Annotated in this window: 86 protein-coding genes and 1 pseudogene (2 of these 87 cut by a window edge); 41 read left to right on the forward strand and 46 right to left on the reverse strand. The window is 70.2% G+C overall.

Going from position 1 to position 115,343, the window contains the following annotated elements; translation table 11 throughout:
- The 3 genes from L3i22_RS40985 to L3i22_RS40995 all read right to left on the reverse strand — a co-directional run.
- Nucleotides 1-1,580, reverse strand: partial view of a DEAD/DEAH box helicase gene (locus tag L3i22_RS40985; RefSeq protein ID WP_221322817.1) — the 5' portion only. 1,324 nt of this gene lie to the left of the window's left edge; the window shows 1,580 of its 2,904 coding nt (coding positions 1-1,580); it begins with the start codon at nucleotides 1,578-1,580; the stop codon falls past the left edge of the window.
- A 31-nt stretch (nucleotides 1,581-1,611) separates the two neighbouring features.
- Complete coding sequence (locus L3i22_RS40990) at nucleotides 1,612-7,860, reverse strand: protein kinase (protein ID WP_221322818.1); 6,249 nt, start codon at nucleotides 7,858-7,860, stop codon at nucleotides 1,612-1,614.
- Between the two features lie 340 nt (nucleotides 7,861-8,200).
- Nucleotides 8,201-9,808 carry an N-6 DNA methylase gene (locus L3i22_RS40995; RefSeq protein ID WP_221322819.1) on the reverse strand — a complete coding sequence of 536 codons (1,608 nt, stop codon included), beginning with the start codon at nucleotides 9,806-9,808 and terminating at the stop codon, nucleotides 8,201-8,203.
- A gap of 149 nt (nucleotides 9,809-9,957) precedes the next feature.
- Between L3i22_RS40995 and L3i22_RS41000 the strand changes: the two genes are divergently transcribed.
- The 3 genes from L3i22_RS41000 to L3i22_RS41010 are packed head-to-tail and all read left to right on the forward strand — an operon-like array spanning nucleotide 9,958 to nucleotide 16,959.
- Nucleotides 9,958-11,094, forward strand: a complete 1,137-nt coding sequence (locus L3i22_RS41000; protein WP_221322820.1) for a hypothetical protein — start codon at nucleotides 9,958-9,960, stop codon at nucleotides 11,092-11,094.
- Nucleotides 11,091-14,426: a transposase gene (locus L3i22_RS41005; RefSeq protein ID WP_221322821.1), complete on the forward strand. Its 3,336-nt coding sequence runs from the start codon at nucleotides 11,091-11,093 to the stop codon at nucleotides 14,424-14,426. The genes L3i22_RS41000 and L3i22_RS41005 overlap by 4 nt, the downstream gene beginning before the upstream one ends.
- A gap of 1 nt (nucleotide 14,427) precedes the next feature.
- Nucleotides 14,428-16,959 carry a pPIWI_RE module domain-containing protein gene (locus L3i22_RS41010; protein ID WP_221322822.1) on the forward strand — a complete coding sequence of 844 codons (2,532 nt, stop codon included), beginning with the start codon at nucleotides 14,428-14,430 and terminating at the stop codon, nucleotides 16,957-16,959.
- A gap of 4 nt (nucleotides 16,960-16,963) precedes the next feature.
- Here L3i22_RS41010 and L3i22_RS41015 read toward each other — a convergent pair whose 3' ends face one another.
- A complete protein-coding gene (locus tag L3i22_RS41015) occupies nucleotides 16,964-17,884 on the reverse strand; it encodes an HNH endonuclease (protein WP_255657552.1) in 921 nt (306 codons plus the stop codon).
- Nucleotides 17,885-18,098: 214 nt separating this feature from the next.
- Here L3i22_RS41015 and L3i22_RS41020 point away from each other — a divergent pair, with 214 nt between their 5' ends.
- From L3i22_RS41020 to L3i22_RS54045, 6 genes are all read left to right on the forward strand, one after another.
- The gene (locus tag L3i22_RS41020; protein WP_221322824.1) at nucleotides 18,099-18,713 is read left to right on the forward strand and encodes a DUF4352 domain-containing protein; all 615 of its coding nucleotides are present in this window, start codon (nucleotides 18,099-18,101) and stop codon (nucleotides 18,711-18,713) included.
- Complete coding sequence (locus tag L3i22_RS41025; protein WP_221322825.1) at nucleotides 18,710-19,234, forward strand: hypothetical protein; 525 nt, start codon at nucleotides 18,710-18,712, stop codon at nucleotides 19,232-19,234. The genes L3i22_RS41020 and L3i22_RS41025 overlap by 4 nt, the downstream gene beginning before the upstream one ends.
- Nucleotides 19,231-19,677 (forward strand): hypothetical protein, encoded by a 447-nt coding sequence (locus tag L3i22_RS41030; RefSeq protein ID WP_221322826.1) that lies wholly within the window; start codon nucleotides 19,231-19,233, stop codon nucleotides 19,675-19,677. Before L3i22_RS41025 ends, L3i22_RS41030 begins: the two co-directional genes overlap by 4 nt.
- Nucleotides 19,677-20,711, forward strand: a complete 1,035-nt coding sequence (locus tag L3i22_RS41035) for an EcsC family protein (RefSeq protein WP_221322827.1) — start codon at nucleotides 19,677-19,679, stop codon at nucleotides 20,709-20,711. The genes L3i22_RS41030 and L3i22_RS41035 overlap by 1 nt, the downstream gene beginning before the upstream one ends.
- A gap of 215 nt (nucleotides 20,712-20,926) precedes the next feature.
- Entirely contained in the window at nucleotides 20,927-25,888 is a 4,962-nt protein-coding gene (locus tag L3i22_RS41040) for an AAA domain-containing protein (protein WP_221322828.1), read from the forward strand.
- 108 nt (nucleotides 25,889-25,996) lie between these two features.
- Nucleotides 25,997-26,122 (forward strand): hypothetical protein, encoded by a 126-nt coding sequence (locus L3i22_RS54045; RefSeq protein WP_255657553.1) that lies wholly within the window; start codon nucleotides 25,997-25,999, stop codon nucleotides 26,120-26,122.
- 69 nt (nucleotides 26,123-26,191) lie between these two features.
- Here L3i22_RS54045 and L3i22_RS41045 read toward each other — a convergent pair whose 3' ends face one another.
- The 5 genes from L3i22_RS41045 to L3i22_RS41065 all read right to left on the reverse strand — a co-directional run bounded on the left by L3i22_RS41045 (nucleotide 26,192) and on the right by L3i22_RS41065 (nucleotide 30,191).
- Nucleotides 26,192-27,256 (reverse strand): hypothetical protein, encoded by a 1,065-nt coding sequence (locus L3i22_RS41045; protein ID WP_221322829.1) that lies wholly within the window; start codon nucleotides 27,254-27,256, stop codon nucleotides 26,192-26,194.
- Between the two features lie 25 nt (nucleotides 27,257-27,281).
- Nucleotides 27,282-27,686, reverse strand: a complete 405-nt coding sequence (locus tag L3i22_RS41050) for a hypothetical protein (RefSeq protein WP_221322830.1) — start codon at nucleotides 27,684-27,686, stop codon at nucleotides 27,282-27,284.
- A gap of 16 nt (nucleotides 27,687-27,702) precedes the next feature.
- Nucleotides 27,703-28,488 (reverse strand): hypothetical protein, encoded by a 786-nt coding sequence (locus L3i22_RS41055; protein ID WP_221322831.1) that lies wholly within the window; start codon nucleotides 28,486-28,488, stop codon nucleotides 27,703-27,705.
- A gap of 44 nt (nucleotides 28,489-28,532) precedes the next feature.
- A complete protein-coding gene (locus L3i22_RS41060) occupies nucleotides 28,533-29,084 on the reverse strand; it encodes a hypothetical protein (protein ID WP_221322832.1) in 552 nt (183 codons plus the stop codon).
- Between the two features lie 381 nt (nucleotides 29,085-29,465).
- Nucleotides 29,466-30,191 (reverse strand): Crp/Fnr family transcriptional regulator, encoded by a 726-nt coding sequence (locus tag L3i22_RS41065; RefSeq protein ID WP_255657554.1) that lies wholly within the window; start codon nucleotides 30,189-30,191, stop codon nucleotides 29,466-29,468.
- Between the two features lie 147 nt (nucleotides 30,192-30,338).
- Here L3i22_RS41065 and L3i22_RS41070 point away from each other — a divergent pair, with 147 nt between their 5' ends.
- From L3i22_RS41070 to L3i22_RS41080, 3 genes are read left to right on the forward strand one after another with little or no spacing between them, the layout of a single operon-like run.
- Nucleotides 30,339-31,091: a hypothetical protein gene (locus L3i22_RS41070; RefSeq protein WP_255657555.1), complete on the forward strand. Its 753-nt coding sequence runs from the start codon at nucleotides 30,339-30,341 to the stop codon at nucleotides 31,089-31,091.
- Complete coding sequence (locus L3i22_RS41075; RefSeq protein WP_221322833.1) at nucleotides 31,088-33,160, forward strand: hypothetical protein; 2,073 nt, start codon at nucleotides 31,088-31,090, stop codon at nucleotides 33,158-33,160. The genes L3i22_RS41070 and L3i22_RS41075 overlap by 4 nt, the downstream gene beginning before the upstream one ends.
- The gene (locus L3i22_RS41080) at nucleotides 33,157-33,975 is read left to right on the forward strand and encodes a hypothetical protein (RefSeq protein ID WP_221322834.1); all 819 of its coding nucleotides are present in this window, start codon (nucleotides 33,157-33,159) and stop codon (nucleotides 33,973-33,975) included. The genes L3i22_RS41075 and L3i22_RS41080 overlap by 4 nt, the downstream gene beginning before the upstream one ends.
- Here L3i22_RS41080 and L3i22_RS54725 read toward each other — a convergent pair.
- The 4 genes from L3i22_RS54725 to L3i22_RS41100 are packed head-to-tail and all read right to left on the reverse strand — an operon-like array spanning nucleotide 33,927 to nucleotide 37,015.
- Entirely contained in the window at nucleotides 33,927-34,172 is a 246-nt protein-coding gene (locus L3i22_RS54725; protein ID WP_370644287.1) for a helix-turn-helix transcriptional regulator, read from the reverse strand. The genes L3i22_RS41080 and L3i22_RS54725 overlap by 49 nt on opposite strands.
- Before the next feature lie 46 nt (nucleotides 34,173-34,218).
- Nucleotides 34,219-34,803, reverse strand: a complete 585-nt coding sequence (locus L3i22_RS41090) for a GNAT family N-acetyltransferase (RefSeq protein WP_255657556.1) — start codon at nucleotides 34,801-34,803, stop codon at nucleotides 34,219-34,221.
- Complete coding sequence (locus L3i22_RS41095; protein WP_221322836.1) at nucleotides 34,803-36,305, reverse strand: APC family permease; 1,503 nt, start codon at nucleotides 36,303-36,305, stop codon at nucleotides 34,803-34,805. Before L3i22_RS41095 ends, L3i22_RS41090 begins: the two co-directional genes overlap by 1 nt.
- 11 nt (nucleotides 36,306-36,316) lie before the next feature.
- On the reverse strand, nucleotides 36,317-37,015 hold the full coding sequence (locus L3i22_RS41100) for a GPP34 family phosphoprotein (protein WP_221322837.1): 699 nt from the start codon (nucleotides 37,013-37,015) through the stop codon (nucleotides 36,317-36,319).
- A gap of 91 nt (nucleotides 37,016-37,106) precedes the next feature.
- On the opposite strand from L3i22_RS41100, the gene L3i22_RS41105 reads away from it, so the two are divergent.
- The gene (locus tag L3i22_RS41105) at nucleotides 37,107-39,236 is read left to right on the forward strand and encodes a helicase-associated domain-containing protein (RefSeq protein WP_221322838.1); all 2,130 of its coding nucleotides are present in this window, start codon (nucleotides 37,107-37,109) and stop codon (nucleotides 39,234-39,236) included.
- Here the strand turns inward: L3i22_RS41105 and L3i22_RS41110 are convergent.
- A complete protein-coding gene (locus tag L3i22_RS41110; RefSeq protein ID WP_221322839.1) occupies nucleotides 39,223-40,116 on the reverse strand; it encodes a DUF5995 family protein in 894 nt (297 codons plus the stop codon). The genes L3i22_RS41105 and L3i22_RS41110 overlap by 14 nt on opposite strands.
- 300 nt (nucleotides 40,117-40,416) lie before the next feature.
- On the opposite strand from L3i22_RS41110, the gene L3i22_RS41115 reads away from it, so the two are divergent.
- The 3 genes from L3i22_RS41115 to L3i22_RS41125 all read left to right on the forward strand — a co-directional run bounded on the left by L3i22_RS41115 (nucleotide 40,417) and on the right by L3i22_RS41125 (nucleotide 42,850).
- Complete coding sequence (locus tag L3i22_RS41115; protein WP_221330402.1) at nucleotides 40,417-40,758, forward strand: hypothetical protein; 342 nt, start codon at nucleotides 40,417-40,419, stop codon at nucleotides 40,756-40,758.
- The gene (locus L3i22_RS41120) at nucleotides 40,755-41,150 is read left to right on the forward strand and encodes a roadblock/LC7 domain-containing protein (protein WP_221322840.1); all 396 of its coding nucleotides are present in this window, start codon (nucleotides 40,755-40,757) and stop codon (nucleotides 41,148-41,150) included. The genes L3i22_RS41115 and L3i22_RS41120 overlap by 4 nt, the downstream gene beginning before the upstream one ends.
- 296 nt (nucleotides 41,151-41,446) lie before the next feature.
- Nucleotides 41,447-42,850 carry a ricin-type beta-trefoil lectin domain protein gene (locus tag L3i22_RS41125; RefSeq protein WP_221322841.1) on the forward strand — a complete coding sequence of 468 codons (1,404 nt, stop codon included), beginning with the start codon at nucleotides 41,447-41,449 and terminating at the stop codon, nucleotides 42,848-42,850.
- Nucleotides 42,851-42,961: 111 nt separating this feature from the next.
- Here L3i22_RS41125 and L3i22_RS41130 read toward each other — a convergent pair whose 3' ends face one another.
- Both L3i22_RS41130 and L3i22_RS41135 read right to left on the reverse strand, forming a co-directional pair.
- Nucleotides 42,962-45,103, reverse strand: a complete 2,142-nt coding sequence (locus tag L3i22_RS41130; protein ID WP_221322842.1) for a hypothetical protein — start codon at nucleotides 45,101-45,103, stop codon at nucleotides 42,962-42,964.
- 247 nt (nucleotides 45,104-45,350) lie between these two features.
- Nucleotides 45,351-45,842, reverse strand: a complete 492-nt coding sequence (locus tag L3i22_RS41135) for a sigma-70 family RNA polymerase sigma factor (protein WP_255657557.1) — start codon at nucleotides 45,840-45,842, stop codon at nucleotides 45,351-45,353.
- A gap of 175 nt (nucleotides 45,843-46,017) precedes the next feature.
- On the opposite strand from L3i22_RS41135, the gene L3i22_RS54475 reads away from it, so the two are divergent.
- The 5 genes from L3i22_RS54475 (at nucleotide 46,018) to L3i22_RS41160 (ending at nucleotide 51,190) form a co-directional block, all read left to right on the forward strand.
- Nucleotides 46,018-48,723 carry an AAA family ATPase gene (locus L3i22_RS54475; protein ID WP_221322844.1) on the forward strand — a complete coding sequence of 902 codons (2,706 nt, stop codon included), beginning with the start codon at nucleotides 46,018-46,020 and terminating at the stop codon, nucleotides 48,721-48,723.
- Between the two features lie 112 nt (nucleotides 48,724-48,835).
- Nucleotides 48,836-49,147 carry a helix-turn-helix transcriptional regulator gene (locus L3i22_RS41145; RefSeq protein ID WP_221322845.1) on the forward strand — a complete coding sequence of 104 codons (312 nt, stop codon included), beginning with the start codon at nucleotides 48,836-48,838 and terminating at the stop codon, nucleotides 49,145-49,147.
- Nucleotide 49,148: 1 nt separating this feature from the next.
- Nucleotides 49,149-49,958 (forward strand): ImmA/IrrE family metallo-endopeptidase, encoded by an 810-nt coding sequence (locus L3i22_RS41150; RefSeq protein WP_221322846.1) that lies wholly within the window; start codon nucleotides 49,149-49,151, stop codon nucleotides 49,956-49,958.
- On the forward strand, nucleotides 49,955-50,560 hold the full coding sequence (locus L3i22_RS41155) for a hypothetical protein (RefSeq protein ID WP_221322847.1): 606 nt from the start codon (nucleotides 49,955-49,957) through the stop codon (nucleotides 50,558-50,560). Before L3i22_RS41150 ends, L3i22_RS41155 begins: the two co-directional genes overlap by 4 nt.
- A gap of 156 nt (nucleotides 50,561-50,716) precedes the next feature.
- Complete coding sequence (locus tag L3i22_RS41160) at nucleotides 50,717-51,190, forward strand: hypothetical protein (protein WP_221322848.1); 474 nt, start codon at nucleotides 50,717-50,719, stop codon at nucleotides 51,188-51,190.
- 129 nt (nucleotides 51,191-51,319) lie between these two features.
- Here the strand turns inward: L3i22_RS41160 and L3i22_RS41165 are convergent, their stop codons facing one another.
- The 4 genes from L3i22_RS41165 to L3i22_RS41180 all read right to left on the reverse strand — a co-directional run bounded on the left by L3i22_RS41165 (nucleotide 51,320) and on the right by L3i22_RS41180 (nucleotide 54,415).
- Nucleotides 51,320-51,976: a hypothetical protein gene (locus L3i22_RS41165; RefSeq protein ID WP_221322849.1), complete on the reverse strand. Its 657-nt coding sequence runs from the start codon at nucleotides 51,974-51,976 to the stop codon at nucleotides 51,320-51,322.
- Between the two features lie 8 nt (nucleotides 51,977-51,984).
- Complete coding sequence (locus tag L3i22_RS41170; RefSeq protein ID WP_221322850.1) at nucleotides 51,985-52,290, reverse strand: hypothetical protein; 306 nt, start codon at nucleotides 52,288-52,290, stop codon at nucleotides 51,985-51,987.
- 171 nt (nucleotides 52,291-52,461) lie between these two features.
- On the reverse strand, nucleotides 52,462-53,709 hold the full coding sequence (locus L3i22_RS41175; protein ID WP_255657558.1) for a glycosyltransferase family 39 protein: 1,248 nt from the start codon (nucleotides 53,707-53,709) through the stop codon (nucleotides 52,462-52,464).
- Between the two features lie 40 nt (nucleotides 53,710-53,749).
- Complete coding sequence (locus tag L3i22_RS41180; protein WP_221322852.1) at nucleotides 53,750-54,415, reverse strand: TetR/AcrR family transcriptional regulator; 666 nt, start codon at nucleotides 54,413-54,415, stop codon at nucleotides 53,750-53,752.
- 80 nt (nucleotides 54,416-54,495) lie between these two features.
- On the opposite strand from L3i22_RS41180, the gene L3i22_RS41185 reads away from it, so the two are divergent.
- Nucleotides 54,496-55,572: an NAD(P)/FAD-dependent oxidoreductase gene (locus L3i22_RS41185; RefSeq protein ID WP_221322853.1), complete on the forward strand. Its 1,077-nt coding sequence runs from the start codon at nucleotides 54,496-54,498 to the stop codon at nucleotides 55,570-55,572.
- Here L3i22_RS41185 and L3i22_RS41190 read toward each other — a convergent pair whose 3' ends face one another.
- Nucleotides 55,573-56,301 (reverse strand): hypothetical protein, encoded by a 729-nt coding sequence (locus L3i22_RS41190; RefSeq protein ID WP_221322854.1) that lies wholly within the window; start codon nucleotides 56,299-56,301, stop codon nucleotides 55,573-55,575.
- Between the two features lie 196 nt (nucleotides 56,302-56,497).
- Here L3i22_RS41190 and L3i22_RS41195 point away from each other — a divergent pair, with 196 nt between their 5' ends.
- From L3i22_RS41195 to L3i22_RS41210, 4 genes are all read left to right on the forward strand, one after another.
- Nucleotides 56,498-59,878 carry an NACHT domain-containing NTPase gene (locus L3i22_RS41195; RefSeq protein WP_221322855.1) on the forward strand — a complete coding sequence of 1,127 codons (3,381 nt, stop codon included), beginning with the start codon at nucleotides 56,498-56,500 and terminating at the stop codon, nucleotides 59,876-59,878.
- Nucleotides 59,879-59,970: 92 nt separating this feature from the next.
- Nucleotides 59,971-61,143, forward strand: a complete 1,173-nt coding sequence (locus L3i22_RS41200) for a sensor histidine kinase (protein WP_221322856.1) — start codon at nucleotides 59,971-59,973, stop codon at nucleotides 61,141-61,143.
- Nucleotides 61,131-61,766 (forward strand): response regulator transcription factor, encoded by a 636-nt coding sequence (locus L3i22_RS41205; protein ID WP_221322857.1) that lies wholly within the window; start codon nucleotides 61,131-61,133, stop codon nucleotides 61,764-61,766. Before L3i22_RS41200 ends, L3i22_RS41205 begins: the two co-directional genes overlap by 13 nt.
- A gap of 220 nt (nucleotides 61,767-61,986) precedes the next feature.
- Nucleotides 61,987-62,358 carry a VOC family protein gene (locus tag L3i22_RS41210; RefSeq protein ID WP_221322858.1) on the forward strand — a complete coding sequence of 124 codons (372 nt, stop codon included), beginning with the start codon at nucleotides 61,987-61,989 and terminating at the stop codon, nucleotides 62,356-62,358.
- Between the two features lie 6 nt (nucleotides 62,359-62,364).
- Here L3i22_RS41210 and L3i22_RS41215 read toward each other — a convergent pair whose 3' ends face one another.
- Entirely contained in the window at nucleotides 62,365-63,336 is a 972-nt protein-coding gene (locus tag L3i22_RS41215; protein ID WP_221322859.1) for an SDR family NAD(P)-dependent oxidoreductase, read from the reverse strand.
- Between the two features lie 101 nt (nucleotides 63,337-63,437).
- Between L3i22_RS41215 and L3i22_RS41220 the strand changes: the two genes are divergently transcribed.
- Nucleotides 63,438-64,109, forward strand: a complete 672-nt coding sequence (locus L3i22_RS41220) for a TetR/AcrR family transcriptional regulator (RefSeq protein WP_255657559.1) — start codon at nucleotides 63,438-63,440, stop codon at nucleotides 64,107-64,109.
- Here the strand turns inward: L3i22_RS41220 and L3i22_RS41225 are convergent.
- Nucleotides 64,095-64,862: a phytanoyl-CoA dioxygenase gene (locus tag L3i22_RS41225; RefSeq protein ID WP_221322860.1), complete on the reverse strand. Its 768-nt coding sequence runs from the start codon at nucleotides 64,860-64,862 to the stop codon at nucleotides 64,095-64,097. The two genes, L3i22_RS41220 and L3i22_RS41225, sit on opposite strands and share 15 nt — an antisense overlap.
- A gap of 51 nt (nucleotides 64,863-64,913) precedes the next feature.
- On the opposite strand from L3i22_RS41225, the gene L3i22_RS41230 reads away from it, so the two are divergent.
- Both L3i22_RS41230 and L3i22_RS41235 read left to right on the forward strand, forming a co-directional pair.
- A complete protein-coding gene (locus L3i22_RS41230; protein ID WP_221322861.1) occupies nucleotides 64,914-66,371 on the forward strand; it encodes a peptide MFS transporter in 1,458 nt (485 codons plus the stop codon).
- 29 nt (nucleotides 66,372-66,400) lie between these two features.
- Nucleotides 66,401-66,844, forward strand: coding sequence for a hypothetical protein (locus L3i22_RS41235; RefSeq protein WP_255657560.1), 444 nt, complete (start codon nucleotides 66,401-66,403; stop codon nucleotides 66,842-66,844).
- Nucleotides 66,845-66,858: 14 nt separating this feature from the next.
- Here the strand turns inward: L3i22_RS41235 and L3i22_RS41240 are convergent, their stop codons facing one another.
- Nucleotides 66,859-68,964 (reverse strand): MMPL family transporter, encoded by a 2,106-nt coding sequence (locus L3i22_RS41240; protein WP_221322862.1) that lies wholly within the window; start codon nucleotides 68,962-68,964, stop codon nucleotides 66,859-66,861.
- Between the two features lie 175 nt (nucleotides 68,965-69,139).
- Complete coding sequence (locus L3i22_RS41245; protein WP_221322863.1) at nucleotides 69,140-69,811, reverse strand: hypothetical protein; 672 nt, start codon at nucleotides 69,809-69,811, stop codon at nucleotides 69,140-69,142.
- 189 nt (nucleotides 69,812-70,000) lie between these two features.
- Here L3i22_RS41245 and L3i22_RS41250 point away from each other — a divergent pair, with 189 nt between their 5' ends.
- Complete coding sequence (locus tag L3i22_RS41250; protein WP_221322864.1) at nucleotides 70,001-70,201, forward strand: hypothetical protein; 201 nt, start codon at nucleotides 70,001-70,003, stop codon at nucleotides 70,199-70,201.
- Nucleotides 70,202-70,261: 60 nt separating this feature from the next.
- Here L3i22_RS41250 and L3i22_RS41255 read toward each other — a convergent pair whose 3' ends face one another.
- Nucleotides 70,262-71,155 carry an IS5 family transposase gene (locus L3i22_RS41255; protein WP_221322865.1) on the reverse strand — a complete coding sequence of 298 codons (894 nt, stop codon included), beginning with the start codon at nucleotides 71,153-71,155 and terminating at the stop codon, nucleotides 70,262-70,264.
- A 241-nt stretch (nucleotides 71,156-71,396) separates the two neighbouring features.
- Between L3i22_RS41255 and L3i22_RS41260 the strand changes: the two are divergent.
- Nucleotides 71,397-72,516, forward strand: a pseudogene (locus L3i22_RS41260) (IS630 family transposase).
- Nucleotides 72,517-72,590: 74 nt separating this feature from the next.
- Nucleotides 72,591-72,836 (forward strand): Arc family DNA-binding protein, encoded by a 246-nt coding sequence (locus L3i22_RS41265; RefSeq protein WP_221322866.1) that lies wholly within the window; start codon nucleotides 72,591-72,593, stop codon nucleotides 72,834-72,836.
- A gap of 173 nt (nucleotides 72,837-73,009) precedes the next feature.
- On the opposite strand, the gene L3i22_RS41270 is transcribed toward L3i22_RS41265, so the two are convergent.
- From L3i22_RS41270 to L3i22_RS41300, 7 genes are all read right to left on the reverse strand, one after another.
- The gene (locus L3i22_RS41270) at nucleotides 73,010-74,149 is read right to left on the reverse strand and encodes a hypothetical protein (RefSeq protein WP_221322867.1); all 1,140 of its coding nucleotides are present in this window, start codon (nucleotides 74,147-74,149) and stop codon (nucleotides 73,010-73,012) included.
- Nucleotides 74,150-74,433: 284 nt separating this feature from the next.
- Nucleotides 74,434-75,516: a hypothetical protein gene (locus tag L3i22_RS41275; RefSeq protein WP_221322868.1), complete on the reverse strand. Its 1,083-nt coding sequence runs from the start codon at nucleotides 75,514-75,516 to the stop codon at nucleotides 74,434-74,436.
- Nucleotides 75,517-75,529: 13 nt separating this feature from the next.
- A complete protein-coding gene (locus tag L3i22_RS41280) occupies nucleotides 75,530-75,934 on the reverse strand; it encodes a hypothetical protein (RefSeq protein ID WP_221322869.1) in 405 nt (134 codons plus the stop codon).
- 28 nt (nucleotides 75,935-75,962) lie between these two features.
- Nucleotides 75,963-76,775 (reverse strand): hypothetical protein, encoded by an 813-nt coding sequence (locus L3i22_RS41285; RefSeq protein ID WP_221322870.1) that lies wholly within the window; start codon nucleotides 76,773-76,775, stop codon nucleotides 75,963-75,965.
- Nucleotides 76,727-77,146 (reverse strand): hypothetical protein, encoded by a 420-nt coding sequence (locus L3i22_RS41290; RefSeq protein WP_221322871.1) that lies wholly within the window; start codon nucleotides 77,144-77,146, stop codon nucleotides 76,727-76,729. The genes L3i22_RS41285 and L3i22_RS41290 overlap by 49 nt, the downstream gene beginning before the upstream one ends.
- 226 nt (nucleotides 77,147-77,372) lie before the next feature.
- On the reverse strand, nucleotides 77,373-77,942 hold the full coding sequence (locus L3i22_RS41295) for a dihydrofolate reductase family protein (protein ID WP_221322872.1): 570 nt from the start codon (nucleotides 77,940-77,942) through the stop codon (nucleotides 77,373-77,375).
- A gap of 105 nt (nucleotides 77,943-78,047) precedes the next feature.
- Nucleotides 78,048-79,877: a GGDEF domain-containing protein gene (locus tag L3i22_RS41300; protein ID WP_221322873.1), complete on the reverse strand. Its 1,830-nt coding sequence runs from the start codon at nucleotides 79,875-79,877 to the stop codon at nucleotides 78,048-78,050.
- A gap of 14 nt (nucleotides 79,878-79,891) precedes the next feature.
- On the opposite strand from L3i22_RS41300, the gene L3i22_RS41305 reads away from it, so the two are divergent.
- Nucleotides 79,892-80,644 carry a hypothetical protein gene (locus L3i22_RS41305; RefSeq protein ID WP_221322874.1) on the forward strand — a complete coding sequence of 251 codons (753 nt, stop codon included), beginning with the start codon at nucleotides 79,892-79,894 and terminating at the stop codon, nucleotides 80,642-80,644.
- A gap of 42 nt (nucleotides 80,645-80,686) precedes the next feature.
- Here the strand turns inward: L3i22_RS41305 and L3i22_RS41310 are convergent, their stop codons facing one another.
- Genes L3i22_RS41310 through L3i22_RS41320 form a run of 3 tightly spaced genes read right to left on the reverse strand, consistent with a single transcriptional unit; the run spans nucleotide 80,687 to nucleotide 85,088 of the window.
- Nucleotides 80,687-82,246, reverse strand: coding sequence for a GGDEF domain-containing protein (locus L3i22_RS41310; protein ID WP_221322875.1), 1,560 nt, complete (start codon nucleotides 82,244-82,246; stop codon nucleotides 80,687-80,689).
- Between the two features lie 24 nt (nucleotides 82,247-82,270).
- Nucleotides 82,271-84,460, reverse strand: a complete 2,190-nt coding sequence (locus tag L3i22_RS41315) for an AAA family ATPase (RefSeq protein ID WP_221322876.1) — start codon at nucleotides 84,458-84,460, stop codon at nucleotides 82,271-82,273.
- Nucleotides 84,461-84,467: 7 nt separating this feature from the next.
- A complete protein-coding gene (locus L3i22_RS41320; protein WP_221322877.1) occupies nucleotides 84,468-85,088 on the reverse strand; it encodes a septum formation family protein in 621 nt (206 codons plus the stop codon).
- Between the two features lie 217 nt (nucleotides 85,089-85,305).
- Between L3i22_RS41320 and L3i22_RS41325 the strand changes: the two genes are divergently transcribed.
- Together L3i22_RS41325 and L3i22_RS41330 are read left to right on the forward strand one after the other, a co-directional pair.
- Nucleotides 85,306-85,929: a glyoxalase gene (locus L3i22_RS41325; protein WP_221322878.1), complete on the forward strand. Its 624-nt coding sequence runs from the start codon at nucleotides 85,306-85,308 to the stop codon at nucleotides 85,927-85,929.
- Nucleotides 85,930-86,065: 136 nt separating this feature from the next.
- On the forward strand, nucleotides 86,066-86,740 hold the full coding sequence (locus tag L3i22_RS41330) for a DUF2071 domain-containing protein (protein WP_221322879.1): 675 nt from the start codon (nucleotides 86,066-86,068) through the stop codon (nucleotides 86,738-86,740).
- 106 nt (nucleotides 86,741-86,846) lie between these two features.
- Here L3i22_RS41330 and L3i22_RS54480 read toward each other — a convergent pair whose 3' ends face one another.
- Entirely contained in the window at nucleotides 86,847-89,912 is a 3,066-nt protein-coding gene (locus L3i22_RS54480; RefSeq protein WP_221322880.1) for a S8 family serine peptidase, read from the reverse strand.
- A 185-nt stretch (nucleotides 89,913-90,097) separates the two neighbouring features.
- On the opposite strand from L3i22_RS54480, the gene L3i22_RS54080 reads away from it, so the two are divergent.
- The 3 genes from L3i22_RS54080 (at nucleotide 90,098) to L3i22_RS41345 (ending at nucleotide 96,874) form a co-directional block, all read left to right on the forward strand.
- Nucleotides 90,098-90,226, forward strand: coding sequence for a hypothetical protein (locus L3i22_RS54080; RefSeq protein ID WP_255657561.1), 129 nt, complete (start codon nucleotides 90,098-90,100; stop codon nucleotides 90,224-90,226).
- 123 nt (nucleotides 90,227-90,349) lie between these two features.
- On the forward strand, nucleotides 90,350-91,357 hold the full coding sequence (locus L3i22_RS41340; protein WP_255657562.1) for a trypsin-like serine protease: 1,008 nt from the start codon (nucleotides 90,350-90,352) through the stop codon (nucleotides 91,355-91,357).
- Between the two features lie 177 nt (nucleotides 91,358-91,534).
- The gene (locus L3i22_RS41345; protein ID WP_221322881.1) at nucleotides 91,535-96,874 is read left to right on the forward strand and encodes a carboxyl transferase domain-containing protein; all 5,340 of its coding nucleotides are present in this window, start codon (nucleotides 91,535-91,537) and stop codon (nucleotides 96,872-96,874) included.
- Here the strand turns inward: L3i22_RS41345 and L3i22_RS41350 are convergent.
- The 4 genes from L3i22_RS41350 to L3i22_RS41365 form a co-directional block, all read right to left on the reverse strand.
- Nucleotides 96,803-98,053: an MFS transporter gene (locus L3i22_RS41350; RefSeq protein ID WP_221322882.1), complete on the reverse strand. Its 1,251-nt coding sequence runs from the start codon at nucleotides 98,051-98,053 to the stop codon at nucleotides 96,803-96,805. The genes L3i22_RS41345 and L3i22_RS41350 overlap by 72 nt on opposite strands.
- Nucleotides 98,050-98,691, reverse strand: coding sequence for an AMP-binding protein (locus L3i22_RS41355; RefSeq protein WP_221322883.1), 642 nt, complete (start codon nucleotides 98,689-98,691; stop codon nucleotides 98,050-98,052). The genes L3i22_RS41350 and L3i22_RS41355 overlap by 4 nt, the downstream gene beginning before the upstream one ends.
- Before the next feature lie 164 nt (nucleotides 98,692-98,855).
- A complete protein-coding gene (locus L3i22_RS41360; protein WP_221322884.1) occupies nucleotides 98,856-100,556 on the reverse strand; it encodes a 2-isopropylmalate synthase in 1,701 nt (566 codons plus the stop codon).
- 30 nt (nucleotides 100,557-100,586) lie between these two features.
- A complete protein-coding gene (locus L3i22_RS41365; protein ID WP_221322885.1) occupies nucleotides 100,587-100,925 on the reverse strand; it encodes a hydroxyisourate hydrolase in 339 nt (112 codons plus the stop codon).
- A gap of 291 nt (nucleotides 100,926-101,216) precedes the next feature.
- Between L3i22_RS41365 and L3i22_RS41370 the strand changes: the two genes are divergently transcribed.
- Nucleotides 101,217-101,420, forward strand: coding sequence for a hypothetical protein (locus L3i22_RS41370; protein WP_221322886.1), 204 nt, complete (start codon nucleotides 101,217-101,219; stop codon nucleotides 101,418-101,420).
- 74 nt (nucleotides 101,421-101,494) lie between these two features.
- On the opposite strand, the gene L3i22_RS41375 is transcribed toward L3i22_RS41370, so the two are convergent.
- On the reverse strand, nucleotides 101,495-104,617 hold the full coding sequence (locus tag L3i22_RS41375; protein ID WP_221322887.1) for a BTAD domain-containing putative transcriptional regulator: 3,123 nt from the start codon (nucleotides 104,615-104,617) through the stop codon (nucleotides 101,495-101,497).
- Nucleotides 104,618-104,927: 310 nt separating this feature from the next.
- Nucleotides 104,928-105,647 (reverse strand): 4'-phosphopantetheinyl transferase, encoded by a 720-nt coding sequence (locus tag L3i22_RS41380; protein ID WP_221322888.1) that lies wholly within the window; start codon nucleotides 105,645-105,647, stop codon nucleotides 104,928-104,930.
- 357 nt (nucleotides 105,648-106,004) lie between these two features.
- On the opposite strand from L3i22_RS41380, the gene L3i22_RS41385 reads away from it, so the two are divergent.
- Nucleotides 106,005-106,769 carry a thioesterase II family protein gene (locus tag L3i22_RS41385; RefSeq protein WP_221322889.1) on the forward strand — a complete coding sequence of 255 codons (765 nt, stop codon included), beginning with the start codon at nucleotides 106,005-106,007 and terminating at the stop codon, nucleotides 106,767-106,769.
- An 87-nt stretch (nucleotides 106,770-106,856) separates the two neighbouring features.
- On the opposite strand, the gene L3i22_RS41390 is transcribed toward L3i22_RS41385, so the two are convergent.
- The 3 genes from L3i22_RS41390 to L3i22_RS41400 form a co-directional block, all read right to left on the reverse strand.
- Nucleotides 106,857-109,622 (reverse strand): LuxR family transcriptional regulator, encoded by a 2,766-nt coding sequence (locus L3i22_RS41390; RefSeq protein WP_221322890.1) that lies wholly within the window; start codon nucleotides 109,620-109,622, stop codon nucleotides 106,857-106,859.
- Nucleotides 109,623-109,779: 157 nt separating this feature from the next.
- Nucleotides 109,780-110,964, reverse strand: coding sequence for an FAD-dependent monooxygenase (locus L3i22_RS41395; RefSeq protein WP_221322891.1), 1,185 nt, complete (start codon nucleotides 110,962-110,964; stop codon nucleotides 109,780-109,782).
- Between the two features lie 126 nt (nucleotides 110,965-111,090).
- Complete coding sequence (locus L3i22_RS41400; protein WP_221322892.1) at nucleotides 111,091-112,656, reverse strand: MFS transporter; 1,566 nt, start codon at nucleotides 112,654-112,656, stop codon at nucleotides 111,091-111,093.
- 235 nt (nucleotides 112,657-112,891) lie between these two features.
- On the opposite strand from L3i22_RS41400, the gene L3i22_RS41405 reads away from it, so the two are divergent.
- On the forward strand, nucleotides 112,892-115,343 hold the beginning of the coding sequence (locus tag L3i22_RS41405) for a type I polyketide synthase (RefSeq protein ID WP_221322893.1). It continues 13,271 nt past the right edge of the window; 2,452 of the gene's 15,723 nt are visible here — the first part of the coding sequence; it begins with the start codon at nucleotides 112,892-112,894; its stop codon lies off the right edge, out of view.

Raw genomic sequence — 115,343 nt, forward strand, 5'->3', positions numbered from 1 at the left:
CGTTGTAGCCGCTGCTGCGGGGAGAGGGTGCCGGTGACGGCTTGGACCACCGTCTTTTTGCCGAGCTTGCCGTCCAGATGTTCGGCTACGTACTCGGCGGTCGGGATGTAGCGGCAGAAGACGATGGGGTGGTAGCCGGCGGCCAGGAGTGACTTGAGGTGCTTGGTCAGCGCTGCGAGCTTGGTGTCGCCGTCGGTGCCTTCGAGATCTTCGGCCCGGTCGGCCAGTTCGGCGAGCCGGGCGCCGGTGTCCGGAGTCTCGGCGCCGGGCGCGACGTCGAGACCTTCGAGGGTGTCGCCGTCAGCGGCATCGCTGGTCAGCGGCGCGCCGAGCAGGTCGGCCTCGGCGGCCGTGGCGGCGGTCGCGGCCGTCGATCGGGTCCGGAGCGTCTGCGCAGCGGCCCGCGGCGATGAGACCAAGGAACGCAGCAGGGCGATCGCTGACCACCAGGCGATCCTTGCCTCGCGCTTGCCGAGGGCACCCGTCACGCGTTCGCTGGCGTAGCCGATGGCGTCGTCGAGCAGGTCTCGGTAGGCGGGGGAGAGCTTGTAGGTTTCGTCCTTGAAGAAGCGATCGGAGGGGAACTCTGTGGTCTCGGCGAGGCTGTCGTCTTTCAGCCCGTCCTTGGCTCCAAGGTATTGGCGGACGTCGGCGCGCTTGCGCTGCACGAAATGTTGGGCCAGGAGCCGTCGGCCAGCCTCGGTGTCGAAGTTGACGGTCGCAAGTTCCGGCTTGATGATGCCGAGCAGGTTGCGGAAGGCGCTCTCCTTACCGCTGTGTGGCGTAGCCGTCACCAGCATGAGATGCCGTTCGGTGTCGGCGGCGACGCGTTGCAGCAGCTCGTAGCGCAGTTGATTCTGACTGGATGCTGTGTCGTCGGCGGCTACGCAGGTGTGTGCTTCGTCGACGATGACCAGGTCGGGGCAGTGCCGCACGAAGTCGTCGCGGTGCCGGGCCGACTTGATGAAGTCGGTGGAGACGATGACGTTTGGGTGCCGGTCGAAGAGCGACTGACCCAGGTCGAGGCCGCGCTCCAGGCGAGAGACGGTGGAGGAAAGCACCAGCTCGGCGTCGATGGCGAACTTGGTCCGTAGCTCGTCCTGCCACTGTTCGGCCAGCGCCGGGGAGCAGAGCACGGCCAGGCCATGCGCGCTGCCCTGAGCAAGCAACTCGGTCGCGACCAGCCCAGCCTCGATCGTCTTGCCGATGCCGACATCGTCGGAGATCAGTAGGCGTACGGTGCGTTGCCGCAGCGCCATCAGCAAGGGTACGAGCTGGTAGGCCCGTGGTTCGACAGCGATGCCGGCCAGCGAGCGGAACGGTCCCGCGCCGGCTCGGAAGCCGATCCGCAGAGCGGAACGCAACAGACCTGCGGCATGCGCGTCGCCCAGATCGGCGGGGTTGGGCGGCGCGAACTCAGCGCTGCGGACCTCCTCGAAACTGGGAAACACCGCCGCAACGTCGTCATCGGCGCCGCCAAGCGGCCGCAGCACGAGCATGTCGGGTGCGCTCTCGGGTAGGACGACCCAATCGCGGCCACGCGCCGACACGAGCGAGCCGGCGGTGAAGGTGGGTGACATGTGTGGAGAATTCCTTCCGTCGTCCCGCGGATCAGATGGTCGCGCCATGCCCGAAGTAGGTTGAATGTTCTTTGACGATCGCTGTCCAGTCGCCGTCGTGGGGGAAGCGGACGACTTCCCAGCCGAGGTCGTAGAGACGCTCCTGAGCATCTGCATCGCGCTCGGCAACGGCGGCGTGCTTGTGCATCGGCCCGTCTACGAACACGGCAACGCTCGCGCCGGGAAGCAGATAGACGAAATCCGGCCGGGCCAGCGCCGAGCCGACGAGGTGCTGAGTCTCGTCGGGTAGCCGGTGGCCCCGTGCCTTGAGCCAGGCGAGGAACTGTTCCTCCAAGCTGGAGTCTGCCTGGTCGGTCAGCCGTGCTAATTGCTCTGAGCGGGACTCGCCCCGGCCGGTGTCAAGCGCTTCGGCGCCGGCGATGCGCAACAACAGCTCGCGTACGGAATGCCGGTCGATGGCGGAGTGATCGAGCTGGTTGCCGTAGGTAAGAAGGCACTCGTAGCAGCCACGGGCACAGGGCCGATCCGGGTGTTCACCGCCGAGGTCGTTGCCCTCGTCGTCGAAGTGGCAGATGGCAAGGGCCTCCGCCGCGGCACGGCCAAGCGCGTCGGACTCGGACTGCAGCTGGCGCAGGACGCCGGCGCCCCCCTCAGCTGCCTCGGTAAAGAGCATCCGATCGCGAAGGCTATCGACGGGCGGCAGCAACTCGCTGGTCAACTCCGAGTCTTCAAGTTCGAAAGCGGCCTCGATGCCGCGCTCGAGCGCGTACATGAGAGAGAGCGCTACCTCACGCTGCAACGGTTCGGCCAGCTTGACCACAAGGATATTGCGCCGGTCCTCAACGTACGGCAGCACCCGCTTCTTGCGTCGCTTCTCATTGCCCTCGGCGTCAACCACCGGCATTTCGCTGGAGTCACCGGAAGCCTCGCCGGCGTCCCGCTCGTTCATCCAACGGCCGTCTGCCGGATCGAGCCAGAAACCGTCCGGTTCGTCGGGCTTGGCGCGAACCCGGCCGGTATTGGTGATCCGCACAGTGGCGGAGTCGCCGTACGACAGCGTTGCGAGCTTTCGGTCCGAATACGACACAATGGCGTCGCGGCGTCCGGGGCGCAGTCCGTGGTCGTTGAAACGATAGGACGTGACCAGCCTGAAGCCCGCTCGGCGACGTTCCTCCTCGTCGGATGAGATCCGCTCGCGGCGCTTGGTGTAAACCGTGTGCAACTGAAGCAGGCCCGAGGTAGGCGGGGGGAGCTGCTCATTGCACATCTCGCAGATGGTCGCGTGATCCTGCACGTCATGGTGGTAACCGCACTGGAGGCAACGACGCGCCTGCGTGGTCGTCACGTCGCCATCGGAGTCAGGCGGCAACTGGATCCGGGTGACCTGGTACCGCGCGCCCTCATGGTAGATCAGTGCGCCCGGGCCGAATTCACGGATTGCCAGGAAGCGAGGGCGCTGCAGGTAGTCACCCTCACCGATCCGACGCCCAGAGGTCGGCACGTAGGCGGCGAGGGGAAGACGTGGGAACGAATATCCAGGCAGGAAGCCTTCACTGGCTAGGTACCGGTAGGGATTGAAGTCGGACAGCACCGACTTGCTCTCCACCGTGTCATTTTTCAATAGGGCAATCTGCGTCTCGGCCTCACGACGCCGTCCGACTGCGATCCCCTGGTCGCGGTCCTGCAAGGTATGGTCCAAGACACGGCGATTCTGCTCGGCCTGGTCTATCAGGGCTGCCTTGAACAAGTCGCGCCAGCGGTCGAAGGCCGCATTGAACCGGACCGGAGCCTGGTGCACACGGTCGGCAATCCACGCCTCGTCCCACCAGGAACTTTCATCCCTGAATTCAGGCAGCAGCCCGCTGAGCACCTGCTGGGCGGCGGAGACGGCACGTCGTTCGGCGTCCTGGTCAGCCAGCGCGGCCTTTATGTGGTCGTGCAGTGCGAGGGCCGGATTCGGATTGCGGGCGCCCTCGGCGTAGCTGACATCGATGATCTCGGGGATCGCCCGGCCCAGCTTCAGCCCGGCTTCGGCGAGCCAGAGCGCGTGCACGTGGGACTGCACCAGGTCCTCGTTGGCCAGGTCCAGGCGCGGCGGGGCTACGACCCCCGCCACCATTCGCTCGGACCGGCGGAAGTAATACTGGTCGTGGCTGTTTCCGGTAGCGCAGTAGGTGGTGACCAGTGCCGGTTGTCCCGATCGTCCAGCCCGGCCGCTGCGCTGCGCGTAGTTTGCCGGGGTCGGCGGCACATTGCGCATCATCACTGCGTTTAGTTCGGAGATGTCCACGCCCAACTCCATGGTCGGGGAGCAGTAGAGCAGCTTCAGCTCGCCCTTGCGGAACGCTTCCTCGCGTTCTTCGCGCTCCGCTGGTGAGACCTGAGCAGTGTGTTCGCGAGCAATCAACCCGCTCAGGTCTCCGGCGGCGTCGTGGTAAAGATTCCGGAAGAATGTATTGACGCGTGGGCCGTCGCCGCTGGAGTACGTGCGGGTCAGTGGATCATGCGTGCCGGTCTCGCCTTTGCCGGCGTGCCAGACGAGGGCCGCGGCGGCTACCCGGTAGCCAGTTACCGGAGTTGTGACGGGCCGCCGGAATCGTCCGGACCTCTCCGGCGCGTCCTGAACCCTGGTCAGTAAACCTGCCTCGGCCAGGACCTCCAACAGATCGATGATGACGGCCTGAGTCTCATCCACGGTGAGATCTGAGTAGTGGACTCGGCGCAAGTACTTACCGAACTTGCCGCGCCCGGAGAGGAACAGCCCCGAGCGATCCATGCCTGGCCGCGAGGGCTGCGGGTAGGCTGTCCCCACCTTCGGCCGGTCGGTCGGTGCCAGCACCCAGGGGTCGATCAGCCGTTCCTCGGTCGCTCGTTGCAGATTGTCGAAGTCGTCGCGGAAGTACTGCACATCGATGGCCAAAGCGCGGCGCATCTCGTTCAGCAGGGCCTTCATGATCTCGGCGCGGATATTCGCCTCGGCGCGGGCGAGCACCAGCTCGCGCTTGGCCCACAACGGCTGTTCGCTCGCGACCCAGTCGAGGTCGGCATAGTCGATCTCTACTAGGCCGGTCTGTTCCAGGTTCGGCATTGTCACCCGCCAGCCGCGCTCCAAATCGAGGTAGACGCGAAAAGCGACGACATCGCGGAACGTTCTGTCGGCATTTTTGAGCAGGGCGGGTGCCGCATTGGCATTCCGGCAGAAGTCCGCGCGAGTCAGGCCCATGGCCGCGGTGACCCGATCGGCGAGGTCCTCATGCTTGAGTCCCTCTTCCCCGGCATCGACCGCGGCTCGATAGAGGGCACTGCGAAGCTGCGTGATCTGAACAAAGTCGTTGAAATGGCCAGCCTGTAGTGCAGCATCTTGCCGGTTGTCGACAAAGGTGAGTAGTTTGCGCGCTCTGGGATCCAAATTCTCAGCCGGCACCGAGCGCAGTGAGCGCACCACTGATGCGGAGACGACCGATGTGGCGGACGAGCGGCCCTCCTGGTCGAGGGTGGCCAACTTGGCGAAGTCCTTCCCTCGAACCTGCTCGTAGCTGACACCGCAGTGCAGACAAAACAGGAAGGGAGAGGGAATGAACGCTACTCGGACATCGCCCAACCCTTCGGCGCCGTACGGGTCGACCGTGATCGGCGTCGGAAGCCGAGGGACATACGACTTACGGACAACTTCATGGCCGGAGTCATCAGTCTCCAGCCAGGATTCCGGAATTCGACGCTCGGCGATAGCGTCTTCGACGGTGGATGGCCAGTTGCGCTCGGTGTCGATGTATAGATAGCCGTCGCCGGTGCGGCCGCCACTGGCGGCCGTGTCCCGGCGCGGTTCGTAGACGTAACCGGCGTCCTTCTCCGTACGCCAGACCGTCAGGTATTCCTGGCCGCACTCGCGGCAGAAGGCGAGCGGCAGCAGGATTTTCCCCTGAGACCCCGGTTGGATCAGCTGATAGTCCCGGGTCAGATGCCGGGTCATCGGATCCTCAAGGGTGACGTAAACCGTGTCGCCCTTGGAGAGGAACTGATGCAACCGAAACGCGAACAGCGGGCGCTCCGTCTTCGGATGCCGAGCCTGCGAGCCGGCCTGCAACGTGCGGCGAATCGCCCCAGTACAGTCTTCTCTGGTTACGCCGCTCTGCTCGGCAAGTTCGTCGGCCGCAGCCTCGACCTTCGCCGGCTTTTGTCTGACCAGCCGTCCGTTGAGGTCTGTATCCAAGCCGAAGCGGGTCTCGATCCACCGAGCCAACGGATCGACCACTAGATCCGCATAGGCCCGCGGTGCCCCCGGTACGCGCAGACGGTCGGCCGGGACGGCATCCGGTGTATCGGCGGTGGCTCGAAGCAGGGTCTCGCCGACCACATGGTCTGCTGGGATGTCGGTGCCGAAGAGAGTGCTCGCCACGCCAGCGACGACGCGGCGTTGTGCTTCGAAGGTGCCCTCGCTCGACATAGTTGCCGAAGTTCCGACGCACTGCAGTTGCTGCGCCTGGCATGCCTCCCGGACGCGACGGATAAGGAGAGCAACATCGGCGCCCTGCCTCCCCCGATACGTATGCAGCTCGTCGAAGACGAGGAACTCCAGACCTTTTGCCATCTTGATCAGCGAACGCCGATCATCGGGACGGGTGAGCATCAACTCCAGCATCACGTAATTGGTCAGCAGGATGTCCGGTGGACTATCCCGAATCTCCTTGCGCCGCTCGTCGGACTCCTGCCCGGTGTACCGGGCGAACGTGACCGGCTCATTGCCCTCGCCGTACCCATCCCGAAGGTACTTCTCAAGCTCCTTGAGCTGGCTGTTGGCCAAGGCGTTCATCGGGTAGACCACGATCGCCCGAACCCGGTTGCGATGCTGCCCAGCTTCCTCCGCGCGAACCCGCAGGACACGGTCGACGATCGGCACGATATAAGCCAGTGATTTGCCAGAACCGGTGCCGGTGGTCAGGACGTAGGAGGCTCCGGTCCGGGCCAGGTCGATGGCCTGGCGCTGGTGGCGATAGAGCGACAGCGGCCGACCGTCGCAGACTCGGCCGCCTTCGGTCTTCTTAGCCTGGAAGATCCGGGCGCATTCCTCGTGTAGCACTCCATCACGGACCAATTCCGGCATAGTGCCGCCGGGCTCGAACGACGGGTTCAGTGAGAGCCACGGCTCCGGCCATTGGGACCGGCGATCTAGGTCATCTTCAACGAACGCCTTGATCCGGTCGTTCCGGATGATAGTCCCGCCCTCGGTGAACGAACGATAGTCCTCGATGAGCTGCTGGTGCACCGCGAAGACGTCCATGCCGGCGCCAGTCGATCGGCCGGCGGCCAGCTCCACGAGCTCGCCGCCCGTACTTGTGGAGGAATCCTCGAACCGCGCGGCGCTCAGATACGTCACTGGGTTCAGCTGCTCCCAGCCCGGGACAGATGCCTTCGCGTCAAGCGAAGCCAGTAGGCCCGAAAGGGCGTCCCGGACATCCGCGGCGTTCTCCGGCCGCAGCGTCGGATCCTTGTCGAGGAGTTGCCTGATCAACCGGCCCAGGACCTCTGGCACGCCGGACCGTGAGAACCCGATCTCGGGAACCGGCTGGTGAAGGTGCTTCTCGCCGACTTCGTGCGCCGACTCACTGGTGAACGGCGCGGAGCCGGTAGTGAGCTCGTAGAGGACGCAGCCCAGTGCGTACAGGTCCGCAGCAGCCGTCACCACCGAGCCGCGGAACTGCTCGGGCGCCATGTAGCGGGCGGTGCCGACCGTGACGCCCGTGCTCGTCAGCTTCGCGGTCTCGACGTCGTCGACGATCCGCCCCATCCCGAAGTCCAGCACCTTGACGAGACCACCCTGGACCACCATGACGTTGGCCGGCTTCAGGTCCCGATGGATGACGCCGGCCTGATGGGCGGCGAAGAGGCCGTCCGCGATCTGCGCGCCGAGCGCGGCTACCCAACTCAGCGGCAGCTGCGGGTGCTCACTCGCCAGGTCACGCAGCGTTCCGCCGTTGAGGTACTCCATGGCGAGATACGGCAGTCCTGCATCGTCGATGCCGCCGTCGATGATGCGGGTCAAATTGGGATGGTGCAGCTTGCGCATGATCCGGATCTCGCGTTGGAAACGCTGGACCGCCGGGTCGTCGTGCGCATGTATGGAAGCCCCGGACCGGGTCCGCAGGATCAGCTTGACCGCGACCGTCCGGTCGAGCGAATCCTCAGCCGCGTGGGTGTCCTCGGCACGGTGAACCTCGCCCATGTTGCCTTTGCCGACCGCGTTAATGATCTGGAAGCGGTTCGCCACACTCTCGAAAACCACAAGGACCACCGTCTTTCGTACGGAGGGCAGACTCCTGCCTAGTATCAGACGGCACCTCGCGCACGGGAGCGCCACCGGCCGACTCATCCACTGTACACAAAATGGCATACGTTTCGCTAGAAAATATGTTTACGGCGCCAACGTACTCATGTGATGTGAATGGCTTCTCACCCTAAGGCCGAAACCTCGGCGGTGAGGAGCTGCGAAACGAGGACTTTCGGGCCCAGTTGTGGGCTTTTCGAACACATCGCCCTCCCCCGACCGGCCAGCTGGTCGTTGCCCAGCTACGTCGAAGGGCGCTGACCAGCGATACCGAAACTCAGGGACGCAGCCTCCAGCCTCACTCTTGACGGATCGGGCGCAACGCGCCGCTAGTTAGACCGTCACGAGCGCGGCCGATGGCGTCCAGGCCGGCCCGACTCAGCTCGTGAAGCGCGGTCTCAGCCTCGTCGAGCGCGCGGAAGGCAGCGCCGTAGGCTCGTTGATCCTCGATTCCCATCTGCGGAATCCGCGCACCCCGAACGTCGACCCGATACGTTCCACTGCCACTGGTATTTCGCGAAGCATTCGAACCGCCTCGCAGGAAACCTTGCAAATAGTCGGTATCGAGCTGATCACTGACCGAGGCGGCCGTTTTATCGCTGACCTCCACAAGGCCGGCACGTGCCAGATCAGAAATCCGCAGCGTTCCGCCTTCGATGACACCGGATCCAGCGGAGAGTTCCGGGATAGTCTCCGCTACATGCCGCAGCCGACTCAACAGCAGATCTCGGGCCGTCGCGTATTCATCGAGGTGCTCGGCTGGCATATGAGTGACAGGCGTCAGGTCGACCTCCTCGTCCAGAAGGTCGATCACCGACACGTCCACTACCCTGGCCGCCTCAAGTACCAGCAGCTCGTCTGGGTCAGCGGCAGTTAGGTCAACCATGCGAATCACGGAAGACGGGCGCTGATCGGCCGGCAGCCGCTTCAAGATCCAGAGATGCATCGGCTGCGCATGAGAGGCAACCAGGCCGGCCGGCAATGCCACCACCTGCTCCAAGGCGCCTGCCCGAAGAATTTCCGACCTGATTCGTTTACCCGCGCGCCGATAAGCAACCGACGGCGACATCACTATTATCAGCCGACCGCCGGGCACCACGTGCGCGTAACAATGCTGGAGCCAGGCGAGTTCGCCTTCCGCCTTTGTCGGGGCTCCGAATTCCCATCTCGAATCGACCAGCAGGCTGTCACGGCCCCAGTCCGTCAGACCCACCGGCGGATCACAGAGCACCAGATCCGCGCGAAGATCGGGCCACAGATCGGCCTGCAAGGAATCGCCGACCCGAACCTCGACCTCAGCGCCGCGCAACGCCGCACGCGCTCGTGCCAGCCTCGCCGCTGATCCGCCGAGTTCCTGACCCACCAGCCTGGCGTCGGCAGCGAACGGCAACAGCAACGAGCCCGCGCCGCAGGCTGGGTCAAACACGACTCTGGCAGCATCGCCAGCGAAGTGCGCCACAGCAGCAGCCAGACGGCGAGTGGTGAGTGCGCCTCCGGCGGCGATGATGCGGTCGGTGAATGCCTCGACGACCTCGATCGGGGACGACTGACCGGCCATCCCCTGTACCCGTAGTCGCGTCGACTCGTCGTACCGACCACCGTTGCCGCCAGTGAAGATCTCCGCCAGGTCGGCGACGCCGGCAATCATGTCGTCGCCGTAGTGGGCTCGCAGTTCCTGCCAGACCAGAACCTCGTCGGAGACGTCGGAGCTCTTCCGCTGTCGGTCGAGCCAGTCCGTCACGTCGGAGAGCGCGAACAGCGCGTTGCGTCCGCCGCCAACAGGTTCGGGGAAGTCTGCATGGCGCCGGCGCCAGTTGGAGACCGCGGCTCGGGTCACGCCGGCCAGGCGCGCCACTTCCGCCGCGGAGATCAACCTGCTGCTCGAACCAGAAGTCTGGGCATCCACAACCTGACAGTACAGGCAAATGCCGTCGGACCCGCTAACAGTGTCAACACATCTTCGCAGCTAAAGCCATCTACTGAGCTTTCCGGTCGCCGCGTGAGCCTATGCAAACCTAATTCTTTGTGTTGACGACGCCAACACAAAATGCTCTCATGGATGTCAGTTGCTTTTGCTTGGCAAGCCGAGAGGACCTGCAACCCGTGACCACACCATCGGAACGGATCGTCGTGGCTCAGCTGGCCAGCGGCATCCTCGAATACGGCAACGCTGTCACGGCCGGGGCCGCTGCACGACTCCCCTATCCGGGGAATCTCCAGTTGGCACTCGACCGTCTGACCCTGATCGCCTGGCGCCAAGGGGTCGGCCCGCCCGGAAGCGTCGTCGAGCTGCTCCAGCTGGCGTCGAGGCCGTTCGGTGACTGGGAGATCCGGCTGCCGGATGCCGATGTGGACCCCGAGGAGTCCCTGCTCGCGTATGGCAAGCCCACCGCCACCTGCGAGGAGCTCGGCACCCTCCGCGGCGACGTGGAGGGTGAGATGCGAGAGAACGCGCTGCTGCGAGCCGTAATGGACAAGACACGGGCGGCAGGCGCTCCGGACTCGTACGTCGCCTTTCGCAGGTTGCTCATCGAGCGGCCCGCGATCACCGCGCTGGAACTGGACACCAAGCTCGCCGATCCCGCGCTGGCGATCGTCGCCGCGGAGCTGCGCCAGGCGTACCCGGAAGTTCCGCCGGAGGCGAAAGCCGACGGCATCGTCCGGACGTGCGCCGGCTGCAACGGGCTGCGACTCCCGCTGGACGACGACCGCACCTTTGTGTGCGAGGACGAGTCATGCCCCGCGCCGGGAACCCCCGGCCGCAGTCATCCCGCCGCAGAAGGTGTGCACTGGCTCCGGCGTGAGCTGCGCACGTTCATCACCGGCCCCGGCCGGGCGGAATTGCGGATCGCGGAGGCGGTCGCCGCGATGGGCGTACCGGCGCAGTTGTGGCCTGATTTTGATTCTTGCGACGTAACCGTCTTCGCCGATCGTCCCTGGGTGGCGGACGTCAAGGCCTGGCGCAATCCCACTCGACTGGGCCGCAGCCTGCGGGAGAAGTTGTTCACCGTTCCGCCGGACGCGGAGCGGGCGTTCATCGTGATCGGCCGAGAACAGGTCAAGGCACATCCCCGCTACATAGCGCTGCTTTGCCGCGCCTGTCCTGATGTGAAGCCCGGCAAACGGGTCGTCGCGGTCTCCGAGAAGCAGTTCCTGGACTACGTACGCGAGCGAGCGGAGAAACAGCCGTGAGGCAGATCCGAAATGTGCACGCGCGATTCCGCCGTGCGCTGGACCGCGCCTATGAACCCGCGGACAACCAGCCGCCGGCCAGCCGGCTGATGGACATCGAGCTCTCGCTCTACCTGCTGGAGACCGTGGCCACCGGCCAGTCGGCCGCCGGGGTGCCGGCGCTGCTCGACGGCTACCGCGCGGTGTGGGACTCGGTCATCGAGGTGCCTGCGGATGCCTTCACCCGGCTGGCGAACGCGCGCACCGTCCTCTGGCCCAATCAGCGTTCCTACGGCTGGGACAGCGCCCTTCGCGACTACCTGTCGACGCCGCCGGACGTCCGCGGCTACCGTCTCGACGAGCTCGGGCGCCCGGTGCGTCTGGAGTGCCGGCTCGCACCGGACCGCTGGGCTTGGTACGAGCAGATCCTGACCACGCCGCTGCCGTTCGCCCCGACCATGGCCAGGACGGCGGAGCCCGGGCCGCACCGGATGCGTTCAACCGCCCGCGGCGTCGGGGTGAACATCCCCGCCGATCTGCCTCCGGCACCGGAGCCGGAACTCCACGACCTGAGCGTTCGGCAACGCGAGCCGCTCGAGGTGACATGGGCGGATCTGGAGGCGACCGCTGCCCGGATGGATGCCACCGATCGGCACCTCGGCTTCGGTGACAGCCGGTGGGCCGAGCGGCTGCGGGACGTGACCCTCCAGGTACGGCAGGCCGACGACACCTTCCAGGACGGCACCATCCTGCGCATCGATCGGATGCTGCACCTGGTCGGCATGGTCAGCGTCGGCAAGAGCACGCTGGTCCTGGTCCTGGCGGTCTGGGCAGCACAGCACGGCCGCCGGGTGACGATCGTGGTCGGCGACAATTCTTCCGCGCTGCGCGCATCGAACGACCTTTCCCGGTACGACGATGTGCTCGCTGCTCCGGTGATGGGCCAGAATCGCAAGCGGCACGCCGAGCGCCTGCACCGGCTTCAGCCGCCTGCCCCGGGTCGGCTGCTGCCGCGCGCCCCGTACGGATTCGACCTGGTCAGCACCGCATGCGCGCTCGACGGTATCCGGGAGACCGCAACGCCACTGGGTGTCCGTGAGGCGCCCTGCCAGGACTTGATCGCAACGGACGGCGAGGAGCCCGCGGACGGGTGGCGCAGTGGTACCCGGCGGGTGTGCCCGCTGTGGCACCGTTGTCAGCGCCATGAAGCCGCGCGCCGGCTGGTCGACGCGAACGTCTGGATCGCCACACCGTGGAGTCTCGTCCACACCCGGGTGCCGGATCCGCTCTCGGCGGATCAGATGCGCTACCTCGAAGCCGCCTGGCGCCGCAGCGACCTGATCCTCGTCGACGAGGCCGACCAGGTGCAGACGAATCTGGACGCGATGTTCGCCAGTTCCCAGGTCTTGCTGGGGCCGAGCGACGAGGCGTGGATCGACGAGATCGACGCCCGGGTCCGGGAGAAGTTGCGCGTCGCTGGACGGGCGCAGGTCAGATCCAGGCAGATTCGTCGCTTCACACTCGCGCTGAACAACGCGCGCACCGCTGCGGACATCATCTATCAGCTGTTGCATCGCGACCGGGTGCGGGCGGGCCGGCCGGTGCTCAGTTGGGTCGACCCGAACTACTTCACGGCTTGGTCGCTGTTCGACAACCTGGCCCGGGACTGGGCCGGGTTGGGCTCACAGCGCGATCCGGGCTGGGACGACGACAAGCTCTACCAGTTGCTGCGTACGGAGTTCAACGAGTTCATCGATGCGCCGACCGACGCCTCGACCGGCGAGATCGCGCCGGGTATCGCGCGCCTCGCCGAGGTGCTGCTCTCCAACACCGAGGAGGAGACCCGCGAGGCCAACGTACGACGCTGGCTGACCGAGCTGACCGGTCGTGAGCTGACCGGAGGCATGAAGGTCGCGCCGTCCGACATCGACCGCAACGTGTGGCGGCTCGAACTCGCCGTGGCGGTGGCGGTCCTGGTCAACCGGCTCAACCTGATGCTCACCATGTGGCCTGAGGTCGCTGCGGAGCTCGAGCTCTTCGACACGTTGCCGGCCGAGGTACGCCGCGCTCCGGTCGACCTCGCGGTCGCGGTGCCGGAGTCACCGATGGGCAATGTGCTCGGATTCCAGTACGTGGAGGACGAACCGACCCGGCGCGACGGCGAGCTCGGCGAGTTCCGGTTCTTCCGCTACACCGGTGTCGGCCGGGCGCTGCTCGTTCGCATGCCGGAGCTCTTCCCCGCGGACGGGCACGGACCGAATGTCCTCTTGTTGTCCGGAACGAGCTGGGCCGGTACTTCGCCGCGCTACCACATCGACGTACCGGTCAATGGCATTCTGCGGCCCACCGCGGAGAAGCTCGCCGAGATCAACCGGACGACGTTTGCCCTCGACCTGCAGCACACCGGTGAGCACAGCACGCCGATCTGGGTCTCCGGCCGATTCGGTGAGGCGCGTGCTTCTGCGCTCCGGCAGATGGTGGAGGCCCTGACACGGCCCGGACCGGGGCTACAGCGGCTGAACCGGCTCGAGCGGGAACGCGCAGCTCTGCCCGATAACCGGAAGAAGATCATGCTGCTGGTCGGCAGTTATGCGGAGGCACGCACGGTCACCGAAGAGATCCGGAGGCTGAAGTCGTCCTGGAGCGATCAGGTTCGCTGTCTCGTCGGCGACGACGAGCAGGAGAGCGGCTGGGACGACGCCCACCTGCTGCGCCGCTTCGCCGTCTCCGATTTCGGCACTGATGACGCCTGGCTGCTGGTCGCGCCGATCCTCGCCGTGGAGCGCGGGCACAACATCCTCAACGAGGAGGGTGTCGCCGCCATCGGCGCCGCCTTCTTCCTGGTACGTCCGCATCCGCGTCCGAAGGACCTCGGCTACGTCACCCAGCGGATCAACCAATACGCGCTGGAGCAGATGCGTCCGCAGCGTATCGATCTCGAGTGCGCTGAGCACGACCGTCTCGCCGAGGCGGGCCGGCAACGCCGCCGGACGGCGCACCGGCAGTGGCGGCGGCTGCTGCACGCCATGGTCGCCTACAGCCGGCTGCACGACGACGAGCGCAACCGGGTCGCGTGGACTCAACTGGTGACGATCTGGCAGGTCGTCGGTCGCCTGCTGCGCGGTGGCCAGGCCGCGAAGATCTACTTCTGCGACGCGGCCTTCGCACCGAACACCGCGCGGCGTAGCGACAACATCGCGGACATCGACGACGCGAGCACCAGCCTGCTGCTCGGCATGCGTGCGGTGCTCGACCCGTATTTCGCACCGGCCGGCGACGACGCCGATCGCCACCTCGTACAGGCGCTGTACCAGCCGCTGCACCGAGCCCTCACCAAGATGGGAGATCACTGACATGGCCCCTCGCTACGACCACCTCGCTGTCACCGTCCTTCGCCTCGACCCGGAGCACCCGATCGAGCGGGACTACTACGTGATGCGCTTTCCCGGGCGGTGGAAGGAACCCCTGCGCGCCCTGGCCCAGGTTCGTCGGCCCGGTGGCCCGGTCAGCGTTCCGATCGTCGCGTTGAACGAGGCGATCACGGCGCTGGTCCCGGATTGCGTGGTCACGCTCACCCGCGCAGGTCAGGGCGATCAGGATGAGGACTGGCTGCTTGCCTACCGAGAGGTCAACCCGATTGCGCTTTTCAACTTGGTCGCGCACTGGGTGCGTGCGCAGCGGGCGGAACCGGAACAGATCAGCCGCACCCTCGCACAGCTCAGCGCCGATGATCTCGCCTGGTCACCGGTCCGGATCGACCTGACCGCGCGGGACCGGCAGTCGCAGCTGATCCGGCTGCTGCCGATGGAGATCGCCGCGTCGCTGTCTCGGCCCGACGTTCACTGTCCCCACGGCAACCTGCGATTCGTGCGCTGCCCGACGACCACGGGCGCCGAGTTGATGTCGTGGCCACCGCAGGGGATGGAGGAGGGCCGGCCGTTCTCGGTGAAGATCGGAATCACCGCTCAGACGGTTCCCACCAGCAACGATGAACTGCTGGTCTACCTCAATTTCGGAGTACGGCGGTGGCTTCCGGCAAGCGGTCACCTCGCCTTCGATCACGGGCACTCGGTCTACCTGGCGCCGACCGTGCCATACCTCAGTGGGCTGGAGAACTCCCGGCACTTCGGCACTGCGCGGATCAAGCGCCGACCCGTCAAGGACGAGGCGGGTAAGACGACCTGGCTTCCGCGCTGGGATGACGACTTGGCCGGCGTACTCGAACAGGCCGGCTGCCTGAGCCGCCTTCCTGATCCCGAGCAGCTCGTCAACTCCCCGGTCGAGTACCTGCAGCGCACGGGCGACGCTGCTGCGCTCGTCTACCGCAACGGCATGGTCAAAGGCCGGCGGGAGCGGGTGAGTGCAGGTCTTCCGCTGGTCGACCGGGTACCGGTGATGCGCTGGGCGGCGGCCGAGTTGGCGCCACACCTGCAGCAGGTGACCGACCTGCCGCGCGAGAAGTGCACGGTCTATCGCGGACTGGCCGGCATTGCCGAAGGCGCCCTGTCCCCCATCGACCTCAGTTCCACCGTGGGCTCCCGTCTCACGGTCGAGTTGCTCACCGACAACGACGCGACCGTCCAGTACGCACTCGATCGGCTCAGCTACCGGCTGGGCGCCGCGTTGCCGGCAGCACAGGAATTGAACGGGGCGGACTCGGTCACGGTGACCGGCGCGTTGACCGTCACCGTTCGCAGGGTCCCGAACGGCGCCATCCGGGCCGACCTGGATCGAGCCGGGCGTAGCCAACCGCAGGCCGTACAAGACCGGGCCGACCTCATCGCGGAGCAGCTTCGCCCGGCCAAGGAACCGACTGTCGCCCTGGTGGAGATCGGCGGCCAGGACGAGTACGACGGCTCCAACCGGCGGGCGGATCCGAAGTTCGCCATTCGGCACGGTCTGCTTCTGACCGGGCGGCTGAGTCAGTTCGTCACTCCGGTCACAGATCCCTGGAGTGCGGGCTCCGGAGCCGACCGCGAGCGTTGCAGCGCCGCGGTCGACGAGCTGTTCCGTCAGCTCGGCGTGCGTCCTACGCCCCTTCCGGAGCCGGCGACCGGCACTCTGGAACAGCGCCCCGCCCTACTTGCGCTCTGGATGATCCGCCAGAACAAGGGCCGGACCTGGGGTGTACAACGGCAGGTGCCGATCGCCGTGCTGGTCGACCCGACCGGCTGCCAGGTGCAGATCCGTGCGCCCAAGGTGCCCTGGCAGCCCCTGCACACCGGGCTCATCGAGATCGGCCGGACGTACGTCAACGTCGACCTCAAATATGGGGCGGACGAGACGGTGCGGTTCGTCAAGGACACGATCGACGAAGTCATCGCGAGCTTCCCGGACACACTCCTGCTGACCCAGGCACAGAACCTGCGCGGCCCGTGGAAGGCGCTCACGAACCGCCAACTGGAGCTCGACAGCTTGGTGTTCGGCACCACGAAGGTTCCCATGAAGGAGCTGTTGGGCCTGCGTCATGTCCGGGTACGGACCGTCGAGGGCGGTGAGACACCGGAGTGCTACGGCGTGGCCGGAAACGACACCGGACAACCCGGCGGTCTGTGGCGCTACCTCGTCGATCGGCTCTACGGCAGTACCACCGGGAAGCCGGTCACCCAAACCAGCGCGCTCAAGGGCGCGTCGAAGGTCATCGCCGGCGAACATCAGGGAAAGCCGACGGCGCCGCGGCCTCAGGGCAACGTCTGGAACGCCCAGTTCGTGGAGCTGTTCGTGGCCGGCCTCCAGGACGGTGACCGGCCGGAGCACTGGGCGGCGCTGGCCCATGACCTCCGCAACGGCGCGCCTTACGTCCGCGATGCCACGATTCTCCCGTGGCCACTGCACCTGGCCTACCAGATCGAGGAGTACCTGCTGCCCGCCAAGATCTCGGGTTGAGCCGTCACACCGCCCTGTAGACCGTCGCCAAATGCCACTCCAGGAACTCGCGGTTGGGCCGGTCGACTCGTTGCTCCGGAACGGCGATCGGCTCACCTACGCGGGCATAGAGCGCTTCGCCGTTGCCGAACTCGGCACGCAAACGCGGACTCACCAGAAGGCGGTGTTGCGGGTCGATGCCGAGGTAACCCTTGTCATACAGGGTGTGCATGTCTGACCGCAGAAGCAGGCCGTTGTCCAGCCGGTGCTCGCCACCGGCCGGCAACGGTCGGATGTGGGCCGCCTGGAGAACCGGCCGAATCCGGTCACCAGTAATGGCGCAGCGCCCGCGGTACGCGTTGAGGACGACCGCCTTGAAGGACTGCTGGCCCATCCGCTGTGGCACCAGGCGCGGATCGCCGTAAACGGGACCAGGCCGATGCCAGGACTGCGTCAAGTCCAAGGACTCGGCGACAGAACCAACGAGGCGTTCCAGCAGGTCACGGAAGTAGCCGCTCTCCACGTCGTCGGACAGGTCATAGCCCTTGCCCTGCACGATGTTGGAGGCGAAGTTCGGCGGCGCATCTGCCGTCTCGCTGGCGGGAAAGAACCGTGTGTCCCGGATGAAGACACAGCCGATCTCCGGATCCTCCGCCAGCCCGATCGGTGCGCGCCGGTACCGGCCGATACGGCCTCGCATGCGGTCGATGCTTTCGACACCGTTGGCCTCACCGAACAGCTCCCACGCCTCGGAGAGTCGCAGGGCGGCAAAACCGCTGAAGAATCCGCCCCCGACCACGCGGTTCTCCGGGAAATGGGTCTTGAAGAAGAACGGTTCACCGACTGCCAGCGCCCGGAAGGCGCGGCCTCCCGCCGGGCGCCAGAAGTTGACCTCGTCGAGTTCCGGGCGCGCCGCCAGGAATCGATACCAATCTCCGTCGGTCACGCCCGCATAAGCCCGCATCTGCGTACGTCTATCACACAAGATCACGGCCCGACATCCCGTGATCGCCGAATGGAAGGCGGGCAGGGGTCCCGCCAGGCGTTAACAGCAACGACGTTTAATGTGTTGACATCGCCAACTTATTCTCTGCTACAGTGGGGGAGTCACAGCGACAGTCTGTGCACGCCTACCCCTTAGAATTTGATGGAGCACTCCCATGGCCTTTCCCCAGCAGCCCTTCCCTCCTGCCCCGACTCCCAAGAAGAAGAGCAAGTGGCCATGGATCGTCGGCGGGTTTGTCGGGCTGACGCTGATCGCTTGCGGCAGCGCGATTGCCTCCGGCGGGGACGACACCGCCCCCACCGAAGCCGCTGACGTCGCGACTACGACTGGTGCGGCCACGAAGACCGAGAAGGCGGAGAAGAAGGACGAGACGCCGGGGCTCGGCCAGGCGGCCAAGGACGGGAAGTTTCAGTTCACCGTCACCGGGGTCAAGTGCGGCGCCACCAAGGTCGGCTCCGACTTTCTCAACCAGAAGGCTCAGGGGCAGTTCTGCCTGATCGACCTGACGATCAAGAACATCGGCAAGGAGGCGCAGACCTTCCTCGACTCCGAGCAGAAGGCGTACGACGCCAAGAAGGTCGAGTACTCGGTCGACTCCGCCGCGGCGATGTACGCGAACGGGGACAACCAGATCCTGTTCCAGGAGATCAACCCCGGGAACACGGTCAAGGGCAAGCTCGTCTTCGACGTTCCCAAGGGGACCAAGCTGACCGAGCTCGACCTGCACGACTCGATGTTCTCCGGCGGCGTGAAGGTGGCCCTGCGATGACCGCTCCCGAGATGCCGAAGAGCCGGAGCACCGCCTGGCTGATCACCACCGTCGGCGCCGGCGCGGTCATCCTGATCGCGCTCACCGTCCTGGGCACGCTGGCGATCACTCACCGCAGCAAGCCGGAAGCCGCCGCCCCGGCCACCGCAAGCGCCTGGGATCTCGAGCAGGCAGCGAACCAGGCGGACCCCGAGCCCGCCGAGACCACGGCGGCGCCCGGGCCGACGCTCGCCGTCTCGGATCTCACGTTGACGCCGAAAATCACCAAGAAGCAGTGCTTCGGCTCGGCCGGATGCAACGTCCGGATCAAGGTGGAGGTCGGCTACGACGGCCCGACGCTGTCCGAGGACGACACCTGGGAGGTCACCTACCAGGTCATCGGGGATGAGAGCGGCCCGATCGTCGGCACGTTCGAGCTGACCGGTACCAAGTACGACCAGGACGAGATCTCGCTGAGCACCAAGAGCAGCACGACCAAGATCAGCGTCAAGGTCACCGACGTCGCCGGGATCCCGGGGTGAACAAGTACACCTACCTCGAACGACGCTCCGCAGATCTGCACGTGGTCGGCGAATGGGACAGCTCCGAGTCGGAGATCTACCCGGCGGGCCCGCGGCGGCTCGTCATCGAGCTGACCGGCCCGGTGCCGGCGGGCATCACCTCCGAGACTCTGCGCCGGGCGAATCGGCACCTCGGCGACATGACCGACGAGTTCAACGAGGTGCTTCACGTCGGCGGGCACCGGATCATGGTGCGGCAGTACGCCGAGAACCGCCTCGCCGAGCTTCCGCCGGACGGCGACGCCTACCACCGCGGCCTGCTCGCCATCCGTGACGACCTGGCGGAACGCGGCGAGACGAGCCCCGATCACGTGCTGTCCAGCGCGATGCGCGTACCCCTGGAGACCCTGCAGGCCTGCCTGAAAGTCGCCCGCGAGCGACTGGGCAAACGGAAGGAAGATTGATGCGGGAGGACATGTCCGAATACGAGACCCGGGCCTGGGCCGATTTGCTGGACGGCGAGCGGAAGCGCCGGAACGCCTTGCCGACACGCGTGGCCGGCAAGGTTGCTCTTGTCACCAAGCGCGCCGGCGAGCAGCTCCGCAGAATTCCCGGCGCGGGCCGGGCGCTGGAGGTCGGCGACGAGACGATCGGCAAGGCGTTGGAGGGCAGTTTCAAGGCTGTCTTCCTGCCCGCGGTGCGTTCAGCATCGCTGGACAAGCGCGTGGAGAAATTGCGCCACAAGCACCCGGAACTGGATCCCGAGTCGCCCTTCGGGTCGCTTGACCTCAAGGAGCTCGACAAGGGCCGGCCGGCGTTGACCATCCCGCTCCTCGGGGTCCTCGAGTCCAGCGTCGCCTCGGTTCTGATCACCGGGGCGACAGTCAGCACGACGGTCAGTGGTGGCACGACGGCCGGAATCGCCCTGCTGGCGGTGGCGTCCGACGCGGCGGCCTCGCTGGCACTGCTCGGGCGGGCGGTGGCGGAGGTCGCCGTCCACTACGGCTACGACCCGCAGGAGCCCGGCGAGGAGCTGTTCCTGATGAGCGTCCTGAACTACAGCATGGCGTCGACGTCGGCGAGCAAGACGGCCGCTCTGGCCAGCCTGTCGCGCCTCACCCAGCAGATGATGCGCCGCGCGACCTGGGACCAGCTGGGCAAAGCACCGCTCGTCCAGGTGCTCACGCAGATCTTCAAGCTGCTCGGTTTCAAGCTGACCAAGGCAAAGCTCGCCCAGATCGTGCCGATCGCCGGCGGCATTCTCGCTGCCGGGCTGAGCTTCAACATGCTCCACTCGGCCATCGACGACGCGACGCGGCTCTACCGAGCCCGCTACCTGGCGGAAAAGCACGGCCTGTCCTGGGAGAAATGGATCGCCGCGCGGACGTCGGTGGCCGATGCCGAGGGCCCCGACCCAGTCATGGACGCGACGGCGGTCGAGATCGATGACCTCCTCGACGAGGTGACTGCCGGCGAGGAAGACGTCAACGCCGCGTAGACAGCCCCACAGCCAGCTTTCAACCGCTGTGAGCGCGGTTACGACGAGCTCGTCAACACCCTGAACGGGGCGATGATCCGGTCCTGACCGGATATCCGGACGACCGGGCAGCAAGGACCGTCCGAACGTCCCCGGCCGGTGCCCCGCCCTTCGACGATGACCGCGATAGCCTCGGCAAGCGGCACGACCGGTCCGGCAAAGGAGTACACAGGCACATGACCTCGCTGCTCTTCGACGAGGATGCGCCCGCGACCATCCGTACGCGGGCCGCGGCCTTGACCGAATATCTGCTGGCCGTCCGTGCCCAGATGGAACGCCCCGCCCGGACCGTGCCGACCGGCGCGACCATCTGGGAGCATCGACTGCCTGAGCTGGGCAATCACCTCCAGCTCGGGCCCGGCGGCGAGGAGACCAGCTGGTTGCGGGTCACTCGGCCACCGATGCCGAAGCTGGCGACGCCGGTCGCGCCGGCCCGGATCGCGCAGCTGCTGGACGGCCCGCTGACGCCCGACCGGGAACCCGAGTTCCAGGTGCCACCGGGCACCGACCCGGAACAGACTCGGCAGCTGGCCGCGGAAGTGACGGCCTGGATCTCCACTCACTGGCAACCGTGGGCGGAACAGATGCGCCAGGTGATCGCGACCCGGGACCTGTACGCCCGGCTCAACGAGATGCGCAGCCGGCTCGACATGAACGCCGCCACCGAGGAACTCGTGTGGGGCCACGGCATCGTGCACCTGGATGTCGCCGGCCATCAGGTGCGGTATCCGCTGGTCGCGACACCGGTGGCCGTGGAGTACCACCCCGACAAGGGCATGGTCAGCGTCTCCCCGCAGGGACCGGGCCGCCTGCAGATGGACGCGCTCTCCGGCCTCGACGATCAGCACCTGCGTCAACTGCTCGCCCTGGGCGACAACGGCCTGGTCACGGTCGACCTCTGGGACCGGCTGGAACGGCGAGAGCTGCTGGAGCGGGCGCTGCGGCGGCTCGGCCACGAACCGCTGTTGCGGGAGGCGACCGGCCCGTCGATCAGCGAGCCGCACATCCATGACACCGGTGTGCTGTTCGTCCGGCCCAAGCAGCGGATGCTGCGCCGGTTCTTGGAGAACTTCCGCGACCGGCTGATCGACGGCAACACCGCGGGGGTGGGTGCGCTCGCCTCCATCCTCGCCCACGAGCCGAGCCGGCTGCGGATGCCCGGCGAGGACCCGCAGCGATGGGGCTCGGTCGGTGGCCGGCTGCTGATGCCGCTGCCCACCAACGAGGCGCAGGAATCGATCGCCCGACGGCTGGCCGGCAACCGCAACGTCGCCGTCCAGGGGCCGCCCGGCACCGGCAAGACGCACACCATCCGCAACCTGATCTGCCACCTGATGGCCAACGGCAAGCGGGTGCTGGTCGTGGCGCAGAAGGAGGACCCGCTGCGAGTGCTGCGCGACGGCCTGCCCGACGAGGTCAAGTCGCTGTGCCTGGCGGTGCTGGGCCGCTCCGCCGACCAGCTCGTTCAGCTCCAGCTGGCCGCACGGGAGCTTTCCGACCGGGCCGCCACTCTCGACCAGCGGCGCGAGCAGAGCCTGATCACCACGCTGACCGCGCAGATCGAGGAGTCGGAACGCGAACTCGGCCGGGCCCTCGGCGCACTGCGATCGATTGCGGAGAGCGACGCCCGTACGTACCGCATAAATGACGCCTTGCTGAACGCGCCTGACGTGGGTGAGTGGCTCGCAGCTCGCGAGGAGGCCTTCGGTGACCTCCCGGACCCGGTCCGGGAGGACCAGGCCGCGCCGCTGGCCGCCGACGAGTTCGCGGTGCTGCTGCGGCTGGCCGGCACCCTGAGCCGGCATGATCGGGTGCAGAGCCTGCGCCATCTGCCGGTGCATGCGGACCTGCCGCAGAGCGACGCCGTTCGCGTCGCCCGGCAGCGCCTCGCCACACTCGCCGCGGGCCTCACCGAGGTCTCCGACGCCGGCGTGCACCTGGAGGCGGTCCGCCAGTTCGGGCCCGAGGGATTCGCGGAGCTCACCCGGCGGCTCAACGACGCGATCGGCCTGCTGCGCCGGCGTGAAGGCGCCTGGGTGGATCGCCTCGGCCGGCAACTGGCCGACCCGCAGTGGCAGCAGCTGTGGAACCAGCATGTCGTCGCCTGCCAGGCAGCGATCGCCCAACTCGCGGAGCTGACATTCGCGCTCGGCGGGCACGCGGTCACGGTTTCCGATGGGTACGCGGCCCAGCCGCGCCAGTTGCAGGCCGAGCTGGCCGAGGCGCGGCAGCGCTTCGCGGCCGGCAAGAGCATCAGCCGGCTGTTCCAGAGCGGCCTCGCGAAACTGGTCGCGGAGTGCCTCGTCGATGGCGAACCGCTGCGCACCGTCGAGGACGTCGACCTCGTCAGCGCCCATGTCACGCGAATGCAGGTGCGCAGTCAGCTCGCCGGCCGGTGGACCGACTGGGCACAGTGGCTGGCGATCCCGGCCGCCGAGGTGCAGGGCGCGCCGGAGATGTGGGTCAGCGGGCTCATCGAGCAGGCCCGGGTCGCGGTCCGCTGGGACCACGACGAGTGGCCCGATCTGTATGCGGCACTGCGCCAGGCGATTCCGCAGCTGGAGCCGCGGGCCGACTCGGCCACGCTGCAGCCTGCGGCGGAACTACTGGCCAGAGCCACAAACCTTTTTGAGTACGACCAGGTGACCGCCGCCCAGAACACCGTGACCGCGCGCCTGCAGCAGGGGATGTCGCATCCCGAGGCCAGTGATCTGTGGCGCATCCTCGACCTGCAGTGGCAGGAACCGCAGCTCACCGGCTGGGACGACACGTGTGCCGAGATCCGGCGGCTGGCAGCGCTACGTCCGGAGGCGACCACCTATGCCGGGCTGGCCGCTCGCCTCGCGGCGCTCGCACCGCAGTGGGCGAGCGAGATCGATGCCGGCAAGGCGGCCGCATTGCAGGGCACCGGCTCGGACTGCCTGCTGCGCTGGCGGTGGCGGCAGGCGCAGACCTGGTTCGACGAGGTCATCGGCGACCTCGACGCGGAGACGCTGAGCCGCCGGGTGGAACGCACCCGCGGCAGCATCCGCAACCTGACCCGTGAGCTCGTGGTCGCGTCGGCCTGGCTGGCGGTGTCCCAGGCGCTCGACGACCGCAAGCGGGCCGCGCTCGCCGACTGGGCCACCTCGCTGCGCAAGATCGGCAAGGGTACGGGCAAGAAGGCGTCCCACTGGCAGGCGGAGGCGCAGCGGCAGATGGCTGCCGCGGTCGAGGCGGTGCCGGTCTGGGTCATGTCGATCGACCGGGCGGTCGAACAGTTCGCCGGCGGCGCCCGTTTCGACGTCATCATCGTCGACGAGGCGTCGCAGGCCGACATGTTCTCGCTGCCGGTGCTCGCGCTCGCCGAACGTGCCGTGGTCGTCGGCGACGACCAGCAGATCGGCCCGCAGCTCACCTTCGTCGGCGACGTGCAGGGGCTCATCCAGGCGCACCTCGACGACGTGCCGTCGGCGAACCAGTTCGATCCGGAGGGCAGCCTCTACGACCACGCGGTGCGCCGCTCCGACCGGATTCTGCTGACCGAGCATTTCCGTTGCGTCCCGCAGATCATCGAGTTCTCCAGCGCCAACTACTACGACCACAAGATCGAGCCTTTGCGTACGGATCGTCCGGCCGGGATCGGTGCGCCGGTCCGCACGGTTCACGTCCCGGCCGGTGTCCGGCAGGCGGTGGACTCGTTCGGTGATGTCAACGTCGAGGAGGCGCGCCTGCTCGTGGAACGGGTGGCGGCGATCGTGGCCGACCCGGCGTATGAGGGCAAGTCGCTCGGCGTGATCAGCCTGCTGAGCACCAGTGACCAGGGTATGTATCTGCTGCAGCAGTTGCAGGAGCGGATCGGTCTCGATGAGATGGAACGCCGGCGGCTGCGGGTCGGCGACTCGTACACGTTCCAGGGCGACGAACGAGACGTGGTGCTGCTGTCGCTGGTCGCCTCGGCGCACGAGCGGATCGCGCCGTTCACCAAGCGCGACTTTCACCGCCGGGTCAACGTCGCGGCGTCCCGGGCGCGCGACCAACTGTGGGTGTTCCACTCGTTCCAGGCGAACGACGTTCCCGCTGACGACGCCCGCGGCAAGCTGCTGACCTATTGCCAGAACGTCGGTTCGGCCACGGAAGCGTACGAGGAGCTGGAGAAGCGCTGCGACAGCGACTTCGAGCGCGCGGTTCTCAAGCGGATGCTGTTGCGGGATCTGCGGCCGCTTCCCCAGTTCAAGATCGGCAGCTATCGGATCGACTTCGTGCTGCCCATGGCCGATGGTCGTCGGCTGGCCGTGGAGTGCGACGGCGATGCCTATCACGGGCCGGAGAAGTGGGAAGAGGACATCCGGCGGCAGGCATTGCTGGAGCGGGTCGGCAATTGCGTGTTCGTCCGGATTCGGGGAAGCGCGTTCAGCCGTAATCCGGAGGCCGCGATGGCGCCGCTGTGGCGGCGCATCGAAGAACTGGGTGGGGTCGCGGCGCCTGAAGTGGTGGTGTCCGAACCTGAGCCCTCAACGCCGCCGGTGCCCGAGGCCGACGCCACGCCTGCGCCTGCGCCTGCGCCTGCGCCTGCGCCTGCGCCTGCGCCTGCGCCTGCGCCTGCGCCTGCGCCTGCGGAGCCGATTGTTGCGGCTGTCGCCGAGCCGCTTCCGGCGCCCACGGCCACTGTCACGCAGCCGGAGCAACTGCCTCGGCAGACCGAACCGACCTTCTCCGCGGAGGAGGTCGAGGCCGCCACGGCCGGCGCCTCTCGCTACGTGCCCGTTCCCGACGGATTCCGCAGCGTCGCCTGGGTGAGGCCGGGTGAGGCCGAGGCGGCGCTACGCGCCTACCAGACGAAGATCGACGCCCCGATCCGCGAGAACGGCAAGGTCACCGGGTGGGTCCGGTACTACTCGGACGGCTCACCCGACGCGATCAAGTACCGCGCCAATGCGTTGCTGGAGCGGCCCTCGGCGGGCGGTGCGCGCTTCGTCTGCTGGCTACGTGAATCGGAGGCCGAGTCGCTGGTGCGTGCGTCGCAGATCCGCGCGGGTGTGCCGGTGGTCGAGTTCCGGCGCGGGGCGATCGGTCATGTCGAGTACCACTCCCCCGGCAGCTCGGAGGCCATCCGTTTCCGCAGCGTCACCCGCCTGCTCCGCAAGCGCGGCGCCTGACTGAGCGGATCGGACGCCATGCGAACCGGAGCCGAGCCTAATTTGAGAGAAGACTGTTCCATCCGGAATGTCGCCTTGGGCGTCGCCGCCTGCATTGCGGACTACGGCATGGCCTTCGTCGAGGACGACAAGGTCGATGCACTCGGCACGACGCTGCTGGCCTTCTTCCGCACGGCTGGCATCGCAGTACACGACCCGAAATCGGCCAGCCTGACACCGACCGTCTCCGGCTGATCGATCGCGGTTCACCCGGCCCTCGCCAGAACCGCGGCAAGGCCTCCGGAGCCTTGGCGGAAACGAACGCTAGTCATCGTAGAAAGCGAAGCGACTGCCCGGCTGGAGGGCGGCTACCGGAAGGCTCGCAGCGGTGGTGAGTTCGTAAGGTGCGCGAATCAGGGCGCGCTTTCGTTTCTGCTCCAAGCTCGCGGATACTGTGGCCATCGCTTGCGCCACTACGCGTTCTTGCTCTTCGGTAGCGGCGCGTACCCGGTTGAGAGCGGTGGCCATGCCGTCGAGGATCGGAGGCACCGTGGCGCCCTCGATGTTTTGTTCCGCCGGCTGGTTGATGGTGGCCATCGAACTCATGATCGTCGCCGCGCTCTGCACCGTCTCCACCAGGACGGCGGCCACACCGTCGGTGGCCGCGTAGGCAACCGCCGCGAGGGCGCCGACGATGGTCAGGCGGGCCACCTCTTTTGCCGAATGGCTACACCAGCCGTCGAGCTCGTCAAGGGCCTTGTAGGTCACGGTGCCGATCGTCCAGACGTCGGTCAGCATGCTCCTTCGAATGGCCGCCATCGCTTCCAGCCCGTTCGCCAGATCGATGGCGATCTGATGTTGCAGGACAGACGCCGACTCCAGTTGCTTGAAGTAGAGGTCGAAGGCGTTGGCAGCTAGGCCTTTCCAGCTTTTGAGGTGGATCTCCATGATGTCGGTACAATCTTTCACCGGCGCGACTGCGGGCGCCCCACTGACCAGCATGGGCGTGGTGATGTCGGCGCCGTTGGCTTTGACCGAGAGCGAGGGTTGCAAGGTGACCGCGGTCTGATACAGCGTGTCGACGGAAGGCTGCATCGCGGCGGGGTCCGGAACACCGAACTGCGTGAACAGTTGCGGAATCGCTGAGTAGGCGTCATGGACGTACGCGCTCAGGTTTCCGTCGTCGTCCGCCCTGCCGTCCGCCGACGGATGATAATTCTGCGATCGGGTCGGTTGGCCGGTCTCGTGGCGGGTCGCATCGTTGTTGGCCTCCCGCTGCGCTTGCTCGTACGACTCCTGCTGGTGAAGCGTCACCTTGATGGCTTTGTCGCGGATCTTCTCGCCAAGTCGCCGCAGGTCGTCCATGCTGTGGTACTGATAGTCCGTCATAGCGCCCCCGTGGTTGCCCGTTTACTCAGGTCCGGTATCGGACTTCCGGATGCTCGCCCGGGACGATGTACTCCCCGTTCAGCGTTGCCGGAGGACCGTTCTGCCAGGCCGACCGCAGCGCGGCCGCCGCCTCATCGTCGGCGGCGGCGTAGTGGTCCACGATGCGCAGCACGGCGCCTCCGGCGATGTCCATGTTCTCGGACGTCTTACCGAGCAACTCCTGGAACGAGTTCCGCAATTCAGCCCACGGCTCGTACGCCTGGCTCCAGCCCCCGGCCGACCACGAGAACGCGGCGGCGTCGGCACCGGCAGTGTCGTCGATCATGTTGTTGAGCGCCGAGTAGGTGTAGGACAGAGCCGGCAGATCAACCTGGCCGACCATCCTGAGCTCCGACAGATCGGCCGCGAGCCGCCATCCGGTCTCCGTCATGATTGTTCCCTTCGGCTCATCCCTGGCATGTCAGCTGCTGTGTGTTGACCGGGCCGAGCTTCGGGACGCCCATCCCCACGAAGATCTCCCCCTTGGACCAGTCGACCCCGGACGGTAGCCGTTCGTCGAATGACGGTCCGCTCTTCGTCGTCTCCACGCCGTAGATCAGCGCACCGGAACGGTCACGCAGTAGAAGGAAGTACCGCGGATTGCACAACTTCGCTGTATTCGGGTCCGTGACCAGAGTGCCGGTCACCTGGGTATAGCCGGACGAGTCCGGACCGTGGTGACGGATTCCGGTGACCTGCACCGTCGGCCATGACGAGAACACGGACACGGACACGTTCTGAGTGTCCAGGACACGAACGCGAATGCTCTTGACCTGCGCAGCAAAGTCCACCAACAATTCGCCACCCAGTCCGACACGCTGTCCGGGCAGCACCGCCGGCAGCGGGATGCTGGCAGACGCCTGATCACCGGTCAGCTCCGCGCCGTCTCTGCCGATCGCGACGACGTCCAGCGTGCTGCCGACCGCGGCTAGGGGGCAGTCACTGGTGACGACGATGCCGAAGCTGACCAGGCCTTCCTGGACGCTCTGGCCCGTCTCGGCCACTTTCGGGACACAAACCGGCGTCACCGCCCTGCTCATCGACGGTGCCGTGGTGACACCACCGGCGCGGCGATCTGGATCTTGATCACGACGGAACACCGTAACGGCGGCAGCGCCCACGACCAGCAGCGCGACGATGCTGATGAGCAACCAGTGCCCTGGCTGCATCCGCTTCTGCTCCGGATCGGTCACGTGCGCTCCTCGTCGTTTGTGGCTGATCCCGGGCTGCCCGATTGTCATCGCTGACCGAGCCGTGCATCCGTCAGCCACTTCGGGACGCCAATGCCGTAGATCTCGTGGGTAAGCAGGATCGTCTGACTCCGCCAGTCGCGCAGGACGTCGACGATCACACTTTCCGCCTCGGTCAGAAACTCCGCTTCGGACAGCGTTGACACCGTACCGGCGGCGACGCGCACCTCCCAGCGCACCAGCGCACGAGTGTCGACCTCCAACCGGCCTCGAGTCGACCGGCCGTGCACCGTCAGCGCTGCCTGACGTTCGCGGAACGTGATCTCCTGAGGCGTCGTGTACTGCACAGCATCGGAACCCGCCGGTAGGTCACGGTAGGCCGCCAGGATCTCGTCGTACTCACGCCGATAGCGGGCGAACAGCAACGCGGCGAGCTGGCCCAACTGATGCCCGAGTTCACCATCGGAGTACCCGCGGTAGGCGCCGTCGCGAAACCGGACGCTCGCCCGCGGCGGGCTCTCGACCGAGCCGGTGATCCTGCCATCAGGTGAATCTGCGCGCACGGACAGCACCGACAGCTGGTCGGCAAATTCCCCCATCGGCGCTCCCCCGTCGCGGCTCCACAGCGAGTATGGCTATGTTCGTCGATTGATGTCGCCCCTATGCCCGGGCGCATCGGTTGACACCTGCCTATCTGAACACCGCGGGACGTCTCCGGGTTCACGGTGCTCCGTGCCCAGTCGCGGTGCTCACACCACGCAGCCTGCATGGCCGCGACACCCGACTGCTCCTGAGCGCTCACGATCCGCCCGCTTACAGATCGCCAAGCCGGACAGGGCTAGCCTCGGTCGACGCGGATGCGGTAGCTCATCAGCTCGCACCTCAGATCGGGCGTGAGTGCTGCTGAACCAGCCGCACCCAGGCGTACAGGTTGTTCGCCTGAGCAAACCATCGCGGCGATCTGGAGGCCTCCGGTGGGGTCACTGCGGGGTGAGTTTTGCTGTTGTCCGTAAGGCTTCGGGGTCGCGGATGATGAAGCCTCGGTAGAGGGTGTCGATCAGTTTGGCCTCGCGTAGGTCGTGCAGGGCCTTGTGCACGGTGATGTCCGCGGTGCCGCACAGCGTCGCCAACTCGGACTGGGTGATCTCGAGGTCGACGGCGATGCCCTCGGGGGTGCGATGGCCGTGGCTGGCGCCGATCTCGGCGAGCGCCCGCGCTATCCGTACTTTGGCCGGGTAGGACGCGAAGTCGACCCGGCGGCGGTTGGCGGCGCGTAGCCGTTCGGCGACCATGCCTGCCACCTCGATCGCCGCGTCGGCGTGGTCGCGAAGGAACGTGCGGAAGCTGTCGCGGCCGATCATGCGGATCGTCGAGGGGCGGCAGGCGGTCACCGTCGCCGAGCGGGGCAGATTGTTCAGGGCGGACATCTCGCCGACCAAGTCGCCGGAGACCCGGATCGCGATCAGGGCGTGGCGGCCTTTCGGCAACAACGCGGTCACCTTGGCCAGCGCGTTCTCCAGCACGACCACATGTGTCTCCAGCAGACCCTCGTGCATCAGCACATCGCCGCTGCGGTACGTGCGCCGGACACCCGCCCGCAGCAGGGCGGCCCGGGCCGCGGGCGCGAGCCGGCCGACCAGTGTGCGAGCCGACCAGGGCCCGTCCTGCACTCCGGAACTCCCGCTGACCCACCGAGTTACGGACACGCACAGCATCATCTCCATTACTTTCGGCAACTTCAAGTGGCGCGTGTCGATGCCAGAAAATCGACAATCCATATTTTTATGAGATTTCCGGCGGGCTGGGCCGATGGGATATCGGGGTCCGATACCTCTACCGGAGGGTGCGTCCCAGTGCCTGAATTCAGTGACCCGCGGCGCCGGGTCCTCATCTCGGTCGACATGGAGAGCTACAGCCGCCGCAACAACCCGCTGCAGTTCCGTGTCCAGCAGGATTTCCGCCGCATCATGGACGAGGCCGCGGCCGAGCTCGGCATCGAGCGGCCCGCCTGGCTGCAGCAACAGACCGGCGACGGCGAGTTGGCGATCCTTCCGCCGGACGCCGGCGAGCGGGCGCTGGTCGGCAACCTGACGCCCACTCTCGACCGTCATCTGCGCCAGTACAACCTGGGCCGCAGCCCGGAGGGGCGAATCCGGCTGCGGGTCGCCGTGCACCAGGGGCTGGTGCACCTCGACGGGGCCAACGGCTTTCCCGGCGAGGCGGTGGTCACGGTCTGCCGGCTCATCGACTCGCCGGTGCTGAAGGATGCCCTGAAGCGGCGTTTTCCGCAGGCCAACGTGGCGCTGATCGTTTCCGATCCGATCTATACGGATGTGGTCTGCCACTACCAGGATCTGCGGCCTGACCTGTTCCAGAAGGTGCTGGCGGAACTGCCGGACAAGGACTTCGCGCAGATCGCCTGGCTCTATGTCCCGCACGAGAACGCGGCTCAGGAGAGTGCGGCCGGGCCCGGCCGGGAGCCGCCGCCCATTCACCCGGCCGGTCCCCCGGAACAACCGCCGACGCAGATGTTCAGTGATATCCACACCAGCGGCCCGGCAATGTTCGGCAACGGCAACACCCAGCACTACCGGGGTGCCCGATGAGCGACGACGAGCGGCTACCGGATCCTGAGGAGCCGCCGCCCGAGACCACGACGGAAGAGCCCGACGAGCCCGAAAGTGATCCTGAGGCCATCCCGGAGAGCGCCGAAGAGCCCGAGAGCAAATCCGAATTCGAGGAGCGGGAGGTTGCTCCGGACGAATTCCGGATGAGCCGTGAGTTCCTGGAACAGATGCTCGGGCTACGACTGGCCGGGCAGATCTTCACGGGCATCACCGCCAATGGCTCGTCGATGTACGGCAACGGCAACAACCAGTTCAATCTCGCGCTCACCAAGCGCCCGATCCTCACGCCGCCCGCCGCGGTCGGCATCGTCGCGCACTGCTACGCGCCGACCGGCGTCGAGGAGGCCCTGCACCGGCTGCTCGCCGACCGGACGACCGTCTGCCTGACCGGCGCTCCGGAGACCGGCCGGTTCACCACGGCCTGCCGGGTGCTGCTGCGACGGTTCCCGGCCGGGGCCATCACCGAGATCCACATTCCGCCGGATCAGAGCGTGGCCGACGCCGTCCACGAGGAGTCGGAGTTGCCCGCGCGGCAGGGCTACGTGATGCACATCCGGGACGAGGATCCCGCGGTGATCACCCGCCTGCTGGACGGGCGGGTGCGCAAGGCCGGGTCGAAGCTGGTGCTGATCCGGGATCGGGCCGGGCGGACCGGAGCCTGCGTCGACGGCGAGATCGAGCACGTCGCGCCCGCACCGCGCGACGTGTTCCGGGAACACGCCCGGCTGGCCGATCCCGGCCGCGCCGACCTGCCGGAATACCTGCACGTAATCGGCGCCGGAGACCACCTTCCGGACCGTCCCGCCGAGGTCGTCCCACTCGTCCCGCAGGTGTTGTCGCTGCCGGTGGGCGCGGTGGATGCCTTCCTTTCGGGCCACAACACCACGAAGGTACGGGCGGAGGCGCGCGGCTACCTCGAGGTGACCGGTGACGAGAGCCCGGCCGGCCGGCGGCGCCTGCGGCAGCATCGCCGGGCGTTCCGCATCGCGTACGCCGCGTCGGTCGGCCAGCCGATCGGACAGGTCTTCACCGCCACCGGCCTGCTGTTGTCCGAGCTCGACGCGGAGTCGGGCTGGGCCGAGCTCGGCCGCACCGCGCTGGAGCACTCGACCAGAGCGCTGCTCGGCCGGGAGCCCGGGCGGGCCGCCCGGCTCGACGACGCGCTGGTCGCGGCGATCTTCGACGTCGCCTGGCACGAGTTCGATCACACCCGTCCGGCCCTGGTCGCCTGGCTGAACCAGCTGGTCGACCGCAGGGAGTTCGTGTCCACCGCGGTCCTGGCGGTCACCAAACTGGCCCTGGCCGACTTCGACGAGGTGTTCGCCTCGGTCATCAATGAGTGGGCCGGTTCCCGTCGGGTCCATCGGCGGCGGGCCGCCGCCCAACTGGTCGTCATCCTCAGTTCGGTCCCGGCGCTGCGCGAACGGGTGCTGCGCGCGGTGCACCGCTGGGTATCGGTGGCGACGAAGGCCCGGCACGACACCGCGGCGTCGGCCTATGCCAGCGGGCTGCACCAGGGCGATCCTCGGTGGAACCTGGCCGATCTCCGGGTCATCGCGGGCGACCGCACGCAGTTGCGGAGCTGGACCATCGCCGAGGCGGTCCGGCAACTGCTGCGAGCCGGCCATGCCGGACTGGTGGTGGGCGCACTGGCGGAGTGGATCCGGGACGACGTCGAACCTCGCCTGGTCACCCGGCACGCCGCCCGGGCGCTGGTCCGGATGGCGACCGTCCCGGCCGGCGACCGGTGGAACCAGGCTCCGGCGCTGCTGGCCGGCCTCGCGGATCGGACCGTCCTCCCCCACGACCTGGGCCCGCTCTGGTACGCCGCCCTGCTCGGCGAGAGCACCAAGAGGCGGGCCTGGCCGGCGCTGTTCGGCTGGCTTCAGTACGCGGAGACCGACGTCGCCGCGCGCAAGCCGGTCGCCGACCTGCTCAACGAGATGGCCTTGAAGGCCCCGATCCTGCGCCGTCGGCTGCGGTTCAACCTGGACCGGCCGGACGCGCCCGACTGGATCACCACACTGATCGAGGAGTGGAAGCAGTGACCGACCAGAGCAGTAAACCCCCTGACCGGCCCGGCTGGTGGCACCGACTCGCCAGCGCGATCGCGGCACTGTGGCGGCGGTGGATCGCCGCCTTGCGCGGGCCGGATCCGGCGCCGTACGTTCCCCCGACGCCGCCCCCGCCGCCAGGACGTCTCGTCACCCGACGGACGATCACCCCGCTCACCGTGCCGGCCAGGGGCTTCGCGTTCCACTTCCAGATCCACGGGGTCTTCATCTGGAGGAGCGACGGACTCGACCGCGACGCCCTGGACTCGCTTGTCGAGCGTTTCCTGCCCTACGCCCATCATCACCTCAAGGATGAGGCGATCGGCCTGGCTCGTGAGGTGGAGCCGCACCGTGGCGGTGACTTCGAACGCCGGCTGCGGAACCGGCTCGACCAGCTCGGTGAGTGGAAGTACGAGAAGGGCGGCCAGCACGTCACCTGCCGGCCCCAGATCAGGATTCAGCTGGACGAGCGGGTTCGCCAGCACATCCGGCCCTACTGGGAGCAGCTGATCACCCTCGACTACGAGCGTGACCTCGCCGCCCGCCGGGCACGGCACGCCGACGGTGTCAGCTCCCAATGGGCGGCGATTCTGAAGCGGCTGCTCGACGGCCCGGTTCCGGACGGCGCGGCCCGCATGACCAATGATCAGCTGGCCGCGGTGGTCCGGGATCTGCTTGCCGAGCGGGGCGCCGAGGCGCCGGATCCGCTGACGGAGGCGTTCCGGAATCTGGATCCGGACGAGGAGTACGCCCGGGAGGGCTACTTCGAGCTGTTCGGCGCACGGTCGCCCCGGCCCTCACAGAACTGAGACTGCTGTCTGTCGGGTGGCGTCGAGCGGGCGCGGGCGGGGCGGTGGGTGCGGATCCAGGTTTCGATCTCGTCGGCCAGCCAGACTCGGCCCATGGCCAGGGTCTGGTAGGGCGACGGAAAGCCGTCGCGTCCGCTCAGCTGCTGGATGCGCTGGCGGGAGAGCCCGAGCCGCTGCTGGATCTCCTGGAGACCCATCAGCGGTGGCTGTGTGATCATCGTCGGCCTTCCGTCGCCGTACCCATTAGTGGGTTTGTGGGTCTCTGGTCCGCGTCATCGGGTGCAGGCAGGGGCCGTCGGGGGTGATGCGGTAGGGGTCGAGCGGCTGGAAGCCGTGACGGTTGTACAACGCCCGGTTCCTCGGTCCGGTGGCTTCCAGGTAGGCGTGCCGGGTGTCGCGGTGGTCGAGCAGGGCCGAGCCATGGCCGTGGGACTGCCGGGCCGGAGTGACCGCGATGAATGCCAGGTAGGTGTGCGGGTGGCCGGGGTGGTGGGCGGACATCGCCTGGTCGAGGGCGCGGAAGCGGGGCAGGGCGGGGCCGGTGATGGCGGCGAGCCGCTGGTCGTAGTCGTCGATCGGGGCGGCCGGGGCGGTGCCCAGGTCGTACCAGAGCGCGCAGGCCTCCTCGTCGAGCACATCGACCTGACCGTGGGCGAGCGCGTGGGTGGCGAGCATGGCGAAGTACGGCGGGTAGACCCGGCGGCGCACGTCGGGGTCGGGGATGAGCCAGTCGGCGAGGTCGCCGTCCTGGAACGCGGCGGCGAGGATGTCGGTGACCGTGGCGAGATCCTCGGTGGTGGCGCGGCGGATGGTGTCGGCCGGGCTCATCATCGGACCCCGGCGGCGGTGGCGTCGATCAGGGTGTGGTGGGCGCCCGCGCCGATCGCGGCGTAGACGGCGGGCCGGGCGGCGCGCAGGTAGAGCGCCCAGAGCATGCCCAGCACGGCGGTGGCGCCGAACGCGGCCGGGAAGATCCACCGCCAGGGTGAGGACGCGTCCACGCCGAGGAGCACGTGGAACTGCTGCAGGGTGATCACCAGGATCCAGCCGAGCGCGGCGCTGGCCAGGGCCGGGGCGAGCAGTCCGCGGGCGGCGCCGACGGTGGCACGGTTGGCGGGGCGCAGGAAGTAGCCGGCGACCGCGACCGAGGTGATCAGCATGAGCACGAGCACGCCGAGACCGCCGGTGACGGTGATCCAGAAGAACAGGTTGATCATCGGGTCCCAGCCGGCGTACGCGTAGACGGCGAGCACCGCGCAGGCCAGCACGCTCTGGGTGATCGACGCGATCTGCGGGGACCGGCTGCGCACGCTGGTGCGGGCCAGGGCGCGGGGCAGCACGCCCTCGCGGCCGAGGGCGAAGAAGTAGCGGGCGGCCGTGTTGTGGAACGACAGCAGCGCCGCGAACAGGCTGGTGATGAAGAGCAGATGCCCGGCGATGAGCAAAGACGAGGGTACGTACGGCGCGGCCAGGTCGAAGATCAGTTCGGTGCCGTGCTCGGTGGCGGCGGCCACGATGGCGCCGGGGCCGACCGCGACGGTCATGGCGAGCGCGCACAGGCTGTAGAGGACACCGATGACGGCGAGCGCGATGTAGGTGGCCCGGGCCACCGTCCGTTGCGGATCCTTGGACTCCTCGGAGAACACCGCGGTGCCCTCGAAGCCGACGAACCCGGTGATCGCGGTGACCAGCACCGCGCCGATCCCGGCGGTGAACAGCTGGGACGGGGCGATCGCGGTGAGGTCGAGGTGGCCGCCGGCCGGGTGCGTGACGTGCACGGCGGCGAGCACGAGCGCGACGGCGATCTCGCCGATCAGCAGGGTGGCCAGGACCCGGCCGTTGAGGTCGACGCGGCGTACGCCGAGCAGCGCGACCACCGCCCACCCGGCCAGCGCCCACAGCCACCAGGGCGCCGACCAGCCGAAGTGCGCGTCGACGAAGTCGGCGCTGACCTTGCCGAAGCCGCCGTAGAGGCCGATCTGCATGGCGTTGTAGGCGAGCACGGCCACCGCGGACGCGCCGACGCCGGGCACCCGGCCCAGCCCGTGGGTGACGTAGGTGTAGAACGCGCCGGAGTTGACCACCTGGCGTGACATCGCGACGTAGCCGACCGAGAAGACCGCGAGCACCAGCGCGACGAACAGGTAGCCGATCGGGATGCCGATGACGCCGGTGACCGCCCAGCCGGTGGTGGCGCCGCCGGCGATGACGGTCAGCGGTGCGGCGGCGGCCATCACGATGCAGACCACCGGCCACACGCCGAGGCGGCCGGCGGCGAGGGCCTGCTCGATGGTGTTGCGTGTGCGGGGCGGGGTGGGGTGGTGGGACATTAGAGCACTCCTTAGGAACTGATCGCGATGGTGTTGCCGACGAGCCGGTCGAGGTGGCGCAGCAGGGTGGGGATCGGTGGCCGGATGCGGCGGCTGTCGTGCCCGAGGCGCTGGATGACGTGCGCGGGACTGCTGAACACCCGGCGATAGACGCCGGTGGACAGGCAGAGCCCGGCCAGCACCTGATCGAACGCGTCGAACTCGTAGCCGCGTTCGGCCACCGTGTTCAGCCGGGCGCAGGTCCAGTAGGCCTTGTTGTTGTCGGTCGGCGCGTAGCCGCTGCGGGGCGGGCCGAACAGCCGCTTGCGGGGCACCTCGACGAGGTCACCGGAGCGGACCAGCCGGCAGGCGACCTGGTCGTAGGCGTAGAACTGGGCGGACGTGTACGCCGGGCGGGTGGACAGGTACCGCAACCAGTCGGGCACCGGCGCCGGGTCGGGCTGGCTGAGGATCTCGGTGAGAACCGTGTGGGCGAGCGCGTCCGGCGGCGGACGCCGGCCGGTGACCACCAGGATGTCACCGTCGACGGTCAGATGGTTGGTGACCGCGAGCTCGGCCAGCAGGGCGCAGGCGAGTCCGATCGAGATGAGGTCCTGGTCGACGCGGAGTTTGGGCCCGTCGTGCGCCAGCCGGAACAGATCGTCGGCGAACAGCGGCCACCGGCTGGTTCCGAGGGTGTGCGGGTGGTTGTCGTCTGTGGATCCAAACATGTCCCCGTCTTTCGTCGTCATCGATACGGAGGGGTGACGCGCGACTACCTTACGCACGACAATTTGCGCACGACAAGGTGAACGACCGCGAATGGCTGAATGCGACGCCGACCCGGCCCGCCCCCGGGTGACCTGCTCGGCGGTCGACGGCTGGTCGAGTACGGTCGCAGCCGTGCCGGTCTCCGAAACCTCCCGCAACGCGCTGATCACCCGGCTGCACGGGCTGACCGAGCCGGAACTGGCCGAGCTCGCGGCGATGCGGCGCGATCTCACCATGGAACCGCTGCCGCCCACGCTCACCCGGCTCGCCGTACGGATGCTGGAGCCGGAGTCGCTGCGGATCGCGTGCTCGCAGGTGTCGCGGGCCGACCTGCAGGTGGCGGAGGCCGCCGCGGCGCTGGGCGACGGGTGGACGCTGCCGCGGCTCAGCGCGCTGATCGGTGTCGCGGGCGAGGACGCCGCGCTGCGGGCCTCGCTCGCCCGACTGTCCGGGCTCGGCCTGATCTGGCCGCTCGACGGTGGCTTCGCCGCCGATCATCTCGAGGACATGTGGCCGCAGCCGCTCGATCTGGGCCCGCGCGCGGCGCAGCTGTTCAACGAGCTGACCGTGCCGCACCTGCGCAAACTGGCCGAACAGTTCGGGGTGCCGGCCGGCCGGCTCAAGCCGGACGCGGTGGCCGCGATCGCCGGCTGGCTGTCCGATCCGGACAACGTGCGGGCGCTGGCGGACCGGGCCGCCCCGGCGGATCGTCGCCGGCTGGCCGAGGAGGCGGTGCGGACCGGGGTGGCCGTGGTCGGCATGTTCGTGCTCGGCGACGTGGTCCGGGATCTGCCGTGGGCGGTGGACAACGGGCTGCTGGTCGCGGCCGGCTGGGGTGGCGGCGGGCGGATGCCGCGGGAGGTGGCGCTGGCGCTGCGCGGCGTGGACTACCGGGCGCCGTTCGACGTGGAGCCACCCGAGCTGCAGGCCACCGCGGTGGATGCCGGGGCCGCCGAACGGGACGCGGCGGCCGCGGCCGGGCAGGTGCTGGCGGCGGTCGGCCGGGCGCCGGTCAACCTGCTCAAGAGTGGTGGGCTGGGCATCCGGGAGCTGCGCCGGCTGAGCAAGGAGTCCGGGCAGGGCGAGGACCTGACCCGCCTCGTCGTCGAGGTGGCCACCGCGGGCGGACTGATCTCGATCGACGACGACGGCCTCACCGTGGCCGGGCACTATGCCGAGTTCACCGCGCTGGAGCCGGGCAAGCAACTGATCGACCTGATCGCGGAGTGGCTGGAGATGCCGGCCTGCCCGCTGGCGCCCGGCAGCGCCGACGAACGCGCCCTAGCCTGGGACGAGGAGCAGGAGATCATGCTGACCAGGCTGCGGGCCGGCCTGCTGCGCACGATCGACCGGCTGGCTCCGGCGGGGCGGGCGATCACCGCGGACGCGCTGGCCGCCCGCTTCGACTGGCTGCATCCGGTGGTCGCGGAGGACAGCGGCGCCGACTTCGGCCGGTTCGCGGCCGGCATCTGGCGCGAGGCGCACGCGCTGGGCCTGCTCGCGCAGGGGACGCCGACCGCGCTCTGCCGTCACCTGCTGGCGGAACGGGCGCCGGAGGCGATCGCCGCCGCGGCCGCGATGGCGCCCGCCGCCCGGTCGAGCGTCGTGCTGCAGAACGACCTGACCGCGGTGGTCACCGGCACCCCATCGGCAGCGCTGCTGGCGCTGCTCGACGGGGTGGCCGATCCGGAGTCGCGCAGCGGCGCCTGGACGTGGCGGTTCTCGGCGGGCAGTGTGCGGCGCGCGTTCGACGAGGGCGCCGAGGCGGGTGCGTTGCTCGAACGGCTGCGGGCGGTGGCCGAGGGCGGCCGGCTGCCGCAGGCGCTGGACTACCTGATCGAGGACGTCGGGCGGCGGCACGGGCGGATCCGGGTGCAGCCGGCCGGGTGCTGCCTGTGCGGCGACGACGAGGCGCTGCTGACCGAGATCCTGCACACCCGCTCGCTCGCGGCGTTGCAGCTGGTCCGGCTGGCGCCGACCGTGCTGGCCAGCGCCAAGCCGGAGAAGGAGACGCTCGCCGCGCTGCGGGCGGCCGGGTTCGCGCCGGCCGGCAACGCGACGATCGAGCGGCTCCCGCGGCACCGGGAGCCGGAACTGATCGACGAACCGGAGTGGGACGAGCCGGAGATCCGGCTGGCCGCGCCGGCCGATTTCGCGGCGCGGCTGGTCAGCGGCGCCTGAACAGCCGCTTGCCCCACGCCGTGGCGGTCAGCCAGACGGCTTTGAGCAGGGTGGTGCCGGTCAGCAGGGTCTCGCCGGCGCAGGCGGAGGCCCGGTCCAGCACCAGCAGGGCCTGGGCCAGGTCGGCCGGCTTGTCCCGCAGGTGCCACAGGACCTCGGCCTGTTCCCAGGCCAGCGCGCGGGTGGTGCGGACCAGGATGCGCTGGCTCCAGTCGTCCAGGTCGCCGACGCAGCGGTCGATCTCCAGCTGCCAGGCCGTGGCGAAGCGGCGCCGCAGCGGCGGGATCTCCCGGTAGAAGATCTTGTTGACCAGCAGGTAGTCCGGGTGCTGGGGGCCGTCGCCGGGATAGCCGCGGCGCTGCCAGGTGGCGACGACGGCCAGGGCCAGGTCGTGGTTGATGTGGGCGTTGACGCCCAGGACCGCGGCGTCCATCAACGTCACCGAGTCGTCCTGGGCCCGGCGGAACAGGACCTCCCAGGCGTCGGCCGGATTCGCGCCGGCCACGCCCCAGGCGCCGAGCGCCTCGAAATAGAGGCGGGCGAATTCGACGTCGAGGGTTTCCAGCCAATCCGGGTCGGTGACGTCCGGGCCGTCGAGGCTCGCGGCAACCTCTTCGGTGATGGTCAGATAGAGGGTGTTGAACGCGGCGACACGATTGGTGCCGGGCGACGGCGGCAGAGAATCAAGAATTTTCTGTACGGCCTTGAGCCGCTGGATGACCCCGGCGATGTCGCCGGGTGGGGTCGCCACCGTGGCCAGCATTTCCTGCTGGGCCGGTGACCAGTCGTGGGCCTGGACGGTGACCGCACGGGCCAGGCGGTCGCGACCCTCGGCCAACCGCACGGCGCTGGTCTGCGCCTGTACTCGATCGAAGTTCACGGTCTACATGGTGGCGCGTCCGCGCCGTACGGGAAACGTAGTTTTTCTGTCCGATGACAGACGTATCAGCCCGCGTTTCCGGAATTCCCGATAATTGACGCACTTACCGGATCCGGCGAATGTCCATCCACCGTTGCGACGTTTCAAGATACGTTCGGGCGATGCGGACAAAGATCTTCGTACCGACCTCGTTTTGTTCAGTGCCCTTGCATATCGGGGCGTGCCAGTGTTGGCACGGCTGAAGATGGTTTGTCGGAACGGAGCTTGGCAGTGAATATCGAGACAGCGCTCAAAGAGGCGATGACCATCGAAGGCGCGATCGGCGTCGCCCTGGTCGACTACACCAGCGGCCTGACCCTGGGCGTGCTCGGCGGTGGGCAGATCATGGACATGAACATCGCGGCGGCGGGCAACACCGACGTGATCCGGGCCAAGGTTCGCACGTTGAACATGCTCGGCCTGCAGGACGGCATCGAGGACATCCTGATCACCCTCGACTCGCAGTACCACCTGATCCGGCTGCTGCAGAACAAGCGCAACGGCGACGCGTTCTTCCTCTACCTGGCCCTGCAGAAGGACCGCGCCAACCTGGGTCTGGCCCGGCACCAGCTCCGCAAGATCGAGGCGGATCTGGACGTATGACCACGATCGAGGACCAGCACGTCCTGGCCGAGCTCGCCTCCCTGCGGGTGCAGGTGCCGGGCGTGCTCGGGTGCGTGGTGGCGGGTGTGGACGGGCTGCTCATGCTCTACGACACCAATACCGGGACGGAGCCGCACGACGTGGCGGCGCTGGCGGCGGGTGCGCACGGCATCAGCCGGACCGCCGGTGCCGTCCTCGGGCAGGGTGGGTTCTCCGATGTGACGATCCACAACCAGAACGGTTACCTCACGGTCTACGCGGTCGGTGAGCTCGCGCTCCTGGTCGTGATCGGGGACGGGCAGCTCAACATCGCCCGCCTGCACCTGGAGGCGCGGCCGGTCACCAACCGGCTGGCCGAGAAGCTGCAGATCAGGCCCGCGCACCACATGTAGGGGCTGTTCGGATTCTTCCCGGGGCACGCGACGTTCGTCGCGTGCCCCGTTTCCGTGTGCGACGGCAGGACGGGGCTCCGCCCGTACGGGAAACCGGTCTTGATCTTGATGGGTCTGCCGTGTTTCATACTTTTAAGGTTATTTAAGGTTGCGCTCAGCAGCGGCCGTGAGCTGCGCAAACAGGGGATCGCACCGGGCCCGTCGTGATTGACGCATTCATCGACGCGGGCGTAATTGTTAACCGCCTTACCAATCCCGGCCAGGCTCCCCCACCACGGCAAGGGAGATCCCCCCTCGTGAAACGCTCCCGCATCCTCGCCATCCTGACCTCCACAGTGGTCGTCGGCACGCTCGGCGTCCTCGGCATCACCAGCGCGTCCGCGGCCAGCGCCGGCACCGTCAAAAGCTCGCTCAACGGCAAGTGCCTGGACGTCACCGACGGCTCGACCGCCAACGGCAACCTCCCACAGCTGTGGGACTGCACCGCCGGCAGCAGCAACCAGCTCTGGACGTTCGCCGACAACGGCTCGGTCCAGGGCAAGGGCAAGTGCCTCGACGTCGCGAACAACGCGACCACCGACGGCGCCGCCGTGCACCTCTGGGACTGCTTCGACACCGTGGCCAGCCAGAAGTGGACGCTCAGCAGCGCCGGCGACCTGGTGAACACCGCGTCCGGCAAGTGCCTGGACGTCAAGGAGAAGAACACCGCCAACGGCGCCAAGCTGCAGATCTGGTCGTGCACCGGCACGTCCAACCAGAAGTGGACCTTCGGCGGAACCTCTGGGGGTGGGTCGACCACTCCGCCCCCGAGCACCGGCGGGCCCGGTATCAAAGCCGTCGCGCCCTACTACTACACCGGCTGGGGCAACCCGCCGAACCTGAGCACGGTCACCAGCACGACCGGCGTCAAGTGGTTCACCATGGCGTTCATGCTCAACAGCGGCAACTGCGACCCCAAGTGGGACGGCTCGCGGGCGCTGACCGGCGGCGCGGACCAGACCGCGATCAACACCATCCGGGCCAACGGCGGCGACGTGGTGATCTCCTTCGGCGGTGCTGCCGGGCCGTGGCTGGAGCACACCTGCACCAGCGCGAGCGCGCTGGCCGCGGCGTACCAGAAGGTGATCAACGCCTACTCGCTCAAGGCGATCGACATCGACATCGAGGGCACGCCGTACAACACCCCCGCCGACCAGCAGAAGACGGTCGACGCACTGAAGATCATCAAGACCAACAACCCCGGCATCACCACGTACGTCACGCTGGGCAGCGGCACCGGCGGACCGGACGCCTCGCTGATCAACCGGGCGGCCGGCGCGGGCCTGGTCGTCGACGGCTGGGGCATCATGACCTTCGACTGGGGCAACACCACCGGCAACCAGGGCCAGCTCACCATCCAGGCCGCTGACGGCCTGAAGAACAAACTGAAGACGGCGTACGGGTGGTCCGACGCCGACGCCTACAAGCACGTGGGCATCTCGTCCATGAACGGGATCACCGACGAGCACGCGACGGTGACGCTCGCCGACATGCAGGCGATCACGGCGTACGCGCAGCAGCACACGATCGCGCGGCTGACGTTCTGGTCGCTGAACCGGGATCGGCAGTGCCCGGGCGCGTACCCGAACGACGACACGTGCAGTGGGGTGTCGCAGTCCGCGTACCAGTTCACCAAGATCATCGGCGCCTACAAGGGCTGATTCGGCAGTGCCGCGACGCCGGGGGATTCGGGGCCCCCGGCGTCGCGTTTTCATCCGGCGTCGCGCTTCATTCCGGCGTCGCGTTTCGCCCGGCGTCGGGTTTCGCCCAGCTCAGGAGAGCGTCACGAAGCCGTCGACGTTGAGCCGGGTGCCCTGGTTTACCACCTTCACGGTGTGCGTGCCGGCGCCCGTCCAGGTCAGCGTGTAGACGATGCCTAGGCTGCGGGTCACGCCGTTGTTCAGGTTGATCGTGCTGAACTTCGCGCCGTCGACGTAGACGTCGGCCGGGCCGCTGGCCGGGCCGCGGGTGCCGATCAGGCCGATCGCGCGGCCGGTGAACGTGTAGGAAGCCGCGGCGCCCTTGGCGGTGGTGCTCTGTTCGCTGCCGCCGAGCAGGGACTTTCCGGCGACTGTGGACCATGAACCGGTGAATGTGCCGCCGCGGGTGTTCAGGGTCGTGGTGGTGGGCGCGCCTACGACCGTACCGGAATGTCCGATCTTGTCGGAAACCGCGAGTTGCCAGCGGACCTTGACCCCGGGTTTGGCCGTCGCGTCGATCCGACGGACCGCGGCGCCGAGGCCGGCGTATCCGCCGGAGTCCTGGGCGATGCGCTGGCTGGCGACGCCGTTCGGGTCGGTCAGGCCCCAGGCCACCGACACCGGAACGCTTGTCGCGGTGACGCTCGCGCCGGCGCGCAGGGTCGCGACCGGCGCCGGGGAGCCGATCGGCGCGTTGCCGTCGACGGTCACCGTGACCGTGCCGGTCCGGCTGGTGTTGCCGAAGGCGTCGGCCGCCACCGCCTGCAGCGTGTGCCGGCCGTCCGGGATCGGCGCGTCGACCGAGGTCGCGGTGCCCGGCGCGGTCGCCACCGCCACGCCGTCGACCAGGACGGTGACCGAGGCGACCGCGGTGTCGTCGGTGACCGGCGTCCAGGTCACCGTGGTCCGGGCGGTGGTCAGCGACGCGGACGCCTTCGGGCTGAGCAGATCAAAAGCGGACGGCGAGCGGGTGTCGCTGATCCCGCCGACGGTGACCGGCAGCCCCGCCGCGGTGGCCGCTCCGGTCCGGATGCTGATCGTGCCGGCCGGGTCGTTCCAGCCCTCGCCCGGTTGCAGCACCGGCATCGCCGGGTGGTACGAGATCAACTGGTGATCGTGGACGAAGTCGCTGGTCAGGCCGGTGTCGGTGAAGCGGACCGCGAGCCCGGTCCCGGCCGCGGTCAGCGACTGGTCGAGGCGTCCGCCGTCGCGGTACTCCAGGAAGTACGTGCGCGTGCCGGACCGATAGGTCAGCTGCCGCAGTCCCGACCCGCCGGACAACGGCGCCAGGATCGTCGCCTTGCCGGCGGTGGCCGCCTGCGTGCCGCCGCCGCCGAGCACGCCGAGCTGGTCCAGGTGCGCGGCGGTCAGCTCGCCGGTCGCCCGGCTGCCCATCAGGTCCCACGGGTCGGCATAGCCTTCGACCTGGCAATTCTCCGACAACGGCACCTGGGTCTGGCGCGCCGAGTCGGACCAGCAGTGGTAGCCGTCGCTGTGCCACAGGCCCAGGTTGTGGCCGAGCTCGTGCCCGAGCACCTGCGTGGTGCTGTAGCCGTTGAGCCAGATGAAGCCGGCGCCGACGTAGCCGAGGCCGGCGAAGCCGCACGAGCTCTCGCGCGGGTAGTAGACGACGATGTGGTGGAACTGGTCCTGCGGGACGCTGCCGGCGATACCGCGCGCGGTGGACTCCAGGGTCTTGGTGTCGCAGCCGGTCACGGCCACTTTCCGGGGTGCGGTGACCCGGTCGAGGGTGAACCGGATCGCGCCCGCGGAGACCGTGTCGAAGTACTTGTCGACGTTCGCGGTGGTGGTGGCGAAGGCGTCCGCGGTGGGCACGGTGGTCTGATCGGTTCCGGACTGCCAGAAGACCGGCACGATCACCAGGTGGTGGGTTCCGCTCACGGTCGCATTCGAGGCGATTGAGGTACGGGCGTTTACCGCGCTGACCGTGCCGTTCGCGCGCCGGGTCACGGCGACGCTCGCACCGGGCGCGATGTCCCGCGCGAGGCCGCCCGGGATCTCGACGGTTCCACCGGCGGTGGTGGTGACCGTGGTCCGGACGTCGTCGGGCGCGACGGTGAACGTGTCGGCTACGGCGCGCTGCAGGACGCCGGTCTCCGTGGTCTCGGCCGGGGCGGCGTGGGCGGCGGCCGGGGTGGCGAGCAGGAGGGCCGCGCCGAGCAGCGCACTACGGCGGAACGGATACCGGGTCATGGCCGCCACCATCGGCGTACCGTGAAGGATCTTGAGAAAACGCAGGCCCTGGACTTCCAACCGGGCGTGCTGCCCCACGTGCCGCTGATCGTGGGCCGCGCGGGCGCGCATGCTCGTCGGGACCAGCGTTACCCGGGATGCCCTGGTCCTCGAGGTAGGCATCCAGCTCGAGGAAATGCAGGAGCGAGCGCCGCATCTCCCCTGTCCCGGCTCCGCCGAGTCAGGATTGGCAGAACCGACCTGTCGTCTACCGGCTGTCGACGGCGGTGCGCAGCGAGCGCAGCGCGTAGTGGGCGCGGGACTTCACCGTGCCGACCGGAACACCGAGCTGGCGGGCGACCTCGCCCGGGCTGCGACCCCGCACGTACAACTCGGCCAGCACCCGCCGATGCGGCAGGCTCAGATCCCCGATCGCGCGCCGCAACGACTCGACCGCCAGCACCGTCGCCGACGTCTCGTCCGGCCCAGGCTCGTACCGATCGCTGAGGCCAACCTCGGACGGCCGGACCTGCTTACGACGGATGGAGTCGATGGCCACGTTGCGGGCCACCGTGAACAGCCAGCGGCGGGTGCGCTCCGCCCCGGCCGGCAACACGTCGATATGCCGCCACGCCCGGATCATCGTCTCCTGCAGAAGATCCTCGGCACTGGACCGGTTACCCGCGGTGAACCCGGACAGGAAGCCGAGCAGGTCCCGGGAATGCCGGCGGTATATCTCGGTCAGGCGCTCATCGTTCACGCTGCCCACCATGCGAGGACCCGCCCGCTGGTCGCGCCCGTGACGCGTACTGGCCCCCGGGTCCCGTGATTGTCACGGGTCAACCCCCACGTATACGGGACTTCCGGGTTCACCACGGGACCCGTGACGTCCCTTATTGACGGTCCGTGAGCACAGCGCCAAGGATCGAGATGTGTTGCGGGGGCGGAATAGAGAGCAGGCGGCACTGTCCGGCCTGGTACAGGCGGCCCGGGGCGGCCGCAGTGGTGCGCTGGTGGTCCTCGGCGAGGCGGGGATCGGCAAGTCGGCCCTGCTGGACGCGGCGGTGGCGAACACCCGGGACCTGCGGGTGGCAAGGGTGTCCGGCGTCGAGGCCGAGATGGAGCTGCCGTTCGCGGCGCTGCAACGGCTGTGCGGCCCGGTGCTGGATCACCTGGACCGGCTGCCGGGGCCGCAGCGCGACGCCTTGCAGGTCACCTTCGGCCTGCGCGCCGGCCCGGCACCGGAACCGTTCTTCGTCGGCTTGGCAGTGCTGACGCTGCTCGCCGAGGTCGCCACCGAGCGGCCGCTGGTGTGCGTGATCGACGACGCCCAGTGGCTGGACCAGGCATCCGCGCAGACCCTGGCGTTCGTCGCCCGGCGGCTGCTCGCCGAGTCGGTCGTGATGATCTTCGCGATCCGGGAGCAGACCGACAGCCTCGGGAAGCTGCCCGAGCTGCGGATCACCGGCCTGGCCGAGAAGGACGCCCGCGAACTGCTGGAGTCGGTGGTCCGCTGGCCGGTCGACGCCGACGTGCGCGGCGCGCTGCTGGCCGAGGCCCGGGGCAATCCGCTCGCCCTGCTGGAGCTGCCGCTGAGCTGGTCCCCGGCGCGGCTGGCCGGCGGGTTCGGCCTGGCCCGCGGGCACGGCCGGATCGAGGAGAGCTTCCTGCGCCGCATCGACGAGCTGTCCGCAGACGCGCGACTGCTGTTGTTGCTGGCCGCCGCCGACCCGGTCGGTGACCCGTTCCTGCTGCGCCGGGCCGCCGCGAACCTCGGGCTGGGTTCGGAGGCCGGCGACCCGCTGCACGCGGCCGGCCTGCTGCGGATCGGCTCCCGGGTGGTGTTCCGGCACACCCTGGTCCGGTCCGCGGTCTACGGCGCCGCCTCGTCGGCGAACCGGCGCCGGGTGCACGCCGCGCTGGCCGAGGCCACCGCGCGGGAGGCCGACCCGGACCGGCACGCCTGGCACCGGGCGTACGCGACGGCCGGCACCGACGAGACGGTCGCCGCCGAGCTGGCGGCCTCCGCCGACCGGGCCCAGGCTCGGGGTGGCCTGGCCGCCGCGGCGGCGTTCCTGGAACGCTCCGCCGAGCTGACCGCCGACCCGGGCGTGCGCGCCGACCGGGAGCTGGCCGCCGCACGGGCCAAGTACCGGGCCGGCGCGCCGGACGCGGCCGCGGCCCTGCTGGCCGGCGCCGACCTGGGCCCGGCCGACGAACTGCGCGGCGCGATGATCAGCCTGCTGCGCGGGCAGATGGCGTTCGCCTCGGCCACCCGCAGCGCCGAATCACCCGGCCTGCTCGTCGACACCGCCCGGCGGCTCGATCCGCTGGACCCGGACCTGGCCCGGCAGACGTACCTGGAGGCGTTCGCCGGTGCGGTCTTCGTCGGGCGGTTCGCCACCGCGACCGGGCTGGCCGAGGTGGCCACCGCCGCCCTGAAGACCAGCGCCGAGGGCCCGCCCGGGCCGCGTGACCTGCTGCTCGACGGGCTGGCCCGGCTCTACACCGACGGCTTCGAGGCGGGTACCGACCTGATCCGCCGGGCGCTGGCCGACTTCCGGCAGGGCGTCGCCGCGCAGGACGCGATCCACCTGGTCTACGTCGTGTCGCACGCCGCCCACACGGTCTGGGACGACGAGGCGTGGCAGGAACTGACCATGCGGCACCTGCGCAACGCCCGGGCCACCGGCGCGCTCGCCGGGCTGCCGTTCATCCTCTACCAGCGGCTCGCGCTGCACCTGCACCAGGGCGAGCTCGCGCAGGCCGCCGCCCTGGTCGACGAGGTCGACGCGGTCGGGGCGGCCACCGGTGACGGGCAGCCGCCGATCGCCGCGCTCGCGGTCGCCGCGTACCGCGGGCAGGAGCCGGCGGTGTCCGCGCTGCTCGACGAGGTCACCGACACGCTGACCGAACGTGGTCAGGGCGCGGTGCTGACCGCGATGCACCTGTTCGGCGCGGTGCTGCACAACGGGCTCGGCCACTACGCGCAGGCGCAGGCCGCCGCCGAGCAGGCCACCACGTACCAGCTGGAGGCCGGATTCGCCGGCTGGGCACTGGTCGAACTGGTCGACGCGGCGGTCCGCAACGGCGACCGGGCGGCCGCCACCAGGGCGTTCGCACGACTCGCGGCCCGCACCGGGCCCAGCGGCAGCGACTGGGGGCTGGGCGTCGAGGCCCGCTCGCGGGCCCTGCTCACCGAAGGGGCCCCGGCCGAGCCGCTCTATCGCGAGGCGGTCGAGCGGCTGGGCCGCTGCCGCGCCGCCTTCATGCTGGCAAGAACACATTTGGTGTACGGCGAATGGCTGCGCCGCGCGGGACGCAACGGCGACGCCCGCGAGCAGTTGCGGACGGCGTACGACATGTTCTCGTCCTTCGGTGCCGAGGCCTACACCGAGCGGGCCGGCCGGGAACTTGCCGCAACCGGCGCCCCGATCCAGGCTCGCGTCGTCGCCACCCCGACCGAACTGACCCCGCAGGAGCGGCAGATCGCCCGCCGCGCCCGCGACGGCCAGTCGAACACCGAGATCGGCGCCGAACTGTTCCTGAGCGGCCGAACCGTGGAATGGCACCTGCGCAAGGTCTTCACCAAACTCGCCATCAGCAACCGCCGCGAACTACGCACCGCCCTCCGCGACTGACAGCAGCAGTCGACGCCCGCGGCGTTTGCCGGGCTGCTCGCCACCTGCCATCATGAATAGCGGAGGGAGGCTTATTCAGATGTACGTTGACACGCGGAAACTTGGGCTGCGGGTGCGCGAGGCACGGGAAGCGGCAGGCATCTCGCAGGACGCCGCGCGCAGGGCGATCGACGTCTCCCAGCCGACCTACTCGCGGATCGAGAGCGGCGATCGCCCGCTGAAGGGTGACGAGCTGATTCGGCTCGCGGATTGCTTCGGTGTCCGCGCGGCCGTGATCACCGGGCTGCCCGAGGTGCGCGAGCGAGCCCGGTTCGCGGCTCGAACCGACGGTGACCTCGCACCGATGGCCATCATGCGCGAACGCCTCTACGCCTATCTGGAGCTGGACAACTACCTGACCAGCCAGGGCATCACGGGAGCATGACGTGAGCCCCAACGAGCAGCACGCCCAGCAGCTCGCCGACGCGTTCCGGGCTGAGCACGGGCTCGACGACGCCCCGATCAAGGACATGCACGAGCTGGTGCATGCCACCAAGGGCATCGACGTGATCAGCATGAGCGTGCCGGACGCCGAGCACGGCCTGTCGATGTGCGACCCGGTCACCGGCCGGGTCGTCATCGCCGTCGCGACGACACCACATCCCATGCGCCAGCGATCGTCGATCGCCCACGAACTCGGGCACGTCGTCTCCGGCGACCTGGAGCGCGACGCGCGCCTGGTGCCCGGCGAACGATCGCCGGAGGAGATTCGCGCCGACGCCTTCGCCCGTCACCTGTTGCTTCCTCTCGACGGCGTGCGGCACCGCATTCCCGCCGGCACCTCGGGCGGCCTCGCGCTCTCGGCCCTCTCCGACCTGGTCCAGGAGTTCGAGGTGTCCCCGCACCTCGCGGCGATCCAGTTGCGCACGCTCGGCCTGATCGATGCCGGCACCTGCACGGCGTGGAGCGGCAAATCCGCGGCGAACCTGGCGATGACGTTCGGCTGGGCCAGCCAGTACCGCGGCCTGACGGCAGACTCGTCGGCCCCTCGTGCCCCACAGTCGCTGATGGCCCGCGCGGTCGAGGGCTACCAGCGCGGGGTGCTCGGCATCACCGAGCTGGCCGCCTGGTACGGCCAGGACGTCACCGACCTCGAGAACGAACTCGGCACACCGCAGCTGCCTGATCAGCACGACGAGTGGGACGACGACGCCCCGCTCTTCCCCGAGGACCGGCGAGAGGAGCCGGCCTGGTGAGCATCCTGCTTGACGCGGGCCCTTCCCTGAACTTCCTCGCCGTCGGCCAGCAGAACATCCTGATCCAGATCGCGCAGTCGCAGAAGCTTCGCCTCGCGGCACCGGCCCGGGTCGACAGCGAGGTCACCGGGATGAGCCGCAGCGACCGCTTCAAGAACACCGGTGCCCGGACCACCTGGAACACGCTGAAGAGTTCGGGCCGCGTCGAGATCCTGCCCGATGAGCTCACCACCTGGCAGTTCACCGAGGCGGTGGCTCGGATCAGCGGCATGCCGGCCCGCGACCGCGTCCGTGACCGCAGGAGCCTCGGCGAAATCATGGTGCTGGCGCACGCGTCGGTCTTCGTCCAGCAGGGCCACGACGTATTCGTCATGATCGACGAGACCGATGGACGTCGGCGGGCAAGCCGGGAAGCTCAGTGGCTGCGCGACAACGGCCACACCAAACGGCTGGAGCTCTGGTCCACCCGGCGCGTACTGCAGGCGGCGGGCCGTCAGCAGGGCTGGATCGTCGGCGGCCTGACCTGGGAGCAGGTCTACGACCAGATGATCGCCTACGACGACGGGCTGATTCCACGCTCGCAGTGGCGGACGAAACCCTGACACAGCGTTCGGCGGCAATACCTGGAAGGCTGACACTTCTGGGCACACCGGTTCCCGGGACGACAACACCGAAAGCCTGAGAAGCCAGTCGCGGGTCCTCGCCGGCGCCTACGACCAGGTCACCCTCGACAACGGCGCGATTCCGGAGAACTGGCGATGATTCGTCGACGAACCACTGGCGCGGTGGCGGTCTGGATGACCGCCGTGGTATCGGCCTTGTCCGCCTGCTCGGGAATCGCCGTGGAGGCCAAGCCCGAGTCCGATGTGAACGCCGCAGTGCAAAAGCACGCCGATGCCATCGCGGCGCTCGCCGGCAAGGCGCTGGAGAATCCGAAGATGCTCGCCGGCCCATGCTCCGATCCGTTCGGGAGGGACAGCGACGAGGTGTACAGCGTTCAGGGTGTCTACAACCTTGCCCCGCCGGACACCGGGACCCAGTTGGACGTCCTCTCGCGGGTTCGCACCGACTGGAAAGACAAGGGCTACACCGTTACCGACGACAGAACTGTCGCCGCTGACCAAGGTGTCCTGTCCGGCGAGACCAGGGATGGCTACAACCTCGACATCGAGACGGCTTCGCCCGACGGGTTCGCCGTCATCATCAACTCGCCCTGCTTCGAGCGCCCCTGAATCCGTAGCAGCCGTCGATGACCTTGATGATGGTCGAGCAACGGAATGAGCGTTCGACCGAGACCGGCGCTGCCGAGTTTCTGGCCCAACTTGATCAGCACCGCGAGACCCCGCCTGCGGCCGGAGGTCTTACGTGAGCCCAGCTTTGATGGCTGCCATCGAAGCCTTGAGCGCCTCGATAGCCTGCGCTCGGCACTGCGGCTTCTTGTCACCTTTGACGTCCGTGGTGATGTAGTCGAACTGGGCGTTCACCGAGACGTTGTCCATCACGGCCTCGAAGCGGAAGTTGTACTGGTACCCGTGGATGCCGTCCTTGCACGGCTTGCTCGCGCACGGCACCTCGTCGCCCAGAGGATCTGCTTGATCGAGGGTGAGCAGTTCCTCCGCCGTCTCGGGCGTGTACGGCGGGTATCCGGCCTTCGGGATATCCGCGGCCGTGTACCTGCCGTAGTCGAACTCGGCGCGGCCGAAGACGGGTGCCTTGGTCGCCACCTCGTCGTACTCGCCTTCCGGCTCGATATCGCACATCGGCGCATTGGTGGCGAATTTGGTGTAGCTGAACCTCGCGGCGTAGTGGACGGTTCCGGCGGCGGGCAGCGTCACCGTTTTCGCCAGGGTGTCACAGACCGCGCTGAGCTCGGCCTCCGTGGCCTGCTGAGCGCTGGACGCCGCCGGGCGCGCCGACGGGGCCAGCGATTGGGGTGGCTGCGTCGACTCGAGTTCGCCGGGGCTGGCTGACGAGTCGCAGCCCGCCAGCAGCAGAACGACGGCAACACCGGTCACCATTCGCCTGATCATCGGGTCTTCTCCGTCTCGTAGTCGAGCCCGCCAGTGTCGTTGTCGCCCGGGGTCGTGTCGTTGACATACGAGGGTGCACCGGGAATGTGCACTTGCCAGCCGCTGCGATCGGTGTCCCCGGCCCAGTCGCGAGCCCGGCTCGGAGCCTGGCACTGGTGGAACGCGGTCTTGAACGAGCCGTTCTCCCAGCAGGCCGCCGCGACCTCTTTACGCCAACGCTTCGTCAGAGCCTTGCGGAACGCGTTCACTTCGGCTTCGAGCGCGGCGTAGAAGTTGGTGTCGTAGATGATGCCGCCGGCCACGTCGACCTCCCCCGTGAATTTCTGGCTCCCCCTCCTAGCTAGTCATGTGCCAAGCGCTAGCGGTCGGAGCATGAAATTTGTTGATCTAAGCGCCTGCCCTGACCGGCGAACCGCTGGTCAGGGCATCACTCTGAGCCGCCTGACGGAATTGAGCCCGTCGTCCTGCGCTGGTCAGATTGCCTGGCCGGAGATGAACGGGAGCCAGCCGGCGTACCAGCCCGAGAGCAGGGCCAGGGTGGTGAAAACGATGATGAGGCTGCGGTTCGAGACTCGGGCCAGGGCGAGGGCCGGGACCAGCAGGATCGGGAACGCGGGCAACAGATGCCGGGCGGCCATCGAGATGTGCGCGTGTGAGCCGACCGAGAGGATCAGGGTCGCGGCGGCGAAGACCGTCAGCTGCCACGGGCCGCGGCCGACCAGCAGGGCGAGCAGCACGACGAAACCGGCCAGGAACAGCACGGACAGGAGCCGGATCGGCTTGCTGGCGTGGTCGTCGTCGACGCCGATCATGATGTCGGTGACGGTCTTCCAGGCCGATTTCCCGTAGTCCCACTGCGCGCCGAACGTGTTCTCGTGGATCTCGAAGTACCGGTGGACGCTGCCGAGCCGGCCGGCGGCGAACGCGACATAGGCGATCAGGCCGGCCGGGGCCAGGAGCAGCGCGGCGTACGGCCGCCAGCCGCCACGCCGGGAGATCACGGCGACCAGCGCGGCCAGGCCGACGGTGCCGATCAGGGCCGCCGAGGTCGGTCGGCTGAGGCCGCCGGCCGCCGCCAGCAATCCGGCGATCAACCAACGTTCCTTCAGTACGGCGTAGAGCGCCCACGCCGCGAGCGCGGTGAACAGCGACTCGGTGTACGCGCCGTTCTCCGTCATGGCGGCGGGCGCGACCGCCCACAGCACGGCGAGCAGGATCCCGGCGCGGTGACCGTGCACGTGCCGGCCGATCGCGTAGAGGCCCCAGGCAGCGGCGACGGCCGAGAAGAACGAGATGATCAGGCACGCGGTGGCCGGCGAGACGAACGGCAGGAACGTCAGCGGGCGGGCCAGCCACGGGTAGAGCGGGAAGAACATCAGGCGCAGTTCGTACGGCACGCCGTCGGAGTCGACCGCGCCGACCGGGCCGCCCAGTCCGCTGCCGGCGATCTTCGCGTACCACCGGCCGTCCCAGGAGACCAGCGCGTCCAGGATCGAGGTGAAGCCGCGCCACTGGTTGTTGATCGTGCCGTCGGGGTAGACCTGCCGACCCGGGTCGCGCAGGTGCGCGTGGGCGGCCAGCACATACATGACCTCGAGGCTGAGCATGCGGACCATCAGGTAGAGGCCGATCGCGGTGGCGGCGGCCGGGAGCCGGCTCGTGCGCGCGGGGCGCTCCGCTGCGGGGTCGCCCTCGACCGTGTCCGCGCGGTCCTCCGTCACGTGGGGAATCGCGGCCTCCCTGCGTCCGGCGGCAACCATCTTATCGATGCGGATCGTTGCCTGAGGCTATCGCGCCGGCTTGCGCCCCGCGATCCCCGACCTCGGGGTTCGGAAGTTTAACCCGTACCCCAGGATGGTTTTTCCAGCCGTTGGCCAGGAGATCGAAGATGGTCTCGACCGCGGCCCGGCGATCCGGCCGGGCGCTGGTCAGGGCCGGGATCTCCAGGACGAACCGGGCCAGGGTGACGCAGGCCAGGTCGTCGGCGGGGGCGCCGAGCTCGGCGGCGATCGCCGCGCCCAGCGCGCCGGCATGCCGGGTCCACATCCGCTCGGAGTAGGCGCGCAGCGCCGGCGTGCCGTCGACCAGGTGGACGAAGTCGGCGCGCAGCGGGTGCTCGGCGATCGGCAACCAGGTGGCCAGGACGTGCTCGCGCAGAGCGTCCAGGACGTCGCGGCCCGGCGGCCGGTCGCGGACCACCGCGGCGAGGATCTCGTCGCGACCCTCCTCCTGGTCGAAGACCAGCGCTTCCTTGCCGCTGAAGTGCTTGAACAGCGTGGTGGTGGAGACATCGGCGGCCTCCGCGATGTCCCGGATGCCGACCTGGTCGTAGCCGTGCTCCAGGAACAGGCGCAGGGCGGCGTCGGCGAGCGCCTGGCGGGTGGCCGCCTTCTTGCGCTCGCGGCGGCCGATCGGAACCTCGGTCATGGGCCGAGCCTAGCCGAGAGTGGCACCGCCAACAAAGTTGAACCGTTGCACTTTTTTACCGAGTCTGCTTTTCTGTATCCATGACAGCCATCAGCATCATCGGCGCGGGGCCCGGCGGGCTTACCTGCGCCCGCATCCTGCAGCGGCACGGCATCCCGGTGACCGTTTACGACCGCGACCCGCACCGCGCCGCCCGCAACCAGGGCGGCACCCTCGACCTGCACGCCGACGACGGCCAGATCGCGCTGCGCGAGGCCGGCCTGCTCGACGAGTTCTTCCGCTTGGCCCGGCCCGAGGGCCAGGAGATGCGGCAGTATTCGAGCGTCGGCGAGCTGCGCAGCCACCACCTCCCGGCGCCCGACGAGCTGTTCAAGCCGGAGATCGACCGCGGGCAGCTGCGCGACCTGCTGCTCGACTCGCTCGAACCCGGGACCGTCAAGTGGGGTCACGCGCTCGCCTCGACCGACGGGCACGTCCTCAATTTCAAGACCGGCGATGCGGTGGAGACCGAGCTGGTCATCGGCGCGGATGGCGCATTTTCCCGGGTACGGCCGGTGCTCTCGCCCGCCGTCCCGCAGTACACCGGAGTCTCGTTCCTGGAAGCCTGGTTCGACGACGTCGACAACCGGCACGCCGAGATCGCCGCCCTGGTGGGCCAGGGTGGCGCACATGCCGCCGACGGCGAGCGGGGGCTGTTCGCTCAGCGCAACAGCGGCGGGCACATCCGCGTCTACATCATCCGGCGGAACCCGGCCGACGTGACCGGGCTGAGCACCGAGGAGCTGCGGGCGGGGCTGCTGGCCGAGTTCGCCGGCTGGTCACCAGGGCTGCGGCAGCTGGTCAGCGACAACGACGGGGCCTACGTCGACCGGCCGATCATGGTCCTGCCGGTCGAGCACACCTGGGCGCACCGCCCCGGCGTGACCCTGCTCGGCGACGCCGCGCACCTGATGCCGCCGCTCGGCGTCGGGGTGAACATGGCCATGCTCGACGCCAGCGACCTGGCGCTCGCCCTGGTCGGCGCGGCGACGCTCGACGAAGGGGTGCGTGCGTATGAGTCGATCATGCTGCCCCGCTCCGCCGAGATCGCCAAGATGCTCGACGGGCGCGCCGCCGACCTGCTCGACACCGACATCCCGGATTTCGGCGAGCAATGATCAGCGACCGAACCGCCACCAGCGCTTCGCCGCCGGCCGGGTCGGCGCGCTCAGTGCGGCCCCCTCCTCGACCTGCTCCGCGCGCAGCGCCCGCAGCCGGGACGCCGCGTCCGGCACGCCACGCTGCTCGGCCAGGGTCCACCAGCGTTCGGCGACCTCCCGGTCGTGGTCCTCGTAGTAGCGCGCCAGGTTGCCGGCCGCGCCCGCGTTGCCCAGGTCAGCGGCCACGTTCCACCATCGCAGGGCCTCACCCGAGTGCCCCAGGGTGTCGTAGAAACTGCCGAGGTCGTTGGCCGCCTCCGGGTGCCCGCCCTCGTGGGACTGCTCGAAGCGCTGCACGGCGAACCCGTGGTGCCCCTGCCGCATCAGCATGCCGCGGCGATAGTCATGCTCGGCCTGGGCCAGCGCCGCGACTGCCGGGTCCTTCGGCACTCGCTCGGCGAACTTCCGGCGGATCGGCCGCTGGGCGTCGACGGCCCGCTCGACCAGGCGCATCCAGCGGATCAGCGCGACCGTCCGCTGGAATCCGGGAGGTGTTCCGTCGGCGGCCAGGCGCTCCACGGTCCGCTGCAGCTCGGCCGGGGCGCCGGCTTCGAGCGCGCCGAAGATGGTGGTCAGCTCGTGCCCCTCGGGCGTCTGGTCGCCGGGTCGCCCGCCGGCCTCGATCAGCTCGACGATCCGTTCCGCGGCTCGCGCACTGAACAGCAGCTCTTTCTCGACATCGTCCACGCCGTCCCCCATCGCTCGATCCACCATGGACGGTAGTCGTCCGGGTAAAGGCGGGCGGCTCACGGCGTACCGTCGCAATTGTCTTTGGAGGTGAGGCGGCCGGGAGGCGCGCCGCGGCCGGTTGCCGCCGGAGCCTGGCGGAAAAGTCGGACAAGCAGGGCGGGGCGCGGGGCGCGAAGGTGTCTACCGTCGCGGGGTGGCGGGCAGGAAACACCTCTTCAGGCGGCTGATGCTCGCCATGGTCGCGGTTGGCGCGATCGGGCTGGCGATCTGGATGGCGGTCGGCGACTCCGCGACCAATGATGTGCGGGCCAGCGTGGCGAGCCTGTTCGTCGGGCTGTGCGCGCTGGCGCTGACCGTGCTCGACCGGCCGGTCGAGCCGCCGCCGGCCGACTCGGAGCAACTCGCCGACGACCTGGCCGCGACGGTGAACCAGCAGTGGCTCGGCGAGGCGCGGATCCGGGACCTGCGGGATCCGCAGGTGCTGCCGCTGGTCTGGACGAGCGGCGACGCCGGCCCGCTGTTCCGGGTCGACATCGGCGCGTTCGACGAGGTGACCCGGCTGCTGGCCCGCGCCTACCGGTCGGTGCCGGGCGGGCGGCTGGTCGTGCTCGGCGAGCCGGGCGCCGGCAAGAGCGTGGTGGCGGTGCTGCTGACGCTCGGGATGCTCGGCGGGCGTGACGCCGGGGATCGGGTTCCGGTGCTGCTCAACGCGTCCTCCTGGGATCCGGTGTCGCAGGCGCTGCCGGAGTGGATCGTCACGACGCTGGCGGCCACCTACTACGCCGGGGAGCGGCGCATCCCGCAGGCGCTGGTCGACGACGACCTGGTGGTGCCGGTGCTGGACGGGCTCGACGAGATTCCGGAGACGTCACGGCGCAGCGCGATCCGGCGGATCAACGACGCGGTCGGGGCGCACCGGCCGATCATCGTGACCTGCCGGTCCGCGGAGTACGCCGACGTGTTGCGCAACGGCGCGCCGACCCTGCACCGGGCGCCGGTGGTGACCGTGCAGCCGGTGTCCGGGGCGGATCTCGCGGCGTACGTGGAGCTGGTCGGATGGCCGGAGCACGTCGATTGGAAGCCGGTCCTCGCCGAGATCCACGAGAACCCGGACGGGGATCTCGCCGCGGCGCTGAGCACCCCGTTGATGATCTCGGTGGCGCGGGCCGTCTACCGGAACTCGACGGCGGCCGCGAGCCCGGTCGAGCTGCTCGACGTGGAGCGGTTCGACACCCGGCACGCCATCGAGGACCATCTCGTGGACGAGCTGGTCACGGCCTCGTTCGCCGACCGGCCGGGCCGGTGGCCGGCGGACAAGGCGCGCCGGTGGTTGACCTTTCTCGCCGAGCACCTGCATCGGTACCGGGAGCGGGATCTGTCCTGGTGGCGGATGGCGGACCGGCTGCTGTCGCCGTGGACGGCGCCGGCCGTGGGCCTGGTGATCGGGCTGCTGATCATGACCGGCGTGTCGGCCTGGCTCGTCGCGTTCACCGATCCGGACCGGACGACGTTCAGTGACGACACCCTGGGCCCGGGCGCCGTCATCGGTGGCGCCATGACGATCCTGGCCACCGTGCTCTGGTTCGCCGGGGTCGGCGCGGTGCCGAGCCGGCTCGCGATCGCCGTCAAAGGATCCGCGGGACGGCTGCTGTCCGGTTTCCTGGCCGGTTTCTCGGTCGTGGCGATGATTTCCGTGCCGATCGCCGTCGGCCTCGGCGTGGTCGCGTGGATGGACGCCGACTGGACGTTCACGGACACCGTCGAGCTCAGCGACGGCCTGTGGGTCAGCCTCGCCGTCGCGGCGGTAGCGGGGGCCGGGGTGAGCGTGCACGCGCTGCTCAAGGCGCCGCCGGAACGGTCCCGCCAGACCACCCCGGCCGGCCGGCTGACCGGCGACCGCTGGTCGTCGTTGATCGGCGCGGCCGCGGCCGGCGAGGTGGTGGCGCTGATCGTGCTCCCGACGATCATGGTCGGGGTGATCGCCGGTGACGTGACCGGCGGGACGGTGGCGGGGTGGGCCGGATTGTCCGGCACCCCGTCGCTGTGGGCAGAGGGCAGCTCGCCGACGGTCGATCACGATGCCATCGGCCATGTCGTCATGGCGTCCGCGCTCTGCGGTTTCTGCTGCACCGTGCTGGTCCTGCTCAGCCGGGCCTGGCCGCGGTTCCTGGTGCTGCGGGCCGCCCTCGCGGTCCGCGGCCGGGCGCCCTGGCGGCTGATGGCGTTCCTCGCCGAGGCACATCGCCGGGACCTGCTGCGCGAGTCCGGCGGGGTCTACCAGTTCCGGCACATCCGGCTGCAGGAACGGCTCGCCGAACAGGCCGGCGCGACGTTCGGCCGGGCCCGGGGCGGGGCCGTCGCCGGGCCGTGGAGCACCGCTCGCCGGCTCGTCACGGTCGGGGTCGTGGCGGTTCTGGTGATCGGCGGATGGTCGGTCAACGCGATGAACAACCATCTGCACTGCCGGCCGCTGTCCGCGATGCCCGGGCCGGTCGAGCAGGTGCGGATCTTCACCGGGTCCGGATCCGGGTGCTACGGCGTCGTGGCGGAACAGGGGTGGGACGCGCTCGGGCCGCCCCGGGCGGCCGGGGTGGCGAACAGCGGCCGGTACGTGCTGGAGCAGCTGCGCAAAGCCAACGGGTCGACGCCGGCTGACGCGCCCGTCGTCGCGGTCGTCGCGCCGTTCTCCGACCCGGATCCGATCGTCTACGAGTATCTCGTCCAGCAGCTCTCCGGTGTCGCGGTGGCCCAGGTCGGTGGGGGACGACAGGCGCGGGTGGTGCTGTTCGACGCCAAGCCCGGCGAATCGGTCGACGACCTGCTCGGCGCCTGGCGATCGGGAATCCGGCTGAGCGCCGTGATCCGCCTCGGCGACGACCTCGATCAGAGCGAGGCGCGGATCATCGGCCTCGACATGGCCGACCCCTCGTCGGGCCACGAGATGGCGACGACCGCGCCGGCAGACGTGAATTACCTGCTCCGGCGCTACGATCCGGCCGTGCCGGCGGTCGGCGTGGCGGACCCCGAAATCCGGTTCCCGACCAGGCAATACGACGACTGGCGGGTGGCCGGCGGGAACATCTGCGCGGAGCCCGTCCGGTCCATCGGCATCTACACCGGGCCCGGCCACATGATGGACGAGTTCAGTGCCGGAGTGGCCCGATGGTGCGCCAAACCGCCGCCGCTGCTGATCATCCGGCGGGCGGCGGTCGAACACCTGCTGCGCCGATCGCCCCGGGACTATCCGGGGTGGACCTTCTACTACCCCACCGCCGGCGGCACCTCGGTCGTCGGCGGCTGCCGGGGCGTCGACAGCTTGATCGTCGACGGATACCGGACGACCTTTCCCGGGCAGGGCGAGGCCTGCGGCGCGCTGCTGGGCGGCAGCGCGATCGCGGCGTATCGGGCGATGCACACCGTGCAGCAGGCGGCTGGGGAGGCGGATGACCAGGGCGGGCTGGATCAGCGGATCAGGCATCTCGGGCGGGGCTACGGCCGCGAGGCCATCGTGGTGATCCGGATGACGGCCGCCCCGGACGCGGTTCACTGGCGGCTGGACCTCATCAAGCTGTGACGGTGCGGCAAGCGAGGGTGAAGCTAGCACCACCATGAATCCTCATCTCTGCGCTATCGAAGCTCGCGGCCAGCGCTTTTACGCTGTCCACCATGAACAGAGCGTGGAGGGACCTGCTGCGGGCGGTCGGCGCCGGCTTTGCCGGCCTGGCGGGCTTACCCCTTGCTTTCGGTACGGTGGTGAGCCTCCCGATCTGCCCGGTCGCGCTCGCCATGATCCGGCTCGACCGCCGGGTGGCCGACTGGCATCGGCGGCGCGCGTCCGAGATCCTCGGCACACCGGTTCCCTCGCCCTACTCCGGCCCGCCGCGCCGGGACGAGGCCGCGACCTGGCGTGACCTGGCCTGGCTGGTGGCGAGCTTTCCGCTCGGCATCGCCGGGGCCGCGATCGCCGGTGGGCTGTGGATCGGTGCCTTGGAGTGCCTGTTCGCCCCGCTGATCGAGCCGTTCGCCCCGCCCGGGGTGTTCACGCCGCTGATCTACGAGGTCGACAGTCAGCCGGTCGCCTGGCTGACCGTCCTGGCCGCGCCGATCGTCGGGCTGGCCGCGGTCACCGTGCCCGGGCTGGTCAACCGGCTGCGGGCGAGGCTGGCCACGGCCCTGCTCGCACCGACCGAGGCGGAGCGGCTGCGGATCCGGGTCGGGCGGCTCGCCGCCAGCCGGGAGATCGTGGTCGACTCGTCCGCCGCCGAGCTGCGCCGCATCGAGCGGGATCTGCACGACGGCCCGCAGGTGCGGCTGGTGTCGCTGGCCATGCAGCTGGGCATCGCCGAGGACCTGCTCGACGACGATCCGGCGCTGGCCCGCAAGATGGTGGTAGACGCCAAGGGCAGCGCCGGCGAGGTGCTCGGTGAGCTGCGGGACCTGGTCCGCGGTATCCACCCGCCGGTGCTGGCCGACCGGGGCCTGCCCGGCGCGGTCGAGGCCCTCGCGCTGAACAGCGCCATCCCGGTCACGCTCGACCTGAACGTGCCGGGCCGGCTGTCCCCGGCGATCGAGTCGGCGGGATATTTCGTGTTCGCCGAGGCGTTGACGAACGCGATCAAGCACAGCGGCGCGACCCTGGTGACCGCCACGATCACCCACGACGGGTCGACGCTGGTCGTCAGCGTCGCCGACAACGGGCGCGGCGGGGCCGAGCCCGGCGCGGGTGGCGGGCTGCGCGGCATCGAGCGCAGACTGTCCGCTTTCGACGGTAGGGTCACGGTCAGCAGCCCGGTCGGTGGGCCGACGGTCGTGCACATGGAGGTCCCGTGCGTGTCGTGATCGCCGAGGACCAGGCGCTGTTGCGGGACGGGCTGACCCACATGCTCTCGCTCTACGGGTGCGAGGTGGTCGCCGCGGTGGAGGACGGGCAGCAGTTGCTCGCCGCGCTGCGCGAGCACCGGCCGGACGTGGCCGTGGTGGACGTGCGGCTGCCGCCGTCGTTCACCGACGAGGGTCTTCGGGCGGCGGTCGTCGCCCGGGCCGAGATGCCGGGGCTGCCGATTCTGATCCTGTCGCAGTATGTCGAGCGTCTCTACGCCCGGGAGCTGCTCTCCGACCGTGCGGGGGCGGTCGGATACCTGCTCAAGGATCGGGTGAGCGAGGTCCGCGAGTTCGTCGACACGCTGCGCCGGGTCGCCGCCGGGCAGACGGTCATGGACCCGGAGATCGTCGCCCAGTTGCTCGGCGGGACGGACCGGGTCTCCACGCTGACGCCGCGCGAGCAGGAGGCGCTGGCGCTGATGGCCGAGGGGCGGTCGAACGCGGGGATCGGCGCGGCCATGCACATCACCGAGCGGGCGGTGAGTAAGCACATCAACGCGATCTTCATCAAGCTCGACCTGCCCCAGTCCACCGACGACCACCGCCGTGTCCTGGCCGTCCTCGCCTATTTGGACCGCTGACGTCCGCTGCGGCGCGGCCCGGAGCGAGCAGACCGTTGATCTCTGCTGCGGTGCGGCCACGAGCAGGCTTCCGCTGCGGCATGGCGCGCCCGAAGCAGACGTGACCGCTGCGGCGCGCTGCAGGCGGCTGCTGGTGATCGGTGCGGTGGGCGCGCCTGGAAGCACGCGGGGCCGCTGATGACCGGTGCGGTGGGGCGTGTCCCCGCAGCAGACTGGCGGGATGACTGTGTCGCTGCACCACATCGTGATCGACTCGCATGATCTGCCGGCTCAGGCGAGGTTCTGGGCTGCGCTGCTCGGCTGGCGGATTCTGTCCGAGCGGGAGCGGGAGATCGTTATCGGCGCTGACGAGAACGCGGTCGTTGGCATCTGCTTCATGCCGGTGACCGATCGCAAGCAGGGGAAGAACCGGCTGCATCTCGACCTCGCTCCCGGCCCGGACGGGCGGGACGCGGATGTGGAGCGGGCGCTTGCGCTCGGGGCGCGCCGGGTTGACGTCGGGCAGCTCGGCACGGAGTCGTGGACCGTGCTCGCCGACCCTGAAGGCAACGAGTTCTGCGTCCTGCGCCCGAAGACGACGCTCATCGCCTGAGCTGGGTTACCTCGCGGTGGCCGGGGAGGTCGGCTGGGACTGGGCGACAGGGAACTTCACGCCGGTCAGGGCTTCGGAGACGGTCCACAAGCGCTGCTGGACAGGGACCTCGTGGGACTGGGGGCTGGAGGTGACGAGCCGGGGGTGGCCCTTGATTTCGTTGCGGCCGCTGGGGCCGTAGTACTGGCCGCCGAGTGCGGACGGGTCGGTGGCGGCGCGCAGGGTCGGCAGGGCGCCCATTGCCGGGGGCTGGGTGATCAGCGGGGTGAGCCAGGTCAGTGGGAGGCGCAGGGCCGCGGGGGTGTTGCGGGCCAGCTCGGTGCTGGACATGCCGGGGTGCGCGGCCAGCGCGGCGGTGGCGCCGTGTGCGGCGGTGGTGCCGTGTGCGGCGGTGGTGCCGTGTGCGGCGAGGCGGCGCTGCAGCTCGTAGGTGAACATCAGGTTGGCCAGCTTGGACTGGCCGTAGGCGCCGACCCGGCTGTACGACCGCTCCCACTGCAGGTCGTCGAAGTGGATCGCGGCCCGGATCCGGTGGCCGGTGCTGCTGACCGTCACCACGCGAGAGCCGGGCACCGGCAGCATCAGGTCCAGCAGCAGCCCGGTGAGCGCGAAGTGGCCCAGGTGGTTGGTACCGAACTGCAGCTCGAAGCCGTCCTGGGTGGTCTGCTTCGGGGTGTACATCACGCCGGCGTTGTTGATCAGCAGGTCGAGCCGGTCGAATCGGGAGCGCAGGGCCGCCGCCGCGGTGCGGACGGAGTCGAGCGAGGTCAGGTCCAGCGCCTGCACGGTCACGTCGCCGGTCATGCCGGCCGCGGCCCGCTCGCCCTTGGCGACGTCGCGCACCGCGAGCACCACGGACGCGCCGCGCTCGGCGAGTGCCTTGGCCGTCTCATAGCCCAGCCCGGTGTTCGCGCCGGTCACCACGGCGACCCGGCCGTGCTGGTCCGGGATGTTGGCGGTCGTCCATTTCTCGCTCATGCGGAGCTCCTTATAACGTACCGAAGGTATTTTCTGACAAGGACGACGTTAAAGTACCCTCGGTACGTTGTCAACGTACCGGAGGTACCTAAGTTAGGCTGGTGATCGTGACTTTCCAGCGGGCGCGAACCGAGGAGCAGCGGGAGATCCGCCGGCGGGCGATCCTCGACATGGCATCGGCAATGCTCGACGAGATGCCGGTGGCCGCGGTGACCCTCAACGAGCTCAGCCGCCGGGTCGGCCTGGCGAAGCCGAACGTGCTGCGCTACTTCGAGTCCCGCGAGGCGGTGCTGCTGGAGCTGCTGGACCACTTCCTGAAGCAGTGGCTGGCCGAGCTGGCCGGCGAGCTGGCCGACGGGGTCGACGAGAGCCGGCCGATGGCCGAGCGGGCGACCGCGGTGGCCGCGATCCTCAGCCGGTCGCTGTCCGACCGGGTGGTGCTGTGCGACCTGTTCGGCGCGCAGGGCAGCGTGCTGGAGCACAACGTCTCGGTCGAGGTGGTGACCGGTTACAAGCGCGCGGCGCTGGAGCGGCTGACCACGATGACCGAGCTGATCCAGAAGTGTCTGCCGGAGCTGGGTGGGAACGCGACGCTGTTCAGCCTGCAGACCATGGTGATGGCCGGCGCGCTGTCCGCGTACAGCACCCCGCCCCCCAGCCTGCAGGCCGCCTACCAGGCCGAACCCGAGCTGGCCCGGTTCCACCTGAACCTGAGGGACTCGCTGGAGCTGGCCCTGACCGCGACGCTGCTGGGTGTGCTACCCCGCCCCTGAGTCGTCGGCGAGGCCGTCGACGATGGCGCGGGCGACCGGGGAGGGGTCGGTGCCGTCGAGCGGGAAGCCCTCGGCCCAGATGGCCGGCTGGGCCATCATCCGCGGCTCGGTGCCACGATGCGGCCAGGTCGCGGTGTGCACGATGAACGGGTGACACAGGTAGACGTCGCCGGCCAGACCGATCGCGTCCGCCGTGGTGCGGCAGAACGTCGACGGCCGCAGCAGCCCCGGGACGTCAACGCCGGGCATCCCCGCCTCGCCCCGGGTGGCCAGGGCCGCCGCGGCGAACCGGTGCGAGCCGAGGATCAGCTTGGTCGGCGCGTCGTCCGGGCCGACGTCGGAGAACAGGAACAGGGCGAGCAGGCCGCGGTCCTTCGAGTGGACGTTCGCCCACCAGCCGTCGCCGCCCCACCACGAGCCCTCGATGTGCCAGCCGACCTCACCCGGGTACGCCTCGGACGGGAACCGCACCGGCACGGTGCCGCCCACGTTCGGGTCGGCGCGCCACCGGCCGGGGCCGATCAGCAGGTCATAGGCCGCACGCAGGGCCGGTGACGCCGCCGCCGCACGGAACGGCTCGCCGCCCGGGGTGTTGATCCGGACCGCCGGGCGCCAGGTGCCCGGGTCCTCCGCACGTACCCCCTGGTCGGCAAGCGAAGCCCAGATCGCGGCGCGGCAGGAGGCCGCGGTGTCGGCGTCGAACGCGCCGCGCACCACGGTGTAACCGTCCCGCACGAATCCATCGACATCCATTCGCCCATCGTCGGCGCGGTTGCCACCGGGCGCCACCGGGTATCCGATGCCATGGCTGAGACCGCGCCCGTCACGCATTCCGGGAAGACGTTCTTCGGGCAGCCGCGCCCGCTGGCCAACCTGTTCGGGGTGGAGCTGTGGGAGCGGTTCTCGTTCTACGGCATGCAGGGCATCCTGCTGATCTACCTGTACTACTCGGCGGCCGAGGGTGGGCTCGGCATCGACCAGGGCACCGCCACCAGCATCGTCGGCGCGTACGGCGGCGCGGTCTATCTGTCCACCGTGCTCGGCGCCTGGGTCGCCGACCGGCTGCTCGGCTCGGAACGGGTGCTGTTCCTGAGCGCGGTGCTGGTCATGCTCGGTCACATCGCGCTCGCGGCGCTGCCCGGCCTGGCCGGTGTCGGGGTCGGCCTGGTGTTGATCGCGGTGGGCAGCGGCGGCGTGAAGGCCAACGCCACGTCGCTGGTCGGCACGCTCTACGGCGAGCACGACGAGCGCCGCGACGCCGGGTTCTCGCTGTTCTACCTGGGCATCAACCTGGGGGCGCTGGCCGGGCCGCTGCTGACCGGGCTGCTGCAGGAGAACGCCGGTTTCCACTACGGCTTCGCGCTGGCCGCGGTCGGCATGGCGATCGGGCTGGTGCAGTACACGATCGGGCGGCGGAACCTGCCCGAGGCGGGGCGCGAGGTGCCGAATCCGCTCGGGCGCGAGCGGTGGCCGCTGGTCGCCGGGGTGTTCGCCGCCGGGGTGGTGGTCATCGTGGTCTCCGCGCTGACCTGGCTGACCGCGGACCGGCTGTCGAGCGTCGTGGTGGTGCTGAGCATCCTGGCGGCCGTCGCCTACTTCGCGGTGATCCTGAGCAGTCGCCGGATCGACGGGACGGAGCGGCGGCGGGTGCTGGCGTTCATCCCGATGTTCCTGGCCAGCGCGGCGTTCTGGTCGCTCTACCAGCAGCAGTTCACGGTTGTCACGATCTACAGCGACGAGCGGCTGGACCGGACGCTGGGTGGCTGGGAGATGCCGGTCTCCTGGGTGCAGTCGATCAACCCGGTCTTCATCATCGTGCTCTCCGGGGTCTTCGCGGCGCTGTGGACCCGGCTCGGCGAGCGGCAGCCGTCCAGCCCGATCAAGTTCGCCGCCGGGACCGTCATCATGGGCGTCGCGTTCCTGCTGTTCCTGCCGTTCGCCGGGGGTGGGCCGAACAGCACTCCACTGATCGCGCTGGCCGGGATCCTGCTGGTGTTCACGATCGCCGAGCTGCTGCTCTCCCCGGTCGGGTTGTCGTTGACGACGAAGCTGGCGCCGCGGGTATTCCGTACGCAAATGGTGGCTTTGTTCTTCTTGTCGATCGCGCTGGGGACCGCCGCGTCGGGCACGCTCGCCGGCTTCTACTCCGCCGATCATGAGACGGCGTACTTCGGTATCCTCGGCGGCGTGGCGATCATTCTCGGACTCGCGCTGGCCGCTGGCGCCCGCCCGATCTCTCGGCTGATGGGCGGCGTGCGCTGAAGCCGATCGCGGTCTTCGACGTCGACGGCGTGGTCGCCGATGTGCGGCACCGGCTGCGGCATGTCGAGAAACGGCCGAAGAACTGGGTCGCGTTCTTCGCCGCGGCCCATCGTGATCTGGCGTTGCGGCCCGGGGTGGATCTGGTGCACGAGTATGCCGAGGATCATGAGCTGGTCTGGCTCACCGGGCGGCCGGAGCGGCTGCGGGCGGTCACCGAGCGATGGTTCGAGGAGCACGATCTGCCGGCCGGGCGGCTGTTGATGCGACCCGATCACGACCGTCGGCCGGCAAAAGATTACAAAGCTTTCCGGGTACGGCGGTTGGCCGCCGAGGGAACCGTCGCGGTGATCGTCGACGACGACCCGGAGGTGATCAAGCGCCTGGAGCGGGAGGGTTTCCCGGTGCGGCTGGCGGACTGGGTGCCGCACCGCAAATCCCTGCGCCAGGCCCAGGAGCGCGACGGCCGGACCTGACCGCCGCCGCCCTTTCACTGCGCGGCCGAGGTCCGCGGCCGGGCCGGATCGCCGCTATCGGCCGGGGTGCGCGGCCTGGCCGGGAGTGGCGCCTTCCGGTCCGGGCGGCCGGGGCGCGCCGGCCACCAGAACCAGCGGCCCAGGTCGAGCGCGATCGCCGGGACCAGGATCAGCCGGACCAGCATCGCGTCGAGCAGCACCGCGACCGCGACCAGGATTCCGATCTCCTTGAACGCGACCTGCGGTGCCAGGGTCAGCGCGGCGAACGTCGCGGCCAGCACCACGCCCGCGCTGGTGATCACGCCGCTGGTCGCGGCGAGCGCTCGCAGCAGCCCCTCGCGGTAGCCGTGCGCGGCGATCTCCTCGCGGGCCCGGGAGAGCAGGAAGATGTTGTAGTCGGCGCCGAGCGCCACCACGAACAGGAACCCGATCAGCGGCAGCTGCACGTCGACCGCAGGGAAGCCGAAGACGTGCCGGAAGATCAGCCAGGCCGCACCGAACGCCGCGGCATACGACGCGACGACCGTGGCCATCAGGACCAGCGAGCCGGTGAACGCCCGTAGCAACACCAGCAGCAGGATGAGGACCACGCCCAGGACCAGTGGGATCACCACGTTGTGGTCGTGGGTCTGGGCCGCGTCGCGTTCCATCGCCTCGGCGGTCGCGCCGCCTACGCTCCCCCGCTGCCCGACGACGTCGCGGATGCGTTGGACGGTCGCGCGGGCCTCGGTCGAGTCGACCGGTGCGGTCAGCACGGCGTCGGTGCGTACCAGGGTGCCGTCGGTCGAGCGGACCGGCTCGCCTACCGACGCCACGCCCGGCAGGGCACGAATTTCCGCGGTCAGCGGGATCGCGGCGACGATGCGGACCGGCTTGGTCTGGCCGGCCGGGAAGTGCGTGGCCAGCAGTTCCTGGCCGGCGATCGACTCCGGGTGGCCGGTGATCGCCTGGTCGCTGGTCAGGCCGATCCGCATGCCGGACATCCCGGCGGTCAGGCCGGCCAGCACCAGCAGGCCGAGCAGCCACACCGTGCGCGGCCGCCGGGCGATCCAGTGGCCGGCGACCTGTGGGTCGGACGTCGCGCCGGTGCGCGGGCGCCGAGCGGTCAAACCGCCCGCTACCTGCGGGTCGGGCGTTGCGCCGGCGCGTGGGATCAGCGGCCAGAACACGCGGCGGCCGAGGATCAGCAGCAACGCCGGGAACAGCGTGGTCGTGCTGAGCAGGGCGGCGACGACGGCGATCGCGCCTGCGCTGCCGAGGGCGTGGTTGAAGCCCATGTCCGCGGCCAGCAGACAGAGCAGGCCGAGGCTGACGGTGGCGGCCGACGCGACGATCGCCGGGGCGGCGCCGCGCAACGCGACCCGCATCGCCTCGTGCCGGTCCGGGTGCCGGCGCAACTCCTCGCGGTAGCGGGCCAGCAGCAACAGCGCGTAGTCGGTGCCCACGCCGTAGATCAGCACGGTCACCACCGCGGCGTTCTCCGGGTCGACGGTCAGGCCGGCGTGCGCGCCGAGAATGTACTGCGTGGCGCGGGCCAGCAGGACCGCCAGGCCGACGTTGAGCAGGGGCAGGATCCACAGCAGCGGGCTGCGGTACACGATCAACAGCAGCAGGATCACCACACCGAGCGTGACCAGCGTGATCGTCCGGTCGGTGCGCTCCTTGGCGTCGGCCGCGTCGAGCGCGGCGCCGGCCGGGCCGGTCAGTTTCACGGTCAAACCCGGAGAATCAACGGCAACATTTTCCCGTACGGCACGGGCCGCGCCCGCCAGCGTGGCCGGATCATCGGGGAGCGGGACGACCAGGATCGCGGCCTGCCCGTCGGCGGAGGTCACGGGGTTTCCGCCGTACCGAAGCCGGTCTTGCTCGATTTTGATCTTGTCTTGTCGGGTGAGGCCGGAGTCGCGCTGGTAGACGACGATTGCCGGGGCGATGCCGCCGTCCGGGAAGCGGGCCGCGAGCTCGGCGACCCGGGTAGCGGGCGCGCCGCGCGGCATCTCCGCGACGGTGGCGTTGACGTGCAGGTCCTCGAGTCTGCCGGCGAGCGGGACGGCGGCGGCCGCGATCAGCAGCCAGAGCAGCGCCGTCCACCACTTGCGGCGTCGCAGTTTGTCGGTCATGGCCGGTTTACCTCCGTTTTGGCCGCCTATGAGCTGTGCGTGCCTTCAACGTAGGTTTGCGACCCCGAGTGGACCATGGCCGCCGCATCCGGATGCGAGGTGTAGCTGGCACCCCTATTTCCGCGGCAGACCGCGGCCATCCGTGCCGCGATCGATGTGGCCAGCAGACCGAAAGTTAGGTTTTGTCCGGTTGCGCGATCGGAGCCGGGGCGGGGCGGCGGGAACGGATCCAGAAGGCGATCAGCGGGATGGCCGTTGCCAGGAGCAGTCCCATGACGGGCCGCCATCCTGCGTATCGGCCGTCCGGAACCAGGCCTCCGAGCAGGAGGAACAGCAGGTACAACACCAGGGCCTGGGTGACGTAGCCCGCGGTGTACGGATCGCGCCGTGCCGAGGAAGACCTGCGAATCAGCACGGTGTAGATACCTGACAGGACGAGCGCACCCGACATGATCAACAGCCCGAAGACGACCAGGACGGAGTTCGATCTGACGTAGGCGCCATTCACCGACACCAGCCGACTGCCGGAGAACCCGACCGGCACGGTGGCGCCCTCGTCCACATCGACGACAGTCCCGCTCGGCGGTGTCGTCAGCACCGCGCCGTTGTCCAGCCGCAGCGAGATCTTCTGCGTCACCCAGTGCGAGTTCGTGTCCCAGCCGGAGTCGACTGCCGTGGTCAACACGGTCGCGTTGTGCATCGTCAGGCGGCCGGCGGCGAAGTCACTGCGGGCCGCGATGTCCTCGTAGGCGGGGCGGGCGACAAGAAGCAGCAGGACCAGACACAGACCGGCCGCGTATTTCAGAACAGTGCGCTCGAAGGTACGGCTGTCGCGCTCCGTGTCCATGACCTCACCGTACACATGGGCGTCTCTAGGCACAGCCACCCCTGACGACGGCGCCTCCCGACTCGCCCGGGCCGGCAAAGGCAAGCCGGACGATGCACCCATGCGAACCACCTCACCGCCATCCCCGGCGAACCGCTGCCCGCGCGTCTGACCAAACGCGCAGCAAGCGAGCCCCGCGGGACGGCTCCCGTGCCGATCTCGGCCACCACGCAAACGGCATCTGGCCCTGCTCGACGACCCGCTCGCCGTGCTGTTGAATTCCGCTTCATCCATGATCCAGACATCACCGAAACCGCCGAGTATCTCGATCCCGGCCCGGCCTCCGTAGCCGAAATGATCAACCAAGCGCTCGCACACCTGCGCAGCACCATGCAGGCAGCAGCCGAGTAACGCTGATGAGCTCAGCCGCCTGCGGACCGGTAGCGCGCTAGGGCGTGTTTCATAAGCAGGTCAGAGCCACTCGCAGATGATGGTGATGGTCAGAACTGCCTGGTAGCGGACGGCAAGTTTGTCGTAGCGGGTCGCGACGCCGCGGTGGCGTTTGAGGCGGTTGATGCCGCATTCGACGGCGTGGCGTTGCCGGTAGACGAGCCGGTCGAAAGCGGGTGGCCGGCCGCCTTTGCGGCCTTTGGCTTTGCGGTGGGCGTCCTGGTCACTCTTGCTGGGAATGCACGCCCGGATTCCGCGTTTACGCAGGTAGGAACGGTTTCCTTTCGAGGTGTAGGCCTTGTCGGCGAGGACCGTGTCGGGGCGGGTCCGGGGCCGGCCACCGCCGGGCCGGCCGACCCGGATCCTGGACAGGACCGGGATGAACTGCGGACTGTCCCCGCACTGCCCGGCGGTCACGATGAACGCCATGACCTTCTGCCCCTGCTCACAGGCCAGATGCGTCTTGGTGGTCAACCCGCCCCGCGACCGCCCCAGGCCGTGATCATCAGGTTCGGTGTGCACGCCGCCGGGCGGTTCCTTCTGCAACTGCCCGTCGCGGCGAGCACCGGCCGCGTGCTGATGGGCGCGGCTGGTCATCGAGTCGATGCTGATGTCCCAGCGGATCCGGCCGGCCGCATCGGCATGGGCCTGCAGAGCGGCCAGGATGCTGTCCCAGGTGCCGTCGCGTTGCCAGCGGCGAAACAGTCCATAGACGGTAGGCCAGGGCGGATAGACGGCGGCGACGTCCCGCCACGGAACCCCGTTCCGGATCCGCCAGCGGATCCCGTTGATGAGCTGCCATTTCGTCCACTTCGGCGGCCGCCCGTTCCCCGACACAGCAGGCAGCAACGGAGCAAGCCGCTGCCACTGAGCGTCGGTGAGGTCATGCCGCGTCGTCACCGCTAAGGTGGCCACGAGGTCTCCGGTATGAAGTTCTAGCTTGGTCGCTGAACCACTTACCGGAGACCTCTTCAGTTATCGATGACCGCCACGCCGTGACCCTCACCGGCAAAACCAACTTCTAAAACACGCCCTAGTGCGTTGACCACGAACGTTTACCGGGTCGGTGACACGCCGGATCGCCTCCGTCGGTAACTGCTGACGACGGCTCACTCTCAACGGCGGTGACATGCGTTGTTGAGAGTGAGGTGGCAGGTTGGCCGAGCCGGTCAGGGCACGGCGGTTGACGCAGGATGAGGGCCGCAAGCTGCAACAACTTGTCCGTAGGGGCAAGCACGATTCGGTCCGGGTACGCCGGGCGTTGATCATCATGGCGTCGGCGTCCGGGACGCCGGTTTCGGCAATCGCGAGCCTGATCGCCGGGCATGAGGACACCGTCCGGGACGTGATCCACTCGTTCAACGAGATCGGTCTTCGTGCGTTGGACCCTCAATGGGGCGGGAGGCCGTCCCCGCCGGATCAGTGACGACGATGAGGCATTCATCGTCGCGACGGCCACGGCCCGCCCGAGCACGCTCGGGCGGCCCTTCACCTGCTGGAGCCTGCGTAAACTCGCCGACTACCTGGCTACCGGCGCCGCCCGGCCGATCATGATCGGCCGGGAACGGCTGCGGCAGATCCTGCGCCGTAACGAGGTCAGCTGGCAGCGGACCCGCACCTGGAAGGAATCGAAGGACCCGGACTTCGACGCGAAACTCGACCGGATCGAGGAAGTCACCACCCGATTTCCCACCCGGTGTTTCGCGTTCGACCAGTTCGGGCCGCTCTCGATTCGTCCGCACCACGGCCGCGGCTGGGCACGACAATCGCATCCGGACCGACTGCCGGCGACCTACCACCGCACGCACGGCATCCGCTACTTCCACGGCTGTTACAGCCTCGGCGACGACCAGCTCTGGGGCGTGAACCGGCGTCGCAAAGGCGCAGATCACACCCTGTCCGCACTGAAAACGATCCGCAGGACGCGGCCGGACGGCGCCCCGATCTACGTCATCCTGGACAACCTGTCGGCGAACAAGACGCCGACGATCCGGGCCTGGGCGGTCCGGAACAAGGTCGAGTTGTGTCTCACGCCGACCAGTGCGTCCTGGGCGAACCCGATCGAGGCACAGTTCGGGCCCTTGCGCATGTTCACCATAGCGAACTCGGACCACCCGAACCACACCGTCTTGGCCCGCAAGCTGCAGAAATACTTGCGATGGCGTAACGCCAACGCCCGCCACCCCGACGTCCTGACCGCACAACGCCGTGAACGAGCCCGGATCCGCAGCGAACGACAACAACGCTGGGGCCGACCCCGAACGAAGGCCGCCTGACGGATCAGACCCGGCGAACGTTCGTGGTCAACGCACTAGCATTGCTGTCAACTTCTGCCACCGAGGGAGGGTTCATGGCGGCTCTCAGTATCAGAGATCTTGACGATGCGGTGAAAGAAAAGCTCCGGCTTCGGGCCACCCGGAACGGCCGCTCCATGGAGGCTGAGATCCGCGCCATCCTGACCACCGCTGTCACCGAAGACGCACCACGAACCGATCTGTTCAGCGCCCTCACGGACCGGTTCGCCCAGCTCGGCGGCACCGACTTCGATCTGCCGGCACGCACCACCACGCCCAGGGCTGCGAGCCTGCCGGAGTGATACGCCGGACGCCTGAAGAGGACATGGCGTGGTCGCCGCGATCCGCTGGGCCGGCCCAGGCCGCGAACTGACCCAGACCGGCCAGTTGACCATGGCAGGCATCCACCATCGACTTGCCACCAGCCTATGAGCCGGCAGAACCACATCGTCACGGGGTTACCCCGTTCGCGTGATCATTCGATCAGACGTCGAGCCAGGCGTCCGGCATTGAGTGACCGCATCGCGTCCTCCACGGCTTCCGGGTCGGAGAGATCGACACCACGGGCCTCCAGCTCCGCGGCGATCTGCTTGGCCGGACCCCACGCCGCCGAGTCGTCGAACGCCTCCTCGAACCCGGGGAGGAACACGTCGACAGCGTCGACCACCGGACCGATCCATACCGGGTCTACCGTGCGGCGTTCCAGCGTGTACCGGATCCAGCGCCGCAACACATCCGGCAACGCGGCGCGCTGCTCGGCATCCAGCACCGCCTTGCGCGGCAGCCAGTCGTCCAGGAACAAGCCGACCTGCTCCGGGCTCCAGCACAGTGGGCCACTGGTCATGTAACCGTCGCCGTAATCCAGGAACAGATCGGCCAGCGACCTGGCGACCGTGTCGTCCGCCGGCGCGAACCCGTCCAGCAGTAGTTCCCGTTCCGCATCGCCCATCGGCTGCCAGTCACCGAAGTCCGGAAGGTACGGCCGGCACCGCGACCAGGCCAGCGCCCGCAGGTCGAGGAAATCCTCGTCGTCGGGACGAGGCCAGGTCATGTCCGTGGCCCGCAGAGCATTCGCCAACTCCGCCAGCACGACGTCGACCGGGCTCTCGACGGCCGGCATCGGCACCTCGCCCGGCTCGCGCAGCCGGTTCCAGGTCTCCGCCGCCCCCGGCTCCAGCACCGCCAGCTTGTCCACCAGCACACCGGCCGCCAGGGAAATCTGCGCCATCAACGTGTGCGGGCGCTGCCCGGCGAACTCGATGAACAGCACGTGCTCGCTGTCCCAGACATCCACCGCCTGCCACGCCCGAGCCGGCTCGAAGGCAGGAACCTCGAACCACTGCGGCATCGGCTGACTCTCCGACAAGATCTCCAGCGTGCCATCCAGCAGCGGCCACTCCTCAGTGGCAGCGACACGCCGCAGCGCCGCCACCGCGGCCAGCCCATCCGGCGACGGCCGGGTCGACGCCCGGCCGGCGACCTCCAGGTGGAAAGTTTTCTCCGGCTCGCGCTCGCCGAGCCCCGCGGCCGACCACGCGGCGCCGAGCCAGCTACTGGCCCACCGCTCGGCCTCGAGCGCACTGTCCACGGACACGATCGTCACCGCGTCACGCATCAACCGATCCGACAACCGCAGCTCACGCACCGGGCGCTGCGGACGCTGCGGCTTACCCCGTCCCCCGGGACGACCACGACTCTTGGGCATATACCCGTTTACCACATCGAGCCTGGCACCAGGCCCCGCGCGACCCGCGGTTCGCGCAATTCCACCTTCGACGGCAGGCTCTCCGCACCACGCGCATAGATCCACATCACCGCCGACACCAAGACACGAACAACATTTACACCGTTAACTGGGCAATCCTGGGTAATAGGGTCGATCATGTCGGCCTGGGCGCGTCAGTAGCTGTGGAAGACGTTGCGCAGCGTGGTGATGTCGGCGTCGGCCAGGCTGGTGAACTTGCCCGGCGGCGTTATCAACAGCTTCGAGCGCCTCCCGTTCACGGCGTTCCGCAGGGCGCCGAGCGCGTTCGCCAGTAGCTGCTCCTGGTAGTCGATGCGGTCGTGAAGCTTCTGGATGGCCTCGGTCATCGACTGGATCACCGCTTGGACGGTGGCACCGGCGATCTCGAAGCGTTCATCCTTCTGGTCCGGCACCGTGCCGAGGATGGCACCGAGGGACTGGATCGACTCGGCGGCCATGGCGGCTCCGGCGGGCAGGCTCTCCGGTGCGACGGCGACGACAACGACCGCGGCGATCGCGCCGACCACCGTCAGCACGGTCTGGGTGCCCTTCTTGCGGTTCATGCACCACTGGTCGAGGGAGTCCAGGGTCTTGATGGTGTTCTCGCCGATGGTCCAGACGTCTGTGAGCTGCCGGCGCCGTAGCTCCAGGTGGGCGTCCATGACCTCGGCGAGGGTGGTGGCGTACTGGTGTTGCAGGCCGGCGGCGTGCGTCAGCGCGGAGCAGTATCCGGAGAAGTTGTCGGCCGCATCGCCGGTCCAGTACTTCATGCGGATGGTGGTGACATAGTCGACGAGTTGGCCGACGGTCTCGTCCTGTGAGTCCGCGCCGGCGAGGGTCTCGGTGGACAGCTGCCCGCCGGCCTTGCGGGTGAGTCTCAGGCTGGGGATAAGGGTGCCGGCGGTGCGGTAGAGCGGGCTGGTCAGGGACTCGTTGATGCTGTCCGGGTCGGGTATGGAGAACGCGGTGAAGTAGCTGGGGACATCGGCGAGGGCTTCCCGGACATATGCCTGCACGTTTGCGTTGTCCTCAGGGCTTCCCGAGGTCGGGGCGAGGTAGTGCGGATTGCTGGTGGCCATGCCAGGGGTCTGCGACTTGGCGTAGTCGTCGATGGAGCCCTGCTGGGCTTGGCTGTACGAGTTGTCCTGCCAGAGGACGACCTCGGCGGCCTTGTCGACGACGCGCTGGCCCAGTGATTGCAGGTCGGCGTAGCTGCGGTAGACGTATCCGTCGGCCATGACGTTGTCCTGCCTATCCGGCGATCTGGATCACCGGCGGCTGGTCCGCGGGGATGCGCTCTCCGGCCAGGGTGCCGGACGGATTCCCGCTGTCCCAGGCGGCCTTGAGGATGGCTTGGCCGGATTCGGTGTCGGTCTGCTCGTACACCTCGGCGATGTGGACCACGGTCTGGGCGGCGCTGAACAGGTTCTCGGCGCTGTGGCCCAGAACGTTCTGCAGGTCGTCGCGCAGTTCCTGCCAGAGTGCGGTGATCAGGCTCGCCGGGCCATCGGCCGAGACCTGGAAGGCTGCAGCCTGGCTGCCGGCCGTCAAAGCGACCGCGTTGTTGACCTTGCCGTAGGTGGTGGCCATCAGCAGCAGGTCCATTCTGCCGATGATGAGCAGGTCATTGATGTTGGCGGTGAACTGGTCGGCCATGCTGACTCCCCGTGTCGTCGGTGATGGTTCAGGCAAGGCAGGCCGCGGTGGCGACCGGGGTGAGACTGAGCGCGGGCTGACCCAGCGCGATCTGCACCGTGGTCTTGCTCCGGTCGGTGGCCTTGGGCAGCGCGAGCGTGAATTCAACGAACTGATCGGCGGTGATCCGGCCGTTCATCCCGTAGATGATCTTCCCGCTTTTGTTGCGCAGGATCAGGGTTGCCGCGGGAGCGCAGAGCCCAGCGCCGGACGGGTCGGTGACGATGCGACCGGTCACGGTGGAACGGCCGTCCCCGTCGGCAGCACCGACCTTCACATCGACAACCCGAACCTCACGAGGCCATCCAGCGAATGCGCTGGCGGAGACCGGTGTCGCTCCGTCGAAGGCCGCCTCAACCTTGCCGATCTCGGCGCCCTCCTTGTCGAGGTAGAAGCGCCCAGCACCGGCGAGTTCCTGACCCGGCAGCATGACCACGATGTTCGGGGACTCCTCCTCGCTTGCCGCGACCGTGGCACCCGACGGGTCGAGGAGGTGGACCTTCACCGAGGCGTTGTAGACGGCGTATGGGCAACTGTTACGGGTCACGATGCCGTACTGAACGGTCTGCCCGTCGAAGTTGAAGCCGGTCTCGGTGACGGTCGGCTTGCACGCCGGAGCACTCCGCGCAGGCCGCGGCGCGGAACTGGCGACAGCGGATGGCGCCGGGCCCTCGGCGGACGGTCCGTCGACGCAGCCGGCCAGGGAGGCCAGCACTACGGCCAGCGCGAACCACTTCAGGCGACGGGGCGCGATCATCGGCTCTCCCGGATTGCGTTGTCGGTGGGTGCGGCGCGGCGCCACGCGGGCAGGCCTGCCCCCAGGTCGTAATACTGGTCGAGCAGGCGGGCGCGGCCCGAACGGTAGGCGTTGATCGTGCCGTCGGCGGCGGTCAGGGCCTCGGTGACGAACCGGTCCTGGAAGAGTTCACGCTGGGCGCCGGGTCCGACCACGACGGTCCACGACGCCAAGGCTCGGCTGGTGATGCTGATCCAGCCGTCCGGCGAGGAACCCGTCACCGTCAGTTCGGCAGCTTCCCGCTCGAAGCTGCGGTCGACGGGGTTGCGGTCCGGCTCGTATCCGTCCAAGAATGCGGCCTCGACCTCGGCGTACTCCCGGTGGTAGCGAACCCGGACTGCCCCACTGACCGACCCCCGTAGATCGATAAACGCCATGCGCCGTGCTCGCCGGAGATTACAGCGATCGGGAACGCCGGGTTCAATCGATCCGTTATCCGACACTGGGCCCACCGGGAACGTGGCACAACGGCGCGCCTGGCCGAGGACCTCCGCCGCGACCTGGCCGAGGCCCGTGCGAAGGCCAAGCCTGCGAGGGGACTCGAACCCCTCGACCACCAAGTCGCTGACCTGCCCAAAGCACGGGTCGGCGGACGGGCAAGGGCTATCGGGCGCTGCCCGGGACGCGGTAGCGCAGATGCACGACGCCGTTCGGGAAGCGGTGCTCGTCGAGGAGTTCGAGGTCGGCGCGGATGCCGGTCGGCAGGCCTGGCTTGCCGCCGCCGAGGAGGACGGGCAGGACGACCAAGCGGCACTCGTCGACCAGCCCGGCCCGGAAAGCCTGCGCCGCGAGGTCAGCACCGCCGATGGTGAGATCGCTGCCGGCCGAGGCCTTCAGTTCGCGCACCGCGGCGGGGTCGAAACGGCGTTCGAGCCGGGTACCGGCGGTCGACACCGCGGCAAGGGTCGTGGAGTACACGACCTTGCTCGCCGCCTGCCAGGCGCTCGCGAAGTCAGCCATCAGGCCGGACCGCGCGGCCAGAGCCGGATCGGTCTCCCAGACGGCCATCGCCTCGTACAGCCGCCGCCCGTAGAGAAACGTGCCCACGGACCGCAACAGATCGGTGTGGAACGCGAACACCTCGTCGCCGATCGGAAACCAGTCGATCCCGCCGCGTTCGTCCTCGATGTAGCCGTCGACCGACACGTTCGTCACGTAGCTGAGCTTGCCCATGCCATCACCCATCCATGGTCCCGAAACCGACTGCCCTTACCCGCTCTACGAACGACCCGCGGCAGATCCGACACGTGCCGCCCCGATCGCGAACAATCGAAGCGGTCAGCGCCGCCGGCCGGCGGATTTGGCCTGGTACATCGCGGCGTCGGCCTCGCGCAGCAGGTGGTCGGAGTCGGTGGTCCCGTCGCCGGAGACGGCGACGCCGATGCTGACGCCAACCGTGACCGTACGGCCGTCGATGTCGATCGGCTCGGCGACCGTCTTCTGAATGGCGTCACACACCCGCTGGTACGCGTCCGGAGTCATCAGCCCGTCGATCAGCACCACGAACTCGTCACCACCCAGCCGCGCCACCGTGTCGGTACGCCGCAACAGCGTGCTCAGCCGCCGCGCCACCTCGATCAGCAGCACATCGCCGGCCGCATGCCCGAACGTGTCATTGACCGCCTTGAACCCGTCCAGATCGAGCAGCAGCACCGCGAACCGATATCCCGGCTCCCGCGCCGCCCGAGCCTCGGCCAACGCCAGGCGATCCTCGAGCAGCACCCGGTTCGGCAACCCGGTCAGATGATCGCGCAGCGCCGCCGTGCGCAGCCGTTCCTCCTGCTCACGCAGGGCGGCCATCATCACCTGATAGTCAAGTGCCGACGCCAGCAGCGCCCCGGAGTGGTTCATCATCTCGCGCCCGGGCGGCGTCGTCGACTGGATCCGGCCGACCGCGGCGAGCATCCCCCAGTCCCGGGCGCGGCTGCGCACCGGCACGGTGAAGACGATGTCGCCGGCCGCCCCGTCGGCCATGTCGAACAGTTCCGCCGGCGGAAACTTCGACACCGGCATCGCCGCGTCCGGTGCGCCCGCGCCGATCCGGAACTCGCCGACCAGCCGCAGGCTGTCCTCCGCCAGGTCGTCGTCCCACAAACCCAGGCACCCGGCTGACGCCGGGGTCAATCCGAGCCATTCGAGGGTACGGGCGTCGCCCTGCTCGATGCCGAGCAACGCGAGCCCGAGGTCGTACTGAATGTTGAGGGTGCTCTGCAGATATTGCACTTCACCGAAGAGCGAACGGGTGCCCGTTTCCGAGATCGGCAGCCCGGTGCGCGGGCAGCCGCACGAGTCCCGGTTCCGGAAGATCGTCGGCACCCGCACCTCCACCGGTTCCGCGTTCTCCCCGGCCAGCAGCCGGTAGACGGCCGCGCCCACCTCATCGAGCGGTTGCCGCACGCTTGACAGCGCCGGCCGCAGATAGGCCGCGTCCGCGATGTCATCAAACCCGACAACCGCCAATTCCTTCGGTACGTCGTAACCGGCCGCGACCATCCGCCCGATCAGTCCCATCGCGTTGCGGTCGGTGCCGAGCACGATCGCGGTGGCCGGCATCCCGGCCCGGACGAGCGCGTCGGCGACCGTGGCCCCGCCGCTCTCGTGGTTGTCCCCGGTGTCGAACAGCAGCGCGGGATCCGGCGTGATGCCGTGCGCGAGCAGCCCTTCGCGGTATCCCTCGTGACGCTCCCGCAGGTCGAAATGCGCCAGGTAGCCGGCGAACGCGATCCGCCGGTGCCCGTGTTCGATCAGGTGCGCCACGGCTTCCCGCACGCCGCTGCGGTTGTCGGCGAGCACCACCGACGCCCCGCTGTCCCCGGGGTCCTGGGCCACCACGACCACCGGCAGTCCCGCGCGGCGCGCCGCGGCGGCGTAGTCCGCGCCGACCGCCCCGGGCAGCACCGCCAGCCCGGCGAGATGTGCCCAGGACACCGGCCGGTGGTACTCGGGGATCCCGCTGCGGTCGGCGCTGTGCGCGCCCGGATCGAGCGTCTGCATCGCCATCACCCGGTCACCGCCGGCCACCGCCGCGGCGTTGATCCCCTCGATGATCGCGCCGTAGTAGTCACCGCCGACGAACGGGGACAAAATCGCGAAGGTACGGGCACTCACCGCCCCATGATCCCTTGCCCCGTTCTACCGCGGCCGCGAAGTCCGACTATTGCGCGTTCTCCGGGTCGGCGCGCCGCGGGATCGCCGGGCCGGAGATCGGCGTCAACTCACCGGCGCCGGAGTGGCGGCGAGCCGATCGTGGGTATGAGGTGGGGATGGAACGGGTGCGGTTCGACGGGTGGATCGCCGGGGTGGGGATGAGCGCGGGGCCCCGGCTGGTGGTGGGGCACTGGGTCGACTCGCCGTTCGGGGCGGTCACCGACGTCATGGTGGAACACCGCGACGGGCGGCGGGTGCTGCTCGCGCCGGACCCGGAGCTGGGCCGGTTCATCGCCGAGACGTACTCGTTCGACGAGGTCCGGGTGGTGCCGACGGCGATGCGGCGGGCCGGGAACGCGTGGACCGTCACCGCCGGCGGGCTCACCCTGCGGTTCGAGACCGGTGGGCGCGGTGCGCTCGGCGGCCTGCTGCGGCTGGTGCCGGCGCCGCTCGCCGGACGGCTGAGCTGGGTGCGGCTGGTCGACCGGCCGGCGCGGCTGCTGCGGGGCGTGCGCACCTACGGCAGTGCCGGCAACGGCCGCCGGGAGTGGTACGCCGCCCGTGACCTGCACCGGATCACCGCCGCGAGCGGCGAGCTCGACGGGACCGATCTGGGGCGGCTCACCGTTCTCGACCCGCCGGTGCGGTTCGGCTTCGGGTCGGCGCCGCGGTCACCGGCCCTGGTGCGCGTCACCACGACGGTGGAACTGCCGGCGCCTGCCGGGTGAGGCGTGGCGCCGACGGAAAGCCTGCGAGGGAACTCCGGCGGGTCAGGCGGCCGCGGCGGCGGCCAGTTGGTTGCGGCCGGCTCGTTTGGCGACGTACAGGTGGGCGTCGGCACGGTCGTACAGGTCGCGGCCCGGTTCGCCGGGGCGGCAGGCGGCCAGGCCCATGCTGAGGGTGACCGTCAGGCCCGGCATGATGGTGTTCCAGTCGCGGGCCTGGATCACCCGGCGGATGCGTTCGGCGACCTGCCGGGCCTCCTGCTCGCCGGTCGCCAGGAAGACCGCGAACTCGTCGCCGCCGAAGCGGATCGCGACCTCGTCGTGGCGGCAGTGTGAGCGCAGCACCGCGGCGATCTCGCCGAGCACCCGGTCGCCGACGCCGTGCGAGTAGCGGTCGTTGATGTCCTTGAAGTGGTCGACATCGATCAGCAGCAGCGAGCCGCCGTCGGCGACCGTGCTGATCCGGCGGTCGAACATCCGCCGGTTGCCGAGGCCGGTCAGCGCGTCCGAGGTGGCGGCCAGGTCGGCGGTGGTGCGGGCCGCTTCCAGCTCGACCCGGCGGTAGGCCTGGCGCAGCATCGTGCGCCGGTCCAGCCGCAGCTGCCACAGCGCCTCTACGTGGCTGCGCAGCGACTCCAGCACGGCCTGGGTGACCTCGCCGGGGAATTCGAGCGCGGCCGTGATGGTCAGCTCGTACTGGAACAGCAGCCGCTGCGAGCGCAGCACGGAGAGCTCCACGGCGGCCCGGAACTCGCGGCGGGCGTCCCGCCACTCGCCGTTCGCCCGCAGGGCCAGCCCGTGCGCGAGGTGCAGCAGGCGCGACTCGTGGTTCTGCTCGGCGGCGCGCATCTTCGGCAGCAGCTCGTCGACCAGGGCGAACGTCTCCTTGATCCGGCCGGCCTTGGCGTGGCAGACGGCCAGCAGCGCGATGCCCAGCGGGGAGTCGATGCCCTGATCGATCCAGTACTCCAGGGCCGTCGTGCTCTTGGCGACCAGGTGCGCCGCCTCCTCGGCCCGGCCCACCTGGTCCAGGCGCAGGGCCCACTCCAGCCACAGCTCGGCCTGGGTCAGCGCGGCGGCGGAGCGGTACACGTCGTCGGTGGGGTCGAACGCCTCGATGGACCGGCGCATCGCGTCGTCGGCGAGCTCGAACAGCTCGGCGACCCGGGCGGCCTGGGCCAGCGAGGCCATCGCGGAGAAGTAGCGCAGGCCCTTGCGCGGCGCCACGTCCAGCACGGCCATCGCCCGGGCCACGTAGTGCAGGCCGTCGTCGATGCGGCCCAGGTCGATCAGCACCTCGGCGGCGTCCGCCATGATCTTGGCGTCGGTGGCCTTCGGGCCGCCCAGCCGGGCCTGGTCCTCGATCAGGTCCTCGGCGATGCGCAACGCCTCGTCCAGCCGGCCGAGGCACTTGAGCGCGTACATCCGGCCCAGCCGGCTGACCCGGTGGGTGCGGTGGTCGCCGAGCATCAGCGTGATCGCCTCCGCCTCGTCGGCGGCGTGCAGCGTCTCGGTGTGGTGCCCGCGGATGGTCAAATCGTGCACGTGCAGCGCGAGCTCGGCGTAGGGACCGTACGGCGAGACCAGCACCGGCAGGCGATTCATCGGTACACCCCGTATCGCATGGCTCTATGGTCGGCTGATTCGCGCCGGACGTGAGGTAATCATCCGGGCCGCTTCCGCGCCCCACGCCCGCAGGCCCTTGCCGGTGGCCAGTTCCAGCGCCGCCCGCGCCTCGGCCCGGCCCTCGTCCGCCCGGCCGGCGGCGATCAGCAGGGCGGCGAGCGCGGTCCGGGCCGGCACCAGCGGCCAGACCGCGCCGGTCCGGGTGGCCTCGGCGACGACCGCGCGCAGGCCGGGTTCGTCGCCGCCCAGCCGGGCCAGGTACAGCCGGGCGTCGGCCATCGCCAGCGGCAGCCGGTACGGCCGGTCCAGGAAGTGCAGCAGTCGCGCCCGCAGCCCGTCGTGCCGGCCGGCGGCCAGGTCCAGGCCGAACTCGGTCAGCTCGACCACCGGGCGCAGCCGCTCGTAGTCGGCGTCGTCGACCAGCCGCCGGCCGATGTCCAGCAGCCGGGCGGCCAGCGCGGTGCGGTCGGTGTGCAGCGCGCCCTGCGCCCAGTTCAGGCAGGCCCGGGCCCGTTCCCGGGGACGGCCGGCGAACGTCTGGCCGGCCAGCGCGGCCGCGATGTCCGCCTCGGCGGCCGGGTCACCGGTCTCCAGCGCCAGCGACAGCCGGGCGATCAGCACCGCGAGCCGGGCCTGCGGGTCCCCGGACAACTCGGCCTCGGCGGCGGCCTCGGCGCAGAGCCGCTGATGCTCGGTGACGTGCCGGCCGACGACGGTGTCCGGCGCGGAGAGCACGGCCAGCGCCCGGGCCCGGCGGCCGTGCTGGCGCAGGTACGGCACGGCCCGCTCGATCTCGTCGTACCCCTCGCGGGCCTCGCCCTGCTGGCGCAGCATCCGGCCGAGCGCCAGGCCGAGCTCGCCGCGCGCGCCGGGCGGCAGGCGCCGGTCGGCGAGCAGCCGGCGCAGCACCGGGATCGCGTCGGCCTGCGCGACGCTCTCGATCGCCGAACAGGCCAGCTTCGCCGCGAGCCGGACCCGGACCGGGCGGGGCAGGTCCGGGTACCCGGTGGTCTCCAGCAGGAAGCGGGCCGCCGTCGCGTCGTCGCCCTGGGCGGCCGCCAGGTCGGCGGCCACCTCGGCGTTGCGGACGTGGTCGGCCGCGCTCCCGGCCAGCCGGTAGTGGTGCGCGAGCCGGGTCACCGGGCGCGGTTTCTGCTCCTCCAGCAGCCGCGCGGTGCGCAGGTGCAGCAGCCGGCGGGCGGTCGGCGGCACCAGCTCGTAGACCACCTGGCGGGCCAGCGTGTGCCGGAACCAGAGGCGGCCGTCGAGCTCGTGCAGCAGCCCGGCGTCGCGGGCCGCGCCGAGCGCGACCGCAACGGTCCGGTCGTCCACGCCGAGAACCGCCGCGATCGGGCGCGGGTCGGCGGCCGGGCCGATCGCCGCGGCCGCGCCGAGGATCTCCCGCGCGTTCTCGCCGAGGTGACTCAGGCGGGCCTGGAGCACGTCGCGGAGCAGGGCGGGGATGTCGCCCAGAGCCTCCGGGTGGCGCTGGATGCGCTCGACGTCGCCGTCGGTGACCAGGGTGCGCATCACCTCCTCGACCAGGAACGGGATGCCCGCGGTGCGTTCGTAGAGGTGGGTGACGAACCGGCCGGGCGGCTCGGCACCCGGGTCGTGCCGGGCCAGCAGCGAGGCGGCCAGCGCGCCGACCTCGTCGCGGCCGAGCGGGCCGACCGGCAGCCGGCGCACCGCGGCCGGCAGCGGCCGGACCGCGTCCGGATCCCGCATGGTCATCAGGATGGTCAGGCCGGGCACCGGGTGCGCCGCCAGGTGATCGATCAGGTCCAGCGTGGCCGGGTCGGCCATCTGCAGGTCTTCCAGGGCGACCACGAGCGGGCCGCGTTCGCGCAGCAGGGCGGCCATCGCGCGCAGCAGCCGGGCGCGGTCCGCGTCCGGGTCGAGCGGGGGCCCGGTGACCAGCGGCGGCTTCAGCCGCAGCCCGTCCAGCAGCGGCCCGAGGGGCTGCGGTTCGCGCAGGTCGTCGCAGTGCGCGACGACCACCGGCACCGGGGACCCGGCCAGCGCCTCGGCGACCAGCCGGGTCTTTCCGACGCCGGCTTCGCCGATCAGAAGAATCATTGCGTACGGCTTCGTCAGCTCAGCGTGCAGTTCGGCGAGCAGCTCGGCCCGTCCGACGAACGGCCCGGTCGCGCTGGGCAGCGCGAGGGAGGCGGCCAGCAGTGGTTCCCGCACGCTTGCTCTAGTGGCGCAGTGTGCTGGTCAGGCCGCCGCCGGACTTGTAGGCGAAGCACACGATGTCGCGGTCCCGGCTCCAGGTGCTCTCGGTCGGCGTCGCGAAGACGGTGTCGACGTCGCCGGTGCCGGCGGCCGTACCGGTGTAGGCCTGGAACCGGCCGGAGCACTCGGTCTTCGCCGCCTGGTCGACCGCGTCCGCACCCGGCCAGGTCCCCTTCGGCATGGTGTGGCGCCCGATCACCTCGGCGTTGTGCGCGGTCGTGCACGGCGTCACGTCGAGGTCGCCGACCAGCGAGAGGAACGGGTTCAGGCTGGTGCAGTCCCCCGCCCGGACGTCGGTGACGGCGATCGACCGGTTCCCGCGGACGTTACCGGCGTCGTCCCGGTCCGGGTCGATGACGTGGGTGTAGAAGACACCACCGAGGAACGCCAGCACGATGCCCACCCCGAGGATCAGCTTGAACCAGCCCCAGGCACCCCGGCGCCGCTTCGGCGGCGTGAACGGCTCCCGCGGCGCCGAGTCCGGCCAGGGCTGCCCGAACTGCGCACCCGGGTAGGGCGGCTCACCGGCGGTCGGCGGGGTCTCGATCGGCTGCGGTGCGGGGTCCCCGTGGTCTGCATTCACGGCGGTCACCGTAATGGCCATGGTCACGCTGGACCAAACGCCCACCAGACGTTCGGGCACGTGACCTGCCGCAGACGGGCGACGACGGTTCCGTGCGAACGTCGGCGTGGGCGCATCGCGGCAGTGCCTGCATATCAAGCAGATGAGGGCGCGCGTCGCAACGCATCGGTCAGGAATCAAGAAGCGGTGAATGGCGCCGATTCGTAGCGTGGAACCCATGACAACGATCAACTCCATCAGCGTCGGAGCGTCCGACCCTGCCGCCGCCGCAGCGTTCTACCAGGCCGCGTTCGACTTGGGCGACATCGTCCGGGTGCATCGGTCGGAGGCACCGACCACTGGCTTCCGCGGATTCGCGGTCTCACTCGTTGTCGCGCAGCCCGCCGACGTCGATATGTTCGCCGAGGCCGCTCTGGGCGCCGGCGCTACCGCGCTCAAGCCGGTGACCAAGAGCTTCTGGGGCTACGGTGGCGTCGTCCAAGCACCGGACGGCACGATCTGGAAGCTGGCGACCTCGTCGAAGAAAAACACCGCTCCGGCCACCCGGCGGGTCGAGGCTGTGGTTCTGCTCCTCGGCGTCGAGAACGTCAAGGCGACCAAGCAGTTCTACCTCGAGCACGGAATGACCGTGGCGAAGAGCTTCGGCAGTAAGTACGTCGAGTTCACCGCCGGGGACTCACCGATGAAGCTGGCGTTGTACACCCGCCGTGCCGCCGCCAAGGACGTCGGGACAGCCGCGGAGGGTACCGGCTCGCACCGAATCTCGATCAACGGCGATAACGGCTCGTTCACCGATCCTGACGGATTCGTGTGGGGGGAAACGACCGCACACGCTGCCTGACGCCCAGGCCGTTGTCCGAGTCCGGTGGGCCCTGGTGTCATCGCGGCACAGGCGTGCAGACTTGTGTCCCATGCCGGTACTTGATCCCCCCGAATTGACGGCGACGGGTAGCCAGCTGCCCTCAGTTCGCGCTCTGGTGGAAGAACGCATCATCTTCACCTACCGTCTGCCCGCCGACCACCTGGAACGGCTGCTCCCGGTTGCCTGGCTGACCCCCCAGCTCGTAGACGGCGACGCGGTTGCCTCGGTGTGCGTGTTGCGGCTCAGCAAGGTCACGGCCGGTCCGGTCCCCGCCCTGTTCGGCGTCCGGAGCGTCAGTGCGGCGCGGCGCTACGGAGTTCTCGATCAGAGGTCCGGCGGCCGCCCTGCCGTCTTCGTCACCGAGCGCACGACCAACTCGGCTCTCGGCTCCCTCTTCACCGGGGCCGGGTTCTCGGCCCAGCACGAGCATCTGTCCGCGAACATCAGCAGAGACGACGAGTCGTTCCTGGTCGCCCTGGGCAACGACCGCTTCAACGGTCGAGCGGTCCCGGCTCAACGGTGGTCGTCGTCGCTGTTCCCCACGCTCGGGGACTTCTCGGCCTTCTTGGCCGAGGGGATCCGGAGCTACGGAACGTCCCGGCACGAAGGGCAGCTCACCATCCTCGACCTGTTCAAAGAGGACAAGGGCTATGAACCGCTGGCCGCTCGTGCGGTCCGTGGATCGCTGGTGCAGCCCTGGCTGGACGCCGGAGCCGTCCTGGACAGTGTCGCCCGCACCACGAACGCGAAATATCGCTGGACCTACCACGGGCTCACTCGCCGGCCCTGACTCGACTTTGACGTCCGAACGGCCGACCACCATGGCGAGCCGGCCGTTCGGGGCGGAAGGCCGGGCCCGTGAACGGGCCCGGCCTTCCTCTGGGGGGTGAAGGTTCTCAGCCGGTAACGGTGACCGGGATGCGGCGGACGACCGTGTGGCCGTCGCTGACGGCGAGGACGCCGTGGTACTGCTTGCCGGCCTCCAGGCCGGACCAGCGGACCGTGATCGTGCTGATGGAGCCGGCCTTGATGGTGCTGCGGGCCGGGCCGGCGGTGAACGTGCCGGTGTTGACGCCGGGCGCGCCCGGGGTGATCACCGTGTAGCTCAGCTGCTGGCTGTTCTGGCCGGCCGGCAGGTTCCACAGGTCGGTCTGCTCGACGACCAGGGTGTAGTCGCCGGCGCCGTCCGGCAGGTTGAGCGTCGCGGTGTGCGGCAGGTGCATGAACTGCGCGTCGACGAACTCGCCCTTGGCGTTGAAGATCTTGGCGTAGAAGTCGCCGCAGGCGCCCTCGTCGTCGTCGTCGAAGAAGCAGCGGGTGTACTGCGCGTCGACCCGGACGTTCGGGCCGAGGCTGCCGGCCGGGACGTGGATCTTGGCGACCGTCATCGCCGGCGGCGCCGGGTTCGGGATGGTCTCGTAGGTGTCGTCCCAGGCGTTGCCGATCATGCCGGTCAGGGTGAATCCGGTGGTGGTCCCGGCGGTCAGGCCGGCCCGGTCGATCTCCAGCTTGCCCTGCCAGCCGGGCTGCAGCGCGACGCCGAGGCTGCCGCTCGTGCCGGTGCCGGTGAGCTTCTCCGGCGCGACCAGCTGGGTGTTGTTCACCAGGATCGGGCTGCGCACCCGGTGGCCCTGAGCGTCCACCCAGGTCAGGTTGCCGCTGACCGGCACCCCGAACGCGCCGCCGGCGTGCGTGACGGTGAGCGTGTAGGTGACCGACCGGCCCGGCTTGACGGTGAACTTCGCCGGGCTGACCTTGACCGAGTAGCCCTTCGGGGCGTCGATCTTGGCGACGTACGTGCTGGTCCGGGTGCCGACGTTGGTGACGGTCCGCTGGATCGAGCGGGTGCCGACCATCTTGCCGAACGCGACCGACGGATAGTTGAGCGCGGCCGGCGGCGTCGCGTCGATCCCGGTGCAGTCCGGGTAGTAGCCCCAGTCGTTGTTGTCCTCGCGGATCTCGTACGCGCCGCACAGGAAGCCGGCCCACTGCTGCGGGGTCGACTCGTAGACCAGCCCGGCGTCGAGCGCGGCGGCCGGCACGACCTCACCGGAGCCGTAGTTGAGCGGGGTCGCCTGCTGATCGACGTACCAAAGCGGGTTGCCCTTATCGGTCTTGTCCCTGGATCCGGTCATCAGCGCCGAACGGATCGCGGTCGGGTCCCAGCTCGGGTGCTTGGCCTTGACCAGCGCCGCGATCCCGGCGATGTGCGGGGTCGCCATCGAGGTGCCGGACATCATCGCGAAATTGCCGTCGTGCTCGGCCGGCGAGACCGCGGCGACCACGTCCGAGCCGGGCGCGGCGACATCCGGCTTGATCAGGTCGCCGCCGCTGAGCGAGGACGGACCGGACGACGAGAAGCCGGCGACCGCGGGGGCCTCGACCCGGGTGTAGACGCCGGCCGAGATCTTGATGGTCGGCGTGGCGGTGGCCGCGTAGCTGAGCAGCGCGGCGCCGGTCGGCACGTCGACGTGCGCGGTCGGTACCGCGTGCAGGTCGGCCATCAGCGCGTTCGGGTCCCACTCCGGCTGGTAGAGGATCATGCCGACGCCGCCGGCGTCCGCGACCACCTGGCTCTTCGCGACCCGGGCCGACTCGCCCCGGGCGCAGAGCACCACCTTGCCCTTGACCTTGGCCGGGTCGAGCGTGCCGGCCAGGCACATGCTCGCCCAGTAGTCGTCGCCGTCGATCGTGGACGCGGACCGGCTGTCCAGCAGCCCGGCCGAGACGCCGGCGGCGCCGATGCCGACCCCGGTGTACGTCTTGCCGTTGCCCAGCTTGATCGTGCGCAGCCAGCGGTGGTCCTGCTCGGTGGCGGCCACCGTGGTCACCCACGGCAGCGTGTTGTCGACCGAGCCGGCGCCCGGACCGGCGTTGCCCGCGGCGGCGGCCACGAACACCCCGGCCGCGGCGGCGTTGAAGAACGCCTCGTCGATCGGGGTCCACGCCTCGCTGTCGTCACCGACCGAGTAGTTGATCACGTCGACGCCGTCGGCGACCGCGTCCTCGATCGCGGCGATGATGTCGGTCATGCTGCCGACCGCCCCGCCCGCGCCGTCGGACCAGAGCGCCTTGTAGATCGAGAGCCGCGCGCCCGGGGCCATCCCGGTGATCGTGCCCATGTCCATCCCGGACACGGTCGCGTGCACGCCGCTGAGGCCGGCCGCGGTGCTGGCGGTGTGGGTGCCGTGACCGTTGCTGTCACGCGGGGACTTGAACTCGGCCGGGTTCAGCGTGGAGAGGCCGTCGTTGTCGTACCAGCGGGCGCCGATCACCTTGTTGTTGCAGCGGGCCGGCTCCGCCGTACCGAAATCGCAGGTGCCCTTGAATTTCGCGGCGATCGTCCGGGCGTCCGGCCGGGGCTCGGACAGCGGCGCGAAGCTCGGGCTCTCCGGCCAGTAACCACTGTCGATCACGCCGATCACGGTGCCCTCGCCGGCGTGCTTGTCGCCGCCGAAGGACTGCTGCCAGACGCCGGCGCGCCCGGTCAGGCCGAGCTCGTCGGCGGTCGTCGAGATCTGCGCGTGGACCAGCCTGTCCTCGACCACCGCGGCCACGCCGGGGGTCTTGCGCAGCGTCGCGGCCTGACCGGCGGTGAGGGTCGCGGTGAAACCGTTGAAGGTGGTGTCGAAGGCGCGCCCGACGCTGACCCGGGCCGCCTTGGCGACGGCGGCGCGCCGCTGCCCGAGGTGATCCCGGTAGGCGCCGGCGTCCGCGGTGGTCCGGCTGAGCTTCGCGCCCTGCGGCGCGCGGGTGGCTTTCAAACCCGAGACCCCACCTGCGTACGACGCCAGCGGCGCCTCGGCGAGCCGGACCACGTACCGTCCGGACAGGTTCGGCGTGGTCGGGGCGGCCCCGTCACCGAGCGGATCGGCGTGGGCCGGCAGCGGGGACCCGGCCATCGTGACGAGTAGGGCGGCCAGGCTCGTGCCGAGTCGCCGGAGGTTCAGAAACGGTCGCACAGCAGTGATTCCTCTCCCCCGGCACCCCAGGCGCCGGGCGAGCTGAACCTACGAAGAACATCGATCCGGCCGACAGCGGCGGGACGCGAACCGGTACGCCGCGAAACAAACTCGTAACCGAACGATCCGGTCCCCGTAACAATCGCTCAGCCGGCGTCGCGGGCGCATTCGACCGAACCCTGCGGTTGAGCGCCGGGCTGACCGTGCTCGCGGCCGCCAACCTCCGGGGCAGGACCAGCGTGCTGGAGCTGATCACCTGGTGTCTGCGGGACTCGCCGGGGCCGGCCCGCAGGGCGTGGTCCGTGGCCGGCTGAGCCGGCTCGACTGCGACGTGACGACGGAGCTGCTGAACCTGGAGCGACTGGAGGGCGTCGTCGCGGTATTTCCGTCGGCCGAAAAGGCAACCTTGCGGCATCGGCGTACGTCATATCTATGTGATGGTCCGCCGAATCAAGCCGTGGGCGCGCGCCCTGGCCCTGCTGGCCGTCATCGCGGGAGCGCTCAGCGCCGCTGTCCCGGCGCACGCCATCGCCGGGGGTGACCGGGTGCCGCAGGGGCGGTATCCGTTCGCGGTGAAGCTCACCATGACCGACATTCCGGACGGCAGCAACACCCGGGACAGCTCCTGCACCGGCAGCCTGATCACTCCACAGTGGGTGATCACCGCCGGGCACTGTTTCAAGGACGACGCGGGCCGGCACGTCAGCCGCCCGGTGGCGAAGCGGACCACGGCCACCGTCGGGCGCACCGACCTGCGGACCAAACGGGGCCGGGTGTCCACCGTCGTCGCGGTCCGGCAGGCGCCGGGGGCCGACGTGTCGCTGGCCCGGATCGATCCGCCGATCACCGACATCGCGCCGATCCATCTGCGGACGGCCGCGCCGAAGGTCGGCATGCTGGTGCTGCTGGCCGGCTTCGGCGACACCGGGCGGGACAAGCCGACCGCGACGGTGCTGCAGTCCGGCACGTTCGAGGTGGTGTCGCGCACGTCCGGGCTGCTCGGCGTGAGCGGCCGCAAGCCGAGCGCGACGACCAGCGCGTGCCGGCACGACTCCGGCGGCCCCTACTTCACGGTCGACGGCAGCGGGCATCCGGAGCTGGTCGCGGTGGTCAGCAAGGGGCCGTCGTGCCCGCACACCGGGGCGGACACCGCGTCCCGGATCGACGCGGTGTCCGCGTGGATCGCCAAGACGGTCGGCAAGTCGCAGCTGAACCGGCCGTATGCGACCGCCCCGGCGCGCCCGCCTGCGACCTCGCCCACGTCCCGCTCGTCCGCCACTCCCGGGGCGGCCGCGGCGCTGCCGGCCGCCGGGTTCCCGTCGCCGTGGCGGGCCGTGGTGCCGATCGTCGCGGGGCTGCTCACGGTCGCCGCCGTCGCCGCCCTGCGGCAGAGCGCCCGGCGCCGCCACCGGGCCGGCCGCAGGGTCCGCTCGCACCGGGTCTGAGGCGGCCGAGCGTCCGGCGCCGCCACCGGGCCGGAAGAAGGGTCCGCTCGCACCGGGTCCAGGCAGGTTTTTAGGGGTATTCGTGGTTCTCCGCGCCGCGTTAGCGTCCGGTCGAGCCCGCACCCCTGTCGGTGTTCCGGGCCCGAATCCGAGCATGCGACGTGGGGAGGCTGTGCGGTGTTCGAACGTGTGGCGATCATCAACCGCGGCGAGGCGGCGATGCGGCTGATCCACGCCGTCCGCGACCTCGCCGCGGAGACCGGCCGGCCGATCCGGACCGTGGCCCTGTTCACCGACGAGGACGAGACGGCGACGTTCGTCCGGGCGGCCGACCTCGCGTACCCGATCGGCCCGGCCGCCGCTCGCCCCTACCTGGACCACGCCGTGCTGGCCCGGGCGCTGGTCGAGACCGGCGCCGACGCGGCCTGGGTGGGCTGGGGCTTCGTGGCCGAGGACCCGGCGTTCGCGGAGCTCTGCGAGAAGCTCGGGGTCACCTTCGTCGGGCCGAGCGCGGAGGCGATGCGCCAGCTCGGTGACAAGATCGGGTCGAAGCTGATCGCCGAGAAGGTGGGCGTGCCGGTCGCGCCGTGGAGCCGCGGCGAGGTGGCCACGCTGGCGGACGCGCTGCGCGCCGGCGACGAGATCGGCTATCCGCTGATGCTCAAGGCGACCGCCGGTGGCGGCGGGCGCGGCATCCGGATGGTCGCCTCGGCCGCCGACCTGACCGACGCGTACGAGCGGACCAGTCAGGAGGCGTTGCGCGCGTTCGGCTCCGGGGTGGTGTTCCTGGAACGCCTGGTCACCGGCGCCCGGCACGTCGAGGTGCAGGTCATCGCGGACGGGCAGGGCACCGCGTGGGCGCTGGGCGTACGGGACTGCTCGGTGCAGCGCCGCAACCAGAAGGTGATCGAGGAGTCGTCGTCGCCGGTGATGAGCCCGGCGCAGGCCGCCGAGCTCAAGGAGTCGGCGGTGCGGCTGGCGCTGGAGGTCGGCTACCGCGGGGCGGGCACGGTCGAGTTCCTCTACCACCCGGGCGACCGGCTGTTCGCGTTCCTGGAGGTCAACACACGGCTGCAGGTCGAGCACCCGATCACCGAGCTGACCACCGGCACCGACCTGGTCCGGCTGCAGCTGCACGTGGCCGCCGGCGGCCGGCTGACCGGCGAGCAGCCGAAGGAGTCCGGGCACGCGGTCGAGGCGCGGCTCAACGCCGAGGACCCGGACCGCGACTTCGCGCCGTCGCCCGGGCGGATCGCCCGGCTCGGTCTGCCGGCCGGCCCGGGCATCCGGGTGGACACCGGGGTCAGCGAGGGCGATCGGATCCCGGCGGCGTTCGACTCGATGATTGCCAAGATCATCGCGTACGGCCGGGACCGCGACCAGGCGCTGGGCCGGTTGCGCCGGGCGATGGCCGACACCACCGTGATCATCGAGGGTGGCGCCACCAACAAGAGTTTCGTGCTCGACCTGCTGGCGCAGCCGGAGGTGATCGACGGCAGCGCCGACACCGGCTGGATCGACCGGGTCCGCGCGCAGGGCCGGCTGGTCGGGCACCGGCACTCGGCGATCGCCCTGGCGGCCGCGGCGATCGAGGCGTACGCCGACGCCGAGCGCGCCGACCGGGACCGGCTGCTGGCCACCGCCCGGGGCGGGCGCCCGCAGGCCCGGCACGAGACCGGCCGCCCGCTGGAGCTCAAGCTGCGCGGCGTCGGCTACCGGGTGCTGGTGGCCCGGGCCGGCACCGACCGGTTCCGGGTCGCGATCAGCGCCGGCTCCGGCGCGGCCCGGCACGCCGAGGTGGTCAGCGAACGGCACGACGAGCACACCGGCCGGCTGACGGTCAACGGGCAGCGCTTCCGGGTGGTGTCGGCGACCCACGGGCCGATCCACACCGTCGAGGTGGACGGGGTGACCCACCGGATCAGCCGGGACGAGGGTGGCGTGGTGCGCGCCCCGGCCCCGGCCCTGGTGGTGGCGACCCCGGTGGCGGTCGGCGACGAGGTGGCCGCGGACGCCCCGATCCTGGTGCTGGAGAGCATGAAGATGGAGAACGTGCTGCGCGCGCCGTTCCGGGCCCGGGTCCGCGAGTGCCGGGTCGCGGTCGGCGGTCAGGTCGAGTCCGGGACGCCGCTGATGCGCCTGGAGCCGATCGGGGGCGAGTCGAGTGGCGCGGCCGAGATCGCGCCGGCGACCGTGGCGATCGAGCTGCCGGAGCAGCCGGACACCCGCGATGACCTGCGGGAGTTGCGCGCGCTGCTGCTCGGCTACGACACCGACCCGGAGCACCGCGAGCGGGCGCTGCGCGGGTACCGGGCGGCCGGCGGGGACCGGCTGCCGGGCGAGCTGGACCTGCTGACGGTCTTCGCCGACCTGCTGGAGTTGAGCCGCAACCGGCCCGGCGCCGACCCGGTGACCGAGCCGGGCGACGCGGTGCACAGCCCGCGCGAGCACTTCCACGGCTACCTGGGCGGCCTCGACGCGGAGCGGGCCGGTCTGCCCGCCGGCTTCCGGGCCCGGCTGGCCCGGGTCTTCGCCCACTACGGCGTGCCGGACCTGGACCGGACAACTCAGTTGGAGGACGCGGTCTTCCGGATCGCCCTGGCCCAGCAGCGGATCCCGGACGCCGAGCCGATCGTCGCCGAGGTGCTGCGGCGCTGGCTGGCCGCGCCCGCGCCGATCGACACCGGCGACGCCGGCCGGGTGCTGGAGCACCTGATCGAGGCCACCCAGGTGCGCTTCCCGGCGCTCGGCGACCTGGCCCGCGGCGTGGTGTTCCGCTGGTTCGCCCAGCCGCTGCTGCGCCGGGCCCGGGCCCGGGTCTACGCCACGGCCCGCGCCGACCTGCGGCACCTGGACCGGCAGCCGGACGCGCCGGACCGCGCCGAGCGGATCGATCGCCTGGTGGCCGGCTCGGAGCCGCTGGTCCGGCTCTTCGGGCAGCGGATCGGACGGCCCGGGCGCGATCATTCCGCGCTGCTGGAGGTGCAGGCGCGACGGCTCTACGGCCCGGGCGAGTTCACCGTGCGGGAGGTGGGCGGACGTCCGTACCAAATCGGAAGTTTGCTGATCTCGGCGGCGTGCACCGTCGACGACCTGGGCGATGTCCTGACCGGGCTGGCCGAGCTGGCCGACGGCGGCGACGCCGACCTGTATGTGGCCTGGCCGGGGCGCCCGGACGCGGACGCGATGGCGCGGCGGCTCGGGATCCTGATCGCCGAGCATTCGGTGGCGCTGCGCCGGATCACCGTCGTGGTCGCGGCGGCCGGCGGCGCGGTGCACCAGCACTTCACGTTCCGGTTCGGGGCCGGCGGCTTCACCGAGGACCGGCTGATCCGGGGCCTGCACCCGCGGCTGGCCGAGCGGCTGCGGCTGCCGCGGCTGAGCGGGTTCGAGCTGACCCGGCTGCCGTCCGCGGACGAGGAGATCACGCTGTTCCGGGCGAGCGCGCGCAGCAACCCGGCCGACGAGCGGCTGGTCGCGACGAACCAGATCCGCGACCTGACCCCGCTGCGCGACGACGCCGGCCGGCTGGTGGCGCTGCCGACGGCCGAGGCGGCGATCGCGTCGAGCCTGGACGCGATCCGCGCGGTGCAGGCGCAGCGGCCGGCGCACCAGCGCTTCGACACGAACCGGATCGTGATGTACGTCTGGCCGCCGGCCGACCTGACCCGCGGCGACCTGGCGGTGCTGCTGCGCCGGATCCTGCCGACGACCGCCGGGGCCGGGCTGGAGGAGATGCTGTTCATCGCGCGCCGGCCGGGCGGCGGTGAGGTGGCGGTGCGGATCGTGCTGGATCCGGGGCAGGGCGCGCGGATCGAGATCGGCGCGCCGGCCGAGGAGCCGGTGGCGGTGCTGGACGGCTATCGGCAGAAGGTGCTGCGGGCGGCGCGGCGCGGGACGGTCTACCCGTACGAGCTGGTCGAGTCGCTCGGCTCGTTCCGCGAGCACGACCTGGACGAGAGCCACGCGCTGGTGCCGGTCGACCGGCCCCGGGGCACCAACACCGCGGCCCTGGTCGCCGGCGTGGTCACCGGCCGTTTCACCCGGGTCGTGCTGCTCGGCGACCCGACGAAATCACTCGGGGCGCTGTCCGAGCCGGAGTGCCGCCGGGTGATCGCCGCGCTGGACCTGGCCGAGGCGATGCGGGTGCCGCTGGAGTGGTACTCGCTCTCCTCGGGCGCCCGGATCTCGATGGACTCCGGCACCGAGAACATGGACTGGGTGGCCGCGGCGCTCAAGCGGATCGTCGAGTTCACCCAGGCCGGCGGCGAGATCAACATCGTGGTGGCCGGGATCAACGTGGGCGCGCAGCCGTACTGGAACGCCGAGGCGACCATGCTGATGCACACCCGGGGCATTCTGATCATGACGCCGGACTCGGCGATGGTGCTGACCGGCAAGCAGTCGCTGGACTTCTCCGGCGGGGTGTCGGCCGAGGACAACTTCGGCATCGGCGGCTACGACCGGGTGATGGGGCCCAACGGGCAGGCGCAATATTGGGCGCCGAACCTGACGGCGGCTCGCGAGCTGCTGCTGGCGCACTACGAGCACACCTACGTCGTGCCCGGTGAGGCCGGTCCGCGCCCGGTGCCGACGGCCGATCCGGTCGCCCGCGACATCACCGACTACCCGCACCTGGTCGACGGCAGCGACTTCACCACCGTCGGCGAGATCTTCTCCGCGACATCAAACCCCGACCGCAAAAAACCCTTCGATATCCGTACGGTCATGAAGGCGCTCGCCGACCAGGACCACACCGTGCTGGAACGCTGGGCCGGAATGGCCGACGCCGAGACCGCGGTCGTGCAGGACGTCCACCTGGGTGGCATCCCGGTCTGTCTGCTCGGCATCGAGTCCCGATCGGTGCCGCGGCGCGGGTTCCCGCCGGCCGACGGGCCGGACACCTACACCGCCGGCACGCTGTTCCCGCAGTCGTCGAAGAAGGCCGCCCGGGCGATCAACACGGCCAGCGGCAACCGGCCCCTGGTCGTGCTGGCCAACCTGTCCGGCTTCGACGGCTCACCGGAATCGATGCGCAAACTGCAGCTGGAGTACGGCGCCGAGATCGGCCGGGCGATCGTCAACTTCTCCGGCCCGATCGTCTTCGTGGTCATCTCCCGCTACCACGGCGGCGCGTTCGTGGTCTTCTCCAAGGCACTGAACCCGAACATGACGGTGCTGGCGCTGGAGGGCTCGTTCGCCTCGGTGCTCGGCGGGGCCCCGGCCGCCGCCGTGGTCTTCACCGGCGAGGTCAACCGGCGCACCGCCAACGATGCGCGGGTCACCGCCCTGCAGGCCGGGGTCGGTGCCGCGACCGGCGCCGAGCGGGCCGAGCGGCAGGTCCGGCTCGCCGAGCTGCGCGCCGCGGTCCGGGCGGAGAAGCTGGGTGCGGTGGCGGCCGAGTTCGACCGGGTGCACAGCATCCAGCGGGCGGTCGAGGTCGGCTCAGTGGACGCGGTGATCCGCGCGAGCGAGCTGCGGCCGCGCGTCATCGCGGCCATCACGGCGGGCCGGTAGGTCCCGGACGGGCCGGTCCGGGCGCTCGTGGCGCAGCACCCGGCCGGCCAGGGCCGCGGCCAGCAGGAACAGGGCGGCCACGGTGAGCCAGGCCGGGCCGTACCCGACATGGTCGGTAATGAGGCCGAGCGGGACCGGACCGGCCACGAAACCGGTGAAGAAGCCCAGCGACAGCAGCGCCGACGACGGGCCGAGCGGCCCACTGCGCCGATCCCGCACGATCAGCACCATGGTGACCGCGTTCGCGCCGACCGCGGTGGCGCCGACCCCGACCGTGCCGGCCCACAGCACGGCCGGGCCGAGCCCGGCGGCGCTCCAGATCAGCACCGCGGAGGCCGCGGCGCCCAGGGCCAGCCGGCGCAGCAGCGGGCTGAGCAGCGGCAGCGCCGCCGCGTGCCGCGACCAGAGCAGGCGCGAGGCGACCCCGGCGACGCCGAGCGCGGCGATCAGCACGGCCGACACGCCCGGGCCCTGATGCAGCCGCTCCTGGCTGTAGAGGGCGGTGAAGGTGGCCACCCCGGACACCCCGCAACCGAGCACCGCCAGGAAGATCATCAGCAGCGCCAGATAGCGGTTGGGCCGGGCCGGGCGCCAGGTGAACGCGCGCCGGGCGATCGGCCGCACCGGCACCGCCCAGCCGGTCGTGACCAGCGCGGCCACCGCCAGCGGCGCCCCGGCCAGCAGCACCGCCCGCCAGCCGGCCACCTCGGTCAGCAGCGGCGCGGCCAGGCCGACGACCAGCGCCGACAGCTGCACCCCGGCCTGTTTGCGGCCGACCGCGCCGGCCCGCTCACCGGGTTCGAGCCGCTCGGTGATCGCCAGGTTGGTGGCCGGGTTGGACATCGCCTGACCGACCCCGCTGAGCATCATCGCGGCCACCAGCCCGGCATAGCCACTGGCCAGCCCCATCAGCAGGAACGCGGTCGCGGCCACGCCGAAGAGGGTGAACAGCGCGGCGCGCGCGCCGATCCGGTCCACCAGGCCGCCGGACCACAGCGACAGCACCGCCGCGGTCGCGAACACCGCGGCGGGCAGCGCGCCCAGCGCGGACCGGGAGATGTCGAACGTCGTGGTGATCTGCGAGCCGACCGCGCCGACCGAGTAGAGCACCGAGGTCGGCAACGCCATCGCCAGGACCAGTGTGGGACCCAGCGTCCGGGCGTGCGCGGCCGTGCTCATTCGGAGGGCCGGCCGGGGGCGATCAGCAGCCGGTCGCCGCGCACCAGCGGCAGGAAGAACTCCAGCACGATCAGGCCGGCCGCCAGCCGCGGGTCGGCGACGCACCGGTCCAGCAGGGTGGCCAGGTCGTCGTGGGTCAGCCGGATGGTCGCCGAGCGCGACACCCGGCTCACCAGCGCCGCGGCGTCGCCGTCCGGGACCGGCGCGTACGGCGGCTCGGTCGGCGCGGCGACCACCTCGACCAGCGGCACGACCGGCACGCCGCCCGGGAAGCGGGCGCCGGGCGCGACCACCGCGGCCCGGATCCCGGCGACCGGCAGCGGGCCGGAGTCGTCCGGGCCGACCGGCAGGCAGGCGGCGCCGCTGAGCCAGATCCCGAGGATCGCCGACAGCAGCTCGGCGCCGCGGCCGGCGGCGACCGCGACCACGTCGCCGGGCTCCACCCCGGCCTCGACCAGGTCCCGGCGGGTCCGCGCGGCGGCGTGCCAGAGCTGGGCGTACGTGTACTGATAGCCACGGTCGTCGACCGCGACCAGGCCCGGGGTCCGCGCGGCGCGGCGGGCGATCACCCGCAGCACCGGTTCACGGGCGGGTGCGGACGGTAGTTGCGGGGCCAGAACGGCCGGGAGCGTGAGCATCGAAGTCACCTTTTCCTCGGACGGGCGCACCAACGGATGCGTCCGACGGTAATCAGGCGCTCAACGAGCGGTACACCCCAGCAGTCGCGGTACCAGGCGCCCCCTAACGACGTCAACGACAGGCAGCCCGCGCCTTCGGCGCGGGCTGCCAGGGTGAATGCGATTCAGCCGGCGCGCTCCCAGCGGCGCGATTCAGGGGTCCGGCGGGATGCCCCGCCCTGCAACGCCCGGGTGATCACCGAGCGGACCGCGGCCCGGGCGGCGCCGTCCAGATCGGCGGCCGTGCCCATCCCCCACACCCGGCGCGCCCCGATCCGGCACTCGGCGTAGACGACCACGTCGTCGCGGCGCGAGTCGGCGGCGCTGACCCCGATCCGGTGCACCTCGTGCACCTGCATGCCCCAGGACGCCAGGTGTTCCTCCAGGTCGCCGAGCGCGTCGGCCCGGCTCGCGCCGACCGCGAAGCCGTCGCCCTGCACGTGCAGGACGGTCGGCACCGGCTTGCGGAACGCGACCGGGACGGTGACGAAGCGCGGCGAGGCGTACTCGTCCAGGAACATCGTGGCGATCTCGGCCGGGGCGATCTCCCGGCCCCGCTCGTCGGCGGCGGCCTGGACCGTGGCGGCGAACTCGATCCGCAGGTCGCGGGGCAGTTCCAGGCCCTGGCGGCTGCTCAGCACGTAGGCCACGCCGCCCTTGCCGGACTGGCTGTTGATCCGGACCACCGACTCGTAGGTACGGCCCACGTCGTGCGGATCCAGCGGCAGGTACGGGATCTCCCAGCGCAACCGGTCCGGGTCGGCGCCCTCGGCGAGCGCCCGGGCCCGTACGTCGAAGCCTTTCTTGATCGCATCTTGATGCGAACCGGAGAACGCGGTGTAGACCATGTCCCCGCCGTAGGGATGCCGCGGGTGCACCGGCATCTCGTTGCACCACTCCACGGTCCGCCGGATCCGGTTCAGGTCGCTCAGGTCCAGCCCCGGGTCGACGCCGTGGGTGTGCAGGTTCAGCGCCAGCGTCACCAGGCAGACGTTGCCGGCCCGCTCGCCGTTGCCGAACAGGCAGCCCTCCACGCGCTGCGCGCCGGCCAGCACCGCGAGCTCGGCCGAGGCGACCCCGGTGCCGCGGTCGTTGTGCGGGTGCACCGACAGGCAGACGTCCTCGCGGCGCGACAGGTTGCGGTCCAGCCACTCGATCTGGTCGGCGAAGACGTTGGGGGTGTTGCGCTCGACCGTGGTCGGGAAGTTCAGCGTGATCGGCCGGTCCGGGCCGGGCTGCCAGACGTCCATCACCGCCTCGCAGACCTCCAGGGAGAAGTCCAGCTCGGTGTCGGCGAACATCTCCGGCGAGTACTGGAAGCCCAGGTCGCAGTCGGCGAGCGTGCGGTCGGCGTACTTCAGGAACAGCCGGGTGCCCTGCACCGCGAGGTCCTTGCACTCCGAGCGGGACAGCCCGAAGACCATCCGGCGGAACTCCGGCGAGGTCGCGTTGTACAGGTGCACGGTCGCCGAGCGGGCGCCGGCCAGGCTCTCCACGGTCTGCCGGATCAGCTCGTCGCGGGCCTGCACCAGCACCGAGATGCGCACGTCGTCCGGGATCAGGTCGCGCTCGATCAGCATCCGCAGGAAGTCGTGGTCGTCCTGGCTGGCCACCGGGAAGCCGACCTCGATCTCGGTGAAGCCCATCTCCACCAGCAGCCGGAACATCGCCAGCTTGCGGTCCGGGGTCATCGGGTTGACCAGCGACTGGTTGCCGTCGCGCAGGTCGGTGCTCAGCCATCGGGGCGCGACGTCGATGGTGCGGGACGGCCAGGCGCGACCGGGAAGGTCGACGGCCGCGGGGCGGACGTAGCGACTGTTGCTCATCACTGGCCGGTCCTCTCGATCCGATCGGGGTCAGGCCCGATCGCCGAAGTACAACGAGTACGAGTACGGGGTCATCAGCACCTGGATCTGGCACGTGTGCAGCTCGCTCAGAACCCGGAAGACCACGGTGATCTCGGGGTACGCGGCGCTCACGCCGAGCCCGGCGAAGTAGTGGTCGCTGTCGAAGACGATCCGGTACGGGCCACGGGCGAGCCGTCCCGTCCCGAAGTCGGCGATGGCGCCGGTCTCGTCGGTCTCGGCGTTGCCCACGGCCTGCCAGCGGCCGTCCACCCCGTGTTCGAGGCGGGCCCGCAGGCCGGCCGCCGGCTTGCCGTAGACGCCGTCCAGAGCCTGAGCCGAGACGCTCATGCCGATCACCTGCCTGTCCGTGCCGCGCGGGGACGGATCCGACCGTGACACCCGCGCGGGGCCGGGCGATCCGGCTCCGATCCCGATGGTGATCGAGGTCGTTATCGAGACGCCTATCGCCGGGTTATCGCCGGGGCTTCGGCCCTTATCGCCGACCCCGATAGCCCCGGCGATGCCGGGACCGTGGTGCGGCGATAACGGGTCGATGAGGGGCGTCCCTAGCGTCATTCCCATCAAGGCGGCGAGCACGACGCCCCGCCGGATCCCACACCCGAAAGAGCAGGTAGAGCCATGCGCAACAACGCCCGCATCGCGTCGGTCAAGGTCGCTTTCGCCATCGTCCTGACGGCCGCTCCGATCGCCGCCGTCTTCGCCGCGGCGAGCACCGGGACGGCGCCGGCGAGCAGCACGGTCAGCGTTCAGTCCGAGGGTGGCGCGGCCGCCGCGGCGACCCCGACCCCGACCGCCTCCACCGACGACACCAAGTGGGGCTGAACGGCGACTGAGCGCCCCCGTGGCGACCTGTGACACCCGGACCGGCCGGCCGGGATCGTCGCGGGACAGCTGCTTCAGATAGTCAGATGATCGGTTAACGCCGCCGCGTCCGGGCCCACCGGATTGTCCGCGGCCGTGTAGGCATCACTGAGCAACCCCAGCACCCGCGCCTCCAACTGCGGCGCGGAGATCGCCCGGAACAGTCCCAGCGAGCGATGCAGATGGACCACCGCCTGCGGCGGATTGCCGAGGGCCATGGCCAGCTCGCCGAGGACCATCGAGACCCGGGCCTCGATCAACCGTTCCGCCGCCGCACAGGCGAGCTCCATCGCCTCCCGTAGCGCCTCGGCGGACTCCGCGAAGGCTCCGGAGCGCAGGTACGCCGTGCCCAGCCCCTGCAACGCGTACGCCTGCCCGACCGGATCGCCCAGCTCGCGCACCACCGTGAGGGCCTGGCGCAGCACGTCGATCGCGGCCTTCACCTCGTCCGCCTGCAGGTGCGTCTCGCCGAGCCGGTGCAGCACCTGCGACTCCACGCGCCGGCTGTTCGCCCGCCGCGCGTAGTCCAGCGCCTCCGGCAGCAGCGTGCGGGCCGCGTCCAGGTCGCCCTGCTCCAGCTTGATCTGCGCGATGCTCTGCAGCACGTAGGCCACCGCGACCAGGTCGTCGCCGGCCCGGAACGTCTCCAGCGCGCGCTGATAGTTCTCGGTCGCCTCGGCGTACCGGCCGCTGAGCCGGTCGATGTAGGCCACGTACCGGCTGACCATCGCGCGGCCGTGCTGATCGCCGACCCGCTGGAACAGCTCGTCGGCGGCGGCCAGCAGGCGCAGCGCCTCCGGGAACCGCTGCTCGCCGATGTGCAGCGAGCCCAATGAATACAGGATCGCGGCCTGTCCGCGCTCGTCGCCGGCCTGCCGGGTGGCCTCCAGGGCGATCTGATGCGTCTCGCGCCAGTCGCTCAGGTAGATCCGCGACTCGAAGAGCGTGACCGCGGTCATCGCCAGGCTCCAGCTGTGCCCGGCCAGCCCGGCCTGCGCGGCCTGACGGACCGCGGCGACGATGGTCAGCCGCTCGCGCTCGAACCAGGGCAGCGGCGGGTCGACCAGCTGGCGCACCTGGCGGGCCGGCAGCTCGTGCAGCGGGGCCTCGGTCTGCACCCGCAGGTAGTCGCCGTACAGGCCGCGGCGCGCCTCCTCGGCCAGGAACAGCAGCGCGCCCAGCACCCGTTGCAGCGCCTGGTCACGCTCCTCCACCGGGTCCTCGGCGACCAGGCACTCGCGGGCGAAGACCCGGATCAGGTCGTGGAAGCGGTACTGCGCGTGCACGCCGCGGCCGTCGCTGCTGGTCTCGATCAGCTGCGCGTCGGCCAGGTCGTCGAGCAGGTCCTGGGCGTCGTGGAAGTCGGTGTCCAGCAGCGCGGCCGCCGCCCAGCCCGAGAAGTGCGGGAAGTCCAGGACGGTGAGCAGCCGGAACAGCCGCTTCGCGTCGTCCTCCAGGTGGTCGTAGGTCAGCGAGATGCTGGCCCGGATCCCCATCCCGCTGTGCTTGAGCTCGTCCAGCCGGCGGGCCTCGTTGGCCAGCCGCTCGACCAGGTGCTCGACGCTCCAGTGCGGGCGCGCGGCCAGCCGGGCGCCGGCGATCCGCAGCGCCAGCGGCAGGTGCCCGCAGAGCTCGGCCAGCTCGGCGGTGGAGTCCGGCTCGGCCTCGATGCGCTCCGCGCCGGCGATCCGGGACAGCAGCTCGGTGGACTGCTCGGGGTTGAACACGTCCACGTCGATGTGCACCGCGCCGGGCAGCCCGGCGAGCCGGCTGCGGCTGGTGATCAGCATCGCCGACTGCGAGGTGCCCGGGACCAGCGGCCGGACCTGGCTCTCCCCGCCGGCGTTGTCGAGCACCACCAGCATCCGGCGGTCGGCCAGCAGCGTGCGGTACAGCTCGGCGCGCTCCTCGATCAGCTCCGGCATCTGGGTGCCGGCCACGCCGAGCGCGCGCAGGAAGCGTTCCAGCACCCGCATCGGGCCGACCTGCTCGGCGTGCCGGCCGTGCAGGTCGGCGAAGAGCTGGCCGTCCGGGTAGCGCGCGGCCAGCCGGTGCGCGGCGTGCACCGCGAGGGTGGTCTTGCCGATCCCCGGCTTGCCGGCCATCACCACCACCGGCACCGCGTACTGCGACGCGTCCTCGGCCAGCCCGAACTGCCCGTGGATGGCCTCGATCTGCTGGCTGCGGCCGGTGAAGTCGGCGATGTCGGTGGGCAGCAGGCAGGGCACCGGCGACGGATTGGGCCCGGCCGCCGGCGCCGCGGACACCGGCGGGGCCAGCGGCACGGCCGGGATCACCGCGGCGACCGGCTCGCGGATCTCCTCCGGGATCGAGGCGATGATCACCGGTGGTGCCGGCGGGGGCACCTGCTCCGGCGGGCGCGGGGTGAGCACCACGGCCGGTTCCGGCAGCGCCAGCTTGGCGTCGCCGGTCAGGATCGCGTGCTCCAGCTGGCGCAGCTCCTCGCCCGGTTCCAGGCCCAGCTCGTCGATGAACAGCCGGCGCGCGCTGCGGTAGGTGTCCAGCGCCTCGGCCTGCCGGCCGGAGCGGTAGAGGGCGAGCATCAGGTGCTCGCGCAGCCGGGCCCGCAGCGGATGCTCGCCGACCAGGGCGCTCAGCTCGTCGATCAGCTCCCGGTGCCGGCCGAGCCGCAGCTCCAGCTCGATGCACTCCTCGGTGGTGGTGAGCCGGCGCTCGGCCAGCCGGTCGGCGGCGCTCTGCACCACCCGGCTCTCGATGCCGTCCAGCGCCGGGCCGCGCCACAGGGTCAGCGCCTGGCGGTACCGCGCGACCGACTCGTCCAGCCGGCGGAACTCGCGCAGCTGCCGGGCCTGGGTCAGGGCGTCCTCGTACCGGTGCAGGTCGAGGCTGCCCTCCGGGATCTGCAGCGAGTACCCCTGGGTACGGGTGATGATGGCGTCCGGATAGCCGTGGCCGGCGAACAGCCGGCGCAGCGCCGAGATGCAGATCTGCACCTGGACCCGCGAGGTGGACGGCAGGTCGTCGCCGTACAGGGCCTCCATCAGCCGGGTCACCCGGATCACCCGGCTCGCCTCGAGCGCCAGCGTGGCGAGAATGATCTGCTGCCGCTGGCCGCCGAGCTCGATGCTCTGCTCGCCGATCAGCACCTCGAGGATTCCCAGGATGAGAATCTGCACGTGCGCCTCCTTGTGGGGGTCGCGCGTCGTGGGTCTTCCGGCGTACTCGGTGTAGTGGAACCGTGCCCCTGTGCCGACCGGCTCGTGGCTGTCAGGGACAGCCGGGCACGCCAGAAATCCCCCGCATGGATGGGAGGCTATGCAATCGGTGGGCCGCCGCGCTACCCGCAGTGATTGACGGAGGTCCGACCTTCGACCACTAAGAATTACCCGGTCAACCTCTTGCGATACCGACCGGTAACTCCGTTATGCAGCTGGATGCATGATCGATGCCGATATCGGGCCGTTGTGCACTCGCAGTGCAGGTTTGTCACCGGGTGCCCGCGGTCTCCCGGACCCGGGCCGGGCGCACCGGCGCGCTCACCGGGACCACGATCGCGGTCAGGATCAGCCCCTGCTCGACCATCCAGCGCCCGGAGAACCCGGTCAGCCGGCGACCGGCCACCCGGGGCCCGACCACCAGCAGCCGCGCGTCGAACCCGCCGGTGGACGCGCCGGCCGACCCCGGGCGCAGCGTGACCACCGCGTCGTCGAAGTCCAGCCACCGCTGCGCCAGCGGGAACCACGACTTGTAGACCGCCTCCTTGGCGCAGAACAGCATCCGGTCCCAGCGGATCTCCGGCCGGGCCTCGAGCAGCTCCGCGACGTGCACCCGCTCGTCGGGCAGCGCCACCGACTCCAGCACGCCGTTGGTCAGCGGCTCGTTGGGCTCCGCGTCGATCCCGACCGTGGTGATCTTCGAGTCGGCGGCGACCACCACACCCCGGTAACCGGCGCAGTGGGTGATCGTGCCGACCACCCCGGCCGGCCAGAGCGGCTCGTTGAGCCGGCCGGCCAGGATCGGCTGCGGCGGCACCCCGAGACGGGCCAGCGCGGCGCGCGCGCAGTGCCGGGCGGTGGTGAACTCGCGGCGGCGCTTCTCGATCGCCTTGGCCACGATGCTCTCCTCCTCGGGCAGCAGCGTCGCGTCCGGCGGGTCGTCGAAGGTGTCGACCGCGACCACGTCGGCGGGAAGGATTGTCTCGATCATGATGTCCCCGCAGTGGCTCGGTGGGTCCTCGGGCATCTGCACCGATGTCGATGGATCCGGCATCGTTGCCTGGTGGCTCCATCGTAGGTTCGCGATGACCGGCGGCGATATCACGGCGCGGGCATTCACGGGCCGTGCGCGCCCGGATAAGGGAGTATCGGTGGATCTAAGGGGTCGTGACGCACCGTAGCCGGACCCGGCCGCCCCCGCCACCCCTGTCCACCGCTTGCGAGCAGGGCAGGGGTTGCCGGCCGGGGTGCGTGAGCGCCGCCACTGGGGTGTACGCCCCGTCGATGCCGAGCCTAACTTCATCGGTACCGGTTGCCGACGCCCACGAAGCCTTGGAGGCCTACCCCGATGACCGCGACCACTCTGGACAGCAGCCTGTGGCTGCGCAGCTATCACCCGACCGACGTGGCCCCGATCCGGCTGCTGTGCCTGCCGTACGCCGGCGGGTCCGCCTCCTACTACTTCCCGGTCTCCCGGGCCCTCTCGCCGCGGGTCGAGGTGCTCGCGGTGCAGTACCCCGGCCGCCAGGACCGCCGCGGCGAGCCCGGCATCGGCACCCTGCAGGACCTGGCCCGCGACGTGTACGACCAGATCCGCTACCACGAGGACGACCGCCCGCTGGCGCTGTTCGGGCACAGCATGGGCGCCTCGGTGGCGTTCGAGGTGGCCCGGCTGCTGGAGGCCGACGGCGCCACCCCCGCGCACCTGTTCGTCTCCGGCCGCCGCGCGCCGTCGCAGTTCCGCGACGAGCGGGTGCACCTGCAGAACGACGCCGGGCTGATCGCCGAGATGCGCCGGCTCGACGGCACCGGCGGCGGCCTGCTCGACGACCCGGACGTGCTGCGCATGGTGCTCGGCGTGATCCGCAACGACTACCGGGCCGCGGAGACCTACCGCTGGACGCCCGGCCCCGGGCTGCACTGCCCGATCACCGCGCTCACCGGCGGCGGCGACCCGAAGGTCACCCTGGCCGAGGCGGCCGCCTGGCGCGACCACACCAACGCCGCGTTCGACCTGCGCGTCTTCGACGGCGGGCACTTCTATCTCAACTCCCACCAGGCCGAGGTGCTGGACACGATCCGGACGGCCCTGACCCCCGCACCTCGCCGATAAGCGAGTGCCACGACGGCGTGCCGCGCTCACGAGGCCATGGCACGCGGAACGGCCCGGACTCCACCGAGTCCGGGCCGTCCGTCTGTCTCACGCCGTCGGGGCGAGGCTGGCGTCCAGGTTCGCCGGCAGGTCACTGCGGCGAGAAACATTCAATTTCCGGTACGTACGGGTCAGGTGCTGCTCCACCGTGCTCGTGGTGATGTACAGCTTGTCGGCGATCTCCCGGTTCGTGTAGCCGACCGCGGCCAGCGCCGCCACCCGGCGCTCGGCGTCACTGAGCATCGCCGCGGCACCCCCGGCCACCGCCGTCTGGGCGGTCTCGCCGGACTCCCACTCCTCGTCCTGCGACAGTGCCCGCCGCAGCGGCGCCGCCTCGCAGCCCTCGGCCAGCGCCCGGGCCCGGTGCCCGATCATGCCGGCCCGGCGGGACTCGCCGAGCGCCTGGTAGGCCTGCGCCAGGTCGGCCAGGGTGCGGGCCAGCTCGTATAGGTCGCCGCTGTTCTGCAGCAGGTCGGCGGCCTGGCGCAGCAGCATCGGCCGGTGCCGGGCCTGCTCGGTCGCGGCCAGCAGCCGCAGGCCGACACCCTGCGCCCGGGGCATCTGCCCGGTGCACCGGGCCAACTGCTCCTCGGCCAGCTTGCGGGCCTGCAGCGGGCGGCCCATCCGCAGGTTCGCCTCGGCGGCGTCCGAACGCCAGGCGACCAGGCCGGGCGCGTCCACCCCCCAGGCGCTCATCAGGTCGCCGCAGCGCTGGAAGTCGCGCAGGGCCAGCGCCGGGTGGTCGGTGGCCAGGCTGTAACGGCCCCGGGCCTGCAGGTAGTGCAGGCCGTACCGGGTCTGGAACATCGCCTCGGGCACCGGCTGGTCGAGCTGCTCGCGCACGTCGTCGAACTCGCCCATCGCGATCGACGCGATGATCAGCAGCGACAGCGGGTGCCCGATCGCGACCCCCCAGCTGGCCGGCGGCATGATCTCCAGCGCGGTCCGGGCGTAGCGCGCCGCGCCGGCCAGGTTGCCGGTGCGGACCGCCACCTCGGCGCGGACCACGGCCAGGCGGGCCTGCCGGCTGGGCGCGCGGCGGGTGTACGCCTCCTCGACGAACATGTCGGCCCAGCCGGCCGCCTTGTCGGCGTGCCCGGCGTAGGTCAGCGCCAGCAGCGAGCTCTCCACGGTGTCCAGGGACATCTCGTCGAGCCGGGACCCGCGCAGGATCCGCTCCAGGGTGTCGCCCAGGTCCGGCCCGGGGCTGGAGCTGATCACCGAGGAGAGCGCCCGGGCCGCGGCCAGCCGGCGACTGGCCGAGACCGTGTCGACGGTCGCGGTGGTCTTCGGCAGGCGGGCCACGAACGGCGCGTACGTGCAGCGCAGCCACGGCCGGGTGGCGGCCAGCTCGGCCGCGGTGTCCGGGTCCAGCTCGGCGCCGTTGGCGGCGAGGTGGTCGAGCACGTGCTCGGCGTCGCGGAACTGCCCGTGCCAGAGCAGCGCCTTGGCCAGCACGATCGCGTCGCTGCCGCGCAGCACGCCCTTGTCCAGCGCGCCGGTCAGCTCGGGCAGATACCCCGCCGAGGTGCTCGGGTTGATCCGCCACTCGGCGCGGACCAGCGTGGTCATGATGCGCACCCGGTGCCGGTCGTCGGTGCAGGCCTTCCAGGCGAGCTTGAGGTAGCGCACCGCGGCCTCGACCCGGCCCTCGCGCAGCGCCTGGCGGGCCGCGTCCTCCAGCACGCTCACGCCCCAGCTCTCCTGGACCTCGCTCGCGGCGTTGACCAGGTGCTCGGCGACCACCCGGGTGGAGGCGCCGCGGTCGTAGGTGAGCACCGCGGCCCGCCGGTGCAGCTCGGCGCGCTGCTCCTGGTGGACGTCGGCGAGCACCGCCGCGCGGGCCGCCGGGTTCCGGAACGCGCCCATGCCGAGCAGGCCGGCCGTGGTCAGCGCGCGGACGGTCTGGGCCACCTGCTGGGGGTCCAGGCCGATCAGCCGGTCCAGGCTCTCCGGGTCGTCCAGCACGGCGATGCCGCGGGCCACCTCGAGCAGCCGGTCCTCGCCGCGGTAGAGGCACGACATCACGGCCGCGCCGTAACCGTCGCCGGCGACCGCGTCGGCCGGCTCGGCGCCGGTCTCGGCCAGTGCCTGCCGGTGGTCCGCGACCAGGCCCTCGACCAGCAGCGGGTTGCCGCCGCTGAGCTGGTGCCAGCGGCCGGCCAGCCGGTCGGCGACCTCGGCGCCGGCCAGCTGCTCGGCGAGCTGCCGGACACCGTCGCCGCTGAGCGGCTCCAGGTGGATCCGGTTGCCCGAGCCGGGCCGGACCAGCTCGGTCTGCCAGGCCGGGTCGCCGGCGGCGCCGAACGTGCTGCGGCTGAAGACCACCAGCACCTTGGCGAGCCGGGCGCGGCGGGCCAGGTAGGACAGGCAGACCAGGGAGGCCCGGTCGGCGTGCTGCACGTCGTCGACCAGCAGCGCCAGCGGGAACCGCTCGGCCAGCTCCAGCAGGATGGTGCACAGGCCGTGGATGACCTGCGGGTCGAGGTGCGCGCCCGGGCCGGCCGCCAGCACCGCCCTGGTGCCCTCCAGCAGCAGGCTCATCGCCCGGTCCCGGTCGTCGGCGGGCAGTGGCGCGTCGTGGAAGAGCTGGCCGAGCAGGGCGAGCGGCAGGTCCCGCTCGACCGCCGAGCCGGTCGCCGTGACGGCCAGCGCGCCGCGCTCGATCGACCGGTCGGCGAGCAGGTTCAGCAGCTCGCTCTTGCCGGTCGCGACGGTGCCGGTGACCAGCGCCACCCGCCCCCGCCCGGCAACCGCGTCGGCCAGGAGCTCGTCGAGGCAGTCCAGGGCCTCATCGCGCTCGATCAGTCCCATGATGGACCTCCCTGTCGGATCCCCGTTCCCCGGCGGGCGAACCCGCTCCGCCGGGGAGGCGACCGGACATCCCGGTTGCCTGACACCACTGTCCGGCGAGCCGTTATCGGGCCGCCTTCGTGCCCTTATCGCCGGGCCGAACAGCAGGTCAGAGCGGTCAGGACGGGGTCGGGTAGGCGGGGATCTCGATGCCGTTGGCGGCCTTGTGCAGCGGCGCCATCATCGCCGCCATCATCCGGTCGCGGCCGGGCAGCCGGGACATCACGCCCAGCATCACCATCGACATGCGCACCTGGCCGGCGCTGCTCAGCACCATCCGCTTGACGTTGGCCGGGCCGAGCTTCTGGTTGCGCTCGGCGAACGGGCGCATCCGGGCCTCGTACGCCGGGAAGGCCTTGGTGTGGTCGCCGCCGGCCGCGGCCAGCTCGCCGGCCAGCAGATAGGCCCCGACCAGCGCGAGGCTGGTGCCCTGGCCGGAGGCCGGGGAGGCGCAGTGCGCGGCGTCGCCGATCAGCGCGACCGGGCCGGCCGACCAGCTGTCCAGCCGCACCTGCAGCATCCGGTCGTAGTAGAGGTCGCCGGCGTCGGCCGCCGCCTCCAGCAGGCGCGGCACCTCCCAGCCCTGATCCGCGTACGCCTCGCGCAGCGCGCGCCGCGGGTCGCTCTCGTCGACGCCCTCGGGCGCCTCGAAGAGGAACATCGCCTTGGCCGCGGGGGCGCCGGCGGTGCTGTAGACCAGCGTGGTGCGGCCGGGGCTGACGTAGGTCAGCTCCTCACGGTCCAGGTTCAGGTGGTTGGGGACCGAGGCGATGGCGACCCGGTAACCCATGTCGGTGACGAAGCCGGCCTCCGGGCCGAAGGCCAGCGCCCGGGTCCGCGAGTGGACGCCGTCGGCGCCGACGATCAGGTCGAACGTGCCGGTGCGGCCGCTGTCGAAGGTGACCTGATGGCCGTCGATCGCGGCGATCGCATCGCCGAACCGATAGTCCACCTCGTCCTTGGTCAGGTCGAACAGCAGGCGGGTCAGGTCGCCGCGCAGGATCTCCGCGTCGGCCTCCTCGCGGCCGCCGAAGGCGTCACCGTTCATGCTGGCGACCCGCTTGCCGGTGCGGTCGACGACGGCGCCCGAGCGCACGTCGGTGCGCCGCTCGCGGATCGCCTCCAGCAGCCCGGCCCGGCGCACCACCTCCAGCGCGGCACCGCGGATGTCCACCTTGTAGCCGCCGTCGCGCAGGGCATCCGCCCGCTCGACGACCGTCGGAGTGAAGCCGTGGCGGCGCAACCAGTACGCCAGGGTGACGCCGGCGACACCGGCACCGGAGATGAGGACCGTCTTCGTCATGCCTGGAATCATACGCACGTGTTAGACGTTTGTGCAAGACGTTCGTACGAGCATTGTGGACGTCGATGGAACGCACGGACGGCCCGGAGGGGGAATCCGGGCCGTCCGCAGTCTGGGGTGGCATCATCAGTTACCGGCGACCGCGTACTCCTCTCGGCTGTCCTCGACCTCAGCCAGCTCCCCGGCCGGCTTCGGAGCGTCCTTGACGTGGCGCAGCGCCACCACCGCGAGCACCGCGCCGACCACCATCAGCAGCGTCGCGACCAGGGCGGCCACGTGCATCTCCTGCACGAAGGCCCCGTGCGCCTTGGCGATCAGCTGCTCGGCGGCCTGGGCGGGCAGGTCGCGGGCCGCGGCAACGGCCCCGCCCAGCGTCTCCCGGGCCGAGTCCGGCAGCACACCGGCCATCTGCCGGCCGTAGATCGCGCTGCCGATGCTGCCCAGCACCGCGACACCGATCGCGCCACCGAGCTCCTGCCCGGTCTGCAGCACGGCCGAGGCGGCGCCGGCCTTCTCCGGCGGCGCGGTGGCCACCACCATCTCGGTGATCATGGTCATCACCACGGCCAGGCCGGCGGAGAGCGCCACCAGGCCGGAGAGCAGGACCGGCAGACCGTCCGCGACCGGCGTGAAGGTGACCGTGAAGAAGCCGGCCGCGGCCAGCGCGAACCCACCGGCCACCACGTACGCCGGGCGGACCACCCGGACGATCGCGGTCGCGATCGGCACCGCCACGCCCACCGCGATGGTGCCCGGGATGGTCCAGAGCGCGGCCCGGAACGGGCTGAGCCCCAGCACCGTCTGCAGGTACTGCGTGCTGAACAGGGAGAAGCCGATCATGCCGAACAGCGCGATCAGGTTGATCGCGATCGAGGCGCCGTAACCCCGCTGGCGGAACAGCGACAGGTCGATCATCGGGTCGGCGATCACCTTCTGCCGGCGCACGAACACCACACCGAGCACCAGGCCGATCACCGCGGAGGCGACCGGGATCGGCTCGAGGCCGTAGATCGCGATCCGCTTCAGGCCGTAGATCACCGGCAGCACCGTGCCCAGCGAGAGCGCCGCGCTGACCAGGTCGAACCGGGGCGCGCCGGGCACCTTGAACTCCGGCAGCAGCACCGGGCCGAGCACCACCAGCAGCGCCATCACCGGCACGTTGATGATGAAGACCGAGCCCCACCAGAAGTTGTCCAGCAGCAGGCCGCCGATGATCGGGCCGAGGGCGGCGCCCGCGGCCATGCCACCGGACCAGGCCGCCACCGCGGTGCGGCGCTGCGTCTGGTCGTGGAAGAGGTTGCGGATCAGGGCCAGGGTCGAGGGCATCAGGGTGGCGCCGGCGATGCCCATCGCGGCGCGGGCGGCGATGAACGCCTCCGCCGAGTCCGCGTACGAGGCGATCAGCGATCCGACGCCGAAGAACAGCGCACCGGCCAGCAGCAGCCGCCGCCGGCCGATCTTGTCCCCCAGGGTGCCCATGGTCAGTAGCAGACCGGCCAGCACAAACGCGTAGATGTCGACCATCCACAGTTGCTGGGCGCCGGTCGGCCCCAGTTCCGCGCTCATGGCCGGCAGTGCGTAGTAGAGCACCGTCAGGTCCATCGAGACCAGCAGAACCGGAAGCAGCAGTACGACGAGGGCAAGCCATTCCTTGCGGCCGGCCTTCGCCTGAAGTGCCTCAGTTTCGGTCATGCGACAAAGGTAGGAAGAATAGCTCCGGCGCGTCCATAGCCGCTGGGGCCTTTTGCATTCAATTAGGGGTTCCGAACCACGAACAGGGGTTCCCCCTAGCGCGTCAATGGGCTGGTCAACCCGGTAGGGGTTGGTCGCGACGGACACCCTCAATAGCGTCGTTCGCGGGCCGGTGTGGCCGTTTCTCTTTCTCTCTCACGACGATTTCGCCGACCGAACTTGTGGGGTGTCCCGAATGGACGAGTCCGAAAACTTCGCCGCCCGGTTGTCAACGTTGTCCGGGCCCGAGCGCCGCCGCCTGGTGTCCGACCTGGTCCGCGACGCGGCCACCGAGGTGATCCGGCAGGTGATGCCGGACGAGACCCCGGTGGTCGAGCCCGGGCGCCCGTTCCGGGACCTGGGCATCGACTCGATGGGCCTGGTCGCCCTGCAGTCGCGGCTGAGCCGGGCCACCGGGCTGGCGCTGCCGCCGACGGTCGGCTTCGACTTCCCCACCCCGGAGCGGCTCGCCGGGCACCTGATCGCGCTGGCCACCGGCGCCGAGGCCGGCGACGAGCGCCCGGCCGGACCGGCCCCCTCCGCCGAGCCGATCGTGATCGTCGGCGTCGGCTGCCGCTACCCCGGCGGGGTGCACTCGCCGGAGCAGCTCGGCGACCTGGTCGCCGACGGCCGGCACGTGCTCGGCGACTTCCCTGCCGACCGCGGCTGGGACCTCGACGCCCTCTACGACCCGGACCCGGACAAGCCCGGCTCGATGTACGTGCGGCACGGCGGCTTCCTGCCCGACGCCGCCGACTTCGACGCCGGGTTCTTCGGCATCGGCCCGCGCGAGGCCCAGGCCATGGACCCGCAGCAGCGGCTGGTGCTGGAGACCGTGTGGGAGGCGATCGAGCGGGCCGGCATCGAGGCGGACACCCTGCGCGGCAGCCGCAGCGGCGTGTTCATCGGCGCCGAGGCCCAGGAGTACGGCATGCGCCTGCACGAGGCCCCGGACGGCCTGGACGGCTATCTGATGACCGGCAACGCGCCGAGCGTCGTCTCCGGCCGGGTCGCGTACACGCTGGGTCTGCAGGGCCCGGCGCTGACCATCGACACCGCCTGCTCGAGCTCGCTGGTCGCCCTGCACCTGGCCGTGCAGTCGCTGCGCCGCGGGGAGAGCGACCTGGCCCTGGCCGGTGGCGTCGCGGTGATGGCCGGCCCGGGCACGTTCACCTCGTTCAGCCGCCAGCGCGGACTGGCCCCGGACGGGCGCTGCAAGCCGTTCGCGGCGGGCGCCGACGGCACCGGCTTCGCCGAGGGGGTCGGCGTGCTGGTCCTCGAACGGCTCTCCGACGCCCGCCGGCACGGGCACCCGATCCTCGCCGTGGTGCGCGGCAGCGCGGTCAACCAGGACGGCGCCAGCAACGGGCTGACCGCCCCGAACGGCCAGGCCCAGCGGCAGGTGATCCGGCAGGCGCTGGCCGACGCCGGGCTGGACGCCGGCGACGTCGACGTGGTGGAGGCGCACGGCACCGGCACCACGCTCGGCGACCCGATCGAGGCGACCGCGGTGATCGCCACCTACGGCGCCGGGCACTCCCCCGAGCAGCCGCTGCGGCTCGGCTCGGTCAAGTCGAACCTCGGGCACACCCAGGCCGCGGCCGGCGCGGCCGGGATCATCAAGCTGATCGAGGCGATGCGCCGCGAAGTGCTGCCGGCCACCCTGCACGTCGACGCGCCCACCCCGCACGTGGACTGGTCGGCCGGCACGGTCCGGCTGGCCACCGAGGCCGGCCCGTGGACCGCCGGGGAGCGGGTGCGCCGCGCGGCCGTCTCGTCGTTCGGGGTCAGCGGCACGAACGCGCACGTGATCATCGAGGAGCCGCCGGCCGCCGAGGCGGTCGAACCGGACCCGGCCCACTTCCGGCCGGCCGGCACGCCGGTGCCGCTGGTGGTCACGGCCCGCGACGAGACCGCGCTTCGCGCCCAAGCCAAAAACCTGCTTGGGTACGTCGACAGCACAGCGACCCTGGACGACCTGGCCTTCTCGCTCGCCACCACGCGCGGCAAGCTGGACGTGCGCGCGGTCGTGCTGGCCACCGGGGCCGAATCGGCCCGTGCGGGTCTGCGGGCGATCGCCGACGCCGCCGACCATCCGGCCGTGCTGCGCGGCACCCCGCCGGCCGGCCCGCTCGCCGTGCTCTTCACCGGCCAGGGCAGCCAGCGCCTCGACATGGGCCGCGAGCTGGCCCAGACCTACCCGGTCTTCCGGGACGCGCTCGCCGACGCCATGGACGCCTTCGACGTGCACCTGGAGGTCCCGCTCGCCGACGTGCTGTTCGCCCCGGCCGGCTCGGCTGACTCCGCCCTGCTGGACCGCACCGAGTACACCCAGCCCGCCCTGTTCGCCGTGGAGACCGCGCTGTACCGGCTGGTCACCAGCTGGGGCGTGCGGCCCGAGTACGTCGCCGGGCACTCGGTCGGCGAGCTGGTCGCCGCACACGTGGCCGGCGTGCTCGACCTGGACGACGCGGCCATGCTGGTCGCGGCGCGCGGCCGGCTGATGGGCGCGTTGCCGGCGGGCGGCGTGATGGTCGCGGTGGCCGCCCCGGAGAGCGCGATCGAGCTGATCGACGGCGTCGACATCGCCGCGGTGAACGGCCCGGCCTCCGTGGTCCTGTCCGGAATCTCGGCGAAAGTCGACGAAG

Source organism: Actinoplanes sp. L3-i22, assembly GCF_019704555.1.
Taxonomy (GTDB): Bacteria; Actinomycetota; Actinomycetes; order Mycobacteriales; family Micromonosporaceae; genus Actinoplanes.

Excerpts from the sequence above, each read along its gene's own strand:
- L3i22_RS41000 (WP_221322820.1), top strand. The coding sequence starts at position 9,958 with ATGGATGTCAGTTGCTTTTGCTTGGCAAGCCGAGAGGACCTGCAACCC.
- L3i22_RS41010 (WP_221322822.1), top strand. The coding sequence starts at position 14,428 with ATGGCCCCTCGCTACGACCACCTCGCTGTCACCGTCCTTCGCCTCGAC.
- L3i22_RS41020 (WP_221322824.1), top strand. The coding sequence starts at position 18,099 with ATGGCCTTTCCCCAGCAGCCCTTCCCTCCTGCCCCGACTCCCAAGAAG.
- L3i22_RS41025 (WP_221322825.1), top strand. The coding sequence starts at position 18,710 with ATGACCGCTCCCGAGATGCCGAAGAGCCGGAGCACCGCCTGGCTGATC.
- L3i22_RS41035 (WP_221322827.1), top strand. The coding sequence starts at position 19,677 with ATGCGGGAGGACATGTCCGAATACGAGACCCGGGCCTGGGCCGATTTG.
- L3i22_RS41040 (WP_221322828.1), top strand. The coding sequence starts at position 20,927 with ATGACCTCGCTGCTCTTCGACGAGGATGCGCCCGCGACCATCCGTACG.
- L3i22_RS54045 (WP_255657553.1), top strand. The coding sequence starts at position 25,997 with ATGGCCTTCGTCGAGGACGACAAGGTCGATGCACTCGGCACGACGCTG.
- L3i22_RS41045 (WP_221322829.1), bottom strand. The coding sequence starts at position 27,256 with ATGACGGACTATCAGTACCACAGCATGGACGACCTGCGGCGACTTGGC.
- L3i22_RS41050 (WP_221322830.1), bottom strand. The coding sequence starts at position 27,686 with ATGACGGAGACCGGATGGCGGCTCGCGGCCGATCTGTCGGAGCTCAGG.
- L3i22_RS41060 (WP_221322832.1), bottom strand. The coding sequence starts at position 29,084 with ATGGGGGAATTTGCCGACCAGCTGTCGGTGCTGTCCGTGCGCGCAGAT.
- L3i22_RS41075 (WP_221322833.1), top strand. The coding sequence starts at position 31,088 with ATGAGCGACGACGAGCGGCTACCGGATCCTGAGGAGCCGCCGCCCGAG.
- L3i22_RS54725 (WP_370644287.1), bottom strand. The coding sequence starts at position 34,172 with ATGGGTCTCCAGGAGATCCAGCAGCGGCTCGGGCTCTCCCGCCAGCGC.
- L3i22_RS41090 (WP_255657556.1), bottom strand. The coding sequence starts at position 34,803 with ATGAGCCCGGCCGACACCATCCGCCGCGCCACCACCGAGGATCTCGCC.
- L3i22_RS41095 (WP_221322836.1), bottom strand. The coding sequence starts at position 36,305 with ATGTCCCACCACCCCACCCCGCCCCGCACACGCAACACCATCGAGCAG.
- L3i22_RS41100 (WP_221322837.1), bottom strand. The coding sequence starts at position 37,015 with ATGTTTGGATCCACAGACGACAACCACCCGCACACCCTCGGAACCAGC.
- L3i22_RS41105 (WP_221322838.1), top strand. The coding sequence starts at position 37,107 with ATGGCTGAATGCGACGCCGACCCGGCCCGCCCCCGGGTGACCTGCTCG.
- L3i22_RS41115 (WP_221330402.1), top strand. The coding sequence starts at position 40,417 with ATGACCATCGAAGGCGCGATCGGCGTCGCCCTGGTCGACTACACCAGC.
- L3i22_RS41120 (WP_221322840.1), top strand. The coding sequence starts at position 40,755 with ATGACCACGATCGAGGACCAGCACGTCCTGGCCGAGCTCGCCTCCCTG.
- L3i22_RS41130 (WP_221322842.1), bottom strand. The coding sequence starts at position 45,103 with ATGACCCGGTATCCGTTCCGCCGTAGTGCGCTGCTCGGCGCGGCCCTC.
- L3i22_RS41160 (WP_221322848.1), top strand. The coding sequence starts at position 50,717 with ATGATTCGTCGACGAACCACTGGCGCGGTGGCGGTCTGGATGACCGCC.
- L3i22_RS41165 (WP_221322849.1), bottom strand. The coding sequence starts at position 51,976 with ATGGTGACCGGTGTTGCCGTCGTTCTGCTGCTGGCGGGCTGCGACTCG.
- L3i22_RS41180 (WP_221322852.1), bottom strand. The coding sequence starts at position 54,415 with ATGACCGAGGTTCCGATCGGCCGCCGCGAGCGCAAGAAGGCGGCCACC.
- L3i22_RS41185 (WP_221322853.1), top strand. The coding sequence starts at position 54,496 with ATGACAGCCATCAGCATCATCGGCGCGGGGCCCGGCGGGCTTACCTGC.
- L3i22_RS41200 (WP_221322856.1), top strand. The coding sequence starts at position 59,971 with ATGAACAGAGCGTGGAGGGACCTGCTGCGGGCGGTCGGCGCCGGCTTT.
- L3i22_RS41210 (WP_221322858.1), top strand. The coding sequence starts at position 61,987 with ATGACTGTGTCGCTGCACCACATCGTGATCGACTCGCATGATCTGCCG.
- L3i22_RS41215 (WP_221322859.1), bottom strand. The coding sequence starts at position 63,336 with ATGAGCGAGAAATGGACGACCGCCAACATCCCGGACCAGCACGGCCGG.
- L3i22_RS41225 (WP_221322860.1), bottom strand. The coding sequence starts at position 64,862 with ATGGATGTCGATGGATTCGTGCGGGACGGTTACACCGTGGTGCGCGGC.
- L3i22_RS41230 (WP_221322861.1), top strand. The coding sequence starts at position 64,914 with ATGGCTGAGACCGCGCCCGTCACGCATTCCGGGAAGACGTTCTTCGGG.
- L3i22_RS41240 (WP_221322862.1), bottom strand. The coding sequence starts at position 68,964 with ATGACCGACAAACTGCGACGCCGCAAGTGGTGGACGGCGCTGCTCTGG.
- L3i22_RS41245 (WP_221322863.1), bottom strand. The coding sequence starts at position 69,811 with ATGGACACGGAGCGCGACAGCCGTACCTTCGAGCGCACTGTTCTGAAA.
- L3i22_RS41265 (WP_221322866.1), top strand. The coding sequence starts at position 72,591 with ATGGCGGCTCTCAGTATCAGAGATCTTGACGATGCGGTGAAAGAAAAG.
- L3i22_RS41270 (WP_221322867.1), bottom strand. The coding sequence starts at position 74,149 with ATGCGTGACGCGGTGACGATCGTGTCCGTGGACAGTGCGCTCGAGGCC.
- L3i22_RS41275 (WP_221322868.1), bottom strand. The coding sequence starts at position 75,516 with ATGGCCGACGGATACGTCTACCGCAGCTACGCCGACCTGCAATCACTG.
- L3i22_RS41280 (WP_221322869.1), bottom strand. The coding sequence starts at position 75,934 with ATGGCCGACCAGTTCACCGCCAACATCAATGACCTGCTCATCATCGGC.
- L3i22_RS41290 (WP_221322871.1), bottom strand. The coding sequence starts at position 77,146 with ATGGCGTTTATCGATCTACGGGGGTCGGTCAGTGGGGCAGTCCGGGTT.
- L3i22_RS41295 (WP_221322872.1), bottom strand. The coding sequence starts at position 77,942 with ATGGGCAAGCTCAGCTACGTGACGAACGTGTCGGTCGACGGCTACATC.
- L3i22_RS41310 (WP_221322875.1), bottom strand. The coding sequence starts at position 82,246 with ATGAATCGCCTGCCGGTGCTGGTCTCGCCGTACGGTCCCTACGCCGAG.
- L3i22_RS41325 (WP_221322878.1), top strand. The coding sequence starts at position 85,306 with ATGACAACGATCAACTCCATCAGCGTCGGAGCGTCCGACCCTGCCGCC.
- L3i22_RS41340 (WP_255657562.1), top strand. The coding sequence starts at position 90,350 with ATGGTCCGCCGAATCAAGCCGTGGGCGCGCGCCCTGGCCCTGCTGGCC.
- L3i22_RS41350 (WP_221322882.1), bottom strand. The coding sequence starts at position 98,053 with ATGAGCACGGCCGCGCACGCCCGGACGCTGGGTCCCACACTGGTCCTG.
- L3i22_RS41355 (WP_221322883.1), bottom strand. The coding sequence starts at position 98,691 with ATGCTCACGCTCCCGGCCGTTCTGGCCCCGCAACTACCGTCCGCACCC.
- L3i22_RS41360 (WP_221322884.1), bottom strand. The coding sequence starts at position 100,556 with ATGAGCAACAGTCGCTACGTCCGCCCCGCGGCCGTCGACCTTCCCGGT.
- L3i22_RS41365 (WP_221322885.1), bottom strand. The coding sequence starts at position 100,925 with ATGAGCGTCTCGGCTCAGGCTCTGGACGGCGTCTACGGCAAGCCGGCG.
- L3i22_RS41370 (WP_221322886.1), top strand. The coding sequence starts at position 101,217 with ATGCGCAACAACGCCCGCATCGCGTCGGTCAAGGTCGCTTTCGCCATC.
- L3i22_RS41380 (WP_221322888.1), bottom strand. The coding sequence starts at position 105,647 with ATGATCGAGACAATCCTTCCCGCCGACGTGGTCGCGGTCGACACCTTC.
- L3i22_RS41385 (WP_221322889.1), top strand. The coding sequence starts at position 106,005 with ATGACCGCGACCACTCTGGACAGCAGCCTGTGGCTGCGCAGCTATCAC.
- L3i22_RS41390 (WP_221322890.1), bottom strand. The coding sequence starts at position 109,622 with ATGGGACTGATCGAGCGCGATGAGGCCCTGGACTGCCTCGACGAGCTC.
- L3i22_RS41395 (WP_221322891.1), bottom strand. The coding sequence starts at position 110,964 with ATGACGAAGACGGTCCTCATCTCCGGTGCCGGTGTCGCCGGCGTCACC.
- L3i22_RS41400 (WP_221322892.1), bottom strand. The coding sequence starts at position 112,656 with ATGACCGAAACTGAGGCACTTCAGGCGAAGGCCGGCCGCAAGGAATGG.